At 29.8% G+C, this 115,343-nt stretch carries 132 protein-coding genes, 1 tRNA gene, 1 pseudogene, 1 riboswitch and 1 other annotated feature (2 of these 136 only partly in view); of the genes and pseudogenes, 127 read left to right on the top strand and 7 right to left on the bottom strand.

Translation table 11 applies throughout. The annotated features are described in order from the left end of the window. The 9 genes and pseudogenes from ACFWUA_RS11345 to ACFWUA_RS11305 form a co-directional block, all read left to right on the top strand. Nucleotides 1-1,865: pseudogene (locus ACFWUA_RS11345) on the top strand (RelA/SpoT family protein); it begins 297 nt to the left of the window's first position. Nucleotides 1,866-1,880: 15 nt separating this feature from the next. After that, nucleotides 1,881-2,330 (top strand): D-aminoacyl-tRNA deacylase, encoded by a 450-nt coding sequence (dtd, locus tag ACFWUA_RS11340; RefSeq protein WP_416198129.1) that lies wholly within the window; start codon nucleotides 1,881-1,883, stop codon nucleotides 2,328-2,330. An 11-nt stretch (nucleotides 2,331-2,341) separates the two neighbouring features. Continuing rightward, complete coding sequence (locus ACFWUA_RS11335; RefSeq protein ID WP_416198128.1) at nucleotides 2,342-2,965, top strand: MBL fold metallo-hydrolase; 624 nt, start codon at nucleotides 2,342-2,344, stop codon at nucleotides 2,963-2,965. Nucleotides 2,966-3,020: 55 nt separating this feature from the next. Further along, nucleotides 3,021-3,188, top strand: coding sequence for a hypothetical protein (locus ACFWUA_RS11330; protein WP_416198127.1), 168 nt, complete (start codon nucleotides 3,021-3,023; stop codon nucleotides 3,186-3,188). A gap of 13 nt (nucleotides 3,189-3,201) precedes the next feature. Then, nucleotides 3,202-4,683, top strand: coding sequence for a coproporphyrinogen dehydrogenase HemZ (hemZ, locus tag ACFWUA_RS11325; RefSeq protein ID WP_416198126.1), 1,482 nt, complete (start codon nucleotides 3,202-3,204; stop codon nucleotides 4,681-4,683). Nucleotides 4,684-4,712: 29 nt separating this feature from the next. Next, nucleotides 4,713-4,920: a binding site (T-box leader), on the top strand. A gap of 42 nt (nucleotides 4,921-4,962) precedes the next feature. Then, complete coding sequence (gene aspS / locus ACFWUA_RS11320) at nucleotides 4,963-6,744, top strand: aspartate--tRNA ligase (RefSeq protein ID WP_416198125.1); 1,782 nt, start codon at nucleotides 4,963-4,965, stop codon at nucleotides 6,742-6,744. A 49-nt stretch (nucleotides 6,745-6,793) separates the two neighbouring features. Next, a complete protein-coding gene (locus ACFWUA_RS11315) occupies nucleotides 6,794-7,504 on the top strand; it encodes a ThiF family adenylyltransferase (protein ID WP_416198124.1) in 711 nt (236 codons plus the stop codon). A gap of 1 nt (nucleotide 7,505) precedes the next feature. Then, nucleotides 7,506-7,928 carry a SoxR reducing system RseC family protein gene (locus ACFWUA_RS11310; protein ID WP_416198123.1) on the top strand — a complete coding sequence of 141 codons (423 nt, stop codon included), beginning with the start codon at nucleotides 7,506-7,508 and terminating at the stop codon, nucleotides 7,926-7,928. A gap of 17 nt (nucleotides 7,929-7,945) precedes the next feature. Further along, the gene (locus ACFWUA_RS11305; protein ID WP_416198122.1) at nucleotides 7,946-8,218 is read left to right on the top strand and encodes a metal-sensitive transcriptional regulator; all 273 of its coding nucleotides are present in this window, start codon (nucleotides 7,946-7,948) and stop codon (nucleotides 8,216-8,218) included. Nucleotide 8,219: 1 nt separating this feature from the next. Here the strand turns inward: ACFWUA_RS11305 and ACFWUA_RS11300 are convergent, their stop codons facing one another. Then, nucleotides 8,220-8,657, bottom strand: a complete 438-nt coding sequence (locus ACFWUA_RS11300) for a threonine/serine exporter family protein (protein WP_416198121.1) — start codon at nucleotides 8,655-8,657, stop codon at nucleotides 8,220-8,222. Beyond that, nucleotides 8,658-9,446, bottom strand: coding sequence for a threonine/serine ThrE exporter family protein (locus ACFWUA_RS11295; RefSeq protein ID WP_416198120.1), 789 nt, complete (start codon nucleotides 9,444-9,446; stop codon nucleotides 8,658-8,660). 175 nt (nucleotides 9,447-9,621) lie between these two features. On the opposite strand from ACFWUA_RS11295, the gene glyA reads away from it, so the two are divergent. The 6 genes from glyA (at nucleotide 9,622) to spoIVA (ending at nucleotide 16,925) form a co-directional block, all read left to right on the top strand. Continuing rightward, a complete protein-coding gene (glyA, locus tag ACFWUA_RS11290; RefSeq protein WP_416198119.1) occupies nucleotides 9,622-10,854 on the top strand; it encodes a serine hydroxymethyltransferase in 1,233 nt (410 codons plus the stop codon). Between the two features lie 152 nt (nucleotides 10,855-11,006). After that, complete coding sequence (locus tag ACFWUA_RS11285; protein ID WP_416198118.1) at nucleotides 11,007-12,344, top strand: DUF512 domain-containing protein; 1,338 nt, start codon at nucleotides 11,007-11,009, stop codon at nucleotides 12,342-12,344. Nucleotides 12,345-12,348: 4 nt separating this feature from the next. Then, nucleotides 12,349-13,662 (top strand): ribosome biogenesis GTPase Der, encoded by a 1,314-nt coding sequence (der, locus tag ACFWUA_RS11280; protein ID WP_416198117.1) that lies wholly within the window; start codon nucleotides 12,349-12,351, stop codon nucleotides 13,660-13,662. A gap of 1 nt (nucleotide 13,663) precedes the next feature. Next, nucleotides 13,664-14,263 (top strand): glycerol-3-phosphate 1-O-acyltransferase PlsY, encoded by a 600-nt coding sequence (gene plsY / locus ACFWUA_RS11275; protein ID WP_416198116.1) that lies wholly within the window; start codon nucleotides 13,664-13,666, stop codon nucleotides 14,261-14,263. Between the two features lie 32 nt (nucleotides 14,264-14,295). Further along, entirely contained in the window at nucleotides 14,296-15,324 is a 1,029-nt protein-coding gene (locus tag ACFWUA_RS11270) for an NAD(P)H-dependent glycerol-3-phosphate dehydrogenase (RefSeq protein WP_416198115.1), read from the top strand. 122 nt (nucleotides 15,325-15,446) lie between these two features. Further along, a complete protein-coding gene (gene spoIVA, locus ACFWUA_RS11265; protein ID WP_416198114.1) occupies nucleotides 15,447-16,925 on the top strand; it encodes a stage IV sporulation protein A in 1,479 nt (492 codons plus the stop codon). Nucleotides 16,926-16,988: 63 nt separating this feature from the next. Here the strand turns inward: spoIVA and ACFWUA_RS11260 are convergent. Next, nucleotides 16,989-17,065, bottom strand: a tRNA-Pro gene (locus tag ACFWUA_RS11260). 114 nt (nucleotides 17,066-17,179) lie between these two features. Between ACFWUA_RS11260 and ACFWUA_RS11255 the strand changes: the two genes are divergently transcribed. The 12 genes from ACFWUA_RS11255 (at nucleotide 17,180) to pyrR (ending at nucleotide 25,420) form a co-directional block, all read left to right on the top strand. Continuing rightward, nucleotides 17,180-17,551, top strand: coding sequence for a hypothetical protein (locus tag ACFWUA_RS11255; RefSeq protein ID WP_416198113.1), 372 nt, complete (start codon nucleotides 17,180-17,182; stop codon nucleotides 17,549-17,551). A 111-nt stretch (nucleotides 17,552-17,662) separates the two neighbouring features. After that, the gene (locus ACFWUA_RS11250) at nucleotides 17,663-18,955 is read left to right on the top strand and encodes an HlyD family efflux transporter periplasmic adaptor subunit (protein ID WP_416198112.1); all 1,293 of its coding nucleotides are present in this window, start codon (nucleotides 17,663-17,665) and stop codon (nucleotides 18,953-18,955) included. 19 nt (nucleotides 18,956-18,974) lie between these two features. Beyond that, nucleotides 18,975-19,664: a YggS family pyridoxal phosphate-dependent enzyme gene (locus tag ACFWUA_RS11245; protein WP_416199207.1), complete on the top strand. Its 690-nt coding sequence runs from the start codon at nucleotides 18,975-18,977 to the stop codon at nucleotides 19,662-19,664. 12 nt (nucleotides 19,665-19,676) lie between these two features. Further along, a complete protein-coding gene (locus tag ACFWUA_RS11240; protein ID WP_416198111.1) occupies nucleotides 19,677-20,105 on the top strand; it encodes a cell division protein SepF in 429 nt (142 codons plus the stop codon). A 22-nt stretch (nucleotides 20,106-20,127) separates the two neighbouring features. Then, nucleotides 20,128-20,394 (top strand): YggT family protein, encoded by a 267-nt coding sequence (locus ACFWUA_RS11235; protein ID WP_416198110.1) that lies wholly within the window; start codon nucleotides 20,128-20,130, stop codon nucleotides 20,392-20,394. Nucleotides 20,395-20,406: 12 nt separating this feature from the next. Next, entirely contained in the window at nucleotides 20,407-21,192 is a 786-nt protein-coding gene (locus tag ACFWUA_RS11230) for an RNA-binding protein (protein WP_416198109.1), read from the top strand. A gap of 14 nt (nucleotides 21,193-21,206) precedes the next feature. Next, complete coding sequence (locus ACFWUA_RS11225) at nucleotides 21,207-21,740, top strand: DivIVA domain-containing protein (protein ID WP_416198108.1); 534 nt, start codon at nucleotides 21,207-21,209, stop codon at nucleotides 21,738-21,740. 81 nt (nucleotides 21,741-21,821) lie between these two features. Further along, complete coding sequence (locus ACFWUA_RS11220) at nucleotides 21,822-22,595, top strand: bifunctional 3-deoxy-7-phosphoheptulonate synthase/chorismate mutase (protein WP_416198107.1); 774 nt, start codon at nucleotides 21,822-21,824, stop codon at nucleotides 22,593-22,595. Between the two features lie 172 nt (nucleotides 22,596-22,767). Next, nucleotides 22,768-23,391, top strand: coding sequence for a TraR/DksA C4-type zinc finger protein (locus ACFWUA_RS11215; protein WP_416198106.1), 624 nt, complete (start codon nucleotides 22,768-22,770; stop codon nucleotides 23,389-23,391). Between the two features lie 96 nt (nucleotides 23,392-23,487). Continuing rightward, entirely contained in the window at nucleotides 23,488-23,943 is a 456-nt protein-coding gene (gene lspA / locus ACFWUA_RS11210; protein WP_416198105.1) for a signal peptidase II, read from the top strand. Between the two features lie 11 nt (nucleotides 23,944-23,954). After that, entirely contained in the window at nucleotides 23,955-24,869 is a 915-nt protein-coding gene (locus ACFWUA_RS11205) for an RluA family pseudouridine synthase (RefSeq protein WP_416198104.1), read from the top strand. A gap of 2 nt (nucleotides 24,870-24,871) precedes the next feature. Further along, complete coding sequence (gene pyrR / locus ACFWUA_RS11200; protein WP_416198103.1) at nucleotides 24,872-25,420, top strand: bifunctional pyr operon transcriptional regulator/uracil phosphoribosyltransferase PyrR; 549 nt, start codon at nucleotides 24,872-24,874, stop codon at nucleotides 25,418-25,420. A 4-nt stretch (nucleotides 25,421-25,424) separates the two neighbouring features. Here pyrR and ACFWUA_RS11195 read toward each other — a convergent pair whose 3' ends face one another. After that, the gene (locus ACFWUA_RS11195) at nucleotides 25,425-27,200 is read right to left on the bottom strand and encodes an Rqc2 family fibronectin-binding protein (protein ID WP_416198102.1); all 1,776 of its coding nucleotides are present in this window, start codon (nucleotides 27,198-27,200) and stop codon (nucleotides 25,425-25,427) included. Nucleotides 27,201-27,411: 211 nt separating this feature from the next. On the opposite strand from ACFWUA_RS11195, the gene ACFWUA_RS11190 reads away from it, so the two are divergent. The 18 genes from ACFWUA_RS11190 to ACFWUA_RS11105 all read left to right on the top strand — a co-directional run bounded on the left by ACFWUA_RS11190 (nucleotide 27,412) and on the right by ACFWUA_RS11105 (nucleotide 43,742). Further along, entirely contained in the window at nucleotides 27,412-28,293 is an 882-nt protein-coding gene (locus ACFWUA_RS11190) for a YicC/YloC family endoribonuclease (protein WP_416198101.1), read from the top strand. 15 nt (nucleotides 28,294-28,308) lie between these two features. Continuing rightward, nucleotides 28,309-28,575: an extracellular matrix/biofilm regulator RemA gene (gene remA, locus ACFWUA_RS11185; protein ID WP_416198100.1), complete on the top strand. Its 267-nt coding sequence runs from the start codon at nucleotides 28,309-28,311 to the stop codon at nucleotides 28,573-28,575. Nucleotides 28,576-28,589: 14 nt separating this feature from the next. After that, nucleotides 28,590-29,192: a guanylate kinase gene (gene gmk / locus ACFWUA_RS11180; RefSeq protein WP_416198099.1), complete on the top strand. Its 603-nt coding sequence runs from the start codon at nucleotides 28,590-28,592 to the stop codon at nucleotides 29,190-29,192. Between the two features lie 12 nt (nucleotides 29,193-29,204). Further along, nucleotides 29,205-29,411 carry a DNA-directed RNA polymerase subunit omega gene (gene rpoZ, locus ACFWUA_RS11175; protein WP_416198098.1) on the top strand — a complete coding sequence of 69 codons (207 nt, stop codon included), beginning with the start codon at nucleotides 29,205-29,207 and terminating at the stop codon, nucleotides 29,409-29,411. 13 nt (nucleotides 29,412-29,424) lie between these two features. Then, complete coding sequence (gene coaBC / locus ACFWUA_RS11170; protein ID WP_416199206.1) at nucleotides 29,425-30,615, top strand: bifunctional phosphopantothenoylcysteine decarboxylase/phosphopantothenate--cysteine ligase CoaBC; 1,191 nt, start codon at nucleotides 29,425-29,427, stop codon at nucleotides 30,613-30,615. Between the two features lie 58 nt (nucleotides 30,616-30,673). After that, nucleotides 30,674-33,148 (top strand): primosomal protein N', encoded by a 2,475-nt coding sequence (gene priA, locus ACFWUA_RS11165; RefSeq protein WP_416198097.1) that lies wholly within the window; start codon nucleotides 30,674-30,676, stop codon nucleotides 33,146-33,148. A 12-nt stretch (nucleotides 33,149-33,160) separates the two neighbouring features. Beyond that, on the top strand, nucleotides 33,161-33,607 hold the full coding sequence (gene def / locus ACFWUA_RS11160) for a peptide deformylase (RefSeq protein ID WP_416198096.1): 447 nt from the start codon (nucleotides 33,161-33,163) through the stop codon (nucleotides 33,605-33,607). Nucleotides 33,608-33,618: 11 nt separating this feature from the next. Then, a complete protein-coding gene (gene fmt, locus ACFWUA_RS11155; RefSeq protein WP_416198095.1) occupies nucleotides 33,619-34,548 on the top strand; it encodes a methionyl-tRNA formyltransferase in 930 nt (309 codons plus the stop codon). A 37-nt stretch (nucleotides 34,549-34,585) separates the two neighbouring features. Beyond that, entirely contained in the window at nucleotides 34,586-35,278 is a 693-nt protein-coding gene (locus ACFWUA_RS11150; RefSeq protein ID WP_416198094.1) for a zinc metallopeptidase, read from the top strand. Between the two features lie 62 nt (nucleotides 35,279-35,340). Then, nucleotides 35,341-36,687, top strand: a complete 1,347-nt coding sequence (gene rsmB, locus ACFWUA_RS11145) for a 16S rRNA (cytosine(967)-C(5))-methyltransferase RsmB (protein ID WP_416198093.1) — start codon at nucleotides 35,341-35,343, stop codon at nucleotides 36,685-36,687. 54 nt (nucleotides 36,688-36,741) lie between these two features. After that, on the top strand, nucleotides 36,742-37,788 hold the full coding sequence (rlmN, locus tag ACFWUA_RS11140; protein ID WP_416198092.1) for a 23S rRNA (adenine(2503)-C(2))-methyltransferase RlmN: 1,047 nt from the start codon (nucleotides 36,742-36,744) through the stop codon (nucleotides 37,786-37,788). Between the two features lie 27 nt (nucleotides 37,789-37,815). Continuing rightward, the gene (locus ACFWUA_RS11135; protein ID WP_416198091.1) at nucleotides 37,816-38,553 is read left to right on the top strand and encodes a Stp1/IreP family PP2C-type Ser/Thr phosphatase; all 738 of its coding nucleotides are present in this window, start codon (nucleotides 37,816-37,818) and stop codon (nucleotides 38,551-38,553) included. A 14-nt stretch (nucleotides 38,554-38,567) separates the two neighbouring features. Further along, complete coding sequence (pknB, locus tag ACFWUA_RS11130; protein WP_416198090.1) at nucleotides 38,568-40,499, top strand: Stk1 family PASTA domain-containing Ser/Thr kinase; 1,932 nt, start codon at nucleotides 38,568-38,570, stop codon at nucleotides 40,497-40,499. A gap of 15 nt (nucleotides 40,500-40,514) precedes the next feature. After that, entirely contained in the window at nucleotides 40,515-41,393 is an 879-nt protein-coding gene (gene rsgA, locus ACFWUA_RS11125) for a ribosome small subunit-dependent GTPase A (protein WP_416198089.1), read from the top strand. A 1-nt stretch (nucleotide 41,394) separates the two neighbouring features. Next, nucleotides 41,395-42,042 (top strand): ribulose-phosphate 3-epimerase, encoded by a 648-nt coding sequence (rpe, locus tag ACFWUA_RS11120; protein WP_416198088.1) that lies wholly within the window; start codon nucleotides 41,395-41,397, stop codon nucleotides 42,040-42,042. Between the two features lie 44 nt (nucleotides 42,043-42,086). Further along, nucleotides 42,087-42,187: riboswitch (TPP riboswitch) on the top strand. 79 nt (nucleotides 42,188-42,266) lie between these two features. Continuing rightward, nucleotides 42,267-42,809, top strand: a complete 543-nt coding sequence (thiT, locus tag ACFWUA_RS11115) for an energy-coupled thiamine transporter ThiT (protein WP_416198087.1) — start codon at nucleotides 42,267-42,269, stop codon at nucleotides 42,807-42,809. A gap of 20 nt (nucleotides 42,810-42,829) precedes the next feature. Further along, a complete protein-coding gene (locus ACFWUA_RS11110; RefSeq protein ID WP_416198086.1) occupies nucleotides 42,830-43,465 on the top strand; it encodes a thiamine diphosphokinase in 636 nt (211 codons plus the stop codon). A 100-nt stretch (nucleotides 43,466-43,565) separates the two neighbouring features. After that, on the top strand, nucleotides 43,566-43,742 hold the full coding sequence (locus tag ACFWUA_RS11105; protein WP_416198085.1) for a hypothetical protein: 177 nt from the start codon (nucleotides 43,566-43,568) through the stop codon (nucleotides 43,740-43,742). Between the two features lie 39 nt (nucleotides 43,743-43,781). Here ACFWUA_RS11105 and rpmB read toward each other — a convergent pair whose 3' ends face one another. Continuing rightward, complete coding sequence (rpmB, locus tag ACFWUA_RS11100) at nucleotides 43,782-43,973, bottom strand: 50S ribosomal protein L28 (RefSeq protein WP_416198084.1); 192 nt, start codon at nucleotides 43,971-43,973, stop codon at nucleotides 43,782-43,784. A 209-nt stretch (nucleotides 43,974-44,182) separates the two neighbouring features. On the opposite strand from rpmB, the gene ACFWUA_RS11095 reads away from it, so the two are divergent. From ACFWUA_RS11095 to ACFWUA_RS11070, 6 genes are read left to right on the top strand one after another with little or no spacing between them, the layout of a single operon-like run. Further along, nucleotides 44,183-44,539 carry an Asp23/Gls24 family envelope stress response protein gene (locus ACFWUA_RS11095; protein WP_416198083.1) on the top strand — a complete coding sequence of 119 codons (357 nt, stop codon included), beginning with the start codon at nucleotides 44,183-44,185 and terminating at the stop codon, nucleotides 44,537-44,539. A gap of 18 nt (nucleotides 44,540-44,557) precedes the next feature. Further along, a complete protein-coding gene (locus ACFWUA_RS11090) occupies nucleotides 44,558-46,210 on the top strand; it encodes a DAK2 domain-containing protein (protein ID WP_416198082.1) in 1,653 nt (550 codons plus the stop codon). A gap of 54 nt (nucleotides 46,211-46,264) precedes the next feature. Further along, entirely contained in the window at nucleotides 46,265-48,328 is a 2,064-nt protein-coding gene (gene recG, locus ACFWUA_RS11085) for an ATP-dependent DNA helicase RecG (protein ID WP_416198081.1), read from the top strand. A gap of 39 nt (nucleotides 48,329-48,367) precedes the next feature. Then, complete coding sequence (rsmD, locus tag ACFWUA_RS11080) at nucleotides 48,368-48,946, top strand: 16S rRNA (guanine(966)-N(2))-methyltransferase RsmD (RefSeq protein ID WP_416199205.1); 579 nt, start codon at nucleotides 48,368-48,370, stop codon at nucleotides 48,944-48,946. A gap of 16 nt (nucleotides 48,947-48,962) precedes the next feature. Continuing rightward, complete coding sequence (coaD, locus tag ACFWUA_RS11075; RefSeq protein WP_416198080.1) at nucleotides 48,963-49,451, top strand: pantetheine-phosphate adenylyltransferase; 489 nt, start codon at nucleotides 48,963-48,965, stop codon at nucleotides 49,449-49,451. Beyond that, the gene (locus ACFWUA_RS11070; RefSeq protein WP_416198079.1) at nucleotides 49,451-49,897 is read left to right on the top strand and encodes an ATPase; all 447 of its coding nucleotides are present in this window, start codon (nucleotides 49,451-49,453) and stop codon (nucleotides 49,895-49,897) included. Before coaD ends, ACFWUA_RS11070 begins: the two co-directional genes overlap by 1 nt. A gap of 3 nt (nucleotides 49,898-49,900) precedes the next feature. Here ACFWUA_RS11070 and ylbJ read toward each other — a convergent pair whose 3' ends face one another. Beyond that, nucleotides 49,901-51,118, bottom strand: a complete 1,218-nt coding sequence (gene ylbJ, locus ACFWUA_RS11065; RefSeq protein WP_416198078.1) for a sporulation integral membrane protein YlbJ — start codon at nucleotides 51,116-51,118, stop codon at nucleotides 49,901-49,903. A 92-nt stretch (nucleotides 51,119-51,210) separates the two neighbouring features. On the opposite strand from ylbJ, the gene ACFWUA_RS11060 reads away from it, so the two are divergent. Further along, complete coding sequence (locus tag ACFWUA_RS11060; protein ID WP_416198077.1) at nucleotides 51,211-52,011, top strand: patatin-like phospholipase family protein; 801 nt, start codon at nucleotides 51,211-51,213, stop codon at nucleotides 52,009-52,011. A 66-nt stretch (nucleotides 52,012-52,077) separates the two neighbouring features. On the opposite strand, the gene ACFWUA_RS11055 is transcribed toward ACFWUA_RS11060, so the two are convergent. Then, a complete protein-coding gene (locus ACFWUA_RS11055) occupies nucleotides 52,078-53,325 on the bottom strand; it encodes a nucleotidyltransferase (protein WP_416198076.1) in 1,248 nt (415 codons plus the stop codon). A gap of 131 nt (nucleotides 53,326-53,456) precedes the next feature. On the opposite strand from ACFWUA_RS11055, the gene ACFWUA_RS11050 reads away from it, so the two are divergent. The 75 genes from ACFWUA_RS11050 to rseP form a co-directional block, all read left to right on the top strand. Next, complete coding sequence (locus ACFWUA_RS11050) at nucleotides 53,457-54,647, top strand: acetate/propionate family kinase (protein ID WP_416198075.1); 1,191 nt, start codon at nucleotides 53,457-53,459, stop codon at nucleotides 54,645-54,647. A 73-nt stretch (nucleotides 54,648-54,720) separates the two neighbouring features. Next, the gene (locus tag ACFWUA_RS11045) at nucleotides 54,721-55,230 is read left to right on the top strand and encodes a YceD family protein (RefSeq protein ID WP_416198074.1); all 510 of its coding nucleotides are present in this window, start codon (nucleotides 54,721-54,723) and stop codon (nucleotides 55,228-55,230) included. 18 nt (nucleotides 55,231-55,248) lie between these two features. Continuing rightward, nucleotides 55,249-55,428, top strand: coding sequence for a 50S ribosomal protein L32 (rpmF, locus tag ACFWUA_RS11040; protein ID WP_416198073.1), 180 nt, complete (start codon nucleotides 55,249-55,251; stop codon nucleotides 55,426-55,428). Nucleotides 55,429-55,620: 192 nt separating this feature from the next. Continuing rightward, on the top strand, nucleotides 55,621-56,520 hold the full coding sequence (gene plsX / locus ACFWUA_RS11035; protein ID WP_416199204.1) for a phosphate acyltransferase PlsX: 900 nt from the start codon (nucleotides 55,621-55,623) through the stop codon (nucleotides 56,518-56,520). A gap of 43 nt (nucleotides 56,521-56,563) precedes the next feature. Next, nucleotides 56,564-56,803, top strand: coding sequence for an acyl carrier protein (gene acpP / locus ACFWUA_RS11030; RefSeq protein ID WP_416198072.1), 240 nt, complete (start codon nucleotides 56,564-56,566; stop codon nucleotides 56,801-56,803). Between the two features lie 72 nt (nucleotides 56,804-56,875). Then, the gene (gene rnc, locus ACFWUA_RS11025) at nucleotides 56,876-57,586 is read left to right on the top strand and encodes a ribonuclease III (RefSeq protein WP_416198071.1); all 711 of its coding nucleotides are present in this window, start codon (nucleotides 56,876-56,878) and stop codon (nucleotides 57,584-57,586) included. Between the two features lies 1 nt (nucleotide 57,587). After that, nucleotides 57,588-58,529 (top strand): elongator complex protein 3, encoded by a 942-nt coding sequence (locus ACFWUA_RS11020; protein ID WP_416198070.1) that lies wholly within the window; start codon nucleotides 57,588-57,590, stop codon nucleotides 58,527-58,529. Between the two features lie 204 nt (nucleotides 58,530-58,733). After that, nucleotides 58,734-62,312, top strand: a complete 3,579-nt coding sequence (smc, locus tag ACFWUA_RS11015) for a chromosome segregation protein SMC (protein ID WP_416198069.1) — start codon at nucleotides 58,734-58,736, stop codon at nucleotides 62,310-62,312. Nucleotides 62,313-62,329: 17 nt separating this feature from the next. After that, the gene (gene ftsY, locus ACFWUA_RS11010) at nucleotides 62,330-63,460 is read left to right on the top strand and encodes a signal recognition particle-docking protein FtsY (RefSeq protein ID WP_416198068.1); all 1,131 of its coding nucleotides are present in this window, start codon (nucleotides 62,330-62,332) and stop codon (nucleotides 63,458-63,460) included. 87 nt (nucleotides 63,461-63,547) lie between these two features. Further along, on the top strand, nucleotides 63,548-63,928 hold the full coding sequence (gene ylxM, locus ACFWUA_RS11005; RefSeq protein ID WP_416198067.1) for a YlxM family DNA-binding protein: 381 nt from the start codon (nucleotides 63,548-63,550) through the stop codon (nucleotides 63,926-63,928). Next, nucleotides 63,928-65,268 carry a signal recognition particle protein gene (gene ffh / locus ACFWUA_RS11000; protein ID WP_416198066.1) on the top strand — a complete coding sequence of 447 codons (1,341 nt, stop codon included), beginning with the start codon at nucleotides 63,928-63,930 and terminating at the stop codon, nucleotides 65,266-65,268. The genes ylxM and ffh overlap by 1 nt, the downstream gene beginning before the upstream one ends. Nucleotides 65,269-65,301: 33 nt before the next feature. Continuing rightward, nucleotides 65,302-65,574, top strand: coding sequence for a 30S ribosomal protein S16 (gene rpsP, locus ACFWUA_RS10995; protein WP_072744557.1), 273 nt, complete (start codon nucleotides 65,302-65,304; stop codon nucleotides 65,572-65,574). Nucleotides 65,575-65,595: 21 nt separating this feature from the next. Further along, complete coding sequence (locus ACFWUA_RS10990; protein ID WP_416198065.1) at nucleotides 65,596-65,826, top strand: KH domain-containing protein; 231 nt, start codon at nucleotides 65,596-65,598, stop codon at nucleotides 65,824-65,826. 46 nt (nucleotides 65,827-65,872) lie between these two features. Beyond that, the gene (gene rimM, locus ACFWUA_RS10985; protein ID WP_416198064.1) at nucleotides 65,873-66,376 is read left to right on the top strand and encodes a ribosome maturation factor RimM; all 504 of its coding nucleotides are present in this window, start codon (nucleotides 65,873-65,875) and stop codon (nucleotides 66,374-66,376) included. Continuing rightward, entirely contained in the window at nucleotides 66,373-67,110 is a 738-nt protein-coding gene (trmD, locus tag ACFWUA_RS10980; RefSeq protein WP_416198063.1) for a tRNA (guanosine(37)-N1)-methyltransferase TrmD, read from the top strand. The genes rimM and trmD overlap by 4 nt, the downstream gene beginning before the upstream one ends. 103 nt (nucleotides 67,111-67,213) lie before the next feature. Further along, the gene (gene rplS, locus ACFWUA_RS10975) at nucleotides 67,214-67,561 is read left to right on the top strand and encodes a 50S ribosomal protein L19 (RefSeq protein ID WP_416198062.1); all 348 of its coding nucleotides are present in this window, start codon (nucleotides 67,214-67,216) and stop codon (nucleotides 67,559-67,561) included. A gap of 56 nt (nucleotides 67,562-67,617) precedes the next feature. Next, on the top strand, nucleotides 67,618-68,460 hold the full coding sequence (gene ylqF / locus ACFWUA_RS10970; protein ID WP_416198061.1) for a ribosome biogenesis GTPase YlqF: 843 nt from the start codon (nucleotides 67,618-67,620) through the stop codon (nucleotides 68,458-68,460). Between the two features lie 16 nt (nucleotides 68,461-68,476). Next, nucleotides 68,477-69,082, top strand: coding sequence for a ribonuclease HII (locus ACFWUA_RS10965; protein WP_416198060.1), 606 nt, complete (start codon nucleotides 68,477-68,479; stop codon nucleotides 69,080-69,082). A 24-nt stretch (nucleotides 69,083-69,106) separates the two neighbouring features. Then, a complete protein-coding gene (locus ACFWUA_RS10960) occupies nucleotides 69,107-70,501 on the top strand; it encodes a hypothetical protein (protein ID WP_416198059.1) in 1,395 nt (464 codons plus the stop codon). A 2-nt stretch (nucleotides 70,502-70,503) separates the two neighbouring features. After that, nucleotides 70,504-70,782, top strand: coding sequence for an EscU/YscU/HrcU family type III secretion system export apparatus switch protein (locus ACFWUA_RS10955; RefSeq protein WP_416198058.1), 279 nt, complete (start codon nucleotides 70,504-70,506; stop codon nucleotides 70,780-70,782). Then, a complete protein-coding gene (locus ACFWUA_RS10950; RefSeq protein ID WP_416198057.1) occupies nucleotides 70,775-71,128 on the top strand; it encodes a YraN family protein in 354 nt (117 codons plus the stop codon). Before ACFWUA_RS10955 ends, ACFWUA_RS10950 begins: the two co-directional genes overlap by 8 nt. 66 nt (nucleotides 71,129-71,194) lie before the next feature. Next, nucleotides 71,195-72,724, top strand: coding sequence for a YifB family Mg chelatase-like AAA ATPase (locus ACFWUA_RS10945; RefSeq protein ID WP_416198056.1), 1,530 nt, complete (start codon nucleotides 71,195-71,197; stop codon nucleotides 72,722-72,724). A 4-nt stretch (nucleotides 72,725-72,728) separates the two neighbouring features. Next, on the top strand, nucleotides 72,729-73,826 hold the full coding sequence (dprA, locus tag ACFWUA_RS10940; RefSeq protein ID WP_416198055.1) for a DNA-processing protein DprA: 1,098 nt from the start codon (nucleotides 72,729-72,731) through the stop codon (nucleotides 73,824-73,826). A gap of 35 nt (nucleotides 73,827-73,861) precedes the next feature. Beyond that, nucleotides 73,862-75,961, top strand: coding sequence for a type I DNA topoisomerase (topA, locus tag ACFWUA_RS10935; protein ID WP_416198054.1), 2,100 nt, complete (start codon nucleotides 73,862-73,864; stop codon nucleotides 75,959-75,961). 166 nt (nucleotides 75,962-76,127) lie between these two features. Continuing rightward, nucleotides 76,128-76,658, top strand: coding sequence for an ATP-dependent protease subunit HslV (hslV, locus tag ACFWUA_RS10930; RefSeq protein ID WP_416198053.1), 531 nt, complete (start codon nucleotides 76,128-76,130; stop codon nucleotides 76,656-76,658). Nucleotides 76,659-76,673: 15 nt separating this feature from the next. Beyond that, a complete protein-coding gene (hslU, locus tag ACFWUA_RS10925) occupies nucleotides 76,674-78,065 on the top strand; it encodes an ATP-dependent protease ATPase subunit HslU (protein ID WP_416198052.1) in 1,392 nt (463 codons plus the stop codon). A gap of 13 nt (nucleotides 78,066-78,078) precedes the next feature. Continuing rightward, the gene (gene codY, locus ACFWUA_RS10920) at nucleotides 78,079-78,861 is read left to right on the top strand and encodes a GTP-sensing pleiotropic transcriptional regulator CodY (protein WP_416198051.1); all 783 of its coding nucleotides are present in this window, start codon (nucleotides 78,079-78,081) and stop codon (nucleotides 78,859-78,861) included. A gap of 319 nt (nucleotides 78,862-79,180) precedes the next feature. Then, nucleotides 79,181-79,588 carry a flagellar basal body rod protein FlgB gene (gene flgB / locus ACFWUA_RS10915; protein ID WP_416198050.1) on the top strand — a complete coding sequence of 136 codons (408 nt, stop codon included), beginning with the start codon at nucleotides 79,181-79,183 and terminating at the stop codon, nucleotides 79,586-79,588. Between the two features lie 2 nt (nucleotides 79,589-79,590). Next, entirely contained in the window at nucleotides 79,591-80,031 is a 441-nt protein-coding gene (flgC, locus tag ACFWUA_RS10910) for a flagellar basal body rod protein FlgC (protein WP_416198049.1), read from the top strand. Nucleotides 80,032-80,043: 12 nt separating this feature from the next. Further along, nucleotides 80,044-80,343 (top strand): flagellar hook-basal body complex protein FliE, encoded by a 300-nt coding sequence (gene fliE, locus ACFWUA_RS10905; RefSeq protein ID WP_416198048.1) that lies wholly within the window; start codon nucleotides 80,044-80,046, stop codon nucleotides 80,341-80,343. Between the two features lie 28 nt (nucleotides 80,344-80,371). Next, nucleotides 80,372-81,901 (top strand): flagellar basal-body MS-ring/collar protein FliF, encoded by a 1,530-nt coding sequence (gene fliF, locus ACFWUA_RS10900; RefSeq protein ID WP_416198047.1) that lies wholly within the window; start codon nucleotides 80,372-80,374, stop codon nucleotides 81,899-81,901. A gap of 12 nt (nucleotides 81,902-81,913) precedes the next feature. After that, entirely contained in the window at nucleotides 81,914-82,918 is a 1,005-nt protein-coding gene (gene fliG / locus ACFWUA_RS10895; RefSeq protein ID WP_416198046.1) for a flagellar motor switch protein FliG, read from the top strand. Then, the gene (locus ACFWUA_RS10890) at nucleotides 82,911-83,657 is read left to right on the top strand and encodes a FliH/SctL family protein (RefSeq protein WP_416198045.1); all 747 of its coding nucleotides are present in this window, start codon (nucleotides 82,911-82,913) and stop codon (nucleotides 83,655-83,657) included. Before fliG ends, ACFWUA_RS10890 begins: the two co-directional genes overlap by 8 nt. A 5-nt stretch (nucleotides 83,658-83,662) precedes the next feature. Then, a complete protein-coding gene (gene fliI, locus ACFWUA_RS10885) occupies nucleotides 83,663-84,997 on the top strand; it encodes a flagellar protein export ATPase FliI (RefSeq protein ID WP_416198044.1) in 1,335 nt (444 codons plus the stop codon). Between the two features lie 14 nt (nucleotides 84,998-85,011). Then, nucleotides 85,012-85,452, top strand: coding sequence for a flagellar export protein FliJ (fliJ, locus tag ACFWUA_RS10880; protein WP_416198043.1), 441 nt, complete (start codon nucleotides 85,012-85,014; stop codon nucleotides 85,450-85,452). An 11-nt stretch (nucleotides 85,453-85,463) separates the two neighbouring features. Beyond that, nucleotides 85,464-86,699, top strand: coding sequence for a hypothetical protein (locus ACFWUA_RS10875; RefSeq protein ID WP_416198042.1), 1,236 nt, complete (start codon nucleotides 85,464-85,466; stop codon nucleotides 86,697-86,699). A 26-nt stretch (nucleotides 86,700-86,725) separates the two neighbouring features. Then, nucleotides 86,726-86,932, top strand: a complete 207-nt coding sequence (locus ACFWUA_RS10870; protein ID WP_416198041.1) for a hypothetical protein — start codon at nucleotides 86,726-86,728, stop codon at nucleotides 86,930-86,932. 86 nt (nucleotides 86,933-87,018) lie between these two features. Then, complete coding sequence (locus ACFWUA_RS10865) at nucleotides 87,019-87,258, top strand: hypothetical protein (protein WP_416198040.1); 240 nt, start codon at nucleotides 87,019-87,021, stop codon at nucleotides 87,256-87,258. Between the two features lie 56 nt (nucleotides 87,259-87,314). Beyond that, the gene (locus tag ACFWUA_RS10860; protein ID WP_416198039.1) at nucleotides 87,315-88,085 is read left to right on the top strand and encodes a flagellar hook-length control protein FliK; all 771 of its coding nucleotides are present in this window, start codon (nucleotides 87,315-87,317) and stop codon (nucleotides 88,083-88,085) included. Between the two features lie 11 nt (nucleotides 88,086-88,096). Then, a complete protein-coding gene (locus ACFWUA_RS10855) occupies nucleotides 88,097-88,465 on the top strand; it encodes a flagellar hook assembly protein FlgD (protein WP_416198038.1) in 369 nt (122 codons plus the stop codon). A gap of 15 nt (nucleotides 88,466-88,480) precedes the next feature. Next, entirely contained in the window at nucleotides 88,481-88,861 is a 381-nt protein-coding gene (locus tag ACFWUA_RS10850; protein WP_416198037.1) for a TIGR02530 family flagellar biosynthesis protein, read from the top strand. A 78-nt stretch (nucleotides 88,862-88,939) separates the two neighbouring features. Further along, on the top strand, nucleotides 88,940-89,725 hold the full coding sequence (locus tag ACFWUA_RS10845; protein ID WP_416198036.1) for a flagellar hook-basal body complex protein: 786 nt from the start codon (nucleotides 88,940-88,942) through the stop codon (nucleotides 89,723-89,725). Continuing rightward, a complete protein-coding gene (locus tag ACFWUA_RS10840) occupies nucleotides 89,725-90,273 on the top strand; it encodes a flagellar hook-basal body complex protein (RefSeq protein ID WP_416198035.1) in 549 nt (182 codons plus the stop codon). Before ACFWUA_RS10845 ends, ACFWUA_RS10840 begins: the two co-directional genes overlap by 1 nt. Before the next feature lie 52 nt (nucleotides 90,274-90,325). Next, nucleotides 90,326-90,538 (top strand): flagellar FlbD family protein, encoded by a 213-nt coding sequence (locus ACFWUA_RS10835; protein ID WP_352404561.1) that lies wholly within the window; start codon nucleotides 90,326-90,328, stop codon nucleotides 90,536-90,538. Between the two features lie 3 nt (nucleotides 90,539-90,541). Then, the gene (locus ACFWUA_RS10830) at nucleotides 90,542-91,330 is read left to right on the top strand and encodes a motility protein A (RefSeq protein ID WP_416198034.1); all 789 of its coding nucleotides are present in this window, start codon (nucleotides 90,542-90,544) and stop codon (nucleotides 91,328-91,330) included. After that, on the top strand, nucleotides 91,327-92,046 hold the full coding sequence (locus ACFWUA_RS10825; RefSeq protein ID WP_416198033.1) for an OmpA family protein: 720 nt from the start codon (nucleotides 91,327-91,329) through the stop codon (nucleotides 92,044-92,046). The genes ACFWUA_RS10830 and ACFWUA_RS10825 overlap by 4 nt, the downstream gene beginning before the upstream one ends. Nucleotides 92,047-92,066: 20 nt before the next feature. Beyond that, complete coding sequence (locus ACFWUA_RS10820) at nucleotides 92,067-92,501, top strand: flagellar basal body-associated FliL family protein (protein ID WP_416198032.1); 435 nt, start codon at nucleotides 92,067-92,069, stop codon at nucleotides 92,499-92,501. A 13-nt stretch (nucleotides 92,502-92,514) separates the two neighbouring features. Further along, the gene (fliM, locus tag ACFWUA_RS10815) at nucleotides 92,515-93,507 is read left to right on the top strand and encodes a flagellar motor switch protein FliM (protein ID WP_416198031.1); all 993 of its coding nucleotides are present in this window, start codon (nucleotides 92,515-92,517) and stop codon (nucleotides 93,505-93,507) included. Further along, nucleotides 93,500-94,660, top strand: a complete 1,161-nt coding sequence (fliY, locus tag ACFWUA_RS10810; protein ID WP_416198030.1) for a flagellar motor switch phosphatase FliY — start codon at nucleotides 93,500-93,502, stop codon at nucleotides 94,658-94,660. Before fliM ends, fliY begins: the two co-directional genes overlap by 8 nt. A 29-nt stretch (nucleotides 94,661-94,689) precedes the next feature. Beyond that, nucleotides 94,690-95,052 (top strand): response regulator, encoded by a 363-nt coding sequence (locus ACFWUA_RS10805; RefSeq protein WP_416198029.1) that lies wholly within the window; start codon nucleotides 94,690-94,692, stop codon nucleotides 95,050-95,052. 3 nt (nucleotides 95,053-95,055) lie between these two features. Further along, nucleotides 95,056-95,580 (top strand): flagellar biosynthetic protein FliO, encoded by a 525-nt coding sequence (locus tag ACFWUA_RS10800; RefSeq protein ID WP_416198028.1) that lies wholly within the window; start codon nucleotides 95,056-95,058, stop codon nucleotides 95,578-95,580. Further along, a complete protein-coding gene (gene fliP / locus ACFWUA_RS10795; protein ID WP_416198027.1) occupies nucleotides 95,564-96,322 on the top strand; it encodes a flagellar type III secretion system pore protein FliP in 759 nt (252 codons plus the stop codon). The genes ACFWUA_RS10800 and fliP overlap by 17 nt, the downstream gene beginning before the upstream one ends. A gap of 15 nt (nucleotides 96,323-96,337) precedes the next feature. Further along, entirely contained in the window at nucleotides 96,338-96,607 is a 270-nt protein-coding gene (gene fliQ / locus ACFWUA_RS10790) for a flagellar biosynthesis protein FliQ (protein WP_416198026.1), read from the top strand. 14 nt (nucleotides 96,608-96,621) lie between these two features. After that, on the top strand, nucleotides 96,622-97,404 hold the full coding sequence (fliR, locus tag ACFWUA_RS10785; RefSeq protein ID WP_416198025.1) for a flagellar biosynthetic protein FliR: 783 nt from the start codon (nucleotides 96,622-96,624) through the stop codon (nucleotides 97,402-97,404). Between the two features lie 5 nt (nucleotides 97,405-97,409). Continuing rightward, nucleotides 97,410-98,498, top strand: a complete 1,089-nt coding sequence (flhB, locus tag ACFWUA_RS10780) for a flagellar biosynthesis protein FlhB (protein ID WP_416198024.1) — start codon at nucleotides 97,410-97,412, stop codon at nucleotides 98,496-98,498. A gap of 13 nt (nucleotides 98,499-98,511) precedes the next feature. Beyond that, the gene (gene flhA, locus ACFWUA_RS10775; protein ID WP_416198023.1) at nucleotides 98,512-100,536 is read left to right on the top strand and encodes a flagellar biosynthesis protein FlhA; all 2,025 of its coding nucleotides are present in this window, start codon (nucleotides 98,512-98,514) and stop codon (nucleotides 100,534-100,536) included. Next, nucleotides 100,536-101,609 (top strand): flagellar biosynthesis protein FlhF, encoded by a 1,074-nt coding sequence (locus ACFWUA_RS10770; protein WP_416198022.1) that lies wholly within the window; start codon nucleotides 100,536-100,538, stop codon nucleotides 101,607-101,609. The genes flhA and ACFWUA_RS10770 overlap by 1 nt, the downstream gene beginning before the upstream one ends. A gap of 1 nt (nucleotide 101,610) precedes the next feature. Continuing rightward, nucleotides 101,611-102,501, top strand: coding sequence for a MinD/ParA family protein (locus ACFWUA_RS10765; RefSeq protein ID WP_416198021.1), 891 nt, complete (start codon nucleotides 101,611-101,613; stop codon nucleotides 102,499-102,501). Between the two features lies 1 nt (nucleotide 102,502). Beyond that, nucleotides 102,503-103,168: a flagellar brake protein gene (locus tag ACFWUA_RS10760; protein WP_416198020.1), complete on the top strand. Its 666-nt coding sequence runs from the start codon at nucleotides 102,503-102,505 to the stop codon at nucleotides 103,166-103,168. Then, nucleotides 103,169-104,224, top strand: coding sequence for a protein-glutamate methylesterase/protein-glutamine glutaminase (locus tag ACFWUA_RS10755; protein ID WP_416198019.1), 1,056 nt, complete (start codon nucleotides 103,169-103,171; stop codon nucleotides 104,222-104,224). 3 nt (nucleotides 104,225-104,227) lie between these two features. Beyond that, nucleotides 104,228-106,222: a chemotaxis protein CheW gene (locus ACFWUA_RS10750; RefSeq protein ID WP_416198018.1), complete on the top strand. Its 1,995-nt coding sequence runs from the start codon at nucleotides 104,228-104,230 to the stop codon at nucleotides 106,220-106,222. A gap of 14 nt (nucleotides 106,223-106,236) precedes the next feature. Continuing rightward, complete coding sequence (locus ACFWUA_RS10745) at nucleotides 106,237-106,671, top strand: chemotaxis protein CheW (protein WP_416198017.1); 435 nt, start codon at nucleotides 106,237-106,239, stop codon at nucleotides 106,669-106,671. A gap of 13 nt (nucleotides 106,672-106,684) precedes the next feature. Beyond that, complete coding sequence (locus ACFWUA_RS10740; RefSeq protein ID WP_416198016.1) at nucleotides 106,685-107,299, top strand: chemotaxis protein CheC; 615 nt, start codon at nucleotides 106,685-106,687, stop codon at nucleotides 107,297-107,299. Between the two features lies 1 nt (nucleotide 107,300). Then, nucleotides 107,301-107,783, top strand: coding sequence for a chemotaxis protein CheD (locus tag ACFWUA_RS10735; RefSeq protein ID WP_416198015.1), 483 nt, complete (start codon nucleotides 107,301-107,303; stop codon nucleotides 107,781-107,783). Nucleotides 107,784-107,808: 25 nt separating this feature from the next. Next, nucleotides 107,809-108,555 carry a FliA/WhiG family RNA polymerase sigma factor gene (locus ACFWUA_RS10730; RefSeq protein WP_416198014.1) on the top strand — a complete coding sequence of 249 codons (747 nt, stop codon included), beginning with the start codon at nucleotides 107,809-107,811 and terminating at the stop codon, nucleotides 108,553-108,555. 16 nt (nucleotides 108,556-108,571) lie between these two features. After that, nucleotides 108,572-109,954 carry a DUF342 domain-containing protein gene (locus ACFWUA_RS10725; protein WP_416198013.1) on the top strand — a complete coding sequence of 461 codons (1,383 nt, stop codon included), beginning with the start codon at nucleotides 108,572-108,574 and terminating at the stop codon, nucleotides 109,952-109,954. 12 nt (nucleotides 109,955-109,966) lie between these two features. Then, on the top strand, nucleotides 109,967-110,284 hold the full coding sequence (locus ACFWUA_RS10720) for a hypothetical protein (RefSeq protein WP_416198012.1): 318 nt from the start codon (nucleotides 109,967-109,969) through the stop codon (nucleotides 110,282-110,284). 14 nt (nucleotides 110,285-110,298) lie between these two features. Next, a complete protein-coding gene (locus tag ACFWUA_RS10715) occupies nucleotides 110,299-110,742 on the top strand; it encodes a DUF6115 domain-containing protein (protein WP_416198011.1) in 444 nt (147 codons plus the stop codon). A 136-nt stretch (nucleotides 110,743-110,878) separates the two neighbouring features. Continuing rightward, a complete protein-coding gene (gene rpsB / locus ACFWUA_RS10710; protein ID WP_416198010.1) occupies nucleotides 110,879-111,586 on the top strand; it encodes a 30S ribosomal protein S2 in 708 nt (235 codons plus the stop codon). A gap of 81 nt (nucleotides 111,587-111,667) precedes the next feature. Then, entirely contained in the window at nucleotides 111,668-112,315 is a 648-nt protein-coding gene (tsf, locus tag ACFWUA_RS10705; protein WP_416198009.1) for a translation elongation factor Ts, read from the top strand. Between the two features lie 100 nt (nucleotides 112,316-112,415). After that, nucleotides 112,416-113,132 carry a UMP kinase gene (gene pyrH, locus ACFWUA_RS10700; RefSeq protein WP_416198008.1) on the top strand — a complete coding sequence of 239 codons (717 nt, stop codon included), beginning with the start codon at nucleotides 112,416-112,418 and terminating at the stop codon, nucleotides 113,130-113,132. A gap of 3 nt (nucleotides 113,133-113,135) precedes the next feature. Next, entirely contained in the window at nucleotides 113,136-113,693 is a 558-nt protein-coding gene (frr, locus tag ACFWUA_RS10695) for a ribosome recycling factor (RefSeq protein WP_416198007.1), read from the top strand. Between the two features lie 91 nt (nucleotides 113,694-113,784). Next, on the top strand, nucleotides 113,785-114,534 hold the full coding sequence (locus ACFWUA_RS10690; RefSeq protein ID WP_416198006.1) for an isoprenyl transferase: 750 nt from the start codon (nucleotides 113,785-113,787) through the stop codon (nucleotides 114,532-114,534). Further along, nucleotides 114,535-115,314, top strand: coding sequence for a phosphatidate cytidylyltransferase (locus ACFWUA_RS10685; RefSeq protein WP_416198005.1), 780 nt, complete (start codon nucleotides 114,535-114,537; stop codon nucleotides 115,312-115,314). It begins immediately after the preceding gene. Nucleotides 115,315-115,330: 16 nt separating this feature from the next. Then, nucleotides 115,331-115,343 carry the 5' portion of an RIP metalloprotease RseP gene (gene rseP / locus ACFWUA_RS10680; protein WP_416198004.1) on the top strand. Its footprint extends 1,004 nt past the window's final position, so only the first 13 of its 1,017 coding nucleotides appear in the window; the start codon lies at nucleotides 115,331-115,333; the stop codon falls past the right edge of the window.

The raw sequence follows: 115,343 nt of genomic DNA, 5'->3' as shown, positions 1-115,343 counted from the left end.
AATTAAAAAAATTAAATTATAAAACTAAGCAAGAAAGTCAAGCAGAAAATTTAAGAAAAATGGTAGTTGCTATGGCTAAAGATATTAGAGTTATAATCATAAAATTAGCCGATAGACTTCACAATATGAGAACCTTGGAATACATGAGCGAGGAAAAGAAAAAGGAAAAAGCTTTGGAAACTCTGGAAATATATGCACCTTTAGCCCATAGACTTGGTATTTCAAAAATCAAATGGGAACTTGAAGATTTATCTTTAAGATATTTAGATCCAGAAGGCTATTATGATTTGGTAGATAAAGTATCTAAACAGAGAAGAGAGAGGGAAGCATATATACAGTTTATAATAGACATGCTTAAGAAAAAAATTGATGAAATGGAGATACCTTGTGAAATAAGTGGTAGACCTAAAAGTTTTTATAGCATTTATAGAAAAATGGTATATCAAAACAAAAATTTTGAACAAATTTTTGACTTAACTGCTATAAGAGTTATAGTAGATACTGTAAAAGATTGTTATGGTGTTCTTGGAATAGTTCATACTATGTGGAAGCCTATTCCCGGGAGATTTAAGGACTATATAGCTATGCCTAAACCTAATATGTATCAATCACTTCATACGACAGTTATTGGCCCTCAAGGGGAACCTTTTGAAGTGCAAATAAGGACTTGGGAAATGCATAGAACTGCAGAATATGGTATTGCAGCTCATTGGAAATACAAAGAAGGAACAGTTAAAGCAGATAATTTTGATGAAAAACTTACTTGGTTGAGACAGATGCTTGAATGGCAAAAAGAGATGAAGGATCCTAAAGAGTTTATGGAATCATTAAAAATAGATTTTTTCACAGATGAAGTTTTTGTCTTTACACCAAAAGGCGACGTTATAAACTTACCTAATGGTTCTACTCCTATAGATTTTGCTTATAGGGTTCATACAGCAGTTGGGAATAATTGTGTAGGAGCTAAAGTAGATGGTAGAATTGTACCTTTGGATTATAAGTTGAAGAATGGAAATATTGTAGAAGTTATAACTTCAGCAAATAGTACAGGTCCTAGTAGAGATTGGCTGAAAATTGTAAAAAGCAGTCAAGCTAAAAATAAAATAAGGCAATGGTTTAAAAGAGAAGAAAGAGACTTAAATATTGTTAAAGGAAAAGATATACTTGAAAAGGAAGTAAAGAGGCAAGGATATAAATTAACTGAAATGTTAAAAGAGGATTGGTTAAAATCTATTGCAAGCAAACTTAGCTTGAGTAGTGTAGATGATTTATATGCTGGATTGGGATACGGTAGCATAACATTGTCTCAGGTGATTCCAAAATTAAAAGAATTTCACAAAGATTATTATAAATTGAGAGATGAAAAAAATCTTCTTGAATCTAATTCAAATATTTCTGTTCATAAGAAAGAAAATAGATTTACTCAAGGAGTAACTGTAAAAGGAGTTGACAATATAAAAGTTCGCTTTTCAAAATGTTGCAATCCTGTTCCAGGAGATGAAATAGTTGGATATATAACTAGGGGAAGAGGTGTATCAGTTCATAGAAAAGATTGTCCAAATATAAAAGATTTAGCAAGTCATGAAAGGTATATTGAAGTTGAATGGGATACAGATAAGAAAGCATCTTATCAAGCAGAGATTCAAATAAAAGCTTCTGATAGACCTGGATTGTTAACAGATATCACTCAAAGAATAACAGATGCAAATTTAACAGTGACTTCCTTAAATGCAAGAACCAATAAAGAAAAATTAGTGGTTATGAATATAACTCTTGAAACCAAAGATGTAGAGCAACTAAAGGATTTGATGAAAAAGATTAAAAGAATAAAAGGAGTAATTGATGTATATAGAGTGACCACTTAATGAAAGGATGATACTATGAGAGCAGTTGTACAAAGAGTTACTTCTGCAAGTGTAATTGTTTGTGATAATATTGTAAGTGAAATAGATAGAGGACTTTTGGTTTTTTTAGGAATTGGCAATGAAGATGATGAAACAGATTTAAACTATTTGGTAGAAAAGATAATGGGATTAAGAATTTTTGAAGATGAAAATGAAAAAATGAATCTATCTATCATGGATGTAAAAGGTGAACTTTTAATAGTATCACAATTTACTTTATATGGAGATGTTAGAAAGGGTAAGAGACCTAATTTTACTTCTTCAGCTCCGCCAGATGTGGCAAAAAAAATGTATAGAGATTTTATAGATAAATGTAAAAATTATGATATAAAAGTTGAAGAAGGTATATTTGGAGCAAATATGAAAGTGAATCTTATAAATGATGGACCAGTGACTATTCTTTTAGATAGCAAAAAAACTTTTTAGGAGGGATATGTTTGAAAGTTTTAAGATTACCTGTAGGTGTATATGCAGCAAATTGTTATATTGTCTATGATGAAGATGCTCATGAAGCTGTAGTAATTGATCCAGGTGGAGCTGGAGATGAAATATTAAATAAAATAAGGGAATTAAATTTAAAAGTAAAATATATCATTTTAACTCATGGACATGGAGATCACATAGGTGGAGTAGAAGAAGTGAGAAAAGGTACTAGTGCTCCTGTGTTGATTCATGAAGATGATGCAGAACTATTAAAAGATGACAAGAAAAATTTGTCTAGTATGATGATTATGGGAAGTATTGAAATTATTCCTGACAAATTGTTAAAAGATGGAGAAGAACTTGTTCTAGGAGATCATACAATAAATATCATTCATACTCCTGGTCATACAAAAGGTGGGATTAGTATAAAGATTGAAGACAATTTATTTACAGGAGATACACTTTTTGCTGGTTCTATTGGCAGAACTGATTTTGAAGGTAGTTCTTATGAAGATATAATAAGTTCTATAAAAGAAAAGCTAATTTTGTATCCTGATGATACTATTATTTATCCTGGTCATGGCCCATCATCTACAATTGGAAGGGAAAAGAAATATAATCCATTTATAATTAATTGAGAATATTTTTTAACGTCTTAGGGAATTTTAAGATTAGAACCTAGGAGGTGAAGTTATGAAAAAGAAATCGTTTTTTTCAAATGAATCAAGAGAGAATATAGATATACGTGATATTGATGAATTGATAGAAATGGGACTAGATATGGATGAAATAGCTAAAGAACTTGGTATTTCTAAAAAACATGTAGAGAGTTTGATAAAAGATATAGATAAAGATTTTTGAGGAGAAAAAAATTATGGTTTTAGTTTATTTAGATGGTCATGATTTTACTTATGAGGTAAATGAACTAGTAAAGCTTTTTTTCTTTGGTGAGGAAATAAGTTTTATTCAAACTGAAAATGAATATACGGGAGAAGGGTTTTTGATAAAAAATCATCTTATAAAGGTAGAGGATGATTATTCAGCTATTGCGATAGTTGTCTATAATAACGATGTGATAAGCAAATATAAAGTAGATTCTATAAATAATATTGATATAAAACGTGATGAAATAGTGAAAAAAATAAAGATAGGTATAAAACAATCTATTTATGTAGCTTTATCAAATATACTAGAAGTAAAAGTTCCTTGGGGAATACTTACAGGAGTAAGACCTACTAAAATTGTTCATGATCTTTTAGATAAAGGTTTAGATGAAAATAGTATATATGATATATTAACAAAAGAGTACAAGCTTTTTCCCTACAAGGCAAATACAATTATTGATATAGCAAAGATACAGAGAGAATATATATATCCACTTTCAAAGGACAGATTTAGTCTTTATGTAAGTATACCTTTTTGTCCTACTAGATGTATATATTGTTCTTTTCCTTCAAATTCAATGGATGTAGGGAGAAAATATGTAGATGTATATACAGAAAAGATAATATATGAATTAAAGTCCATAAGTAAGTGTTTAAATGATAAGAAAATACACACAGTTTATATAGGAGGGGGTACTCCTACAGCTATTCCTACAAAAAATCTTGATAGTATAATAAAAAGCATATATGAATTGTATGGTAAGGAAAATATAAAGGAAATAACTGTAGAGGCTGGAAGACCAGATACTATAGATAAGGAAAAACTACAAATGTTAAAGTCCAATGACATAAATAGGATAAGTATAAATCCTCAAACTATGAATGAGGATACTCTAAAAATAATTGGTAGAAAGCATACTGAAAAAGATATTATAGAAGCTTTTGCTTTAGCTAAGAATATAGGATTTGATGTTATAAATATGGATATAATAGTAGGATTACCTGAAGAGGGTACCGATGAATTGGCAAATACTTTAGATAAGATATTAAAATTGAATCCTGAAAATTTGACAGTTCATACACTTGCAATTAAAAGAGCCTCTATATTTAGTAAGAGTATAAAGAATTTTTCCATAGAAAGCCAAAGTACAATTGAAAATATGTTGGATATGAGTAGAAAATATGCAGAAAGAATGAATTTAAGGCCTTATTATTTATATAGACAAAAACATATGCTAGGAAATTTTGAGAATACAGGATATTCTATAGAAGGAAAAGAATGCATATACAATATGCTTATTATGGAGGAAAAAGAGACTATATTGGCTGTAGGAGCTGGTGGAGTGTCAAAGATATATTATCCTAATGAAAATAGACTGGAAAGGGTACCAAATGTAAAAAATTTAAAAGATTATTTGGAAAGAATTGATGAAATGGTAGAAAGAAAGAGAATGTACATTGACACAATTTAATATTTATTTTATAATTATTAAAAGCATATGTAAAGACGAGGAAAAGAAATAGTAGTTAAATCTCTTGGCTATAGAGAATCGGTGGTGGTGGAAATCCGATGCCAATGTTTAATGAAGACATCTTTGAGTCGATGAACTGAAACTTAAGTAGGTTCATTCGCTAAATGCGTTATCTATTTTGAGTGAGGAATTACCTAATTAGGGTGGTACCGCGAGATATGGCCTCTCGTCCCTGTAACAAGGAACGAGGGGCTTTAATTATTAAAGGAGGTTTAGAATATGGGTGAAAAAATGGGAAATTTAAGAAGAACTCATATGTGTGGAAATTTAAGAGTATCTAATATTGGTGAAGAAGTAGTTTTGATGGGCTGGGTGCAAAAACAGAGAAATTTAGGTTCTCTTATATTTGTAGATTTAAGAGATACAACAGGAATTGTTCAAGTAGTATTTGATGATACTTTGTCAAAAGAAATATTTGAAAAAGCAGAGAAAATAAGAAGTGAATATGTCATTGCAGCAAAAGGAAAGGTAAGAAAAAGAGAGTCAATAAATAATGATATTCCTACAGGAGAAATAGAAGTTTTAGCAAGTGAGTTAAAAATATTAGATGAAGCTGAGACACCACCAATTTATATCAAGGATAATGATGATGTTTCTGAATCCATGAGATTAAAATACAGATATTTGGACTTGAGAAAGCCTTCTATGCAAAAAAATTTGAAGACTAGACACAAAGTAGCAAAAGTCATAAGAGAATTTCTTGATGAGAACAATTTTGTTGAAATAGAAACTCCAATGCTTACTAAACCTACTCCTGAGGGAGCTAGAGACTATTTAGTCCCAAGTAGAGTAAATCCTGGGCAATTTTATGCACTTCCACAATCACCACAACTTATGAAACAGCTTTTAATGGTGTCTGGAATGGATAGATATTATCAAATAGTAAAATGTTTTAGAGATGAAGATTTAAGAGCTAATAGACAACCAGAATTTACTCAAGTAGATATGGAAATGTCTTTTGTAGATGTTGATGATGTAATTGAGTTAAATGAGAGATTGTTATATAAACTTTTTAAAGAAATAAAAGGTATAGAAATAGAATTGCCAATAAATAGAATGACTTACAAAGAAGCTATGGAGAGATTTGGTTCAGATAAGCCAGATTTAAGATTTGGATTTGAACTTGTCAATATAAGTGATATAGTAGCAAATTCAAGTTTTAAAGTTTTTAGTGAAACTATTTCAAACAACGGAGAAGTTAGAGGAATAAATGTAAATGGCTATGGAGATAAATTTTCACGAAAAGATATTTCAAAATTAGAAGAGTATGTAAAAACTTTTGGAGCTAAAGGTCTAGCGTGGATAAAGATAACCAATGAAGGAATTACTTCTCCTATAGCTAAATTTTTAGGGGAAGAAGAGCTAAATGAAATAATTAAAAGAATGAATGGTAAAGAAAATGATCTATTATTATTTGTTGCAGATAAATCTAGTGTGGTATTTGATAGCCTTGGAAATCTGAGAATTGAAATTGCAAAAAAACTTGATATAATAGATAAAAATGATTTAAAACTTATATGGATAACAGAATTTCCATTGTTTGAATATGATGATGAAGAACAAAGATATGTAGCTAAACACCATCCTTTTACGCATCCTATGGATGAAGATATTGAACTATTAGAGACAGAACCAGAAAAAGTAAGAGCTAAAGCTTATGACATAGTTATCAATGGAGATGAAATGGGTGGGGGAAGTATAAGAATTAATAATAGAAAATTGCAGGAGAGAATGTTTAAAGCACTAGGATTTACTATGGAAGAAGCTTGGGATAAATTTGGATTTTTACTTGAAGCTTTTAAATATGGAACACCTCCTCATGGTGGATTGGCATATGGGTTTGACAGGTTGATTATGTTGTTTACAAATAATGACAATATAAGAGATGTAATAGCATTCCCTAAAACTCAAAGTGCAACTTGTCTTTTGACTGGTGCACCAACAGATGTTAGCGTAGAACAACTTAAAGAGGTTCATGTGAAGTTAGATATAAAAGAATAAATACCAGGGCTTATTGCCCTGGATATTATTAATTGAAGGTGATGTGTAAATGGATAATCCTTTTATGAGAACAGAATTGTTGTTAGGCAGTAGAGCTATGAGTAAACTAAGAGAATCAAGGGTATGTATATTTGGAATAGGAGGAGTAGGCTCTTTTGCTACTGAAGCGTTGGTGCGTTCAGGAATTGGAAGTATTGTGTTGGTTGATTATGATACAATAGATATTACAAATATAAATAGACAAATTCATGCTAATTTCAACACAATAGGAAGAGCCAAGGTAGAGGTTATGAAGGAAAGAATACTAGATATAAATCCTTCAATAGACATAGAAATTTATAATGTGCGATTGGAAAAATCTAATATAGATGAATTAGTATCTAAAAAATATGATTATGTAGTGGATGCTATAGATACAGTATCTTCTAAACTGGATTTAATAGAGAAATGTAAAAATTTAAGTATACCAATTATAAGTTCTATGGGTGCTGGAAACAAATTAAATCCTACAAGTTTTAAAGTGGGAGATATTTATAGTACTAGCGTATGTCCTCTAGCTAAAGTCATGAGACATGAGCTTAGGAAAAGAGGAATAAAAGATTTAAAGGTAGTTTGGTCAGATGAAAAACCTATTAAAGCCAATATAGAGGGAAAAGATTGCAGAAAATCAAGTCCAGGAAGTATTTCGTTTGTCCCATCTGTAGCAGGTCTTATTATTGCTTCAGAGGTAGTTAAAGATTTAATTGGCAAGGAGGCATAAAATGGAGCAAGTAGGTTTGGTTACTAAAATTGATGGCAATATGGCTGAAGTAGAAGTAAAAAGAATGTCAGCGTGTGGTCATAGTTGTGAGAATTGTTCAGGTTCATGCAATGTTCCTGGTGTTAAAGTTCATTTACCCAATACTTTGAATGCTAAAGAAGGAGATTATGTAGAGATAAAAGTGAAAACAAAAAGTGTATTGAAGTACACAATTTTAATATATATGATTCCATTTGTCATGCTTATTTTAGGTATAGTTCTAGGTATGTATATATTCCAATCAATAGGAATAAAAAGCTATGAAAATTTTAGTTTTTTATTAGGGCTTGTTTTTCTAACTATTGCATATATAATTTTAAAAAAAATTGATAAAAAGGTTGAGAAAGATGGGGAACTCACTTTTGAAATGACAAGAAAAATTTAAATTTAGGGGGTATAGATTTGAATAAGGACGTTGACGATAGAGTTGCAATAATAAATCGTCTAAAAAGAATAGAAGGACAAGTAAAAGGAATACAAAAAATGGTAGAAGAAGGCAAGTGTTGCAATGACATACTTATTCAAATTGCTGCTGCTAGATCAGCACTAAATAAGGTTGGAGGTATAATATTAGAAGGTTATATGAAAGATTGTATTAAAGTTTCTTTAATTGATGAAACAGATGAAAAGGTTTTAGATGAACTAGTTGATACTATAATAAAATATACAAAGTAATCTAAGACTTATTTTTTACTCTTTTAATGGATTTGCTCAAGCTAGATGATATGATAATTCCCATAGCAATAGCTACAGCTATAAATATAGTTTCAGTTCCTATATTAGCTGCATCATTAAATCTTTTTTCTGTTATAGCTAGCATAGTATAATACATTCCAGAGCCTGGAACCAAAGGAACAATACCAGGTATTATAAAAACGGTAGCTGGTTTCTTTGAGTTCCTGGCTAGCATTTCTCCAAGGATTCCAACTGTAAGTGCACCGCAAAAAATACCTAAAATAGTAGAAGAAAAAATATTGGTTATTTGAATATAAATAACCCATCCTATGGCACCTGTTATTCCGGATTTCAATATTGAATTTTTTGGAATACTAAAAAATATAGCAAATCCTATTGTACATATAAATGAGAAAAAGAATTGTTTTATAATTTCCAATTAAATCACTCCTTTAAAATATATTTTCAATACTAACCCTACTCCAAAAGCAATAGAAAGAGCTATAACTATGGCTTCCATACCTCGTGAAAGACCAGATATGAAGTCCCCGCTCATAGTGTCTCTGATTGCGTTGGTTATAGCTACTCCTGGTACTAATGGCATTATTGCACCAATTATAATTTTATCGACATTTTCTCCTAAACCTATTTTCACAAGCAATATAGATAATGCGGAAGCAATAGCTGCACCGCAGAAGTTACTTATAAAGAATGTTATATTGAATTTGCACAATTTAGTAGTAAATATTAATACAAATATAGTAACCATAAAGCTTGCCATAAAATCCCAAAGGTTTGCCCCAAACAAGAGAGAGAAAAAACCTGCAGCGAGACTTCCCCATAATATTTTTATTGTGTTTTCATATCCAGTAATTTTATCAATTTTTTTTAATTCATTTATACCTTCTTCTATGGACAGATCTGATTCTGCAAATTTTCTTGAAAAATTATTTATCATATCTATTTTGTTTAAGTCAATTTTAATAGTTTTTATTCTCTGGACATATGTCATGATTTCATTTCCATATTCTAGAGATACAAAAATGCCTGTTGGAGTTACAAAGGATTCTACATATTTTGTCTTTTTTCTAGATTTACATATCCTATTTACAGTATCTTCAACTCTGTAAGTTTCTGCTCCGTTTTTTAGCATTATACTCCCTGCTAAGATTGCAAGAGATAGAAGTTCTTTTGTTTCTTTTTTTTCATTTTCTAAATTATCTACCATTTTTTCTTTTTCACCCCTATTATTAAAACAATTTAACTTGTAAAAATATTATGAAATTTATATAATATAATAGGAAAACAAATACTATTTAAATCTAAGTCTAAGTCTATTATATTATTAAATGGCAGTAAAAGAAATACATAAGAAATAAATACAATAAGAAGGGAGATAAAATATGGATTTTACAAATTTAAGAAAATATGATCCAGAAGTTATGAAAATTGTTGAATTAGAAACAAATAGGCAAAGAAATAAAATTGAGCTTATTGCTTCAGAAAATTTTGTGACTCCTCAAGTAATGGAAGCTATGGGTAGTCAGCTTACAAACAAATATGCTGAAGGTTATCCAGCTAAAAGATATTATGGTGGTTGTGAATATGTAGACATGGTAGAGAATTTAGCTAGGGAAAGATTAAAAAAATTATTTGGAGCAGACCATGCAAACGTTCAACCTCATTCTGGTTCTAATGCCAATTTAGGAGTTTATTTTGCAGTTCTTGAACCTGGAGATAAAGTTCTTGGTATGAATCTTTCACAAGGTGGACATTTAACTCATGGTAGCCCTGTAAATATTTCTGGTACTTATTTTAATTTTGTTGCATATGGAGTAGATAAAGAAACGGAAACAATAGATTATGATGAATTAATGGAAATAGCAAAAAGAGAAAAACCAAAATTGATTGTAGCAGGAGCAAGTGCTTATCCAAGAATTATTGATTTTGCAAAATTTAGAGAAATTGCCGATGAAGTAGGAGCATATCTTATGGTTGATATGGCTCATATTGCAGGACTAGTTGCAGCAGGTCTTCATCCAAGTCCAGTTCCTTATGCAGATTTCGTGACAACTACAACTCATAAGACTTTAAGAGGACCTAGAGGTGGTGCTATACTTTGTAAAGAGGAATACGCAAAAAAGATAGACAAGGCTATATTCCCTGGAATTCAAGGCGGACCACTTATGCATGTTATTGCTGCTAAAGCTGTTAGTTTTGGAGAAGCTTTGACAGATGAATTTAAAGAATATCAAAAACAAATTTTAAAGAATTCAAAAGCATTATCAGAGGCGTTGTTAGAAAAAGGTTTTAGATTGGTATCTGGTGGCACTGACAATCATCTAATACTTTTAGATGTTAGAAATAAAGGATTAACAGGTAAAAAAGCTGAAGCATTGCTAGATGAAATTGGAGTTACAACTAATAAAAATACTATTCCATTTGATCCAGAAAGTCCTTTTGTGACAAGTGGATTGAGAATAGGTACTCCAGCAGTTACAACTAGAGGAATGAAAGAAGAAGATATGAAAGAAATAGCAGAGATAATAAGTCTTGCATTGGATGAAGAAAACAATAGAGATGATATAAGAAGTAAAGTCAAAAATTTATGTGAGAAATATCCATTATATGAATAAAAGATTGACGCCTACAGTTTTCACTGTAGGCGTTTTAAATTTTAGCATATTCAAATTAATTTAAGGAAATATTATTTAAGAACAGTATCTATTTACATAAAGCTATTACTATAATAAAATATACATAAGTAAAAAAACGAAAGGAATATATTATGGAACTAAAATCACTAGACAATGATAAAAATATTATTGAAAAAGTAAAAAAAGGCAGTATTGCCGAAGAACTAGGAATTGAACCTGGAGATATTCTTGTTTCAATTAATGATAACAAAGTTTTAGATATTATTGACTATAAATATTTAATATCTGATGATTATATTGTTGTGACTATTCAAAAAAAGAATGATGAGATATGGGATTTTGAAATAGAAAAAGATTATGACGAAGATTTAGGAATATATTTCACAAATCCACTTATTGATAGGGCTAAAAGTTGTAGAAATAAATGCATTTTTTGTTTTATTGATCAATTGCCTAAAGGAATGAGAAAAACACTATATTTTAAAGATGATGATTCAAGGCTTTCATTTCTTCAAGGGAATTTTATCACTCTAACTAATTTAAGGGATGATGAAATACAAAGAATTATAGATTATAGATTAAGTCCAATAAATGTTTCTGTTCATACAACTAATCCTGAATTGAGAATAAAAATGCTTAACAATAAAAATGCTGGGAAAATATATAGTATTTTAGAAAGGTTTAGTCAAGCTAAAATTGAGGTTCATTGTCAAATAGTTCTAGTTCCAGGAGTAAATGATGGGGCAGAACTTGATAGAACACTAGGAGATTTATCTAAACTTTATCCAAGCGTGAATAGTGTGGCAGTAGTACCGGTAGGTATTACTAAATACAGGGAAGGTCTTCCTAAACTTGAGCCTTTTAATGAAGTATCTTCCCTTGAATTTTTAAAATATATAAGAAATAAGCAGGAAGAATATTTAAAAAAGCTAGGTACCAGATTTGTTTTCCCATCTGATGAATTTTATGCAATGACTAATATTGATCCTCCATCTTATGAGGAATATGAGAAGTTTCTTCAGCTAGAAAATGGTGTAGGACTTATGAGACTTTTTTCATATGAAGTAGATAGGGAAATAGAGAAATTAAAAGATAATATAAGTTTAAAAAACAAGTATATTGTTGCAACAGGAACATTAGCTTATGAGTTTATAAAATCAATTTGTGACAAAGTCATGGCTAATATAAGTGGATTGGAAATAAAAGTTGTTCCAATAAAAAATTATTTTTTTGGAACGACTATTACTGTTTCAGGTCTTATAACAGGACAAGATTTGATTAATCAATTGAAAGAATATAAAAATTTTGATGCTTTAATAATACCTAATTCAATGCTTAGAAGTGGAGAAAAAGTTTTTTTAGATGATTTGACAATTGAAGATATTGAAAAAGTGCTAAATATTAAAGTTATTCCAACAAAGGTTAAAGGAAAAGATTTTATAAATATATTTACAAAGGATATGAGGTGATACTATGAGACCAGTTGTATGTATAGTTGGGAGACCAAATGTAGGGAAATCTACTCTTTTTAATAGAATAGTAGGTAGGAGAATTTCAATTACAGAAGATAAGCCTGGAGTTACTAGAGATAGAATTTATGCAGAGGCTGAATGGTTGAATAAATATTTTATTTTGATAGATACAGGAGGTATTGAACCATATAGTGAGGATACTATATTATCTCAAATTAGAAGACAGGCAGAGGTAGCCATAGATACAGCAGATGTGATACTTTTTGTTGTAGATGGGCTAGAAGGTATAACTGCTTCTGATAGAGAAATAGCAAATATGCTTAGAAAATCTGGGAAAAAGGTTATATTAGTTTGTAATAAGATAGATACACCAAAAACACCTCCTGATATATACGAATTTTATGAATTAGGTTTAGGAGACCCTGTAGTAGTATCTGCAGGACAAAGTTTAGGATTAGGAGATTTATTAGATGAAGTAGTAGAAAATTTTCCTGAGGACAAAGATACGGAGTATGACGAAGATACAATTAAAGTTGCTGTAATTGGAAAGCCAAATGCGGGGAAATCATCTCTTATAAATTGTATATTAGGAGAAGAAAGAGTCATTGTAAGCGATATACCTGGCACAACAAGAGATGCTATAGATACTTATTTCGAGTACAAAGATGATAAGTATGTGTTTATTGATACAGCAGGAATCAGAAGAAAGAGAAATATTGACGAAAATATTGAAAAATATAGTGTCATAAGATCTTTAACTGCTATAGATAGATCAGATGTATGTATATTGATAATTGATGCAACACAAGGGGTTACAGAACAAGATGCTAAAATAGCTGGTCATGCTTATGAAAGAGGAAAAGCTCTTATAATTGCCATAAATAAATGGGATTTAATTGAGAAATCAGATAAGACATATTTGGAATTTGAAAAAGAAGTCAGAAATGTTTTATCTTTCGTTACCTATGCACCTATAGTTTTAATATCTGCGAAAACTGGCAAAAGGGTAAATAAAGTTTTTGAACTAATAAAAGAAGTGTACAGTAGCTATACGAAAAGGATTAGCACAGGTATATTTAATGATATTTTAAATGAAGCAGTCATTTTAAATCAGCCACCAACAGATAAGGGAAGACGATTAAAAATATATTATGGAACACAAGTAGGTATTAAACCACCAAAGTTTGTCATATTTATTAATGATAGAGAACTTTCACATTTTTCTTATGAGAGATATTTAGAAAATCAGATCCGTCAAAATTTTGGATTTGAAGGCACTCCAATCCAGCTTGAATTTAAAGAAAAGGGGGATTAATTTGAACAAAATTATACTTATAGCTATTATTTCTTATTTTATCGGAAACTTTTCCTCTGCATATATTTTAGGAAAAGCATGTAAAAACAAAGATATAAGGCAGTATGGAAGTGGCAATGCTGGTGCAACAAATGCGTTAAGGGTTTTTGGAGTTAAAATAGGCCTTATATCATTTATTTTAGATATTTTAAAAGGAATCATTGCTGTAAACATAGGAAATTATTTTATGGGCTACAATGGAGCATTAATTGCAGGAGTGTTTGTAGTTATAGGCCATGATTGGCCAGTATTTCTAAAATTCAAAGGTGGTAAAGGCATTGCGACTTCACTTGGCGTTATGTTATATCTACATTTACCTACAGCTATTATTTGCATAGCTATAGGATTTACTATCATAGGTATGACAAGGTATGTATCCCTAGGTTCAATAGTAGCAACCTGTCTAGTACCGATTTTAGGAATCATTTTAAAGAAACCTTTTGACTTGAAATTTTTCATTTGTACAATTGTATTAGCTTCAATGGCAATATTTAGGCATAGAAGTAATATAAAAAGACTTAAAAATGGAGAGGAGTCAAAATTGGGTGAAAAAGTAAAATAAACTAATGAATAAATATAGGAGGTTTGACATACATGGTAGAAAAAATTGCAGTTATAGGGGGAGGAAGTTGGGGCACTGCTTTAGCTATACTTCTTTCTAAAAAAGGATGCGAGGTTGATCTATGGGTAAGAAGTGACAAGCAATGTGAAGAGATGAGAACATCTAGAGAAAATTTAAAATATTTGCCAGGAGTGATTATTCCCAACAATGTAAATTTAACTTCAGATTTTGAAAAAGCTATTTATGACAAAGATATTCTAGTAATGTCCGTTCCTTCTCATGCTGTAAGAGAAACTTTAGCAAATGGGCAAAAATGCATAAGACAAAATCAGATAATTGTAAATGTGGCAAAAGGAATAGAAAATGAGAGCCTTATGAGAATTTCTGAAATTGTTAATGAAATCCTTCCAGAAAATAAGTATGCTATTCTTTCAGGACCATCTCATGCTGAAGAAGTTGCAAGGGATATCCCTACTACTGTAGTTGTAGCATCAAAAGAAAAGGAGGTTGCCCAGTATATACAAGATGTATTTATGGCACCTAAATTTAGAGTTTATACAAATCCTGATGTCATAGGAGTAGAACTGGGTGGGTCCTTGAAAAATGTAATTGCTCTTGGAGCAGGAATTTCAGATGGACTAGGATACGGTGATAATACTAAGGCTGCTCTTATGACAAGAGGAATAATTGAAATGGCTAGGATTGGAGAAAAAATGGGTGCTAATTATGAAACTTTTGCAGGTCTTGCTGGTATTGGAGATTTAATAGTTACATGTACAAGCATGCATAGTAGAAATAGAAGAGCTGGTATACTTATAGGAGAGGGCAAGAGTTTAGAAGAAGCTGTTGAAAGTGTAGGAATGGTAGTAGAAGGTATAAAAACTACTAAATCTGCCTATGAACTTTCTTTGAGATATAAGGCTACGATGCCTATTACTAAAGAAATATATGAAGTTCTCTATGAAGGAAAAGATGTAAGAAATTCTGTTGTGAATTTAATGCTTAGAGATAAAAAACATGAAATGGAAGATATAGCTAAAATTTTAGATAGTGAATGGTAAAGACATACTTATAAGTATGTCTTTTATTTTTATGGCGTCTGTCATATTCTCAAGCTAAGTACATATATATAATGTTAGGAAACCAATATATAATTGGAATACAATGAAAAGGAGGTAAAATGGTGGAGAAATTTGACATATATAAAGATATTGCTGAAAGAACAGATGGAGATATCTATGTTGGGGTAGTAGGACCTGTAAGAACTGGTAAATCAACTTTTATTAAACGTTTCATGGAACTGTTGGTTATTCCAAATATAGAAAACAAGTATAAAAAAGAAAGAGCTAAAGATGAATTACCTTTAAGTGGAGCAGGAAAAACTATTATGACAACAGAACCAAAGTTTGTTCCCAATGAAGCCGTAGAGCTTACTCTAAAGGATAATGTCAGATTTAAATTAAGAATGGTAGATTGTGTTGGCTACTTAGTTAAAGGTGCTATTGGGCATGAAGAAGATAATATACCTAGAATGGTTACTACACCATGGTATGAAAAAGAAATACCTTTTGAAGAAGCAGCAGAGATAGGAACAAGGAAAGTGATAACAGATCATTCTACTATTGGAATAGTTGTTACTACGGATGGCTCTATTACAGATATAGACAGATCAAATTACATAAAAGCTGAAGAGAGAGTAATAAATGAACTAAAAGAATTGGAAAAACCCTTTATAATTCTTTTGAATTCTAAACATCCCAATTTAGATAGTACAATTGCTTTAAGAGAAAGTCTTGAAGAGAAGTACAATGTTTCTGTAATTGCAGTGGATTGCTTAAACATGGATATAACTGATGTGGAAAAAATATTTGAAAAAATACTCTATGAATTTCCAGTCAAAGAAATCAAAATAAATTTACCAGGTTGGATGGAAGGATTAAATAGAAATCATTGGATAAAATCTAATATTTTAGAATCTTTGAAAGAGTCTATTGAAACTCTTCAAAAGTTAAGTGAAATAAATTCTGTTGTAGAAACTTTAAGTGAACTTGAAACAATAAAGGAAACTAGAATTAAAGAGATAAATTTAGGAGAGGGAGTAGCTAATATAGATATAGTTTTGGAAGATAGTATGTTTTATAATGTTCTGAAAGAAATTACAGGATATGGTATACAGGGTGATTATCAGCTTATAGGTCTTATTTCTAAATTATCTCAAGCAAAGCATGAGTATGATAAAATAGAAAAGGCCTTGACAGATGCTAAAGAATTTGGATATGGCTTGGTAAGCCCAAGTTTAGATGAACTTGAATTAGATGAACCAGAGATATATAGGCAGGGGAATAGATTTGGAGTAAAGCTAAAAGCTAAAGCACCATCGCTTCATTTAATAAGAGCAGATATTACTACCGAGGTATCCCCTCTTATAGGAACAGAAAGCCAAAGTGAAGAGTTAGTTAAATACTTTTTAGATGAATTCGAAGGAGATCCATCTAAAATATGGCAATCAAATTTATTTGGAAAGTCATTATATGATCTTGTAAATGAACAACTACAAGGAAAACTTGATATGATGCCAGATGATGTAAGACGGAAGATTAGAAAAACGCTAGAAAGAATAATAAACGATGGAAGCGGAGGCCTCATCTGTATTATAATCTAATATAGATAAGGAAAGTTTAAAAATAAGAGGATAGAAAATTTTAATTTTCTATCCTCTTATTTATGGTCGGGATGACTGGATTTGAACCAGCGACCCCAAGTCCCCCAGACTTGTGCGCTACCATACTGCGCTACATCCCGATGACATAATTATATTATATATTAGGATTAAGTGTTTGTAAAGTAGGTTTAAGTAAGTGTAGATATGTGTTATACTTAATAATAATAAATACTAATATAGATGGAGGTATTCAATTGATAGTATATATTAAGTATTTTTTGCTTATGTTATTTATGGTCAGTGTCATTGGATATATATTTGCAGTACTTAAAGAAAAACTATATCTTAAAAACAATATTATTCTGATAAATAAAAAATCCATAACTCAAGAACATATTGATGAAGCTGATATGAAAGAATTTGTTTTTGATGGGTGCAAGGTGAAGTCAGGGGATGAAATAAAAGTAGTACTAAAAGGCAAGCAAAAATTAGAGGGCATAGTTATTGGAGCAAAGAAAAAGGAAAGAGCTATACTCATGGTTACTCATGATGATAAGATAAGGAAGTTAAATATTGATAATATCATTAAATTTAAAATTGTAAGTAAATATGGAAAGTTTTTTTAAAATTTTAAAATGGGTCTTAAGACCTAAAAAAAATTTTAAAGTTTTGAAGGAAAAATAGAAGAAATAGAGAATTAGTATATAAGGTTAATTATTCATGAAGGATGGTATAATATGTCAAAAGGAAAAAGAGATAAAAAACGAAAGAGAAAAAAGTGGATTAGAGCTGCGTTTATTTCTTTTATTCTTATCTATTTGATATTTAGAAGTGTTCCAGCATTATATGCATCTAATTTAAAAACTGTCCTTGTGGAAGAGGGTACTATAGAAGATAGTGTTCATTTTTTAGGAATTGTAGTTAGAAATGAAAGAGTATATAGAGCTGACGGAGATGGGGAAATAAGCTTTTTTAAAAATGAAGGAGAGAGAGTTAAAGTAGGAGCAAAAATAGCTGAGTTATCACTTAAAGAGGAGGATTCCTCTTTAGAAAGTGAACTAGAAGAAGTAAATAAAAAGATAGAATCTATAGAAAAGGTAAATAAGCAAAAAGAAATAGCAAAGAAAGATGAAATTAAATCTGAAAAGAATACTGAACTTGTTATTGCGGAACTTCAAGATAATATAATAAATGGGAATTATGATGAAACTGCACAATTGAAAGAAGAGCTATATTGTTCGTTAGGAAAGAAAAACAACGCTATAGGTGAAAACACTCTTGCCAATCAGAGTTTAGATAATTTAAGAAAGAAAAAAGAAGAGTTAACTAAGGAAATACAAAATAGTACTGTGAATTATTTTTCTCAAGAGGCGGGAATTGTTAGCTTTAAGATTGATGGGTTTGAAGAAATATATAGTGGGAAAAATATTTTAAATTACACATTAGAAGATATAAGGGATAAAGAAGCAGAAACTAAAGTCAGTAAAAATAAATCAGTTGTAAATGTAGGGGATGCACTATTTAAGATAATGGATAATTACAATTGGTATTTGCTAGTAGATGTTGATGACATAAAAGAAATAAAGTCTCTAAAAGAAGGAGATATGCTTTCGGTTTGTTTAGATGGCAGAGATGAAGAACTAAAGGGCAGAATAATAAAAATACAGCCTAAAAATGGACAAGGCTTGGTTGCAATTAGGCTTGATACTCATTTTCATGATTATTATGAAAAGAGGAATGTAGATGTTAAGATAATTAAATCTAAGAATGAAGGCTTAAAGGTTCCTACAAAAGCTATTTGTGAAAAAGATGGTTTAAATGGTGTTTATATTAAAGATATTAGTGGAATAATAAGATTTAGACCAGTTAAAATATTAGGTCAAAATGAAGAATATGCTATTGTTTCTAAGGGAAACAATAATAATCTTATCGATATTGAAGGAAGTGATAAAAAAATTAAAACCATAAAAGTATTTGATGAAATTCTTTTGACTGGTGGAAAGGCTAAGGAAGGACAGATTATAGACTGACAACGAGGGGGTGTTTAAAATTAGTATAAGAGATAATTTTTTGAGAGTAAAAGAGAATATTGAAAGTGCACTGATTGCTTCAGGAAGAAACAAAGACGATATTATTTTAGTTGGAGTCACCAAAACTGTTGATGTGGATAGTATAAATGAAGCTATAAGTTATGGCCTAGAGAACATAGGTGAGAATAAGGTACAAGAGATAATGGATAAATATGATAAAATAAAAGGAAATGTCAATTGGCATATGATAGGACATCTTCAGACCAATAAGGTAAAATATATTATAGATAAGGTTGACTTAATACATTCACTCGATAGAATGTCACTAGCAAAAGAGATAAATAAAAGGGCTGAATCAGAAAATATTATAAAAGATGTGCTTATCCAAGTAAATATAGCAGAAGAAGAGACGAAATTTGGTCTTAAAAAAGAAGAAGTGATTCCATTTATTGAATCCATACTAGATTTTAAAAATATTAGAATTAAAGGTCTTATGACAATAGCACCTTTTTCAGAAAATCCAGAAGAAGTAAGATTTGTTTTTAGAGATTTAAGAAATTTAGGCTATGAAATAGAAAAGAGAAATTATGAAAATTTAGAAATGAAGTATTTTTCTATGGGAATGACTAATGATTACAAAGTGGCTATAGAGGAAGGAGCCAACATTGTAAGAATTGGTACCGCAATATTTGGTAAAAGAGTATATTAAGGGGGGAATATTATGTCAAATTTTATGAACAAATTTAAGTATTTTATGGGGTTGGAAGATTTAGATGAGGAATATGAAGAATATGATGATTACGATGAAGAAGATTTAGATATACCTCAGTCTGTAAAGGTAAATAACAAAGTAGTTAGTATTCATAACAATATGAATATGAAATTAGTTGTTCATGAACCTTTAAATTATGAAGATGCTCCGAAGATAATAGACGATTTAAAAATGAGAAAAACTGTTGTTGTAAATTTAGAAGAATTAGAATTAGAGTGCAAAAAACAAATATTTGACTTCATAAATGGTGGACTTTATGCTCTTGAAGGAAATATTCATAAAGTAACAAAAGACATTTTCATACTTGCTCCAAATAATGTTGAAATTGATGGGCAATTAAAAGAAGATATAAAAAGCAGAGGTTTGTTTACTTGGTAAAATATAAATAAGGGGAAAAATTATGATTGTTTTTTATAAGGCTATAAATATATTATTTGATATAATTGAAGTTTTTATTTTCATTAGAATATTTTTATCATTTTTACCAATAGATTATAGAAGTGGATTTAGTAGGTTTATATATGATGTTACAGAGCCTATTTTAAGGCCTTGTAGCATGATTTTGGAAAGATTAGGAATAGATACAGGTTTTTTAGATTTTTCACCATTACTTGCATTATTGTTTATGAATTTGATTATTTATATTTTAAAAATTATTATTTTTTAATATGGTGATAAGATGATTAATAACAAAGAACAGTATATTTCTCACATAAAAGATAAAGATGAAGTAATGAATATGAGAAGAGTCTTAGATAAGATAGAAATAGTTGAAGATAGACATATAGTTCAAGCTACGGATTTTTTAGATCCCTATGAGGTGAGACTTGCTAAATCTATTTTAAATAGGTTTGAACATATATCTTATATAGAGGATGGTGGCCTTTCTAATGCCGAAAGAAAGATTCTCATAATTTATCCCAATTATATGGGATTTGATTTAAAAGAAAGCCCTATTGCTCCATTGTCTATAAGTGGGAATATCGAAGGATTAAGGCACAAGGATTTTTTAGGTTCTTTATTGGGATTAGGAATAATGAGGGGAAAAATTGGAGATATTTTAATACATGAGGACAATGTTCAAATAATAGTAAGTAGTGATATTTCTGACTATATTTTATTTAATTTAAGAAAAGTTGGGAACAATAATATAAATATTGAATATATAAATAGAGATACTCTAAAAGAAGGAATTGAGAAATATAAAGAGTTGATAGTTAATGTCTCTTCTTTAAGGTTAGATGCAACTATAAGTAGTAGTTTTAATTTATCTAGAAATGATAGTTTAAATATTATTAAAAATGGTAAAGTAAAAGTTAATTGGGAGCCAATAAAAAAGCCTTTTTTTGAACTAAAAGAAGGCGATATTGTTTCAGTTAGAGGTTATGGAAGATTTGTTTTATATTCAATATTTGGCACAACTAAAAAGGATAGATTGAAAGTTGGTATTAGAATATTTAAATAAATGGAGTGAAGGGAATGCTTACACCTTTAGACATACAGAACAAAGATTTTAATAAATCTTTTAGAGGATACAATGAAACAGAAGTGGATAGCTTTTTAGACGAAATTATTGTTGATTATGAAAAGCTTTATAAGGAAAATATTGAATTAAAAGAAAAAATTACAATTTTAAATGATCAGTTAAAACAATACAACAATCTTGAGGATACATTGAAAAATACATTGGTAGTAGCTCAAGGAACAGCTGAAGAAGTGACAAATACGGCAAAGCAAAAAGCGGATTTAATTATAATGGAAGCAGAAGAAAAATCTAGAAGAATAATAGAAAATGCTCATGATGAAGTAATAAAAATTCAAGAAGAATATGAGAGTTTAAGAAAAGAGATATATATTTTTAAGACTAGATTTAAATCCTTGATAGAAGCTCAATTGTCTACATTGGATGATTATTACAATGAAATAGAAAGTGCTTCATCAAAAGAATCTGATGAGATTGAAAAAGGAATAGCAATAGAAGAGATTGATAGAACAGATGATATGGGGGCATAGCCTCCATTTTTTAAAATCCTTGACAATATCGAAGAAATAATATAAATAATATATGTAAAACTATTTTTGGAGGAATTTGTTATGACAAAAATTATTGATATAGGGGATGGAGTTAAATTTGGCGGAGATAATTTCACAATTGTTGCAGGACCGTGTTCTGTAGAAAGTGAAGAACAAATGGAATCCATAGGGAAATTTTTAAGTGCACTTGGGATAAAGGTTTTGAGAGGGGGAGCTTTTAAACCTCGAACTGATCCAAATGATTTTCAAGGTTTAGGATTTGAAGGACTTGAAATATTAAAAAATATAAAAGATAAATATGAAATGAAAATAGTATCAGAAATTTTAGATCCTAGAGATGTTGAAAGGGCATATAATTATATAGATATCATTCAAATCGGCTCGAGAAATATGCAAAATTTTCCACTACTAAAAGAAGTGGGTAAGACTGATAAGCCTATACTCTTAAAAAGGGGTATGAGTTCTTCGATTGAGGAATGGCTTAAGGCTTGTGAATATATAAGTATGGAAGGAAATGAAAATATTATATTATGTGAGAGAGGAATAAGAACTTTTGAAAAATACACTAGAAATACATTAGATTTGGTAAGTGTACCAACAATTAAATCATTGTCAGAATATCCTATAATAGTTGATCCAAGTCATGGTACGGGCAGAAGAGAATTGATATTACCTGCTACTAAAGCTGCGTTGGCCATTGGTGCAGATGGAGTTATGATAGAAATCCACCCAAATCCTGAAAAGGCACTTTCTGACGGTTTTCAATCTCTTAATTTTTATGAGTTTGAAATTTTAGTAAATGAAATTAAAAGACTAAAGAATATGAATATATAAAAAGTAAAAAATCTCCCTACTATATTACATAATCGAAATATGTTAGGGAGGTTTTTTATATATTAAACGAGATATCAACTCAGTATTATTTTATTTAAAGTGGGAATAGTATCACTGAGTAGCTTTTGCATTAGTTTAAATAGAAAGTAAAATCTTTAGAAGGAGGCAGATAATGGAGAAGAAAAAACTTGCTCATTTTAGAGATTTATTGTTTAAAGAAAGAGCAAAGGTTGAAGAAATTTTAAATAAAATGGAAAACAATTTTTCTGAGTCAATGGAGGAATATTCAAGTGAACTTTCTTCTTATGACAATCACCCAGCAGATTTAGGAACAGAAATGTTCATGAAAGAACATGATATGGGACTAAAAAATAAAAATAATGATACTATTTATGAAATAGAAGAATCACTTAGAAATATAGATGAAGGTAATTATGGAATTTGTAAGGTCTGTGGCAAAGAAATAGATTTCAATAGATTGGAATTGATACCCTATGCTAAACTTTGTATAGATTGTTCTAAAAAAAGAATACCTTTAGAAAAGAAAATGAGTTTTAGACCTGAAGAAGAGGATAGGCCTTTACCTTTTTCCAAAAGTCACATCGATGAACTAAAAAATGAAGGAATAGAATTTGATAGAGAAGACAGTTATCAAGCAGTAGCAAGATTTAATATGGTTAAAGATGATCCTTCTGATTCTACAGGAGATAATCAAGGAATATATGATGATTTAGAAGATGGTATTGTTGAAGATGTAGAAAAAATATCAGAAGAATATTATAAGGATACTCTTTAATTAGCTAGTTAAATATAACTAGCTTTTTTCTTGTAATAAATAGTTTAATAGATTAGAATAATATATGTAATTTATTATACGAGGAGGAAAAAAGATTTGTTGTATGGAATTTTTATATTAATAATTTTATTAGATCAAATTTCAAAACAAGCAGCTGTAAAATATCTAAAATCGGGTGAGTCTTTAGTATTGATTAAGAATTTTTTGAGTTTTGCTTATGTGGAAAATCGTGGAGCAGCTTTTGGTATACTTCAAAATAAAAAAATATTCTTTGTAATTATAACGGCAGCGGTTATATTTTGGGTAATAATTTTTTTGAAAAATAATTTTTATCACTTATCTAAACTTATGAAAGTCTCACTGGTAATGCTAATAGCTGGGGCTGTTGGAAATCTTATAGATAGAATAAGATTTGGATATGTAATAGATTTTATATCGGTGAGGTTCAGCAATGGTTATTATTTTCCAGTATTTAATTTGGCAGATAGTTTTATAGTTATATCTACTATTTTAATCGTAATCATGGTACTTTTTAACAAATACGAAGTTTGATGGAGGATAAAATGGATATTGTTGAAATATATGTTAGCGAAGAAGATAATGAGAGAATAGATGCATATTTAGCTAAAGAATTAAATGAAATTTCGAGAAGTTATATTCAAAAATTAATTGAAGAAAATTTAATTAAAGTAAATGGAAAGTGCGTCAAATCAAAATATTTAGTCAAAGAAGGAGATTATATATTAGTTGAATTGCCAGAACCTAAAAGACTAGAAATAGTTCCTGAGAATATACCACTTGATATTGTTTATGAAGATGAAGATATTGCAGTCATTAATAAACCTCAAGGAATGGTAGTTCATCCAGCGCCGGGAAATTATTCGGGTACTCTAGTAAATGCTCTTTTATACCATTTTGATAATTTATCTACTATAAATGGGATTATAAGACCGGGTATAGTACATAGAATAGACAAGGATACATCGGGATTACTTGTAATTGCTAAAAATGATTTTACACATAGAATACTTTCTGAAGAGCTAAAAAAGCACAATATTGTTAGAATTTATATTGCATTAGTTCATGGGAATATTAAAGAAGATAAAGGTACTATAAATGAACCTATAGGGAGACATCCGATTGATAGAAAAAAAATGGCTGTTACAGCAAAGAATAGCAAGGAAGCAATAACTCATTTTGAAGTATTGGAAAGATTTGGAGATTACACATTGGTTAAAGCCCAATTGGAAACAGGTAGAACACATCAAATAAGAGTTCACATGGCATATATAAATCATCCTGTAGTTGGAGATTTTGTATATTCAAAGTACAAAAATAAGTTTGATTTGCAAGGTCAATTGCTTCATGCAAAGAAATTAGAGCTTATACATCCAAGAACACAAGAATATATGAGATTTGAGTCAAATTTGCCAGATTATTTTGTTAAAGTTCTTGATATTTTAAAAAACAATAAGTAGGGGTGAAGGTATTGAAAACTAAGGCTGTTATTTTAGATGAAAAAGCTATTGAAAGAGCGATTACGAGAATAGCTAATGAAATATTGGAAAGAAATAAAGGAACTGAAAATTTGATATTAGTGGGAATAAAGACTAGAGGAGTTCCTTTTGCAGAAAGGATTTCAAAAAAAATATTCGAAATTGAAGGAATAAGGATACCTGTTGTGACATTGGATATAACATTGTATAGAGATGATTTAACAGAGCTAGACTCGAATCCTATAATCAATAACGATTATTTCAATATAGATATAAACAATAAAATAGTAGTTCTTGTTGATGATGTAATATTTACAGGACGAACGGTTAGAGCTGCATTAGATGCAATTGTAGATAAAGGAAGGCCTCAAAAAGTTCAGTTAGCTGTTTTGATTGATAGAGGTCATAGAGAGTTTCCTATAAGGCCAGATTATGTTGGGAAGAATGTTCCTACATCAAAGAATGAAATAGTCAGCGTGCAATTTGAGGAAATAGACGAAATGAATCAAGTAATAATAAATGAAAAAAGGTAGAAGACTAGTCTTCTACCTTTTTTATCGTGAAAATTTCTTGTTTGCTAGGACTTACATAGATAGTATTGTTATTTTCATATATTACCATTCCTGGCTTTGAACCTTTTGGTTTTTTTACATTTTTTTTATAAGTATAATCAATAGGAACATTTTGTGAGTTTCTTCCTTTACTATAAAAAGCAGCTAATAATGCAGCTTCATATAAAGTAGTATCAGGTACTTTTTTGTGTTCTGTTTTTATTATTACATGGCTTCCAGGTATATTTTTTGTATGAAACCATAAGTCTTCTTTGTCTGCAAACTTTAATGTTAGATAATCATTTTGTTTATTGTTCTTACCTACATATATATGAAAATTGTCAGAAGATAAGAAGTGATGCGGCTTAGATATTTTATTGCTACTTTTCTTTTTGTTTTTGTACGAATTTTTTATATATCCTTCATTTATCAGTTCATCTTTTATTTCTTCTAATTCTTCAATTTCCGTGCAATTTTCAATAGATATTAAGATATTTTCCAAATAATCAATTTCTTCTTGTGTTTGAGGTATTTGACTTTCTAGAAGTTTAGAAGCGTTTTTTAATTTGGCATATTTTTTATAATAATATTGAGCATTTTCTGAAGGCGATAATTTGACATCTAAAGGAACTGAAATTTTTTCCATATTTTCGCTGTAAAAGTTCTCCAATTGGATACTATTCATTCCTTTTGATATTTTGTATATATTTGCAGAAATTAAATCTCCATAAATTTTATATTTTTCTCTTTTTTTTGCTTCTAATAATTCTTCTTTTTGTTTTGCTAATTTATTTATGGACCTATCTAGTTTTACTTGTATTGATTTTTTAATGGAAAGTGATTTTTGGCTTATTCTATCTAATATATCTTTTTCTAGATAGTATTTATCTAGAATAAAACTCATAGATTCATTGTGCTCTATATTCATGTCACTATATTGGGATATATTCATTGAATGAAAATCAATTATTTCATTTCTTTCACTGTGAAAAATAATATTTGGCGAAAAATTTTTGAATTTGATATCTTCCATTAATTCTTTAAGAGATTTGAAAAGTAGTTCTTTTTCGTTTATATCCAAATATTCCATAGATTTTCTTTCATCTATATGAGCTCGATAGCATATTTCTCTACTTATGAGTGGACTTAATCCAATAAAATTGGTATATAAAAATTTAAATATTTGAGTATTTTTATTTTCTTTATCATATATTTTGATAAAAGTATCAAAGTTAATATCGATAGGATTTACTTTATCATTTGAAGGAGGAAATTCATATTTTAGTCCAGGTAGTACCTGTCTTACTCTACTCATGTCATAAGGTACTCTTTTTATAGAATCTACTATAGTTCTGGAGAATTTATCTACGAGAATTATATTGCTATGTTTGCCCATTATTTCTATTATTAGTTGTTTTGTATTTATTTCTCCCATTTCGTCGAGGCATTTTATATCAATCATTACTATTCTATCTAATTCATACTGATTTATTTCAGTTATTATGCCATTTGTTAGATGTTTTCTCAATAGCATGCAGAATACAGGTGGTGTATCTGGATTTTTTTTTGAATAGTTGGTTAAATAAATACGAGGATTGTTGCTACTAGCAGAAAGAATAAGTCTATAATTTTTACCTAGGTTATGAATGTGTATAAGAATTTCATCTTTTTCTTGCTGATAGATTTTAGTTATTTTACCACCTACAATGGAAGTTTCTAATTCGTTTATTACAGCTCTTGTTACTATTCCATCAAAAGACATTTGCATTCCTCCAATATTTTTTCTTAAGTTAAGTATAGCATTTAATCCTGAATAAATAAACAAAAACTCTTTTAGGGAAATTTTTTTAATATTTTGTAATAAAACATGGAATAATTCAATCATTAGTAATATAATTGGTAATATAAATTGGCTTGATAATAAATGTGAATGTGATAGAATTTACTAAAATAGCATTGAGAGGATGAAATATATGATAAAAAGCATGACAGGGTTTGGTAGAAGTGAGAATACTGATGGAGTACATAATTTCACTGTAGAAGTGAAAACTCTAAACCATAGATACAATGATATAATAATAAAAATGCCTAAACATATAAATTATGTAGAAGAAAATGTAAAAAAAGTTATAAGAGAGAAGATAAATAGGGGAAGAGTTGAAGTATATATATCATTGGAATATGAAGATGATAGAAATATTGATGTAAGAGTAAATGTTCCTTTGGCTAGAGCATATAAAAAAGCTCTAGATGAGATGACAAATGAATTATTTCCTGATGAGAGTGTAAATATTGAACACATAATAAAGATGCCGGATATTGTAAAGGCAGAGAGATTAGAAGATGATGAAAATGAAATTTGGTTGTGTTTAGAAAAAGCTCTAGAAGAAGCTTTAGATAATGTGTTTGAAATGAGAACTCGAGAAGGCTATGAACTTTCTAAGGATATTAGGGAAAGAACTTTAAAAATAAAGAAAATGATAGAATCTATTGAGAAAAGAGCTCCCATAGTTGTGTTGGAGTACAAGGAAAAGTTGAAAGAAAGAGTAGAAGAGCTACTAGATAATGAGTATAAATTAGATGAAAGTAAGCTTGCCAATGAAATTGCTTTTTATGCAGATAAAAGCAGTATTACTGAAGAAATTGTAAGACTTTATAGTCATATAAATCAGCTCCTTGAATGTCTTGATAGTATAGAGCCAGTAGGAAGAAAATTAGATTTTTTGATACAAGAAATGAACAGGGAAATAAATACAATTGGTTCTAAGTCTAGTGATATAGAGATAGGAAAAACTGTAGTGGAAGTAAAGAGTGAACTAGAAAAGGTAAGAGAACAAATTCAAAATGTAGAGTAACAGGAGGGATAAGAAATGAATATTAAACTTATTAATATAGGATTTGGAAATATTGTGTCAGCAAATCGAATAATTGCTATTGTAAGTCCGGAGTCAGCACCTATAAAGAGAATGATCCAAGAAGCTAGAGACAGAGGCATGTTAATAGATGCTACATATGGGCGTAGAACTAGAGCGGTAATTATCACTGATAGTGATCATATTATACTTTCTGCAGTTCAACCAGAAACTGTAGCTCATAGATTGAATAGCAAAGATGCTATGGATATAGATCTAAATTAGAGGGAGGAATAAAATTGGAAGAAGGACTACTAGTTGTAGTATCTGGGCCATCAGGGTGTGGAAAAGGGACAATATGTAAGGAGCTTCTTGGAAGAAATAAAGACATTATCATATCAATTTCTGCTACTACTAGGAAGCCAAGGAATGGAGAAGTTGAGGGAGTTAATTATTTTTTTATTGATAAAGAACAATTTGATGCTATGGTTCAAAATGATGAATTCATTGAATATGCCAATGTTCATGGAAATTTTTATGGTACACCTAAAAAATTTGTTTTAGATAAGTTGAAAAATGGAGAAAATATACTTCTTGAAATTGATGTACAAGGTGCAATCCAAATAAAAAAAATGTATCCAGAAGCGATACTTATATTTATAGTTCCACCTTCTATGGAAGAGTTGAAAAATAGAATTGTTGGAAGAGGGACGGAAAGTGAAAGTGATATTGAGAAAAGATATGAAAATGCTTTTAAAGAATTGGAATATATAAAAGAATATGAGTATATGGTTATAAATGATGAAGTCATAGCTGCTGTCGAAAAGATTGAATCGATTATAATGGCAGAAAAATGTAAAACTATAAGACAAAAAGAATTAATAAAAAAAATATTAGCATAGGAGGTTTTTTACATGTATCCTTCAGTTAATGAATTAACTAAAAAAGCAGATAGTAGATATACATTAGTCATGCTTGCTTCAAAGAGGGCTAGACAGTTGGTCGATGGTGCAAAACCATATATAGACACAGATTTAAACAAACCTGTAAGCATTGCTATTGAAGAAATAAGACAGGGCAAAATAACATATAGAAGACCTGATATAAAAGGACTTAAGTAGGTGATGTGAAATGTTGTTAGAAGGAAAGAATATATTAGTTTGTGTAAGTGGAGGAATAGCAGCGTATAAAGTAGTAGATGTGGTAAGTAGATTAAAAAAGTTAAATGCAAATGTAAATGTAATAATGACCAAATCAGCCACAAATTTTGTTGCTCCATTGACATTTCAAACTTTGTCTCAAAACTTTGTGAATGTAGATATGTTTGAAGAACCAAAAACTTGGGAAGTTGAACATATTTCTTTAGCAGAAAAGGCAGATTTGGTTTTAATAGCACCTGCTACTGCCAATGTAATAGGGAAAATTGCAAATGGAATAGCAGATGATATGTTGACTACAGTAGTTATGGCAACAAAGGCTAAAGTTATATTTGCTCCTTCAATGAATACCCATATGTATATGAATCCTATTGTAAAAGAGAATATGGAGAAGTTAAAGGCTTATGGATATGAGTTTATAAATGCTAATGTAGGATTACTTGCTTGTGGAACTTATGGAGAAGGTAGGATGGCTGAGCCAGCAGAGATAGTTGAATATCTGAAAAATTCTTTTTATGATAAAGATTTAAAGGGCAAAAAAATCGTTATAACTGCTGGACCAACTATAGAACCTCTTGATCCTGTAAGATATATGACGAATTTTTCAAGTGGGAAAATGGGATATGCTCTTGCTAAAATGGCTAAAAATAGAGGTGGTGATGTGGTTTTGATCACTGGTCCTACTAATCTTTGTCCACCTAGCGGAGTAAAAGTAGTCAATATAAATACAACAAGAGAAATGCTTAATGCTATTGAAAAAGAATTTGATGATTGCCATGTTTTAATTAAAGCTGCAGCTCCATTGGATTATAGACCTGAAATTGTGAGTGATAAAAAGATAAAGAAAGGCGAAGAAGCTTTAGAGTTGAGATTTGTAAGAAATCCAGATATAGCTATGCATTTCGGAAAGATAAAAGGTGAAAAAATAATGGTAGGGTTTGCAGCAGAAACAAACAATTTAATAGAATATGCTAAAGAAAAAATGGCAAAAAAGAATTTTGATTTTATAGTAGCAAATGATGTATCTAAAGAAGGTGCTGGCTTTAGAACAAATACCAATATTGTCAATATAATCGATAAAAGTGGTAAAGTTTTTGAGTACCCATTGATGAGCAAAGATGAGCTGGCAAATATTATTTTAGATAAGGTCGTAGAACTTTTGAACTAAAAGCTAGATAAGGCTCAATCTAGCTTTTAGTTTTTAATAATGAAAAGGATTGGTAATAATGAATAAATTTATTGCTCAAGTTATTGTGGACAACAAAACTTCAAATACGGACAAACCATATACTTATTTGATAAAAGAAGAAATGCTGGAGGATCTGAGAGAAGGAATGAGAGTTGTAGTCCCTTTTGGCATGGGAAATCGACTCATTAAAGGAATTGTAATAAATATAGAAGAATATACAAAAGAGTCTACTAAATTGAAATATATTGAAGACGTACTTGATGATAAGCCTATTATTTCTAAAGAGATGATAGATTTAAGTTTTTGGATGAGGGATTATTATTTATCATCATATTTAGATGCATTTCGTCTTGTGTTGCCACCTGGAAATATTAAAGAAATAAATACCTATATAAGTCTTGAGGATGGATGGAAAGAAAATATAGATGAGTTAGGATCAAAAGAAAGTGAAATTCTCAGTATACTAAGCCAAAATGATGGAATTAGCTTTGAAAATTTAAAAAAGTTAATTAAAGATAAAAATTTGAGGAAAAAAATCATTTTATTAGAAAAAAAAGGTTTTATAAGAACTACATTGGAAATAGATACTAAAATCAAGAAAAAGTATGAAAAATATGTTCATCTGTGCAATAGAGAAGTTTTGCTTGATGAACTACTTTTAGATATAGACAAAAGAGCTAATAAGCAAATTCAGATTTTAGAATTTCTATATGATATAGATGAAATTTCGATGAAGGAACTTTTAAAAAGAACTGATACTTCGTTAAGTGTTGTGAAAACATTAGAGAAAAAAGGAAAAGTAGTGATTTATGAAAAGGAAGTTTTAAGAGATCCTATTCCTGATGATATTTGCAAGTATAACAAGCATGAGCTTACGGGAAAACAAAGATATTGTGTTGAAACTATTTATGGGGATATAAAGAATGGAAAATGCAATAAGTTTTTAATTCATGGTGTTACTGGTAGTGGGAAAACAGAAGTTTATTTGCAATTGATTGAAAAAATAATTGCAAGTGGAAAACAAGCAATAGTATTGGTTCCAGAAATATCTTTAACGCCTCAAACGGTTGAAAGATTTGTGGGAAGATTTGGAGATAATGTAGCAGTGTTACATAGTAAACTTTCTAATGGAGAAAGATTTGATGAATGGAGAAGAATAAAAGAAGGTAAAGTTAAGATTGCAGTTGGAGCTAGAAGTGCTGTGTTTGCGCCTTTTAACAATTTAGGTATTATTATAATAGATGAGGAACATGAAAATAGCTATAAGTCCAGTATGAATCCTAAATATAATGCCATTGAAGTTGCAGAAAAGAGATGTGAAATTGAAGGTGCTTCTTTAGTTTTGGGGACAGCTACTCCTTCTGTGGAAACTTACTATAGAACTAAATCAAGTGAAATAAAGCTTTTAACTTTAGATGAAAGAATAAATAATAAAAATCTACCCACTATGAGTATAATAGATATGAGGGAAGAACTAGATAAAGGGAACAAATCAATATTAAGTGTGGAATTATATAAGGCAATAGAGGAAAATTTAAAGGACAAAAAGCAAATAATATTGTTTTTAAATAGAAGAGGATACTCAACATTTGTATCTTGTAGGAAATGTGGCTATGTTGTTAAATGCGATAATTGTGATGTTTCTATGACTTATCATTTTAAAGAAAACAAATTAAAATGTCATTATTGTGGAATGAGTTTGAAACCTCCTGAAATTTGTCCTGAGTGTGGGAGCAAGTATATAAAGTATTTTGGGATTGGCACTGAAAAAATTGAGGAGACTATAAAAAGCTATTTTCCTCAAGCTAGAGTGGCGAGAATGGATTTAGATACCACTTCTAAAAAGGGCAGTCATATTAAAATACTAAATAGGATGAAAAAAGGAGAAATTGACATTTTAATTGGTACTCAGATGATAACTAAGGGTTTGGATTTTCCATTGGTTACATTAGTAGGAATTATAGCCGCTGATACTAGCTTGAATTTACCTGATTTTAGATCAGCAGAAAGAACATTTCAACTTTTAACTCAAGTAGGTGGTCGAGCAGGAAGAGGAGATTTTGAGGGAAGGGTTATAGTTCAAACATATAATCCAAGCCATTTTAGTATACAAATGGCTAAAAACTATAAATATAATGAATTTTATGAAACTGAAATAATGATGAGAAAAGAGTTTAACTATCCACCTTTTATTGATATATTAAATATAGTTATATATGGTCCAGAAGAGGAAAAAGTTATAAATTCTACTAAAGAGCTGTATAGTGATATTTTAAACCAATTAGAAAAAGAATCTAGATATGATTTAGTAAAAAATATATTTGGCCCAAATCCTGCACCATTGGAAAAACTCAAAAATAATTATAGATGGCAAATACTTTTTAAATGCAATAAAAGTGATCTAGATATGTTAAAAGGCATTATAAAAAGGGTATGTATAGACAACAGTGAAAGTAAGCATTATAAAGGTGTAAAATTTAATATAGATGTAAATCCAAATTCTATATTGTAGGGGGAATAAAATATGGCAATAAGACAAATAAGGTACTTAGAAGATCCTATACTGAGGAAAAAATCAAGAGAAATAACTGATATAAATGATAGGATAAAAACTTTATTAGATGATATGGCTGAAACTATGTACAAAAGTGAAGGTGTAGGTTTAGCTGCACCTCAAGTAGGAATTTTAAGAAAAGCTGTAGTCATAGATGTAGGTGAAGGACTATTGAAATTAGTTAATCCAGAGATACTTGAAACTGAAGGAGAAAATATAGATTTCGAAGGATGCTTAAGTATACCTGGAAGTTCAGGCAAGGTAATAAGACCTGAAAAAGTTAAAGTTAAATATTTTGATATAGATGGAAATGAAAAGATAATTGAAGGAACTGGCCTTTTAGCAAGAGCTCTTTGTCATGAAATAGATCATTTAGATGGAATACTTTTTATTGATAAAATGATAAAAGAAGAGTAGGAGTGTTTGAGATGAATATAGTATATATGGGAACGCCTGATTTTGCTGTATATCCGTTGGAAGCATTATTTAATGTAGGTTTTAATATCCCATTGGTTATTTCTCAAGAGGATAAACCGAAGGGGAGAGGTAAAAAACTATTGCCTACTCCAGTAAAGGAAAAAGCTCAAGGATTGAATTTAAATGTATATCAACCTAAAAAAATAAATTGTGAAGAATGCGTTCAAATAATAAAGAACGCAAATCCAGATTTTATAGTTGTGGCAGCTTATGGACAAATTCTTAAAAGCGAGATACTTTCAATACCTAAATATGGTTGCATAAATATACATGCTTCATTGTTGCCTAAATATAGAGGTGCAGCTCCGATAAATTGGGCAATAATAAATGGTGAAGCTGAAACAGGAATAACTATAATGAAAATGGAAGAAGGATTAGATTGTGGAGATATTCTTTTACAGAAAAGCATACCAATAACTGAAACCGATGATTCCATAACAATTCATGATAAACTTTCAAGACTTGGTGGGGAACTCATTGTTGAAGGATTGATTGGGATAGTAGATGAAAAAATAGTAGCCATTAAACAAGACCATTCAAAGTCCACATATGCACCTATGTTAGATAAAAAAATGGGTAAAATTAATTGGAATGAATCAGGTAAGAATATAAGAAATCTTGTTAGAGGCCTAAAACCTTGGCCTTTTGCTTATACATTTTATAATGGATTAAACATTAAAATCCATGAAGTCAGTATAATTGATAAATACAAAGATGGAGAAAATGGTGAAATAGTTAAAGTTTCTAATGAAGGTGTATTTGTGAACTGTAGTGACTCAACTATTGTGATTGAGGAATTACAATTTCCTGGTAAAAAGAAATTAAGGGTTGAAGAATATATTAGAGGAAATACTATTGAAGAAGGTACAATACTTAAATAGTATTTTATATAAATAGCCTGTGAAGGAGGTTTTTCATATGTATGGTGGATATTATTATGGTGGATCGGGAACTTATTTGTATTTGCTCATTCCAGCATTAATATTGTCTTTATATGCACAAGCTAAAGTAAACAATACTTTTAGTAAATATCTTAGAGTGCCTAGTTATTCAGGATATACGGGTAGAGAAGTTGCTAGAATGATATTAGATCGAAATGGTCTATATGATGTAAGAATAGAACAAGCTGGAGGACAACTTACAGATCACTATGATCCTAGAACTAAAGTTATTAGATTATCTTATGATGTATATAATGGAACTTCAATAGCTGCATTAAGTGTAGCTGCTCATGAGGTAGGTCATGCTATTCAGCATGGAGAAGGTTATTTTCCATTAATATTGAGAAACAACATTGCACCTATTGCTAGTATTGGGGCACGATTTGTATGGATTTTTATTTTTCTAGGCTTTGTAATAAGCCCATTATTGCTAGAAGTAGGGATACTGTTGTATTTAGGTATAGTTCTTTTTCAAGTTGTTACATTGCCGGTAGAATTTAATGCAAGCAATCGGGCTTTGGTACAATTAGAATCTGGAATTGTGTCTGCAAATGAAATAGGTCCTGCAAAAAAAGTTCTAAAGGCAGCTGCATTGACTTATGTAGCAGCAACATTGGTAGCAATAGGTCAGCTTTTAAGACTTATTTCATTATCAAATAGAAGAGATTAAAGGGGGATTTGCCCCCTTATTTTTTTGTTATATTTGTGTATAATGTTTTTGGAGGGAATGAAATGACAAGAAATGCTAGAGAAGTTGCTTTAAATATATTAGTAGAAATAGATGAAAAAGGTGCATATTCGAATATTGCTCTAAATAAAATTGGAAGAGAAAAATTGAGTAAATTAGATGAAAATTTTGTTAGAGAATTGGTATATGGTGTATTAGAAAATAGATTGTATTTAGATTGGGTAATAAAAAAATTTTCAAAGGTTAAATTAAAAAAAATTGAGCCAATTGTATTAGAAATATTGAGAATTGGGGTATATCAAATTGCACTTATGGATAAAATTCCAGATAGTGCAGCGGTTAATGAATCTGTTAAATTAGCAAAAAAATATTCTCATAGTGGTTCTGTGAAGTACGTAAATGGTTTACTTAGGAATGTATCTAGAAATAAAAATATCTTTAGAGAAATAGATTTAGAAGATAAAAAAGAATATTTAAAGATAAAATATTCACACCCAGAATGGATGATAAATAGATGGCTAGAGGAATTCGGAGAAGAATTTACGGAGGATTTATGTAAAGCCAACAATACTAGACCTAAATTAAATATAAGAGTCAATACATTGAAAATAAAAAGAGAAGAATTAAAATCTCTCCTAGAGAGCAAGGGTTATATTGTTTCTAATACTAAATATGCTAGCGATGGATTAATAATAGAAAATCCACAAGGGGTTATAGATACTGAAGAGTTCAGAAATGGTTTTTTTATTGTGCAAGATGAGAGTAGTATGCTTGTATCTCAAATTTTAGATCCCAAAGAAGGTAGTTTGGTTTTGGATTTGTGTAGTGCTCCAGGAGGTAAAACTACTCATATTGCTCAAAAAATGAATAACAATGGGGAAATTTTAGCTAGAGATATTTATGAACATAAACTAAAATTAGTTCAGGAAAACTCAAATAGACTTGGAATAGATATTATTAAGACAGAAAAATTTGATTCTATGAAATTAGATGAAAATTTAATTGATAAAGTGGACTATGTACTTATAGATGCACCATGTACTGGATTGGGAATGTTAAGAAGGAAACCAGAAATAAAATGGAATAGAACAGAAAATGATATTTCAAATATGAGTGATATTCAGTATAAGATATTAAAAAATGCTAGCAAATATTTAAGGTCTGGGGGAATACTGGTTTATAGTACTTGTAGTATAGAAAGAGAAGAAAATATAGATATTATAGGTAGATTTATTAGCGAAAATGATGGCTTTAAATTGATTAGTTTTGAGAATTTATTGGATTCAAAGGAAAGTATGAGTATGGCTAAGAATGGTTATATTGAGCTATTTCCACATATTCATGGTACTGATGGCTTTTTCATAGCCAAACTTTCAAAGAATTATAGATAAATTTTTATTGACTGTGATATAATATTAAATTAAGAAAAAGTTAGGAGGGGTTTTTTGTACTATAAAGATTTAAAGTCTTTTTCCTTAGATGAAATGAAATCAATATTTGTTGAAATGGGAGAAAAGGAATATAGAGCGATACAAACTTTTAAATTTATACACCAAAACATGGCAAATTCTATAGATGATATAACTGTCTTATCTAAAGGTCTTAGGGACAAGCTGAATAAAAATTTCAATATAAGTTGTACTTCTATTGCTGAAAGATATGATTCAAATATTGACAATACAAAAAAATATTTGTTTCAATTGGAGGATGGCAATATAATTGAAAGTGTTGTCATGGAATATAGACATGGAACAACTGCCTGCATATCAACTCAAGTAGGATGTAAGATGGGATGTGCCTTTTGTGCTTCTACAAAAGGCGGACTTATAAGAAATTTAAGCTCTGGAGAAATACTTAGTCAAGTATATAATATACAGAATGATTTAGATATAAAATTAAGCAATATTGTTTTAATGGGAAGCGGTGAACCTTTAGATAATTATGAAAATGTAATTAAATTTTTAAGCATATTGCATGATGAAAATGGTCAAAATTTCAGCTATAGAAATATTACATTGTCTACTTGTGGGTTAGTGCCTAAGATATACAAATTGGCAGAAGAAGAGTTGCCAATTACATTATCTATTTCTCTTCATTCACCTTTTAATGAAGAAAGGAAAAAAATAATGCCTATAGCAAGAGTTTATTCATTAGATGAACTTCTAGATGCCTGTAGATATTATATAGATAAGAACAATAGAAGGATAACTTTTGAATATACTTTAATTAAAGGAATAAATGATAGAAAAGAGGATTTAAACGAATTAAGTAGAATACTAAAAGGACTTCTTTGCCATATAAATTTGATTTCCTTAAATCCAATTGAAGAATTTGCTAAAGACAAGGTTAACAAAAATACTATAGAAATGTTCAAAAGAGAATTATCTAAAAATGGGATTCCAGTAACTATAAGAAGAGAAATGGGGTCAGATATAAATGCTGCCTGTGGACAATTGAGGAGAAAATATATAAGTAAAGGAGATCATGTTTAGGATCAATTTATTTAGTGAGGTGATGGTATGCAAATAGGTGTTTGTTCAGACATAGGGAAAACTAGGGAAAATAATCAAGATTCTTATTTTTATTCGCAGAGAAGGGATTTTCCATTGTTTATAGTAGCAGATGGGATGGGAGGTCATAAAGCTGGTGAAATAGCTAGTTGTATGGCGGTAGAAATAGTTAGAGATTTTTTTCTTGATAAAAGGAAGCAAAATTTATTAGACAATGAAGAAAATCTAATATCTTTTATTAAGGAGTCTATCTATGAAGCAAATGAGAAAATATATAAGAGAGCTATAAGCAATGAACAATTCAATGGAATGGGTACAACATTGACTATGGCATATTTTTTAAATGATAAAATTTTCATTGGGCACGTTGGTGATAGTCGAGCTTATTTAATTAGAGACAATGAACTTTTGCAATTAACAGATGACCATTCTCTTGTAGCAGAGTTAGTCAAGAAGGGTAGTATAAGTAAAGAAGAGGCTCAATATCATCCACAGAGAAATATTATAACTAGAGCAGTAGGGACAAGTGAAGAAATAGATATTGATATTAAGTTTGTGAAAATAAAAAATAATGATATAGTTTTAATGTGTACTGATGGATTAACTAGTATGATTAAAGAAGATGAGATCAAAAACTTATTATTATCTGAAGACAATATGCAACAGCTATGCAATAATCTAATAAAAAGAGCTAACGATTTGGGTGGACTGGATAATATAACAGCAATAGTTATTAAAATTGTATGAATTGGGGTGATGAAATGATCGGAAAAGTTTTAGGTGGACGTTATGAAATAATTGAAAAAATTGGTGGCGGAGGAATGGCTGTAGTATATAAGGCTAGATGTAGATTGCTTAATAGATACGTTGCCATAAAAGTATTAAGGGAGGAGTTTATAAATGATGAAGAATTTATAAATAAGTTTAGACGGGAATCTCAAGCTGCTGCCAGTTTATCACATCCTAATATTGTGAGTATTTATGATGTTGGCATGGAAGATGATATTTATTATATTGTTATGGAATATATAGATGGAAGAACTTTAAAGGAAGTTATTGATGAAAATGGAAAATTGACTGCTAAAGAAACAATAGACTATTCAATCCAAATTGCAGAAGCATTGGAACATGCACATAGAAACCATATAGTCCATAGAGATATAAAACCTCACAATATTATGGTTACACAAGATGGTAGAATTAAAGTTACTGATTTTGGCATTGCAAGGGCTGCTAATGCGAGTACTATGACTAATACTTCTACTGTAATTGGTTCTGTACACTATTTTTCTCCAGAACAAGCTAGAGGGAGATTTACAGATGAAAAATCTGATATTTATTCTCTTGGAATAGTGATGTATGAAATGATAACTGGGAAAGTACCATTTGAAGGTGAAAGTCCTATATCAGTGGCACTAAAACATGTACAAGAAGAAATTGTACCACCTACGACAATTGATAGTAGTGTGCCTAAAAATATTGAACATATAATAATGAAATGCGTTAGGAAAAATCAAAATGAAAGATATCAAAATGCTAGCGAACTCTTAAAAGATTTGAGAAAAGTAAAATATTCTAAGGAAGATATGAATTTTGTAGATGACACAAATACACTTGATTCTACTACTAGGATTATACCTATAGTTAAAGATGAAGGAGAAAATGAAGAAATGAGAACTAGACCAAAGAAAAAGAAAGCCAATAAAAGTAACAACAATGGAGGAAAAAAGGCAGTTTTTTGGGCAGTATTTCTAGCTTTTTTATTGGCAACGGGGTTATTTTTTGGAATTTATAAATTTAAAGATGTTTTTTCATCAAATGAGATAACAGTTCCAAACATTGTAGGATGGGATGTGGATAAAGCTAGAGAAGAAATTGAAGGAATGGGTCTTAAATTTGAGATAGAAGATACAGTATATAATAGCGAATTTGAAGAAAATAAGATTGTTTATCAAAGTGAAGAACCAGGTACAGTTGTTAAGAAGAATTATCCAATTAAAGTGAAGGTAAGTAAAGGTGGAAAACTAGCTAAAGTTCCAAATTTGATAAATAAAGATATCAATGAAGCTAGCTTATTGTTAAAAGAAAGAAATTTAGATGAAGATGTTGAATTTAGAAATGATGACAAAATTCCTAGGAATATAGTTATAAGTCAAGATCCTGAGCCTTATGAAGAAGTAAAAGAAGGAACCAAAGTGAAATTAGTTGTGAGTCAGGGTCCAGAAAAGAAAATGACTATTATGCCTAAATTAGTTGGAATGAATGAAACTGAAGCTAAAAGGGCAATAGTAGCAAATAGACTGGTATTAGGCAAAGTTGAGCCTCAATTTAATGATGAAGTTCCAAAAGGTATAGTTATATGGCAAAGCTATGAAAGTGGAACAGAATTAGAAGAAAATACTGTAGTTGATATATATATAAGCGATGGACCAGAAAAGAAAAAAGAAGAAGAAAAGAATAATGAAAATCAAAACGAAGAAATACCTATGAATCTTAATGTCAGCCTTCCTCAAGACAGGAGTCAAACAGAAGTTAAGGTATTTAGAATACAAGATGGTGTGACTGAACAAGTATATAATCAAGTGCATAATGTAACTGAAGAAACTTTAGTTATTCCTGTTAGAGGAAAGCCAAATGCAAAGTTTGATGTATATTTTGATGGCAATTATGGTGGTACTTATGGCAAACAATAAAATCGGGAGGAATATATGTTAGAAGGAATTATCGTTAAAGGTATTGGCGGCTTTTATTATGTAAAAACTTCAGATGGTATATATGAATGTAGAGCAAGGGGAGTTTTTAGAGAGAAAAATATTACTCCCCTTGTTGGGGATAAAGTTATAATCAGAGAAAAAACCGTAGATAAAACAGGTTATATAGAGGAGATATTGGAAAGGAAAACAGAACTTCACAGGCCTCCAGTTTCAAATGTTACTCAAGCTGTAATTGTCATGAGCATAAAAAATCCCAATCCAAATTTATGGTTATTAGACAGGTTTTTGCTATTGGCAGAGAAAGAAAATTTAAATATAACAATTGTGTTTAATAAAGTTGACTTGGAAGAAAAATCAAAAATTAATGATTTTATTGATATATACAGTAAAGCTGGATATAGAGTAATAACTACAAGTTGTAAAAACCTTAAGGGAGTTGAAGAACTTAAGAGTATTCTTAAGGGCAATATAACAGTTTTTGCTGGGCCCTCAGGTGTAGGAAAGTCTTCTTTGATAAATAAAATTCAGCCAGGATTAGAATTGAAAACTGGTGAAATAAGTGATAAAACTAAAAGAGGCAAACATACTACTAGACATGTGGAGCTTATGGAATTAGATATTGGAGGATATATATTAGATACTCCAGGATTTAGTTCTTTAAATATTGACTTTATTCAAAATGTAGAAGATGTACAATGCTATTTTAAAGAAATTAAAAAATATAGCCATATGTGTAGATTTAATAGTTGTATGCATATAAGTGAGCCAGAATGTGAAGTAAAAAGACAAGTAGAAAAAGGGAATATAGCAAAAATTAGATATGAGAATTATTTGAGTTTTGTAGATGAGATAAAAAGTATTAGGAGGTACTGATATGGCAAAAATTTCACCGTCTATTTTATCAGCGGATTTCAGCAATTTAAAAGAAGAAATAAGAAAGGTTGAAGAAGGAGGAGCAGATTTTATTCATCTAGATGTTATGGATGGTATTTTTGTTCCTAATATTACTTTTGGACCACCAGTTATTAAAAAAATTAAGGCTGTCACAGAAGTTCCTTTTGATGTACATTTGATGATAGATAGACCAGAAAGGTATATTGAAGATTTTGTAGTGGCTGGTGCGGATATCATCACTGTTCATGCAGAGTCTAGCACACATTTACATAGAACTATTCAATATATAAAAAGTTATGACAAAAAAGTGGGTGTGGCATTAAATCCTGCTACTTCACTTGAAAGTATTGAATATGTTCTTGAGGATATTGATATGGTATTGATAATGACAGTAAATCCAGGCTTTGGTGGGCAATCTTTCATACCAGCCATGAAAAGAAAAATACAAAAATTAAGAGAAATAATAGATCGCAACAATTTAGATATTGAAATAGAAGTAGATGGAGGAGTTAAATTAGATAATGCAAAGGGAATTATAGATTTAGGTGTGGATATATTAGTTGTTGGTTCAGGAATTTATGGTGCAGAAGATGTTATTGAGCGCACAAATATGTTTAAGAATATTTAATGTACATTTTTAGTTATTTGTGATACAATTAAATTGAATTTAATAAGTAACACTGGGGGAGCCTTTTGGCTGAGAGGGAACTAAAGTTCCGACCCTTGAACCTGAACTAGGTAATACTAGCGGAGGGAAGTGATTTGTTAGTTTGCATACAAACCCATTGCCTTATTTCAGGTAATGGGTTTAATTTTTTAATTAATTATATTTATTTATAGGAGGATGAAAAAATGGAAAAGAAATGGAATGTAAAAATGCTTGCCGAAGGAGGCATAATGATTGCATTAGCAACATTATTGAGCTATGTCAGATTATTTAAAATGCCTCAAGGAGGTTCGGTAACAGCAGGGAGTATGATCCCAATTATGATTTTTGCTATGAGATGGGGAGTAGGACCTGGTATACTTGTAGGATGTTTATATGGAGTGGTGCAATGTATTCTTGATCCTCAAGTATATTATCCTATACAGTTTTTTTTAGATTATCCAATTGCTTTTGGATTTTTAGGACTTGCTGGTATTGCTAAATTAGATAATAAGGGTATGGATAAGCAAAGTTATTTTTTAACGATTTTAGGGGTATTATTATCTATAGGTGGTAGATTTATTTCACATTTACTTTCTGGTGTTATATTTTTTGCCGAATATGCAGGAGAACAAAATCCTTGGGTTTATTCAGCTATATACAATGGTAGTTACTTGTTGCCAGAGTGTATTATTTCTACTATAATATTAATATTACTATGGAAACCTTTAAGTAATATTAAAAAATAAATGAAATTGGAAGGATTCTCATGACGGGACTTATTGTATCAAATGGTGAAATTTCAAATCTAAATTTGTTAAAATCTATTGCTGAAAGTGTAGATATGATTGTATGTGCTGATGGAGGGGCAAATCATATTGCTCAAATTGGACTTATACCAGATTTAGTAGTTGGCGATTTAGATTCTATAAAAGATGAGACTTTAAACATTATAAATATTAAAAATGTTCCTATACTGAAATATAGTACTCATAAAGACTATACAGATACAGAGTTAGCAATTGAATATTTAATAGATAAAGGAATAGATGAAATTATCTTTATGGGTGTTACAGGTTCAAGAATTGATCATACACTGGCTAATGTATACTTATTAAATAAATTACTTAAAAAGCACATAAAAGGCATAATAGTTGATGATAAAAATACAATTTATATAACTAATAGTGTTTTAGAATTAAACAGGGAAGAAGGAACTTTTGTTTCTGTAATTCCTATTAATTCTAATGGTGCTAGAGTAACCTTAAAAGGATTTTTGTATGAAACAAATGAAGTTTTATTTGAATTTTCTTCTACTTTAGGAGTTAGCAATCAAATAGTAGAAGAAAAGGGAATTATAGAAGTTTTAGATGGTACTTGCCTCGTTATCGTATCTAAAGATTAAGCCTCTAAAAAATGACTTTTTTCATGAACCATCTTATTTTTGGAACTAACTATTAATCAAAGAATAATATGTAGTATAAGTTATTTATGAGGTGGTGTTTATGAAAAAAACTTGGAAAAGACACTTTCGTAAATATTCAAATAAAAAAATATTAGGGGTAATTTTAGTGCTTATTGGAATTTTAATTATGTCAAAAGTTATTCCAATGAGTTTTTGGCTATTTTTAATTGGCTTTGCAATAATGATTTTTGGAATATATATCATGAAATGTGGATAAAAAAAGGCTTCCTTTGTATGACATTGGAAGCCCTCTTTTTTAAAGTGCTCTAGTTACTTTTCCAGATCTAAGGCATCTTGTACAAACATAAATTCTTTTTGGCGAACCATCTACAATAGCTTTAACTCTTCTAACATTGGGAGCCCAAGTTCTGTTGTTTTTCTTATTTGAGAAAGTCACTTGATTTCCATAGACTTTTCCTTTTCCACATACTTCACAATATTTAGCCATATAAAACACCTCCTTAAATGACTGTTGCAAATATTATTTAAAACAGTACATATATTTACATAAGATAACACAATATATTTTAACACAATAGGTAAGATTATTGCAATATAGATTTGAATATAAAAACTTAAATTGCCAATAGTTGAACTATTTAATACAATAAGGTAAAATATAAGCATAAGCAAATAAAAATTAAGGAGGAGATTTATATGCCAGGTAAATTTAAAACTAACCTTGGTTCTGTTAGTATAGATGATAATGTTGTAGCAACTATTGCAGGACTTTCAGCTATGGAATGTTATGGTATTGTGGGAATGGCCAGTAAAAATGCAACTGATGGATTTTTTGAAATGGTAAAATGGGAAAATTTATCAAAAGGTGTAAAAATAATTTCGCAAGAAAATGAGGTTAATATTGATTTACATGTGATACTCCAATATGGAGTAAGAATTTCAGTGGTTGCAGGAAATATAATTGAAAAAGTAAAATATAATGTAGAAAATTTGACAGGATTAAAAGTGGGTAATATAAATGTATATGTACAAGGAATCAATGTTCAAAAGTAGTATGAGGAGGTAAAAGATTTGAAAATTCAATATGTGGATGGTGCTCTACTTAAGAAAGCATTTATTGGGGCAGCCAATTTTTTAGAACAAAACAAAGAAGATGTCAATGCATTAAATGTATTTCCTGTACCAGATGGGGATACCGGAACCAACATGTCTTTAACACTTCAATCAGCTATGAAGGAAATATTTACCTTAAATGAATATAGTGTTGAAAAAGTAGCTATTGCAGCTAGTAACGGTTCTCTGATGGGTGCAAGGGGAAATTCGGGTGTGATACTTTCACAGCTTTTTAGAGGACTAGCCAATGGATTGAAGGGAAAAGAAAAAGCAGATGCAAAGGTATTAGCAAAAGCTTTTAAACTTGCTTCAGATACAGCATATAAAGCTGTAATGAAACCTACTGAAGGGACTATACTTACAGTTGCGAGAGAATGTGCTGAGGCGGCAATTACTTTGTCTAAAGAAGAAAAAGATATAATTGTTTTTTTTGATAAGGTAATTCAACAAGGAAATATTGCCCTCAATAAAACCCCTGATATGTTGCCAGTACTTAAAGAAGCTGGTGTAGTTGATGCAGGTGGAATGGGATTGATGATAATACTTACAGGTGCTTTTAAAGCTTTGACTACTAATGGAGAAATAAAATACGAGAGTGTATCAGGCAGAAAATCTGAAGATATATATTTTAAAAAAGAATTGTCTACTGGTGATATAAAATTTGGTTATTGTACTGAATTTATTGTAAAAAACACTAAAGAAGATGTAGAGAATTTTAAGCAAGAGCTTTCAAAATATGGAGATTCTCTTTTAGTGGTAGGAGGAAATGGTCTCATTAAAGTTCATGTTCATACTAACAATCCTGGGTTGGTTTTAGAAAAAGGGTTGTCTATAGGAGAGTTACATGACATAAAAATTGATAATATGAGGGTTCAGCACAGGAATTTGTTAGTTGAGGAAGAATGTGATTGTGTTGATGAAAAAGGGATAAATATAAATGAAAAAAAAGAAAAAAAGAAATATAGTTTTATCACTGTAGCTATGGGTAATGGAATTGCTAATATATTCAAGGAGCTAAATGTAGATTTTATAATACCTGGTGGTCAAACAATGAATCCTAGTACTGAAGATATATTGAATGGAATAAAAAAAGTTGAAGGAGAAAATATAATTATACTTCCCAACAATGGAAATATAGTATTGGCAGCAGAACAAGCTCAAAAAATGAGTGAAAGAAAAGTTTATGTTTTTCCGACTAAAAGTATTCCAGAAGGCATAGCTGCATTAATTGCTTTTAACCCAGAAATTAGCGTTGAAGAAAATTTAGAAAACATGAAATTAGCAGTTGAAAATGTAAAAACAGGGCAAGTAACTTATGCTGTTAGGGATACTGAAATAAATGGGAAGAAAATTAGTAAAGATGATATAATAGGAATATGTAAGGGTGATATAAAATCTTCTGGCAAAGATGTTCAAGAGACATCATTGGAATTACTTAAAAAAATGGTTGATGAAGATAATGAATTAATAACTATATTTTATGGAGATACCATTGAAGAAAAAGAAGCCAATGAGCTTGGAAAATTGGCAGAGAAGGAATTTGAGAATTGCGATATTGAGATTGTTTATGGAGGTCAACCAATATACTATTATATTTTTTCAGTTGAATAATTATTTATCCCCTACTTTAAAAGGTAGGGGAAATATATTGTTTGAGGTGTTATAATGAATAAATTGTCCATGTCGGTTCAGTATGTAAGAGGAGTTGGACCAAAGAGAGCGAGCAAATTGAGAAAACTTGATATATATACTGTAGGAGATTTGATTTATTATTTTCCAAGAAGCTATGAAGACAGGAGGAATTTTAGTAGAATAAGAGATTGTGCTCATGGACAAAAAGTAAGTTTAAAAGCATATGTAGCAGGGTATCCTTCGGTTTTAAGGCCAAGAAAAAATCTTTCTATTTTGAAGATTCCTGTAAAAGATGAGACTGGAATAGCTTATTTAACATGGTTTAATCAAGATTATCTAGCAGATAAATTTGCTATAGGTGAAGAAATAAAAATTAATGGAAAAGTAAAAAAGATTGGAAATGAAATTCAAATTTCTAATCCTGTTTTTGAAAAGAGAAACAATTCCAACGAAAAAGTTGGCAGTATTGTGCCTATATATTCACTAACTGAAAATTTAACTAACAATGAAATGGTTTTTATAATGAAAAATGTTTTAACAGATTACATAGATGAAATAGTAGAGATTCTTCCAGATGATATTTTAAAAAAATTTGAATTACTACCAGTGAGACAAGCAATTTTAAATCTCCATTTTCCTAAAGATGGATATATCTATAAAAAAGCAAGAAATAGATTGGTTTTTGAAGAACTTCTAGTTTTGCAATTAGGTCTTTTTATGATAAAGAACAATGTTAAATCAGAAAATTTAGGAATTAAGTTTGATACGGTTGAAGAAGTAGAAGACTTTATATCTAGATTGCCTTTTCAACTTACTAATGCACAAAAAAAAGTTTTCGAAGAAATTGAGAAGGATATGGAATCAGATAAGCAAATGAATAGATTAATTCAAGGTGATGTAGGTTCAGGAAAAACTGTAATAGCAGCACTTGCCATGTTCAAGGCATGGAAATCAGGTTATCAATCTGCAATGATGGCACCTACAGAGATTCTTGCCTCACAGCATTATGAAAATATAAGTCAGATGATGGAGAAATATGGAATTAAATGTGAGCTATTAGTGGGCAGTTTATCTAATAAAAATAAAGAGGAAGTTTTAGATAAGCTTAAAAATGGTGAAATAGATATACTAGTTGGGACTCATGCAATTATTCAAGATAATGTCCAATTTAAAAATTTAGGTCTTGCTATTACTGATGAACAGCATAGGTTTGGTGTTAGGCAGAGAGCTATATTTTCACAAAAAGGATTAAATCCAGATATAATTGTTATGACTGCTACTCCTATTCCAAGAACTTTAGCTTTGATATTGTATGGGGACTTGGATATTTCAATAATTGATGAATTGCCTCCTGGAAGAAAAGCAATAGAAACTTATGCTGTTGGTTCTAATATGATAGAAAGAGTAAATGAATTTGTAAAAAAGCAAATAAGAGAAGGTAGACAGGCGTATATAGTTTGTCCACTGATTGAAGAATCTGATGCATTGAATATACGTGCAGCTTTAGAAATATATAATAAATTTAAAAATGAAATATTTTCTGATTTTAAAGTAGGATTACTACATGGCAAAATGAAAGCAAATGAAAAAGATAGTATAATGAATAAATTCAAAAATGGAGAAATTGATATACTTGTTTCTACCACAGTTATAGAGGTAGGAGTTAATGTACCAAATGCAAATATTATGGTTATATATAATGCAGAGAGATTTGGACTTTCACAGTTGCATCAGTTAAGAGGGAGAGTTGGCAGAGGAGAATATCAATCTTATTGCATTTTGATAAATGAAGGGAATAATAAAATTGCAAGAGAAAGAATGAGAATAATGCAAAAAACCAATGATGGATTTAAAATATCAGAAAAGGATTTGGAACTTAGAGGACCTGGAGAATTTTTTGGAACTAGACAACATGGACTACCCGATTTAAAAATAGCTAATTTATTTACGGATATGGAAATACTAAAACTGGCACAAAATGAAGCTAGTGAAATAATACTTAAAGATCCTAATCTAAAAGATGAAAAGTATTGTTTAATCAAGGAAAAAATTAAAATAATGTTTAAAGATAAAATAGACGATATAATATTTAACTAATAATTATTTTATTATGCACTGAAATTGTGTTAAAATGAAATTACTAAAAGGAGTGGTTTGTTGAGAATTATCTCAGGAAGCAAAAAAGGCTATAAACTTAAAAGTCCCAAAGGCTTAGATACTAGACCAACTCAAGATAGAATAAAGGAATCGCTATTTAGCATATTAGGTGATATAAGAATAGAAGCAAAAGTATTAGATTTATTTGCTGGTTCTGGAGGAATAGGCATAGAATTTTTAAGTAGAGGTGCTGGTGAATGTTATTTTATAGATAATTCACTTTCAAGCATAAAAACCATTAATGAAAATTTATATGAAACAAACTTAAAATCTAAATCATATGTCTATAAAAATGATGTTTTTAAAGCTATTAAAATTTTAGGTAAGAAAAATATCCGATTTGACTATATTTTTATGGATCCACCTTATGAAAAAGGGTTGGTATTAGAAACATTAAAAATAGTATGTGAAAACAATATTTTAGAAGATAGAGGAATTATAATAGCAGAACATGAAAGCAAACTTATGATAGACAAAAGCGTATTTTGTTTAAATGAAGTAGACAAGAGATTTTATGGTGATAAAGCGATTACATTTTATATGACAAAGCGGAATTAATTGAGGAGGTAAATTCATGATAGTAATATATCCAGGAAGCTTTGATCCTGTAACAAATGGACATTTAGATATAATTAAAAGATGCTCAAAAAAATTTGATAAAGTCATCGTTGCAATATTAAATAATTCTTCAAAAAAAACTTTATTTACAGTAGAAGAACGAACAGAATTGTTGAAAAAAGCAGTTGAAAAATATGACAATGTAGAAATCGACGATTTTTCTGGTCTTCTTATAGATTATGCTAAAGAAAGAAATGTTACTACTATGGTTAGAGGATTAAGGGCAGTTTCAGATTTTGAGTATGAGATGCAAATGGCATTAGTTAACAAAAAACTGTATGGGGATATTGAAACTTTATTTATGGTTTCAAGTGGTGAGTATGCATATTTAAGTTCTAGTATAGTAAAAGAAGTTGCAATGTTTGATGGGGATGTTTCTTGTTTGGTTCCTAATGTAGTTGAAAAAGCTTTAAAAGAAAAGTTAAGAGGGGGTCAGGGCAAATAATGGATGTATTGGAATTGATTGATGAATTAGAGGATATTGTTGAGGACAGTTCGTCAGTACCTTTTTCTAGCAAAGTCATGGTAGATAAGGAAGAAATATTAGAGATTATTAAAGAGATACGGATACAATTGCCAGATGAGTTGAAACAAGCTAGTTGGGTAAAGGAAGAAAGACAAAGAATACTTGCAGAAGCACAAAAAGAAGCAGATACAATTGTTGGAGAAGCACAATCTCATCTTGAGGAGCTTATAGAAAAAGATGAGGTCACTAAAAAAGCCAAGGAAAGAGCAGAAGAAATACTGTCAAAGGCTCAAACAAATGCAAAAGAAATAAGACTAGGGGCAGTAGAGTATGCAGATAGTATTTTGACAGAGACTCAATTAAATCTAAAAGATCTGATTGATATATTAGATAAAAATAGGCAAGAATTGCGAGGAATGAAATAATATCTATTTATTTAATATTATATTGTTTATTGAACTTATTATGAATCCATACAGTAAAACAAAAATTAGTATATAGAATCCTAATTGAAGTGATATTTTTATAGTGCTTAACCATTTTGAAAAAGTTATTATTTCTAAATAATCTGTTTTAAAGTTAAAAGAAGTATACACTATATTTTTATACTTTAAATTATATAATAGGTATGAAAAAGCCGCTGAAAATAAGCCATGTAGCAATTTTGAAAATATATACAATTTGCTATTTAAGTCTGTGTTACTTATAAAACTTATGGCTTGGCTATGTACAGAAAATCCACTCCATCCGATTAAAAAATTTATTGTGACTGTTTTAAACAAAAGGGATACTCCAGTTAATTCTGCAATCTCTTTGCAGCCCATAGTTATTTCAAGCATACCTGTAAGTAAACCTTTTGTCACTTTTGGATTTAAGTTTAAAGGAAGTACAATATTGAAAATTTTAGTAAGAATGTTAAAGAAATTTGATATATCTAGTATTTCTACTAGTACGGAATAAAACACAATGAAACCGCCAACTATGACCATGGAAGAGACTCCATTTACAACTCCATCAGATAGCATTTTTCCAAGGTTCCTGTTATCTTTATTTTTTGCTTGAAAAAGTTTCTTAAAAGCATTTTTAAGGATATTTTTATTTGATGAGGGATTTATTTTTTCATTTTTCATCTTGTAGAATCTAAATAGTATGCCGACTGCAATTGCACCCAAATAATGTGGATATACTATTAGTGGACTTATTAGTGGGTTGTTTAGCATACCTGTAGATATGGCACCAATCATGAATAGAGGCCCTGAAGTACTTGAAAAGGAAAGGAGCCTTTGAGCTTCAAATTTTGATATTTTTTTATCTTTTCTCAATTGTGTTACAAGTTTTACACCAACGGGATAACCAGAGGTTATACTCATAGCTAAGGGGAAGGCACCTTTTCCAGAAACATTAAATATAGGAATCATAATAGGTTCTAACAATATGCCTAAAAAGTCTACAAAACCTAAGCCTATAAGCAATTCGGAAATAATTAGAAAAGGAAAGAGTGATGGAACTACGACATTTATCCATGTCAATATGCCTCTTGAAGCTGCTTTTATACAATTTTGAGGGTGTGCTATTATATTATACAATATAAACAAGCTAGTTAGCATATATATTATATTTGAAATATTATTTTTTTTAGTTCGCATATTTGAAGATACCTCCATCTTTTTATATATTTATATTTAATTGAACTTAGCAATATGATTTTTTTAGATAATGTATCTAAGAGGTGATTTTTATGAACAATGAACCTAAAATTGGTATAGCTTTAGGCTCTGGTGCTGCTAGGGGTTTTGCACATATTGGTGTATTAAAAGCTCTTGAAGAAAATGATATTTTTGTAGACATGGTTTCTGGTAGCAGTGCAGGTGCTTTAATTGGGGGACTGTATTGTTGCGGGATTGCTCCAGAAATGATAAAGAATTTAGCTATCCAGATAGATAAAAAAATTTGGATGGATTTTACTATTCCTAAGACAGGAATTTTAAAAGGTGAAAAGATAGAAGAAATATTAAAGATTATTACTGGAGGAAAAAATATTGAAGATCTAGATAAAAAAGTAGTTATTGTTGCCACAGATTTACAAAATGCAGAAGAAGTTGTATTTACTACAGGACCAATATATAAAGCTATCAGATCAAGTATATCAATTCCTGGTTTTTTTGAACCTGTAGTTTATAACAATAAGACACTGGTAGATGGGGGAGTTGTAGATAGAGTCCCTATTTCTGTTTTAAAAGATGCAGGTGCTGATGTTGTTATTGCAGTAGATGTAGGATTTAGTAGCTATCAGAGTAGAATATTTCAGGTTTTTGATATCATTCAACAATCTATGGATGTTATGGCTAAAAAAATAGTTGAATTAGATAAAATATATGCTGATGTAATGATAGAACCTCAACTTTCTCATATAGATTCTTCAGAATTTGAGCGAGTAGATGAGTGTGTTGAAATTGGATATAAAGCTACTATAGAAAAAATGGATGAAATTAAAAATACTATAGATAATTATATGAAAAAAAACTCAGGGAGTTATTAATTATCCTTGAGTTTTTTATTCTATGGAAATTTTTAGTTCACCTTAATTTTAAATGTTTCCATTGGACTATTTTTTTATATATGGGGATGTAGTAAAGTCTTTATTTCCAAATCTGTATGCTGTATTTTTAAATCCTAGAAAGAATAAATCTGTAGACAATTTATCATAGTGAATCATTTCTTCTAACATAGAATCATCATATTTTTTATAATCACTAAATTTATTTATAATAGGAATTGATGTATTCTTTTTTATTTCTTTTAACAATTTCATACCACTTTCATTCATACCTAGAACTCTTATATATTTTGGATACACATTGTTTAGCTTTAAAAAAGTGGGTTTATCTAAATTTAGCATTAAATGGGTAAGTATTCTTTGAATTCTTGTTCTTGTATACCTTTTTGTAATTATAGTATTAGTTATTTGCTTTATGTCGCTATATTTAAAACTATATTGTATAAATCTGTTTTCTAATCCATCTTCTACATCCATTATTTTCGACAAATGGTTTTTATCAGTAGTTCTTAAAAGATATAGAAGTATTTGGGAATAGTTTTCTAAAGTATTTAGAGAACCATATTGAGATAGATATTTTACAAGATGATTATAAGTGTTAGGAGGAATATAGTTTTGTAAATCGATTAAATTGTGATTTAATGCTTTTTTTCTTATGGCAGTAGCACTTGCTACTTTATTGTTTAATTGTTCTTCTTTATATTCACTACCAATTCTTTTAATTGTTATAGGTAATATGTCAATGTTGTATTTGTAAAGAGCCTTTAAATATTCTATTCCCAATATGTTGTTTGGAGAATTCATTATGGACATTGGATTAAAATTTAGATTAATATCATTTTTAAAATATTCGTCAATAGCCATGCTTCTGGCAATAGGAAATGAATTGCCCTTATCTAAATAATATTTAAGTTTTACCCTAAAATCTTTAGGCTCATCTACTAAAATTTCCGCGATTTTTTTTAAAGGTTCTATATTTCCTTCTTCACTCCCAAAACAAAAATAATCTACAATATTCAAGCTATCTAAAAGTCTTATACCACCATAAGCAAACAATTCTGCACTTTGTACTGCATATATAGTAGGTAATTCCAATACCAAGTCTATTCCATTGTCTATAGCCATTTTTGCTTTTGTCCATTTATCTACAATGGAAGGTTCGCCTCTTTGAACAAAAGAGCCGCTCATTATGGCTATTGAGAAATCAGAATTTGTAATTTCTTTTGATTTTTGCAAATGGTATAAATGGCCATAGTGAAAAGGATTGTATTCAGTAATTAAACCAACAACTTTCATTGATTTCCTCCATGTTATTTTTGGGGTATATTTTATTTAATTATAACACAAAATTTATACTAGTTGATTTTTTAATATAATTATAATATGATTTATAGTGATATTTAAACAAAAGAAGGAGGTATAATTAAATGAACATATTAGTTATAAACTGTGGAAGTTCTTCATTAAAGTATCAGCTAATAGATATGAATGAGGAAAAAGTATTGGCAAAGGGTTTAGCTGAAAGAATAGGAATAGAAGGTTCGAGAATAAAACATAAGACTACTGGCAAAGAAGAAGTAATCATTGAAAAACCCATGTCTAATCACAAAGTAGTTTTGGAACTTGTACTAAATGCATTAGTTGATCCAGAGCATGGCGCTATTAAGTCAATGGATGAAATAAGTGCAGTTGGTCATAGAGTTGTACATGGTGGAGAAAAATTTGCTAGTTCAGTAAAAATTGATGATAAAGTGATGAAAGCATTAAATGAATGTGTAGAGTTAGCTCCACTACATAATCCACCAAATATAATGGGAATAGAAGCTTGCAAAGAATTGATGCCAAATACTCCTATGGTTGGCGTATTTGATACAGCATTTCATCAGACAATGCCAAGTTCTAATTATATTTATCCATTGCCATATGAACTATATGAGAAATATGGTATAAGAAAATATGGTTTTCATGGAACATCTCACAAATATGTTTCAAAAAGAACAGCCGAAATACTTGAGAAAGATATAAAGGATTTAAAGATAATTACATGTCATTTAGGAAATGGTGCAAGTATATGTGCTGTTCAAAATGGGCAGTCTGTTGATACAAGCATGGGATTTACACCTCTTGAAGGATTAGCAATGGGAACTAGAAGTGGAGATATGGATCCAGCTATAATTCCTTTTATTATGGAAAAAGAAAAATTGTCATTAGAAGAAGTAAACAATCTACTCAATAAAAAATCAGGAGTATTAGGAATTTCAGGAGTAAGCAGTGATTTTAGAGACATAGAAGAAGCTGCCAAGAATGGAAATGAGAGAGCTAAACTTGCATTAGATGTATTTGTAAACAGAGTTAAAAAATACATTGGGGCTTATATGATGTTGATGGGTGGCGTTGATGCTATAGTATTTACAGCAGGTATAGGAGAAAATTCAGCAGAAATTAGAGAAATGGTTTGTAGTGGTTTAGAAGGGTTAAATATAGAATTAGATACCGAAAAAAATAAAACTAGGGGAAAAGAAGCTGTAGTTAGTAAAGATTCTTCAAAAGTTAAGATATTAGTTGTACCAACAAATGAAGAATTGATGATAGCAAGAGATACCAAAGAATTAGCTTAGTTAGAATATATTTCTTGACAAATGTTCTCTACCTTTATATAATAAAACTTGTTAGATTTAAGAGGTGAAAATGATGAATATAGATCTATCAAGGTTTCTTGACCAAACTACTACAAGCTTACATTTTGATGAAATTCTTGAACTTGATAGCATTGAAGTCAATGGAAGAAAAATAATATTTACTGAATCAATAAATGTAGTAGGGGATATATACAAAGTAGAAGGTAGCGACTATTCAAGCGGTAAAGTTCACTTTAAATATATAGAAAATTGTGCACGTTGCTTAAAAGAATTTACTCAAGAAGTAAGTGCTGTTTTGTCAGGAAAACTTATAGAAAAATCGCAAGCCGAAGATTTTGACGATGATAATGAAGATGCAATCTATTATGAAGGTTCGAGTGTAGATTTGAAAGATTTAGTTGTAAATACTATTCTTTTATCTATACCTATGAAGGCACTTTGTAGTGAAGATTGTAAGGGACTATGTTCAAAATGTGGGAAAAATTTAAATGAAGGAAATTGTGATTGCGTAATAGAAGACGTTGATCCAAGACTTGTAAAATTGAAGGAGTTTTTTAAGTAGGAATAAGGAGGTGTTTCCATGGCTGTACCAAAAAGAAAAGTTTCTAAAGCTAGAAGAGATAGAAGAAGAGCTTCTGCATATAGACTACAAAAAAGTACAATAGTTGAATGTCCACAATGTCATGAACCTAAATTGCCTCATAGAGTTTGTAGAGCATGTGGATATTATGACAACAAAGAAGTAATAGAAGTTGAATAATAAGTAAAAGATAGTGAATATACTCACTATCTTTTATTATTTTTAGTTGTAATATATATTTAATAAGAGTGGTGTTAATCATTTTTATTTTATGTAATATATATTAAAGAAGTAGTTCAGGGAAGTAAGCAAATGTGGAGTAGTAGTTTTAATCATTTTTGTATGGGAGGATAAAAATGAAGATAGTCGTAGATAGTATGGGAGGGCAAAAAAGATATTATAGAATATGAATTAGATAAGAACAATTATCATGGAAACAAAATAGAAATACTTCATGCCGATGAAGTAATACAAAATGATGAATCCCCTTCTATAGCTATAAGGAAAAAGAAAAATTCTTCTATGGTAGTAGGATTAAATAGCTTAAAAGAAGGTGTTGGAGATGCTTTCATATCCGCTGGAAATACAGGATCTCTTCTGGCTGGAGGAATATTTTTAGTTAAAAGAATTGAGGGCATAGAAAGGGCCGCCATAGTTTCTTTATATCCTACAAAAAGTGGAGTTTCAATATTATTAGATGCAGGGGCTAATGTAGATTCTAAACCTGAATATTTAGAACAATTTGCTATAATGGGCTCTGTTTATTGTGAAAAAGTGCTGGGAATTGCTTCTCCAAAAGTGGGATTAATAAATGTTGGAACTGAAAAAGAAAAAGGAAATATATTAGTTAAAGAAGCATATAGTTTGCTTGAGAGTGCAAACATTAATTTTTATGGGAATATTGAAGCAAGGGATATACCAGAAGGTGTAGTAGATGTCATGGTTTGTGATGGATTTGTTGGCAATGTTATATTAAAACTTACTGAAGGTTTAGGTCAGTCAATTTTTTCAGCTTTGAAAGAAGAAATTACTAAGAATTTTTCATCTGAAAGTAGTACTCTGTTTTTAAAGCCTGAATTTGAGGCTTTTAAACAGAGATTTGACTATAGAGAATATGGCGGTGCACCACTTCTGGGTTTAAAAAAGCCAGTAATAAAAGCCCATGGCAGTTCTGATGCATTAGCATTCAAAAATGCTATAAAGCAGGCTAAAATTATGGTTGAAGAAGATGTAATAGATAAAATAGAACTGGATATAAATATTGTTAAATAATAAAATCTTAAATACAAAAATTAATGAAAAGGAGGTGCAATTAGTGGTATTTGAAAAGTTAAGAAAAATAATATCTGAACAATTTGATATAAACCCAAACAATATTACTATGGATTCCTCTTTTCAAAATGATTTAAATGCTGATTCTTTAGATGTAGTAGAACTTATTATGGCAATTGAAGATGAATTTGATTTAGAAGTAGAAGATGAAAGTATTGAAAAGATTTTAACTGTGGGAGATGTGGTTGAGTATATACAAAATCATATAGATGAATTAAGGTAATAGACATCTAGAATAGGTCTCGATGTATTCGGGGCCTTAGAAATATTTTCTAGCTTTGGGGGTATGAACTCGATGAGAATGTACGAAAGAGAGAAAAAATTGAATGAATTTGAGGGAAAAATAAATTATAGATTTAATGATATAGGATTGTTGAGTAAAGCATTGACTCATAGCTCTTATGCCAATGAACATAAAAAATCACATATTGTATATAATGAAAGATTAGAGTTTTTAGGAGATTCTGTATTGAGTCTAGTGGTTAGCGATTATATTTATAAAAAATATCCTCATTACTCAGAGGGAGAGTTAACCAAGTTAAGAGCTACGGTAGTATGTGAACCTGCTCTGGCATTTATAGCTAAAAGAATTAATTTAGGAGATTATTTATTACTAGGAAAAGGAGAGGAAATTACTGGGGGAAGGGAAAGAGATTCTATTTTAGCAGATTCATTGGAAGCAATTATAGGGGCAGTATATTTAGATCAAGGTTTTACCAGTGCGAAGAAATTTGTCATCAATCTCATAGAGAGAGAAATTATAGAAGCTTCTAAAGAGGAAGATATATTTATAGATTATAAAACTAGACTTCAAGAAGTACTTCAAAAAAATATGAAATCTAAAATTGAGTATAAACTTGAAAAAGAAGAAGGACCAGATCATGATAAAAAATTTTATATTGTAGCGGTTATAGATGACAAAGCTTATGGAAGTGGGTTAGGAAAAAGCAAAAAAGAGGCAGAGCAAATGGCTGCTAAAGAAGCATTAAATAGGATAGGTGTTTAATATGAGTAAAGATTATTATATAATACCAATATTTGTGCCTCATTTAGGTTGTCCGCATGACTGTGTGTTTTGTAATCAGAAGAGGATTACAGGTAAAAGTACAGATATGACTAAAGAAAAAGCGGACAATATAATAAGAGAGCATTTAAAAACTATACCTAAAATGGATAGACAATTGGAAATTGCTTTTTATGGAGGAAGTTTTACGGCAATCTCATATGATTCTCAAAGAGAACTGTTAGATGTAGCATATAAATACAAGAAAAAAGGAATTGTAAATAGAATAAGATTGTCTACTAGACCAGATTATATTGATGAAAGAGAACTTCTTCTTTTAAAGGAATATGGAGTAGATATAATAGAATTAGGAGTCCAGTCTTTAGACGAAGAAGTTTTGTTTCATAGTGGAAGAGGGCATGGAAGTGAAGCTGTTTATAGTGCTTCTAAATTGATAAAAGAATATGGTTTTGGTCTAGGATTACAGATGATGATAGGATTGCCAGGAGATAATAGAGAAAAATCATTGTTTACAGCTAAAGAAATAGTAAAAATGGATCCTATATGTGTCAGAATTTATCCTACGCTGGTTATTGTTGATACTTATTTAGAAAAGATGTATTTGGGTGATAAATATAAACCATTATCTCTAGAAGAAGCAGTGGATATTTCAACGGACTTATTGATGATTTTTACTTATAGTAATATTGATGTTATAAGAATAGGGCTTCAACCTACGGATAATATAACATTGGGGAAAGATGTCATAGCAGGGCCTTTTCATCCAGCGTTTAGGCAATTGGTAGAATCTAATATATATAAGATTATATTAGAAGAATATTTTAATCAAGAAAATCTCTATGATATAGATGAATTAACCTTTGAGGTCAATAAGAAAGATATTTCTAATTTAGCAGGACAGAATTCCAACAATATAAATTTTTAAAAGAAAAATATAAAATAAAGAAAATAATAATTTATGGCAAAGATATTTCAAATGAAAATTTATTTATCAAAAGTAGTGATTTTTATGATAAAATAAATAAAATGGAATTTATACAAAAATATTTGATATCTAATAAATTGATATAAATAAGATGGGTTTCCACTATGGAAACCTTTTTGGATAAAGTATGAAGAGGTGTTTGTATTGCATTTAAAAAAATTGGAGATACAAGGATTTAAGTCTTTTGCTGATAAAACAGAGATAGAATTTAAAAATGGAATAACAGGAATAGTAGGCCCAAATGGAAGTGGCAAGAGCAATATTTCTGATGCTATACGATGGGTATTAGGTGAACAAAGTATAAAGACTCTCCGTGGCAATAAAATGGAGGATGTTATTTTTTCAGGAACTGACAAGAGAAGACCTTTGGGTTTTTCTGAAGTAACTATAATATTTGATAATAAAGATGGAATTATACCTATAGATTATTCTGAAGTATCAGTTACTAGGCGAATGTTTAGATCAGGTGAAAGCGAGTACTATATAAACAAAAATTCTTGTAGGTTAAAAGATATAAAAGAGTTATTTATGGATACGGGAGTAGGAAAAGATGGCTATTCAATTATTGGACAAGGCAGAGTAGATGAAATACTTAGTACAAAATCGGAAGATAGAAGAAACATTTTTGAAGAAGCCGCTGGAATAGTCAAATATAAAGCTAAAAAAGAAGAAGGAGAAAAAAAGCTTGAGAAAACCGAAGAGAATTTATTAAGAATTAATGATATATTATTTGAATTAGAAGGACAGATAGATCCTTTGAGGGAACAGTCAAATATTGCCAAGGAATACTTAAAAAAAGGCAATCATCTAAAGATTTTAGAAGTTAATTTATTTATAAATGAGATAGATAGATTAAAACAAGAACTAATAAATATAGAAAAACAAAAGAAAGACTTAAATCAGCAAGTAGATATTTATGTGGAAGAAAAAGAAAAAATTGAAAATAGATATTTCTCAATTAAAAATCAAATAGATGATATGGACAAATCTATTGATGAGTTTCAAAATAAGAAATATTTAATTCAGAGCAGTATAGATAAGAATCAACATCAGTTAGCATTATATGATGAAAATGAAAAGTTTTATAAAAAAGAAAAGGAAAGATTGGAAAAAGAAAAGAAAGAAAATTTAAAATTAAGAGAAGAACTTTTGAAAGAAAAAAGAAACCTAATAAATGAAATAGAATTAAAGGAAAAGGAATTGTCTTTGTTAAATAAGAAATTTATAGAGGAAAGTGAGATTTTAGAAAAATTAAGTATCCAAATAGAAGCAAAAGAAAAGGATATTGATAAAGAAAAAGATAATATTGTGGAAACTTATAATTTCCTTTCTGATAAAAAAAATAAGGCCAATAGTTTGGAAGTTTTTAAAGAAAGCATAAGAAAAAGAATAGATGAATTAGATAGGGAAATTAATACTCTATCTAAAGAAAAAGATGAGATGGAATCTCTTGCAAATAAATTGAGTATAGAAAAAGAAAAAAAAGAGGAAGAACTCAAAGTTATTTTAAATGAGAAAAAAAAGTATGAAGAGAAAGAAAACTGTTTAAAAGAAGAATATGAGCTACTACTTAAGAAAATCAATGAAGACAGGAGTTTGTTGCAAGGAAAGATATCAAATTACACTTTATTGAAAAACATGGAAGAAGATTATGAGGGGTACTATAAAAGTGTGAGGAACCTTTTGTTGGCAGCAAAAAAAGAGTCTATATTAAAAAAAGGAATAGTTGGTGTAATAGGGGAATTAGTAAAGGTGGATGAACAATATGAAAAAGCTATAGAAATAGCTTTGGGTTCTAGTTTGCAAAATATAGTTACTAATACTGAAGAAGATGCAAAATTTGCTATTGAGTATCTTAGGAAAAATAATTTAGGTAGAGTTACGTTTTTACCCCTATCTTCAGTTAAAGGCAAAAGGCTAAATATAAATATGGAAGAAGTAAGACAACAAGGTGGAATAGGAATTGGTTCAGATTTGATAAAATACGATGAAAAATATAGTGGTATTTTTGATTATTTATTAGGAAGAACATTAGTTGTTAAAAATATAGATTGTGGAATAAAATTATCTAAAAAACATGGATATTCATTTAGAATTGTTACATTAGATGGAGATGTCTTGAATTCAGGCGGTTCTATAACAGGAGGTAGTATACAAAAAAATAGTACAAATATATTGAATAGGAAAAACAGAATGACAAGTTTATCTGAAGAAATTCAGGTGCTTAGAAGTGAATTGAATTTTAATGAAGAAAAAGTAGATAAAATGAAAATAGAAATTAATGATATATCCAATACTATTAAAGAAAAAGATGAAAAAATTCAATCTACGAATATAGATATAATACAGCTTGAGAATAATATAGCTCAAATGTTATCAGATATGAAAAAAAATGATTGCAGAATACAAAAGTGTGTGGATGAAATACAAAATTTAAATAAAGAGATTGAAGCTATTGATTCTCAAGTTAGATCTTTAAAAGATGAGATTGTTCAATTGGAAAAAGGCAGGGATTCGGTAAAAGATAGTATAAGGGATATGGTGGAGAATTTTGAAAGACAAAAAAAATTAAGACAAGAAAAAGCAAATAAGATAACTGAACTTAAAATTCAAATCAATTCTATAGATAATATAGTAGTATCTTCTAAAGAAAGATTATTGTATATAGATAAAGAATGCTCAGATATTTTAAATGTTATAAATGAAATAGATATGGAATGTGATGAAAACTGTACTAAAATACAAGAAGTTAATAAATTTAGACAAGAGATTCATGAGGATATAAATACTCAACATAAATTGTTAGAAGATTGTGCACTCAATTTAAATAAATTCAAAGAAAACAAAAAAGTATTTATGGAAAATTTTACAAATGAACAAGAAAAGTTGAAAAGAATGGACGAAAAGATAAATTTACTTGAAAAAAGTATAAATAGTTTGGATGTAAAATATGCTAAATATAGTGTTCAGATTGAAAACTATATTTCTAGATTGGAAGAAGAATATGATCTAAATTATGAAGAAGCTCTAAATTTTAAGATTGAAATTAAAAATTTCAAAGAAGTTGAAGAAGAAGTGAGGGCATTGAAAAATGATATTAAAAATCTAGGCACTGTAAATTTAGGCTCTATAGAAGAATATAAAAAAGTAAAAGAAAGATTTGAATTTATCAATTCTCAAAAAGATGATTTACTCTCTGCTAAAAAATCTCTAAAAGAAATAATTAGAGACATGGAAATTAAAATGGAAAAGCAATTTTTAGAAAACTTTAATTTAATAAGAGAAAATTTTCAAGTGGTTTTTAAAGAACTTTTTGGCGGAGGAAAAGCTGATGTATATTTGGTAGATGAAGAAAATGTTCTTGAAAGTGGAATAGAAATAATTGCACAGCCACCAGGAAAAAAACTTCAAAGTCTTTCTCTTTTATCGGGTGGAGAAAAGTCTCTTACTGCTGTAGCTCTTTTGTTTGCTATATTAAAAACTAAACCTACACCATTTTGTATACTTGATGAAATAGATGCAGCATTGGATGAAGCAAATATTACAAGATATACTTCGTATTTAAAGAGTTTTTCAGAAAATACTCAATTTATAATGATAACACATAGAAAGGGAACTATGGAAATTGCTGATACATTGTATGGTGTAACCATGGAGGAAGAAGGAATAAGTAGATTGGTTTCAGTAAAACTTTCTGATAAAATGAAAGAAAAAGCTAGCTAAGATAAGGAGGAACAAATATGGCGAAATTTTTTGATATATTCAAAAAAAAGAAAAAAGAAAATATTGATGAAGAGAATATTGATGAAATAATTGATGAAGAGATAAATGAAGAAGCAGTATATGAAGAAATTGATGTGGTTAAAGATGAAATTGTTGAAAATGAAGAAATTGAAAAAGCAAGGGATAGTGTCATACAAGAAGATGATTTGATGGAACAAGAGGATTTAGAAGAAAAAGTAGATTTTTTCACTAAATTGAAACAGGGATTAGCTAAGACTAGAAAGGGAATGACAGATAAAATTGATAACATATTAAAATCCTATGGGAAAATTGATGAGGAATTGTTTGATGAATTAGAAGAAATACTTATTACATCAGATGTAGGTGTGGAAACTACTATGGAAATAATAGATAATCTGAAAAGTAAGGTAAAGGAAAACAAAATAAAAGATCCAACTGATGTAAAAAAGTATCTTAAGGAAGAAATAAAATGTACGCTAAATAAATTGGATGTAGATAGAAATTTAAATATAGAACCATCGCCAGCAATTATACTTGTTGTAGGAGTAAATGGTGTAGGAAAGACAACTACTATAGGAAAGATGGCTTGTAATCTAAGAAAGGATGGAAAAAAAGTATTAATAGCTGCAGGAGATACTTTTAGGGCAGCTGCAATTGAACAGTTAGAAGAGTGGGCAAATAGAGCTAATGTCGATATAGTAGCTCATAGTGAAGGCTCAGATCCAGCTGCAGTAATCTATGATGGTATTCAAGCAGCTAAAGCTAGAAAATGTGATGTTTTGATATGTGATACCGCTGGTAGATTGCACAATAAGAAAAATTTGATGAATGAATTAAATAAAATTTTCAGAGTGGTTGAAAAAGAATATCCAGAAGCAACAAAAGAAGTATTGCTAGTAGTAGATGCAACTACAGGGCAAAATGCTATTCTCCAAGCAAAAGTATTTAAAGAAGTTTGTGATATTACTGGGATAGTTCTTACAAAACTTGATGGAACTGCAAAAGGAGGAGTTGTTATAGCTTTACAATCTGAGCTAAATGTTCCAGTTAAATTGGTTGGAGTAGGTGAAGGTATAGATGATCTACAAAATTTTGAGACTGAAAGTTTTGTAGAAGCTATTATTTAAAAAAATGTTGACAAAAAAAGATATATATAATAAAATATCACTGTCAAGTTTATTACTTGACAGTGATATTTTATATGTGGTGATACTATGGTAGAGAAAATAGTTGAGATTGGAATATTGTTTGATTTTTACGGGAAACTTTTAAGTGAAAGTCAATATAAAATTATTGAGTTTTATTATATTCATGATTTATCTCTAGGAGAAATTGCAGAAGAATTGGGTATTAGTAGGCAAGGTGTATATGATACATTAAAAAGAGCTGAAAATAAGCTGTATGAATATGAAGAAACATTAGGATTAGTTAAAAAATTTAATTTTACCAAAGAAAAGATAAAAACTATACTTAAATATTCATATGAGATTGAAAAAAATGCAGAAAAATTAAAACATGAATACGCAAAAGAACAAGCCCAAAATATTAAAAAAATTGCTTTGGAAATATTAGAAAATGACCAGGAGGGTATATGATGGTATTTGAAAGTTTATCAGAGAAACTTCAAAATGCTCTTGGAAAATTAAAAGGCAAGGGGAAACTTACTGAAAAAGATGTAGATATTGCTATGAGAGAAGTTAAATTAGCACTTCTAGAAGCTGATGTAAACTTTAAGGTAGTAAAAAAATTCATAAATGATGTAAAAGAAAGAGCAGTTGGTTTAGAAGTTATGGAGAGTTTGACTCCCGGGCAACAAGTGATAAAGATTGTAAATGAAGAGTTGACGAAGTTGATGGGGGAAAGCGAAAGTAAAATTGAATTTTCTTCAAACCCACCAACGATAATACTTATGTGTGGGCTTCAAGGTGCAGGTAAAACTACTACCGCAGGTAAATTGGCGCTACTTCTTAAAAAACAAAATAAAAGGCCATTGTTAGTGGCTTGTGATGTGTATAGACCAGCAGCTATCAAACAGCTAGAAGTTGTTGGTGACAGAGTAAGTGTACCAGTATTTACTATGGGAGATAAAAATGATCCTGTGGATATTGCTAAAGCTGGAGTAGAGCATGGAAAGAAAAATGGGAATGATATTATTATAATAGATACTGCAGGTAGACTTCATATAGATGAAAATCTGATGGAAGAACTCCAAAATATTAAAGGAGAAGTAAATCCAAAAGAGATATTATTGGTAGTAGATTCAATGACAGGACAAGATGCTGTAACTGTAGCAGAGACTTTTAATGAAAAATTAGATATTACTGGTGTCGTGTTGACCAAATTGGATGGAGATGCTCGTGGTGGAGCAGCACTTTCTATAAGAGCAGTTACTGGAAAGCCAATTAAATTTGCTGGTATGGGAGAAAAAATGGAACAATTAGAGCCTTTCCATCCTGATAGAATGGCTTCAAGAATTCTTGGCATGGGAGATGTACTAAGTCTTATAGAGAAGGCTCAAGAATCTTTTGATGCTAAAAAGGCCCAAGAACTTGAAAAAAGAATTAGAAATCAGCAATTTACTTTTGATGATTTTTTAGATCAATTGGATCAGATGAAGAATTTGGGACCGCTAGATGAGGTAATTGGTATGATACCAGGTGTCAATAATAAAAAATTAAAGGATTTAAATGTAGATGAAAAAGAATTAGATAGAATACAGGCTATTATTCAATCAATGACTCCTAAAGAAAGAGAAGATCCATCTATAATTGATAGCAGTAGAAGAAAGAGAATAGCTAATGGTAGTGGGACGTCAGTTCAAGAAGTAAATAAACTATTAAAGCAATTTAAAGAGACAAAAAAAATGATGAAAAAATTCACTGATATGGAAAAGACAATCAAGAAAAAAGGGAAATTTGGATTTCCATTTTTTTAATAGATGATATTGGAATTTAAAGGAGGTGAGAAAATGGCAGTTAAGATTAGACTAAGAAGAATGGGTGCAAAGAAAAATCCTTTTTATAGAATTGTAGTTGCTGATTCCCGTTCTCCAAGGAATGGAAGATTCATAGAAGAAATAGGGTACTATAATCCTTTGACAGAACCTAAAATTGTAAAGGTTGATGATGAAAAAGCTATGAATTGGTTAAATAATGGTGCTAAACCTACAGATACAGTTGAAAGGCTTTTTAGGGAAGCTGGAATTTATGAAAAATTAAATGAAAATAAAAGCCAAGAATAATTCCTTTAGGGGGTGAAATGAGTGGGAGAGTTAGTAGAAATGATTGCTAAAGCTCTTGTAGACAATCCAGATGCAGTTGAAGTCAATGAGGTTGAAGGTACTCAGTCAGTAATTATTGAACTAAAAGTAGCCCCAGAGGATATGGGGAAAATAATTGGTAAGCAAGGAAGGATAGCAAAAGCTATTAGAACAGTAGTTAAAGCAGCTGCTATAAAGGAAAACAAGAGAGTAGTTGTAGAAATTATTCAGTGAGGGATTAGAAAGCTAATCCCTTTTCTACTATATGGTAGGTGAAATTATGGATTTTATACAAGTTGGGAAAATCACAAACACTCATGGAATTAAGGGAGAGATTAAGGTTTATCCTTTAACAGATGATATACGCCGATTTGAAAAGCTTAAAAATTTATATATAGGTGACAAAAAAATAAAAGTTACTGTTGAAAAAATTTGGTATCAAAAAAATTTAGTAATATTAAAGTTTAAAGAGTACGATAATATAAATGAAGTTGAAGTATATAAAAATGAATATTTATATATAGACGAGAAAGACAAAATAGTACTTCCAGATGATACTTATTTTATATTTGATATCATTGGCTGTAAGGTAATTGATATAAGTAATAATGAAATAGGAATTGTCAGTGAAGTTTTGACTAATATGAGTAATGATATATATGTAGTAAAAGATTTGAATTCCCATAAAGAATATCTAATACCAGCAGTAAAACAATTTATAAAAGAGATAAGTATAGAAGAAAAAAAGATAGTTATAGAGCCTATTGAAGGATTGATAGAATGAAAATAGATATTTTGACATTGTTTCCTGAATTATTTGGGGAATTTTTCAAATGGAGTATTATAGGTAGAGCAGTAGATAAAAATTTGGTTGAATTAAATTGTACTAATATAAGAGATTTTTCTAAAGATAAGCATAAAAAAGTTGATGACTATCCTTTTGGAGGAGGTCCAGGTATGGTTATGAGACCTGAACCAATTTATGAAGCTATAGAAAGTATTAAAGAAAATGACTCTATAGTTATCTATCTTTCGCCAAAAGGAAAGGTTTACAATCAGGAAATGGCCAATAGATTGGCTAAAGAAAATCATTTAGTTTTGCTTTGTGGACATTATGAAGGGATAGATAATCGTATAGTAGAGAACTATATAGATGAGGAGATATCGATAGGGGACTTTGTATTGACAGGTGGAGAAATTCCAGCAATGTTGCTAATAGATTCTATAGTTAGGCTTATTCCTGGGGTATTAAGTAGTCAAGAATCCTTTATGGAAGAGTCTCACTATAATGGATTGTTAGAGTATCCTCAGTATACTAGGCCTAGGGAATTTAAAGGTCTTTCTGTACCTTCAATACTTTTATCTGGAGATCATGAAAAGATTGCTGAATGGAGAAAGTATGAGTCTTTAAAAGCAACATATTTAAATAGAAAAGATTTATTAGAAAAAAGAGAGTTTACATCTGAAGAAAAATTGATGATAGAAAAAATTATTGAGGAAGATAAAAAAAATATTTAGTTGTAATTTTACAATACATGTGCTATAATACACAAGGTAATGGTATAAGGGACGGTCCTCTGTCGAAAGGATAAGAACGTCTAGGGAGAAGGGAGGTTTAGGCATGGATATTATTAAAATGATTGAAGATGAACAAATTAAGAAAGATATACCCGAATTTAACGTAGGTGATACAGTTCAAGTTCACTACAAGGTTAAAGAAGGTACACGTGAGAGAGTTCAGGTATTTGAAGGAACTGTTATAAAAAGACAAGGTGGAGGTGCTAGAGAAACTTTCACAGTTAGAAGGCTTTCTTATGGTGTTGGAGTAGAAAGGACATTTCCTCTACATTCTCCAAGAATTGAAAAGCTTGTTGTTACAAGAAAAGGTAAAGTAAGAAGAGCAAAATTATATTATTTAAGAGGAAGACAAGGAAAAGCAGCTAAAGTTAAAGAGAAGACAAACTATTAATATATTGGGACTATATGGGTCCCAATATTTATTTATATAATTAGGTTGGTGATATAATGAATATAAATTGGTATCCAGGTCATATGAAAAAAACTAAAGAATCTATAAAGAAAAATCTACAATTAGTAGATATTATATATGAACTATTAGATGCTAGAATACCAATAAGCAGCGAAAATCCAGATATTGACAATATCGTAGGAGATAAACCAAGGATAGTTATATTAAACAAATCTGATTTGAGTAGTCATGAAGGAAATATTAAGTGGCAACAATATTATCAAAACAAAGGAATAGCTTCAGTATTGGTAGATTCGTTGAATAATAAAGGCCTCAGTGAACTAATCGACATTTCCAATAAACTTATGAAGGAAAAAAAACTTAAATTGGAGAAAAAAGGTATAAAGAATAGACCTATTAGAGCTATGATAGTTGGTATTCCCAATGTAGGGAAATCTACATTGATAAATAGCTTATCTGGTAGAAGGGGAGCAAAAACTGGAAATAGACCTGGAGTTACAAAAGCTAACCAATGGATTAAACTTAAAGGGAATTTAGAACTATTAGATACTCCAGGTATACTTTGGCCTAAGTTTGAGGATGAAAGCGTAGGTCTTAATTTGGCTTTTACTGGAGCTATAAAAGATGAGCTGCTGGATATAGAAAGTTTGGCATTTAAACTAGTTGAAAGGTTAGTTGATACTTATCCTGAATTGTTAGAAAACAGATATAATATAACTGTTTGTGGAAAGACAATATATGAAATAGTGGAAAACATTGCTCAAAATAGAGGGTGTATAAGCAAGGGACAGGAAATTGACTTTACAAAGGTTAGCAATATTATTATAGATGATTTTAGAAAAGGCAGAATTGGAAGGATAACCCTTGAATTGCCTTAATTTTGGAGGAATATATATGTTTGAGATAGAAAATGAATTTTGGGACAAGGGATACAAATGTATTGCTTGTATTGATGAAGTAGGAAGAGGGTCATTGGCAGGCGATGTATTGGCATGTGCTATTATAATGCCCAAAGATGTATTTATACAGGGGGTTAAAGATTCAAAAAAACTCTCACCTAAAAAAAGAGAAAAATTATACGATGAAATATTAGAATCAGCATATGCTGTGGGTATAGGACAGGTAGATTCTAAAATTATAGATGAAATAAATATTAAGGAAAGTACTAGACTTGCTATGAAGAAAGCGGTACTTAATTTAAAAGATAAAAATGGAAATACTGTTATACCTGATTATATTTTAATAGATGCTGAAGAAATTTATTTAGATATACCACAGTCAAGCATAATAAAGGGAGATGACAAGTGTTTTGGAATTTCTTGTGCTTCTATTGTAGCTAAGGTTTACAGAGATAGACTATGCAATATTTGGGGAAAAGAGTATGAAGGGTATTTTATTGAGAAAAATAAAGGCTATGGGACTAAAGAACATAGGGAAGCTATAAAAAAGCTTGGCCCTTCTCCAATACACAGATTGACTTTTTTGAAAAATATTATTTAGTGATATAATATCAGGGTGAAATAAATGAGAATAGATGATTTTTATCAACTTCAAAATTTTATATTTGAATTAAATAATAATGAATTAAAAGAAGGAAGTACTGTAAATGGAGAAATAATTGATATATTGGATGAATATGTGTTTTTAAATATTGAAGATCTTGGATTGATTAGAGCTGAAAACAGACTGAATGTTGATGATTTAAAAGGGAAAAAGATAAGTTTTACTGTAAAACTTTTAAAAAATGGGAAAATAGAGCTTGTGCCTTTATTAAATGAAAATGTAGAAGAAGTGGCCTCAAATAGCAATGATAATCTAAAAAAATTAACGATAAGTAAAATATTGAAAGAATATGGCATATTAGAAGATGATATTACAAGAGAATTGCTAGAGACATTGTTTGAATATAATATCCCTATAAATAGTGATAATATAAATAGAGAAATAAAAATTATAGACAAACTTGAAGATATTTTCAATAAGACTTTAAATGAAAAAATAATACTTTTTAATGATAGTCAAGATCCTATAAAAGAGGATATTAAAAAATTCATAATAGTAGAGAAAGATGACTATCCTGAAAAAAATGATTTGAACTTTATATATAATGAAATAAGAAATTTGCTTCCAAATGGAAAAGTATCGAGTGAATTCATAAAGATTATTACTTTTTTGATAAAAAATCAAATTTGTGTATCACTTAACAACTTAAAGAATTTAAATGATATCATGGAAAATAAAGAGCTTATACCTGAGAAGCTTTTAAATATAGTTAATATTGTTGAAGGGAAAAATGAGGAAAATATTTACAAAAAGCAGGATATACAAAAAATATTCCATAATGGGAAAATAAACATAGCATTTTCTAAAGAAAATGCTATAGCTATTAAAGATTATTATAAGAATCTGGGAAATGAATTGAAAAAAATAAAAGGTATTCTAAAGAATGACATTGATAATAAAAATTTAAATATATATAAAAATGCTGAGAAGGATATAAAAGAGTTAATGTATAAAATAGATTTTTTAAATGAAATAAATGAAAAAATGACTTTTGTTTATGTACCTATGACAATAAAGAATTTTAAAGAAAACAATGCCATTACTATATTGAAGAAGAAAAAAGGAAGTTTTAATGGAAAAGACAAAGTAAATTTTTTTATAAATTTAAATATGGAGTATTTAGGCAATGTTAAAGTATATTGTGAAGTATTTGATGATTTGATAAATTTGAATTTTAGTTTAAACAATGACAATGTCTATTTATTCAAATCTAATGAAGCGTATTTGACTCAAAAATTAAGTGAAAAAGGGTATAGATTAAATTCTATAAACTATGTATTAGATGAAGAAGTCAACCTTATTAATACTTTGATTGAAAATCATGAGCCTTATTATTTTTTAGATGTGAAGGTGTAATTATGGGCAAAGATAAAAAAAAGAGGGCAGTTGCATTAAAATATACAAAAGAATTTGTAGCTCCAACAGTGATAGCAAAGGGTGAAGGGTATATTGCAGAAAAAATTATAGAAAAGGGAAAAAAAGAGAATATAAATATTTATGAAGATGAAAATGTCATAGATGATTTAATTAAATTAAATATTGGACAGGAAATTCCGCCTGAATTGTACGAAGTAGTTGCAGAAATAATTGCATTTGTTTATTCTTTAGATAAGAAAAAAGGTGATATAGATGAATAATAATGTAGAAAAAGGGGCAATGGGAGAGGAAATAGCTTGCAAATACTTGATGTCTAAGGATTATATTATATTAGAAAGAAATTATAGAAATAAAATAGGTGAAATTGATATTATAGCTAAAAAAAGTGAATTGATAGTATTTGTAGAAGTAAAAACTAGAACAAGTACAAATTATGGTTATGCTTATGAAGCGGTAAATAAAAAGAAACAAACAAAGATTATTAATACTGCATTGTGTTATATAAAACAATATAATTTAAAAAACTTTCAAATTAGATTTGATATAATAGAAGTCTATATAGGAAATAAGAAAAAAATAAATCATTTTGAAGATGCTTTTGTTTAGATAAAAATATGATTAGCTTGTTTTTAATATATTGAATATTTAAATAAATTAGAAAAGGGGTTAAAAATGTATTCAAAAGTAAAAACTTGCGTTCTTCAGGGACTTAATGGTTTTATCATAGAGGTTGAAACGGATATATCAAGAGGATTACCTACATTTAATATAGTGGGATTGCCTGATACAGCTATAAAGGAATCTAAAGAAAGAGTAAGAACGGCTATAAAAAATAGTGGATATGAGTTTCCTCTAAATAGGATTACAATTAACTTGGCTCCTGCCAATTTAAAAAAGGAAGGTTCTCAAATGGACCTATCTATTGCAATTGGTTTATTGTCGGCTATGGGAATTGTAAATAATTGTGATTTAAGTGGAATATCATTTTTGGGAGAACTTTCTTTGGATGGGAAAATAAATAAAATTGAAGGAGCACTCCCTATGGTTATTTCTCTTAGAGAGATGAATGTGAAAAATGTAGTATTGCCTTATGATAATAGAGACGAATGTGGAGTCATTGATGATATAAATATTATACCTATAAAAGATTTAAATGAATTGGTAATGTATCTAAATGGGGAGTGCAAAATTGAATACTATAAAAAAGATATAAGGGATTTGTTTGATATCAATGACAATTTTGCTGATGATTTTAGTGACATAAAGGGACAAGAAGGTTTGAAGAGAGCATTAGAGGTATCTGCAGCTGGTTCTCACAATATCCTTATAATTGGTCCACCGGGATCGGGTAAAACTATGGCTGCTAGGAGACTTCCTAGTATACTTCCTAATTTGACTTTTGAAGAGTCTATTGAAATAACTAAAATATACAGCGTTGCAGGATTGCTTAATGATGAGTTTTTAGTAAGTAGAAGGCCTTTTAGAGCTCCTCATCATACTGCCTCAGCTACAGCTTTAATTGGCGGAGGTAGGATGCCTAAACCTGGAGAAGTTTCATTGGCTCATCGTGGTGTGTTGTTTTTGGATGAATTACCTGAATTTCAAAAAAATGTTCTAGAAGTTTTGAGACAACCCATGGAAGATGGTTTTGTGACCATATCTAGAGTAAATGCAACACTTTCATATCCTGCTGAATTTATGCTAGTGGCTAGCATGAATCCATGTCCGTGCGGTTATTTTGGAGATCCTTATCATGAATGTACCTGTTCTGAAGGCAGTATTGAAAAATATTTAAGCAAAATAAGTCATCCGCTGTTAGACAGAATAGATATACATACTGAAGTTATGCCTGTAGATTATTCTGACTTAGAAAAAGATATAAAAGTTGAATCTTCAAAAGATATAAAAAGTAGAGTCGATGAGGCAAGAAAAATACAGATTGAAAGATATAAAGATGAAGGAATTTATTCTAATGGTCAATTGAGTTCTAAAAATATTAAAAAATATTGTAGATTAAATAGTGGTGCCGAAAAAATCATGAAGGAAGCATTTAAAAAATTTAAATTTAGTGCTAGAAGTTATAACAAAATATTAAAGGTGGCTAGAACTATTGCAGACTTAGATGGAGAAAAAAATATAATGGAAAAACATGTTTTAGAAGCTATTCAATATAGGAGTTTAGATAAAAAGTATTGGGGGTAAAGAGATGAATAGTTTCAACAATAAAGAAACGCTTATATGGTTAAATAATATAAAGATTGGCAATAGAACTGTTGAAAAGATATTAAAACATTTTGAAAACATTTCTGATATTTGGCAAGCAACTAATTCTGAAATCATGAGTATAAAAGGCATTAACGAAGAGATAAAGAAACGGATTATTTTTCATAGAAATCCTAATCAACTAGATGAAGTGATGGAAAAAATAAATGAATTAGGAATAAATGTGATTACAGTACTTGATGAAAATTATCCAGTTAACTTAAGATATGTTTATGACAATCCCATGGTTTTATATTGCAAGGGAGATTTTACAGAAAAAGACAATTTATCTATTGCAATTGTAGGCTCTAGGAAAGCTACTGCTTATGGAAAATGGGCTAGTGAGAAATTTTCACGTGAATTGGCTAAACTAGGTATAACGGTCATCAGTGGCATGGCAAAAGGCATAGATACTTATGCTCATAGAGGCGCGTTAAATGAAAATGGTAGAACTATTGCTGTACTTGGCAGTGGAATTGATGTTATTTATCCCAAAAACAATAAGGATTTATATAACGAAATATCTCAAAACGGAGCTGTTGTATCTGAGTTTTCTATTGGTACTGAGCCTTATGCTACAAACTTTCCTCTTAGGAACCGTATAATAAGTGGAATGTCATTGGGGGTAATAGTGATAGAAGCTACTGAAAAAAGTGGTTCTTTGATCACTGTAGAGCATGCTATAGAACAAGGAAAAGAAGTTTTTGCAGTGCCAGGAAATATAAATAGTATGTTTAGTAGGGGAACTAATAGTTTAATAAAAGATGGTGCTAAGATTGCATTAGATATAGAGGATATTTTAGAGGAAATTTATGAGTTTAAAGAAAAACTTAACTCTATAGAAGAAAAAGATATAAATTATTCAGATTTAAGTTTAACTGAAATAAAAATTGTAAATTGCTTAAAGGAAAAACCTACTCATTGTGACAATATAGTATACGCGACAGGGTTGGATATATCTACTGTAAATAGTACTTTGACAATTCTTGAGTTAAAAGGAATAGTTAAAGAACTTCAAGGCAGAATATATACACTATCATAATCGCGAAATATATTTATACTCTGGAGGTGCGAAATTTGGGGAAAAATTTAGTTATAGTTGAATCACCTGCAAAAGCAAAAACTATTGAAAAATTTTTGGGAAAAAAATATACTGTTAAGGCTTCTGTAGGTCATGTAAGAGATCTGCCTAAAAGTAGTTTAGGAATAGATATAGAAAATAATTTCACTCCTAAATATATAACTATTAGGGGTAAGGGTCCAGTGATAAAGGAACTTAAAGATGAAGCTAAAAAATCAGATAAAATTTACTTAGCAACTGACCCTGATAGAGAAGGAGAAGCCATATCTTGGCATTTAGCATATTTATTAGGCTTAGATGAAGATGAGCCTATAAGAATTGAATTCAATGAGATAACTAAGGAAGCGGTATCTGAGGCCATAAAGAAGCCACGACCTATAAATAAGAATTTAGTAGATGCACAACAGGCACGAAGGATACTTGATAGATTAGTTGGATACAAGATAAGTCCTCTTTTGTGGAAAAAGATTAGAAAGGGGTTAAGCGCAGGTAGAGTTCAATCAGTAGCTGTCAAGTTGATATGTGATAGGGAAAAGGAAATAGAAAACTTTGTACCAGAAGAATATTGGAGTATTAAAGGTATTTTTGATAAAGATAATGAAAAGTTTGAAGCTGATTTCTATGGGAAAATGGTAGAAAACAAAGAAGTAAAAATAGAGTTAAAATCTAAAGAAGAAGTTGATAAAATACTTGGTGGTCTTGAGGGTGGCAAATACTATATTAATGAAGTGAAAAAAGGAACAAAGAAAAGAAATCCATATCCTCCTTATACAACTAGTACATTGCAACAAGATGCATCTAAAAGGCTTGGATTTTCCACCAAAAAAACTATGATGATAGCTCAACAATTGTATGAGGGTATTGATTTAAAAAAAGATGGTACTATAGGTCTTATAACTTATATTAGGACTGACTCTACAAGGATTTCTGAAGGGGCTATAAAAGATACGGATGAATTCATTGTAGAAAATTATGGCAAACAGTATTCTAATGGAGGACGAAAGTTTAAAAATAAAAAAAATGGAGATATTCAAGATGCTCATGAGGCTATAAGGCCTACATCTGTTAGAAGAGAGCCAGATAATATTAGAGAATACTTATCAACCGATCAATATAAGTTATATAAACTTATATGGGAAAGATATGTATCTAGTCAGATGAGTCCAGCTGTATACGAAACTATTTCGATAAAAATTTTATGCAGAGAATATGTTTTTAAATCTACAAGTTCTAAAATAAAGTTTGAAGGGTTTATGAAAGTCTATAATATAAATGAAAAAGATGAAAACGAATTAATGGTTTCTTCTTTGAATAAGGGAGAAGAATTGAAATTATATAAATTAGAACCAGCACAGCACTTTACTCAGCCACCCGCTTCATATTCAGAAGCTACATTGATAAAGACACTGGAAGAATTGGGAATAGGTAGGCCTAGTACTTATGCACCCACTATAAGTACTATTTTAAGTAGAGAATATGTTGTGTTAGAAAATAAATATTTTAAGCCTACAGAATTGGGTATTTTAGTGAATGAATTATTAGAAGATTATTTCAAAGATATAGTAAATGAGGAATTCACTGCAGAAATGGAAGAAAAATTAGACAATGTAGCAGATGGAAAGTACCCATGGAAGAAAGTAGTTGAAGATTTTTACAAAGATTTTAGCAAGGATTTAATAGTTGCAGAAGAAGAGATTGATAAAATTGAAATTGAAGAAGAAGCTACTGATGTCATATGTGAAAAATGTGGAAGAAATATGGTTGTTAAACATGGAAGATATGGGAAATTTTTAGCTTGTCCAGGATATCCAGAGTGTAAAAATACTAAACCTCTTTTGCAGGAATTAGATATAGATTGTCCATTGTGTGGAGGTAAAATAGTAGAAAGAAGATCGAAAAAAGGAAGATTATTTTATGGATGTAGTAATTATCCGGAATGTAATTTTGTATCTTGGGATAGGCCTATTAAAGAAAAATGTCCTAATTGTGGGGGAATACTTGTGCAGAAAAAAAACAAAAATAGTACAACGATTAAGTGCATAAATAAATCATGTGGTTTTTCACGAGTTGAGAAAAATGTTAAGAAAAATATATGAATTTAATTCTGTACTTTTATAGAGAAATATAGTAATCTATATATAGATTGACAATTTAAACAAGATTAAATATTCTGAAAATGTCATATGAAATAATCTTGCAGTTATCTAGAAAATGTGATAGTATTTCTTTGGTCTAGTCTTTGTTTATAGGAGTGTGGTTTTTATGATGATGGGAACAACTATTATAGCTATTAAAAAAGGTGAAAGCGTAGCTATTGCTGGAGACGGGCAAGTAACCATGGGTGATAGTACCATAATGAAGAGTACAGCTAAAAAAGTTAGGAAAATATATGATGGAAAAGTTGTAATTGGATTTGCAGGTTCTGTAGCAGATGCAGTTACTTTAGCTGAATTGTTAGAAGAAAAACTTGAACAGTATGGAGGAAATTTAAGAAGGGCCTCAGTTGAATTGGCTAAGGAATGGAGAAGGGACAAAGTACTTAGAAAGTTAGAAGCTATGCTTATTGCAGGAGATAAAGACAATTTATTGCTTATTTCAGGGAATGGTGAAGTTATCGAGCCTGACGAGGGAATTGCAGCTATAGGTTCTGGGGGTAATTTTGCTTTAGCTGCTGGCAAGGCACTTTTTAAGCATTCTGAATTGACTATTGAGGAAATAGTAAAAGAATCTTTACACATAGCTTCTTCAATTTGTATTTATACAAATGATAATATAACTGTTGAAGTCATTTGAGGAGAGTGATTGTCTATGAAAGAATTAACTCCTAGAGAAATAGTAGAAGAATTAGATAAGTATATAGTTGGTCAGGGAAAAGCTAAAAAAGCTGTTGCTATAGCTATTAGAAATAGATATAGAAGAAATTTGCTTGAAGAAGATTTTAAGGAAGAAGTTAAACCTAAAAATATTTTAATGATTGGGCCAACAGGAGTTGGAAAAACTGAAATAGCTAGAAGATTGTCAAAACTTATACAGGCACCTTTTGTAAAAGTTGAAGCAACTAAATTTACTGAGGTGGGTTATGTAGGCAGAGATGTGGATTCCATGGTCAGAGATTTGGTGGAAATATCAGTTCAAATTGTAAAAGAAGAAGAAATCACAAAAGTATTTGATAAAGGTAAAGCTATGGCTGAAAATAGAATTATTGAATTGTTAGCTCCTTATCCAAAGCAAAAAAGAAATACTGATAACCCATTAGAGATGTTATTTGGAAATTTGGAAGTTGATGATAAAAATGAAAAAAATGAAGAATATATATATATAAATAATAGTAGAGAGGAATTGCGAAAACGTCTTGAAAGAGGAGAATTGGAAGACCAACTCGTTGAAATAGAATTAGAGGAATCATTAAATTCTACAGTAGAGTTTTTTAGTGAGCTTGGTATAGAAGAATTCAATATAAATATGAATGATATTCTTGAAGATATTATCCCTAAAAAAAAGAAAAAGAAAAAAATAACTGTAAGAGAAGCTAGAAAAATATTAGAGGCACAAGAAGCGCAAAAGCTTATAGATATGGATGAAGTAGTAAAAAATGGTATTAAGAGAGCTGAGGAAAATGGCATAATATTCATAGATGAAATTGACAAAATTGCAGGGAGTAATTATTCATCAGGTCCAGATGTATCACGAGAGGGTGTTCAGAGAGATATTTTACCTATAATTGAAGGAAGTACAATTGTTACTAAATATGGTCCCGTTAAGACTGATCATATACTTTTTATTGCAGCGGGAGCTTTTCATGTTTCAAAAGTAAGTGATTTAATTCCAGAAATTCAAGGTAGATTTCCTATAAGAGTTGAACTTGACAATTTAACTGAAGAGAATTTCAAAGAAATATTAACAAAGCCTAAAAATGCTTTAATTAAACAATATCAGCTTTTGTTAAAAACAGAAGGTGTAGATTTAACTTTTACAGAAGAAGCCATAGAAGAAATTGCTAAATTTTCTTATATTTCCAATGAGCAACATGAGAATATTGGTGCAAGAAGGCTCCATACAGTTATTGAAAAATTATTAGAGGAAGTATCTTTTTGTGCACCAGATTTAGAAGAAAAAAATATTATTATAGATGCTGAATATGTAAAGAAAAGATTCACTAATGATTTACAACAAAAAGACATATCAAAATACATATTATAAGAGGAGGATTATTATGAGCGAAAGTTTATTACAAAAAACTAGGAGACTAAATAAAACGTTGCAAAGTTCTGGTTCAAAGCCTGTATCTTTTCCTGAATTAAGTAAAATACTCAGTGAGATATTAGATGCAAATGTTTATATAGCAAGTAGAAAGGGAAGAGTCCTTGGGTATGAATTGTCAACTGGATTTGATTGCGATATAATTCAAAGTGAAATAGTCAAAGAAAAGAGATTTCCAAAAGAATACAATGATCAATTATTGAAAGTCACTGAAACTAGAGAAAATATTGAGGAAATATCTGAATGTGTATTTGATCAAGTTTCAAAATGTGATTATCCTGACAAGATAACTACTATAATACCAATAAATAGTGGTGGAGTTAGATTAGGTACATTAGTAATATCTAGGTTTGGAAGAAATTTCACAGAGGATGATTTAGTACTAGGAGAATATAGCGCTACTATAGTAGGAATGGAAATACTCAGATCGAAAAATGATGAGATTGAAGAAGAAGCTAGAAAAAGAGCAGTGGTACAAATGGCTATAGGGACATTATCTTATTCTGAGTTGGAGGCCATGGAACATATATTTAATGAATTAGATGGTGACGAAGGGTTATTGGTAGCAAGTAAAATAGCAGATAGAGTTGGCATTACCAGATCAGTAATAGTTAATGCATTGAGAAAATTTGAGAGTGCTGGAGTTATAGAATCTAGGTCATTAGGTATGAAAGGCACTCACATAAAAATATTAAATGACAAATTGATTGAAGAACTTAAAAAGGCTAGAGAATAGTAGGTAATTTTACCTACTATTTTTTATATGTTTGCTTTAAAGATTAAAATTCATTAGTTAGAAGAACTAGGACTTATGTACTAAAATAGAAAATGTTGTACAAAGATGTAGTAGATAAGAGGATTTTCAATTATAATGTAGAATATATTTTGTATTATGTAGAAATAAGTTGATACAAAAAGAAAATTGTTTGCAATATATAATATAATGTAAATATAGTTTATTTGTTCTAAAATATAGTAGAAAAATGTTATAATTTGATATATCATATTTATTAATAGATTGGTTCTAAAAAATAGAAAAAACAGAGGTGAATTATATGATAGATAATTTATTTTCAAATACAAATATTTTAGAAAAAGCATTGAGCGGAACTTGGATTAGAAATAAAATCATATCAAAAAATATTTCTAATGTAGATACTCCCAATTACAAGAGAAAAGAAGTATTGTTTGAAGACTATTTAAAACAAGAACTTTCTGAAAATAATCAAAAATTAGTGACTACTAATGAAAAGCACATAAAGGGTCTTGGAATGAAATCAGAATTTATCCCCAAAATTATTGAAGATAAAAGCACATCTTATAGATTTGATGGCAATAATGTAAATATTGACACGGAGTCGGCAGAATTATCTAAAAACGTCATAATGTATGATGCATTAGTTAGACAAATTACTGATGAGTATGAAAAAGTTAAAAATGCTATTATAGAAGGGAGCAAGTAATTATGGGAATGTTTGATTCTTTTTATACAAGTGCTTCGGCTTTGACCGCAGAAAAGACAAGAATAGATATAATATCTAAAAATTTAGCAAATGTAAATAGTACAAGAGGCACTGGTGGTATGCCATATAGAAGACAAATGGTAGTGTTTCAAGAAAAAAAGGCAGATCCATTTTCAAATTATTTGTCAAGTAAACTTAACAAAGTAAATAACGAAGGTGTCATAATTAGCAAAATAGTTGAAGATAGCACTCCTTTTAAACTAGTTTATGAACCAGGTCACCCAGATGCAGATGAAAATGGGTATGTAAAGATGAGTAATGTGGAACCTGTAAAAGAAATGGTAGATATGATAGATGCACAGAGAGCTTATGAGGCCAATATCACTGCTATAAATGCTACAAAGGCATTGCTTATGAAGTCTCTTGAAATTGGTAGGAAATAGGAGGGGTAGATTGTGAGCATAAATCCAATACAGTACAATCAAGATACTATTTTTACTTTAAATAAAGATATAAAGAGTGAAAGAAAAAATGAAACTTCTTTTGGAGATTATTTAAAAAATTCAATAGATGAAGTAAATAGATTGCAAGTAGAATCTCAAAATTATAAAAATTTATTGGCTATTGGAGAAGTGGATAATTTACATGATGTAATGATAGCTGCAGAAAAGGCAAATATAGCTTTACAATTGACTATGAGTATTAGAAATAAAGTAGTAGATGCTTATAGGGAAATAATGAGAATGCAGATATAAATAATGTAGCAAGAAATGGGGTGATTTGGTGGGAGAAACTATCGAACAAATGAAGAAGCAATTAAATGAATTTTGGACGGGAATGGATAAGAAAAAGAAAGTAAAATTAGGTGTTAGCAGTGTGTTGGTTATTGTTGGAGTTATAATTTTTATAAGTATATTGGCACGACCTAAATATGAAGTACTTTATGATAGTTTATCGTTAAAAGATATGGGACAAGTCACAAAAAAATTGGATGAAATGAATGTTAAGTGGAAGACGGATGAGAAAAACAATAGTATTTTAGTACCTGCAGATGTTAAAAATAAAGTAAAGATTGAGCTTGCTTCTGAAGGTTTGCCTAAAGATGGATATGGTTTTGCTGATGCTTTTAATGATAGTAGCTGGACTATGACGGATTATGAAAAAAAAGAGAGAATTAAATATGCTTTACAAAATGAATTAGCTTCTACAATTTCAGAAATTGATGGAATTGAAAGTGCAACTGTTTACATAGATGAAAAAGAGGATAAAGGTTTTGTTTTAGAAAATGATATAAATGAAACTACAGCTTCAGTTTTTATAAAAAAAAGTGAAAATAGACCGTTATCCAAAGAAACTGTTTCTGCTATTAAAAATCTTGTGGCAGGTTCAACAAATATGGAGCCAGATAAGGTTTTTATTATTGATGATTCAGGAAAATTGTTAACTGACAATGGAGATGAAGATAGTTATCTTATGACTGAACAATTCAATATGAAACAAAATATTGAATTGAGGACAAATGAAAGTTTAAAGAGGTTTCTAGAAAATGTTTTTGGTTATGGAAATGTAGATGTAAGAACAAGCGTTAAAATTGATTTTGATAGTGAGATGACAAAGATAGTAGAATTTTCACCGCCCATAGAAGGCAATGAAGAAGGGCTCATAAGAAGTATGGAAGAAGTAGAGGAACATATGATAGGTGGAGCAGAAGGTGGAGTACCTGGTGTAGATGGAAACACGCCAGATTATCAAATGGAGAATAACGGAAATTCTAGGTATGACAAAGCAAGTCGTGCGATTAACAACGAATTAAATGAAATAAATAAAGAAATACGCAAGGCACCTGGACAAGTAGATTCAATAACTGTGGCAGTATTAGTAAATAAAGATTCTTTGCCAAGCGGGGAAATGACGGATGAGATGAAAAAAGAAATATCTGATTTAATTACTGCTGCTACAGGATTGGATACAAAAGAAGTGCAAGTAAGTGCTGAAAGTTTTAATAGTGGAATTATGACAAAGGAAGAAGAAACGAAGGAAAAATCTAATTTAGCTATGTGGATAATATTGGGAGCCATATTGGCTTCAGCTATAACTGGTTTTATTGTATATAGGAGAAGAAAAGCCATAGAGGAAGAGGAAAATTATGAAGATATTGAAAAGATATTAGAAGAAAAAATTGATGAGCAAACTGCAATACAGGAGCTTGATTTTGAAGCGGAAAAATCAGAGATGAAAACTCAAATAGAGAAATTTATTGCAAAGAAACCAGAAGCTGTTGCTCAATTATTAAGATCATGGCTAAATGAGTAGGGAGTGACTAGTATGCCGAAGAAACAATTGACAGGTAAAGAAAAAGCAGCTATTCTTCTTATTGCTCTAGGACCTCAAATGTCAGCTGAAATCTTTAAGCATTTAAATGAAGAGGAAATAGAGGAATTGACATTGGAAATTGCAAATATGAGAATGGTTTCACCTGAAGAAAAGCAAGAAGTAATAGAAGATTTTTATCAACTTTGTTTAGCTCAAGAGTATATATCAGAAGGTGGAATAAACTATGCAAAAGAAGTTCTAGAAAGGGCTTTGGGAGAGGATAAGGCTGTAGATATTATAAATAGGTTGACATCATCATTACAAGTGAGACCTTTTGAATTTGTCAGGAAAGCAGATCCTAATCAATTATTGAATTATATACAAAATGAACATCCTCAAACTATTGCATTGATATTATCTTATTTGTCTCCGTCTCAGGCAGCTCAAATATTGTCAAGTTTGCCACAAGAAAAGCAAGCGGAAGTATTGCGTAGAATAGCCATAATGGATAGTACATCCCCTGAAGTAGTCAAAGAAATAGAGAGAGTTCTTGAAACTAAATTTTCAAATATTGTATCTCAAGATTTCACTGTTGCAGGTGGGGTTCAAACTGTAGTAGATATATTAAATTCTGTAGATAGAGGAACAGAAAAATATATTATGGAAGAACTAGATATTAAAGATGCAGAACTTAGTGATGAAATTAGAAAGCGAATGTTCGTATTTGAGGATATTGTTGGTCTTGACAATAGAAGTATTCAGAGAATTATACGAGAAGTTGATAATAGTCAATGGGCTGTTGCACTTAAGAGTGCAAGTGAAGAGGTTAAGGAGGCTATCTTTGCAAATATGTCTAAGCGATTAGTTGAGATGATTAAAGAAGATATAGAATTCATGGGACCTGTTAGACTTAAAGATATAGAAGAAGCGCAACAGAACATAGTCAATGTAATCAGAAGATTAGAAGAAGAAGGTGAAATTATTACTCCTAGAGGAGGGGATGAGATAATTGTCTAAAATCATAAAATCCTTTAGGGTTGTAGAAGAAGAAAATATTTTTGTAGAAGATGAGCTAAAAAATGAAGAAGAAAATGTATTTTTAGAAGAAGCAAAAAAAAAGTACGATGAGATAGTTTCAAAAGCCCTAAAAGAGGCTGATAGAATAGTTGAAGAGGCCAATGAAAAAAGCGATATATATTTAAATCAAGCTTATGAAAAATCCAAAGAAATATTTAATGAGTGGAAAGAAAAAGGGTATACAGAAGGGTATGACATTGGATATAAGGAAGGTTACAGCAGTGGTTATGAGAGCGGTGAGAAAGTATCTAACAAATTGATTGAAGAAGCTTTAGAAATAAAGAATAATTATATAAATAAAAAAGAAAATATTTATAGAGAAATAGAAGAGGATGTTATAGAACTTGTCATTAATATTTGCGAGAAGATTATTTATGACAAAGTAGAAGAAGATAGCGAATATATAGTTACATTGATATTAAAAGGCATTGAAAGTCTTAATTCAACAGATAATTTAATGATTAGAGTTTCAAAGGAAGATTACGATATTGTAGAGATGTCTAAGGACAAAATATTAGCTAAGGCTAGTTTGGTAAATGATTTAGAAATAAGACTTGATAGCAGTTTAAACAAAGGTGACTGTATCATAGAAACAGCTAGCGGAAGTGTGGATGTAAGCATTAAAGATCAAGTAGAAGAAGTAAAACAACTATTAAATGACATTTTAAATAGTGAGTGATCTATATGAATAATATAATTGATATGAAAAAATATATAACTGCAGTAAGTCAAAAAAGACTTGTTAAATATACGGGGAAAATTACTAAAGTGACAGGGCTAACCATTGAATCAAATGGACCAATGGCTAGCATAGGTGAACTATGCTATATATATCCGCACAATATTGAAACACCTATAATGTCAGAAGTAGTAGGTTTTAAAGATGATAAGATCTTACTTATGCCATTGGGAGACATGGAAGGCATCGCTTCTGGAAGTACTGTGGTAGGAAGTGGCAAATCATTGCAGGTAAATGTAGGAGAAGAATTGATTGGAAGGGTATTGGACGGTTTGGGTAATCCTATAGATGAAAAAGGGCCTATAAAGACATTGAAAAGCTATCCAGTTTCTAAATTTCCTCCTAATCCATTAGAACGAAAAAAGATAAGTGAACCTCTATCACTAGGAGTAAAATCCATAGATGGATTGCTGACTTGTGGCAAAGGTCAGAGAATAGGAATTTTTGCAGGTAGTGGTGTTGGAAAAAGCACACTTATGGGAATGATTTCAAGAAATTCTACTGCTGATGTAAATGTTATAGGACTTGTTGGGGAAAGAGGCAGAGAGGTAAGAGAATTTATAGAAAATGATTTAAAAGAAGAAGGACTGAAAAAATCAGTAGTAGTTGTGGTTACATCAGATCAACCTGCACTTATTAGAGTTAAGGGTGCTATGGTGACTACTGCTATAGCCGAATATTTTAGAGATCAAGGTTTAAATGTAATGCTCTTAATGGATTCTTTGACACGTTTTGCAATGGCTCAAAGAGAGATTGGACTAGCTATAGGGGAGCCACCAGTTACAAGAGGTTACACTCCTTCTGTATTTGCTGTTTTACCTAAACTACTGGAGAGAACTGGAACATCTTCGAAAGGTACAATTACAGGGCTTTATACTGTTCTAGTTGATGGAGATGATTTAAATGAACCTGTTACTGATACTGTGAGAGGGATACTTGATGGACATATAGTGCTATCTAGAAAACTTGCAAATCAAAATCATTATCCTGCTATAGATATATTAGCTAGTATCAGTAGAGTTATGCCAAGCATAGTATCGAAAGAACATATGAATATGGCCAATACCGTTAAAGATATTTTAGCTACCTATAAGGAATCGGAAGATTTAATAAATATAGGAGCATATAAGAGAGGAAGCAACAAAAAACTAGATATAGCTATTGATGTGATTGACAATATAAATGAGTTTTTAGTTCAAGAAACAGGGAAAAGTTATGATTTTGAAGAAACATTAAATATGCTTGTAGATATCAATGAAAAAGTCCAGGATAATAGATAATGGAGGATTGGGATATGGACAAGTTCAATTTTAAATTAGAAAAAGTATTGGATTACAAAAAAATTATTGAAATAGATAAGAAAGGTGAATATGGCAAGGCTAAACAAAAATTGATAAAAGAAGAAAATGTGCTAGAAAATTATAATAGATATAAGGATAATATTAAAAATGAAAGAAATCTATCTATAGATAAAACCAATATAGCTAATTTGAAATTATATAATGATTATTTATTAGATATAGATAGACGTATTTTAGAACAAGAAAAAATCGTAGATAAAACAAAGGAAAAGCTAGAAATAGCTAAAGATGAACTACTTGAAGCTACAAAAGAGAAAAAAACATTTGAAAGATTAAAAGAAAATAGATATGAAGAATATTTATATTCGATGAAAAAGGAAGAGGAAAAAATAATTGACACAATAGTTACTTTTAAGGGAAGTGTCCAACAGTAGGGGGTGGTATTTTGGAAAGCACAGAAAAGCCAAAGAAAAAGAAAAGCTCTAAAATTATTTTAATACTCATTATAGCATTTGTACTAGTACCTCTAGGAGTTGGATGTGTAGTTTATAATACAAATAAATCGTTTAGAGATAAGATGAATACAAAATTAATTAAAGCGCCAGGATTTGTGGGAAAATATTTTAGAAATTATCCAACTGAAAGTGAAAAACAAGACAAAAAAACATATTTAGCTAACTATTATCTTTCTCTAGATCCCAGTAGAGCTGCAGATAAAATATACATAGTTAAAAAAAATGATGAAGAACTTTTTGATGATATTATAAGGATAATGAATGAAATGTCTCCAAGCAAAACTTCTGAAATTTTGAAATTAGTAAGAAGTATTGAATTGAGGAAAGATTTACTTTTTTCTATATATGATGAGATACAAGAAGAAAAACAAAATCAATTGAAAGACGAGATATCAAGACTAGAAAAAAATGATATATTAGTTTCTATAAATGAAATAGAAAAAAGAGTGGCTGAAGAGAGTGGATATTTAGAAAAATTACCCAATATAATAAATTTCATGGATGAAGACAAAGCTTCTACTATACTATATTATCTAGATGAAAATATAGTTAATGCTGTTTTACCTAAACTAGAAGCTGAAAAAAAATCTAAGCTGCAGAATAGAATGCTCATAAAAGAAATTGAAGATAAAAAATTGAGAGATTTGGCTAGCTTATATGAGGCAAAACCATTAGATACAGCTATAGAAGAAATTGGGAACGAAGAAACATATTCCATGGATAAATTAGGTAGTATATATATGAATTTATCAGTTAAAAAAGCAGCAGAAATTCTTTCTAATGTGGAAGATGACAATTTTACTGAAGAAATTTTTACTGTCATAAGAAGAGAAGAACAGCTAAAAAAAGTTGAAGATTCTAAGACTATAGATATAAGTGAGGCTATACAATTTGTAAGTGAATATAATAGAAAAATTGATGAATTGGTAGGTATATATGAAAAAATGAGTCCTGATGCAATTGCTAAAATTGTTGAAAATATGATGGATAACACAAAGACTGTTACATCTCTAGAAATTAATTCTACACCTATATATGAAATATCTGATTCAACTATTATAATTGATGTATTAAGTAAAATGAAAAAACCTACAGTTTCTAAGATAATTAATAATATGAATACTAAAAAGGCTACTCAGCTAACCCAGTTGTTAGCTAAACCATAAAAATATTATGTAAAGGAGGTGAAAAGTTGAAAAACATAAATGTATCAATTTTAGATTCAAAAATAGAAGATAATTTTTTTGTTTCCACTAAAAGCAATGTCATAAAAAACGATAGTAAAGATTTTTCTAACTGTCTAAAACAAATTCAAAACGACATTCAAGATAGTCATAAACTGAAAAATGAAGCAATTCAAAACTGCAAGATAAAAAAGCTATTTCTAGCAAAACTGTAACTAAAGGCAAAAATGAGAAAATAAGGACAGATGACCTAGAAGATGATGTAGAAAACATAAGTCAACTATCTGATGAATTGGAAAGTTTGAACTCTCAAATACAGAACTTGATATTGCAATTGTTAGAATTGTATACTAACTGTGATGAAAATAATAAGAATGAATTAAAAGAAAGTGTTGAACAAGTTAAGGATACAGTTGAAGGTGTAAAGTTTATTTTAAATGATGATTTTAAGCTAATGGATAAAATTGAATTTGAAAGTCTAGAAGATATAATGACTAAATTAGATGAGTTAGAAAATATTTCAAGGAAAGCTAGAAAGTAAATTTGACGATGTACTAGATATAAAAAAGCTGAAAACTTAAAAGTAATATATTAGCTTTGCAAAAAGAAAATAAAGCAGCGTTTGAAAATACATTGTCTAAAGAAAACAACAAAGAAATATTAGGCGAAATGAATATAGAAACAATAAAGAAAGACAATCCCATGGAAACAAAAGATGTATTTTTCTCAAGTCAAAATTTAGAAGAAAATGTTAAAGAAAATATTGTAGCTGAAACTGAAACCAAAGGCGAAGAAAATTTATTTGAAGAAGATTTAGATGAAAAAAGTGCAGAATTAAATGAAATTAGAGAAGAACAATTGTTTACAAATTCAAAAATCAAGACAAATTTTGAAGGCAAAATAGAAGAAATTCAAAAGAAAGAAATAGAAATTCCTAAAGATGAAATAATAAAACAAGTACTAGATAAAGGAAAAGCTGTAGTAGATGAAAATAAATCTGAAATAAGAATAAAGCTCAAACCAGAGATTTTGGGAGAAGTTTTACTCAAAGTAGAAGTTGAAAAAGGAGTAGTAGTAGCAAAAGCAATAGTTGATAACTATAGAGTTAAGGAACTATTAGAGACGAATATTTATCAACTAAAAGAAGGATTAGAAAAACAAGGTTTAGATATAAAAACTTTTGAAGTGCAAGTAGGTACTAACTCAAATTTTGAAAATGAAAAAAGAGAAAAGTACAGTTCTAATGACAAAAATAAGAAAATCAAGATTAAAAAATTAGATTTAAATACTTTAAATACTTATGAAAAAAATATTATATTTGACAATGAAAATATAATTAAGGAAGGTTCACTAGATTTAATGGCTTAGGAGGTGGAGTTTTGGAAATTAATAATATAGCTCAAAAGGAACATGTTTATAAATTTGACGAAAAGAAAGACGTTTCTAGAACTGAAACTAAAAAGACAGGGGGACTAGATAAGGATGCTTTTTTAAAGCTATTGACGACCCAATTAGCAAATCAAGATCCACTAAATCCAATGGAAGACAAAGAATTTATAGCACAAATGGCACAATTCAGTACTCTTGAACAAATTCAAAATATGAACAAAAATCTTCAAGTATCTCAAAAGGAAATAAAAGAATCTATAAATGCTATAAATAAAAACTATATAGATGCAAGTATTGAAATTTTAAAACAATTGATAGATATAAGAAAAGTTCTAGAATCCTATGGAGTAGAAGAATAATTTGGAGTTGATTTAATGAATGATATCAATATAAAACAACTTGAAACTAGACTTATAAATACATCTTTACAAAAACAAAATATTAAAGTAAATCAAAGCAAAAACTTTGAAGATGTATTAAAAAAAATACAATCAAATAATGGTGAAATAAAATTTTCAAAACATGCAATAGACAGGATGAATGAAAGAGATGTAAAATTAGACGGAGATGAAGCTGTAAAATTAGAAGAAGCTTTTAAGAAGGCAGAAGAAAAAGGTATAAATGAAGCTTTGATATTGATTGGGGATAAAGGGTTTATTGCAAGTATTAAAAACAAGACTGTTATCACTACAATATCTAATGATAAGCTTAAAGAAAATGTATTTACAAATATAGACGGGGCAGTAATATTATAACTGGACCTTTTATGGAGGTTATTTATGTCTGACTGACAGAGGACATAGTACTGCCTAAGTAATAGGAGGTATGTGTTTATGATGAGATCAATGTACTCAGCTGTTTCGGGCTTGAGGGTACATCAAACCAAAATGGATGTTATAGGAAACAATATAGCCAATGTAAATACTGTTGGATATAAGAAAGGTCAAATGACTTTTCAGGAGGTATTTAGTCAAGTAATAAGAGGTGCAGGAGCACAACAAGGTGGAAAGGGAGGTACAAATCCTCAACAGATAGGACTTGGAGTAGGGATAGGTTCCATAAATACTATTCATACCAAAGGGCCTACTCAAACCACTGACAATCCAACAGATCTTATGATAGATGGGGAAGGATTTTTTGTAGTAACTGATGATACAAATTATGAAAATAAATATTATACAAGAGCTGGAAACTTTACATTAGATAAAGCTGGAAATTTAGTTACTCCAGATGGTTTCAAAGTGCTTGGATATAAAGTGGATGAGAATGAAAACATTACAGATGAAATAGGTCCTATAGTCATAAACAGATCAGAAACAAAAGCACCTACAGCAACAAATAAGATACAATTTAGAGGAAATCTTGATTCTAGAAATGATGAAACATTTACTACTGATACTGTAATAAAAGACAGTCTAGGAAATTCATATAATGTGAAATTTGAGTTTAAAAAAGACGAAGATGCACCTAACAAGTGGACTATGTCATTAGGTGAGATAAAAAGTGAAGATGGAAAGATAACAATACCTGTTGGGAATGATGATGGAGTTAAAATTGAAAAAGTGATAATGGTAACAATTGAATTTGATGAAAATGGGAAATTGATAAAGGATAAATGATGCAGAAGAGAAGATTTGGGAAAGTCTCATTGAAATTTACTGATGATGTTAAGGAAAAACTAGGAGTGAATTTTGGAGTGAATAATGAAATCACAATATTTGACCCAGCTGACAAAGAATCCTACAACAAACTTACTCAATATGCAAATGACAGGGATATTAAACCTTATGCTGAGAATGGAAATTCATCAGGTAAACTTGAAGGGTTTTCCATAGATCCATCTGGAATTGTTTCAGGTATATTTACAAATGGAGAGAGAAAAGCTTTGGGACAAGTCATGTTGGCTAAATTTGACAATCCTATGGGGCTTCAAAAGCTTGGAAACAATTTCTTTGTTGATACGAGAAACTCTGGAGAAGCTCAACTTGGAAAGCCAGGGACGAGTGGCTTTGGAGCAACAAAATCTGGTTCTCTTGAAATGTCAAATGTAGATCTTTCTATGGAGTTTACTGAAATGATAACAACTCAAAGAGGATTTCAAGCAAATTCAAGAATCATAACTGCTTCAGATGAAATGCTTCAAGAGCTTGTAAACATGAAGAGATAGTTAAATAGTTGGGTAGGATTTCCTACCCAACTACTTAAAAAGGTGGGATAGTATGATTAAGGTAAAACGATTAAATGGTAAGGAGTTTGTTGTAAATAGTGATTTAATTGAATTCGTAGAAGAAACTCCTGATACTGTTATTTCACTTACAACAGGGAAAAAGGTGGTGGTTCAAGAATCAGTAGATGAAATAATTGAAAAAGTAATTGAGTTTAAAGGAAAATCAATAGAATATATTAGAAGAGAACAGGGAAAAGAGGTGTAACTATTGGATATAGCAACTGTCATTGGATTGATAAGTGGATTTGCTTTTATAATTTGGGGCATCATGAGTTCTGGAGACATAGGTTCTTTTATAGATATACCATCTGTTATAATTGTACTGGGAGGAACAATTGCTTCTACTCTTATAAGCTATCCACTTAAAAGTATTTTAGGTTTAAATAAGGTTTTAAAAAATGCTTTTTTTCAAAAAGAAATTTCTCCCAATGAAGTCATAGGTGAAATAATCAATTTAGCAAATGTGGCGAGAAAAGAAGGACTATTATCTTTAGAGGAGTTTGGAGAAAAAATTGATGATGAATTTTTAAAAAAAGGGATAATGCTCATTGTAGACGGAACAGATCCTGAATTAGTAAGAAATATATTGGAGACAGAACTTGTTTTCATAGAAGAAAGGCATTCAGAAGGACAAAGTATATTTGAAACAATGGGTGCTCTTGCACCAGGATATGGAATGTTGGGAACACTTATAGGACTTATAAACATGTTAAAAGATTTAGATGATTCATCTGCCATTGGACCAAACATGTCAGTTGCATTAGTTACAACTTTTTATGGTTCGATGTTAGCAAATTTGTTATTTATACCTACAGCAAGCAAGTTAAAAATAAGAAGTAAAAGAGAGATATTAGTTAAAGAATTGATGGTGGAAGGATTGTTGGCTATTCAAGCAGGGGAAAATCCAAGAATTATAGAAGAAAAGCTTAAGACTTTTATTCCGCCAGAAATGAGAAAGGACTATAGAGGCCAAACTGAAAGAGAGGGAGCACAATGAGAAAAAGAAAGGTTGAAGAAAAATCAGGTGGTGCAGCAGAATGGTTGACAACCTATAGCGATATGGTTACTCTTCTGCTATGTTTTTTTGTACTCCTTTTTTCTTTTTCAGAAATTGATGCTCAAAAATTTAGGTCTATTATGAGTTCTTTTCAAGGTGGAGCAGGAGTATTAGAAAGTGGAACTGCTATGGATATTCCTGAAAATCTGCTAGGAGATGATAATGTAGATGCTGATGAATTGGCAAAACTCAAGAGTGTCATAGAAGAATATGCTGAAGAGAGTGGGTTAAAGGGTGAAATAACGCTTAAAGTTGAAGAAAGAGGATTGGTAATAAGGTTTATGGACAGTATTTTCTTTGACTCTGGAAAAGCAGATTTAAAACCTGAATCTAAACAAATATTGCATTATGTAGCTGAATTATTAAATAGAGAAGAATTTAAACAAAAACAAATAAAAATTGAAGGACACACGGATACTGATCCAATCATACATTCCAATACATACCCGACGAATTGGGAGTTGTCAGCAATACGTGCAACAAATGTATTGAGATATTTAGTTGAAGTTGAAAAAATTAGTGGAGATAGAATATCGTCTTCTGGGTATAGCTATTATAGACCAATAGCTCCAAATAATACAAAAGCAAATAAGGCCAAAAATAGAAGAGTTGATATAGTCATTTTGAAATCATCTCAAGAATTGTGGGAACCATAGAATTGTAGCGAGGTGGGAAAATGGATACTAAAAAAATAATACTTATAGTTGTTCTTGTAGCAGTTATAGTCTTTGCAATTTTTGGAACAATTTTGGGATTTATATTTTATAAAAATAACGATGGAAATAATGGTAATGCAAGTAAAAAGAAAAGTAGTGAACAATTTTATATTACATTAGAAGATATGTATTGTAATATAAAAGAAAGCAAAAAGATTGTCAGATTAAAAATTACAGTAGAAATTTCTGATAAAGATACTTTTGAAGAGCTACAAAACAAACAATTTTTAATGAGAGACGAAATAAATAAAATCATTAGAAATAAAAAAGAAGAGGAACTCCAAGGCAGAGATGGGCAATTGGCCTTGCAAAGCGAAATAAAGAATAGTTTAATAAAATTGTTTGACAATGAAAATATAACAAATATATATTTTAATGATTTAATTATACAGTAGGGAGGTAAAGCAATTGTCTGAAGTATTATCTCAAAACGAAATAGATGCCCTACTCCAAGCGTTAAATTCTGGTGAAGTGGATGTACAGGAAATTAAAGAAGAAGAAAGTGCAAGAAAAATTAAGAAATATGATTTTAGAAATCCTCAAAAAGTTGCCAAAGATCAGTTGAGAACATTAGAGATAATTCATGAAAACTTTGCAAGACTTCTTCAAACTTTTTTATCTGGATATCTTAGAGCTCCTGTAAAAGCTTCTATACTTACAGTAGATCAATATGCATATAGTGAGTTTAGCAATGCAATTTCCAATCCAGCTTTTTTGAGTATAATAAATTTTGAGCCATTAAACGGGCAAATACTCATAGATATTTCAACTAATCTAGTATTTACTATTATCGATAGACTGCTAGGTGGAGATGGAGAGGAGATCAATGAAATAAGAGGATTTACTGAAATTGAGATTTCTTTGTTGAGAAAAATGATGATTAAAATGATGGATTTAATTAAGGAAGCTTGGGAGAATGTTATAGTTTTAAATCCAATATTAGAAAAAATAGAAGTCAATTCACAATTTGCTCAAATAGTTCCTCCAAATGAAACCATAGCATTAATTACAATAAATTTATCTATTGGTGATGTTGAAGGTATGCTGAATGTTTGTATTCCATATATAGTGTTAGAACCAATATTAGATAAATTGAGTACAAAATTTTGGTTTTCTAATGCTAAAAAAGAGATTTCCAAAGAGGAAATGAAAGCTATTAGAAATAGAATTTTAGAAACTTCAGTACCAATAAAAGCAGAACTAGGTTCAGCTACTATTTCAGTTAATGATATTATAAATTTACAAGTTGGTGATGTCATTAAATTAGATGATAAAAAGGACTTGATCAAGCTTCGAATAGGATCAAATATAAAATTTTTAGGAACTCCTGGAGTTAAAAATAATAGAATGGCTGTAAAAATAGTAAAAGTGATAAAGGATGGTGAGAATAGTTATGACTAATGATATGCTTTCACAAGACGAAATAGATGCTTTACTAAGAGGAAATACAGAAAATGAAGAAAATACAGGAGAAAATCATGAATATGAAAGTGAAATTGGAGATTTAGAGAAAGATGCATTAGGAGAAATTGGCAATATAAGTATGGGGACTGCTGCTACTACTTTGTCAACACTTTTAAATCAAAAGGTTATTATTACTACTCCAAACGTTGAAGAAACTACTATTGATAAGTTAGCAGATGAGTATCCGATTCCATTTGTTGCCATTGATGTCTCCTATAAGGCTGGATTGGAAGGCTCTAATATACTAATTTTAAAAGTAGATGATGTAAAAATAATAACAGATATACTTATGGGCAAAGAAGAGATTGATTTAGATAGAGAATTGACAGAATTGGATTTAAGTGCTGTAAGTGAAGTTATGAATCAAATGATGGGTTCTGCCTGTACATCTCTTTCTGAAATTTTTACAACCAAGATAGATATCCAACCGCCTAAATCTTATGAAATTACATTTAGTGAAGGAAAAGATAAACTTGAAATTTTTAAAAATGATAAAAGATTGATAAAAATATCCTTTAAAATGGTTGTAGGAGATCTCATAGATAGTCAGATAATGCAATTGATACCAATAGATTTTGCTAAAGAAACGGTTAACAATTTGTTAGGAAGGAACAGTAAAGAGCCACAAAATGATGTATCTATAGAGCCGACAATAAATTTAGAGGATTTTCCAGTACACGAGGAAAAAGAAGCATCAAAAATTGAACAAGCACAAAAACATTTAGTTGATGATGAGAATATCTTATCAAACAGGATGCAAGGAAAAGAGAATAGTGCTGTAACTGTTAAAAAACCAGTATTTGAAACCTTTGACAATGAAACTAAATTTAGCTATAATGAATCTATCGAATTGGTGGGAGAAATTCCTGTAGAATTAACTGTAGAATTAGGACGAACTACTAAAAAAATTGGTGAGATACTAGAATATGGGCCAGGAACAATCATTGAATTAGACAAACTAGTCGGAGAGCCCCTAAACGTATATGCAAATGGAAAGTTCATAGCAAAAGGAGAAGTTGTTGTAATAGATGATAATTTTGGTGTCAGGATAACGGATGTTGTAAATTCATACAATAAAACTAATTATTAATTTAAAATATAGTTAAGGAGGAATAAAAAATGGCTAATAGTATATTAATAGTTGATGATGCTTCATTTATGCGAATGATGATAAAAGACATATTGACTAAAAATGGTTTTGATGTAGTAGGTGAGGCTGAAAATGGTGCAAGAGCCATTGAAAAGTACAAAGAATTGAAACCTGATTTAGTTATCATGGATATAACTATGCCTGAAGTGGATGGAATACAAGCTGTAAAAGAAATCAAGAAAATAGATTCAAGTGCTAAAATTGTCATGTGCTCTGCTATGGGACAACAAGCTATGGTCATAGAAGCAATTCAAGCTGGAGCAAAAGATTTTATTGTTAAACCTTTCCAGGCAGATAGAGTTATAGAGGCAGTTAGGAAGGTATTGGGATAATAAATGAAGAAAAAATTTTGGTCTATAAGTTTTGTTTTGTGTTTTATTCCAGATTTAATCTATGCTGTTAATAATACAGAAAGTAAAACTGGATATGCAGAAATGCTCTTAAAGACAGTTTCATATATTTTGGCGATAGTATTTATAATATTGTTAGCATTTTATGGAACAAAATTTGTAGCTAAAAAATCTCAGAAAATGCTTAAAAGTAAGTATGTACAAATAATAGACTCTGTTAATTTGGGTGTGAATAATAGGATTATACTAGCTAAAGTTTCCAATTTCATCTATGTAATAGCTGTTAACAACAATCAAACTGTACTAATTGATAAAATATATGTGGAAGAGTTTTTTAAAAATCAAAATAAAGATATTTTTGATAAGTACTTAAATGATTATATAGCTAAGGATGCAAAAGAAACTAACAAGTATGATTTACAAAAAAAAATAATAGAATTTTTCAAAAAAGTAAATCATACTAATCTAAATACAGGTAAGGAAGACAAAGAAAATGAAGAAGACAATTAGTATTATGATATTTATGCTGATTTTAGTATTGACTTTTTCAAATTTAACTTATGCACAATCAGAAGTTTCACTTTTTGGAAAGACAGTTAAAATTGAAGATTCAAAAAATCCAGAAAACTATGTTGCTTCAATACAAATACTTATATTATTGACAGTACTAACTCTTGCACCATCTATACTCATTATGATGACAAGTTTTACTAGAATAATAATAGTATTGTCTTTCATAAGGAATGCTCTTGGACTTCAACAGACTCCTCCAAATCAAGTACTAATTGGACTAGCTCTTTTTTTAACATTTTTTATTATGGCTCCTATAGGTAGTCAGATTAAGGACAATGCGATTCAGCCTTTTCTCAAAGAAGAAATAAATCAAGAAGTAGCTTATAAAAGAGCTATGGAGCCTGTGAGAGAATTTATGTTTAGACAAACTAGGGATAAGGATTTAGCTTTGTTTATAAATATAGCTAAAATTGATAACATAAAAGATTTAAAAGAAATACCAGATAGAGTCATAATTCCAGCTTTTATCATAAGTGAATTAAAGACAGCATTTGAAATAGGTTTCGTAATTTATATACCTTTTTTAGTTATTGATATGGTTGTTTCAAGTACATTGATGTCAATGGGGATGATGATGTTGCCACCAGTAATAATTTCGTTGCCGTTTAAGATTTTGTTATTTATATTAGTTGATGGATGGAATTTAATTGCCAAATCTTTGGTTTTAGGTTTTAAATAATTGAGGTGATTTATTATGAGCCAAGGCGATGTTTTAAAACTTGCACAAGATGCAATTAGGACGATTTTGATTGTAACTGCACCGATACTGGGATTTAGCTTGATTGTTGGATTGTTGGTTAGTATTTTGCAAGCAGTTACCCAAATTCAAGAGGCGACATTGGCATTTGTTCCCAAGATAATAGCTGTATTGTTGTCATTAATTATATTTGGACCATGGATTTTAAAAGCAATAACTGAATTTACTACAGAAATATTTATGAATATTAACTTATATATACAATGAAATAGGTGTTAAACATGGACTATATCATGGATATTTTGATGAATGAGTACCAGCTATTTTTACTAATATTTGTAAGGGCATCTGGGATATTTGTTTTTTCACCTTTATTTAGCTCGCAAAATGTGCCTAATGTGCTCAAAGTTGGATTTTCTTTTATTTTTTCACTGCTATTATCGATGACGTTGAAAGTAGATTTTCTATACGAAGTTAATGAAAGCTATGCGGTACTTATAATTAAGGAATTAATGGTAGGAATTATGATTGGATTTATAAGTTATGCTTTTTTTAGTACGTTTTATATTTTAGGGCAAATAATAGATATGGAAATTGGATTTGGTATGGTAAACGTAATTGATCCACAAAATAAAATACAAGTACCAGTAATGGGAAATTTTTATTATATATTGTCTTTTTTAATTTTGTTAATAACTAATGGTCATCATGTCATTATTAAAGCATTGGTTGATAGTTATCAATATATACCTATAGGTAAATTTTACATAAGTGAGGCTACTGCATATCAATTAATAAGCATACTTGGAAAAACTTTTAGCCTAGGGTTTAGAATAGCTGCTCCTATAGTTGTCACTATGCTATTAATTGATATATTGTTAGGAGTATTATCAAGGACTATACCACAAATGAATGTTTTCGTAGTAGGTATGCCATTGAAAATCGTAGTAGGATTGCTAGTTATTGCTGTATCAATTCCTATTTTTAATAAAATCACAGGAAATATTTTTGATGAAATGATAAAAGAAATTTATGTTTTTTTTAAGTCCTTCGTTAAAGGATGATGTAAATGAAATATAGTATACAACTTCAATTGTTTGCAGATGCTGAAAAAACTGAAAAAGCAACACCTAAAAAGCGCAAAGATGCTAGAGAAGAAGGTCAGATTCTTCAAAGTAGAGAGATTTCATCTATACTTATTTTATTGCTATCATTTGTAGGCATAAAAATTTTTGGAAAATATATGTTTGAAAATTCAATGAAATTCATGAAAGATACTTTTTCTCTAATTGATAATCCTGATAAATTGTTTGTAATGGATAATATAATGGCTAATTTTTTATCTATAATAGTTGTTTTTTTAAAAATTATAGGTCCTATAGTATTGCTAGCTTTTGTTGCTGGACTTATTTCGAATTATATACAAATTGGATTTCTGTTTACAACTAAGCCACTTAAACCAAAGTTAAATAGAATAAATCCTATAGAGGGTTTCAAGAGAATATTTTCTAAAAGAGCTCTTATGGAGCTATTAAAATCTTCGTTGAAAATACTAATTATAGGCTATACTTCTTATGGATTTTTAAAAAAGAAAATTAATACCATATTAAATTTAGGGAATATGGAAATTGAAGATATGTTAGTAAGCTTTTCAAAATTATCCTTTGAATTTGGCATGAGAATAGTTGGTGTACTATTTTTTTTAGCTATTTTAGATTATTTTTATCAATGGAGAGAATATGAGAAAAATTTAATGATGACAAAGCAAGAATTAAAGGAAGAATATAAACAAACAGAAGGAGATCCACTTATAAAATCCAAAATCAGGGAAGTTCAAAGGAAAATGGCATTTTCTAGAATGTTACAAGACGTGCCAAAAGCTGATGTAATAATTACAAATCCAACTCATATAGCTGTAGCATTAAAATATGATAAAGACTTATATATTGCTCCTTTTTTATTAGCGAAAGGTGCGGATTTAATTGCTGAAAACATTAAAAAGGTAGCTAGTGAAAATAATATTCCAATTGTAGAAAATAAGCCTCTAGCTAGGACAATTTATGAGACTGTAGAAATTGGAGATATAATACCTGAAGATTTATATGAAGCTGTAGCAGAAGTATTAGCATATGTATATAGTATGAAAGCTGAGATTTAGGGGGACATTTAATATGAAATTTGGTGATTTAATTGTAGCCATTGCAGTTATTGCGATAGTAATTATAATTATTATACCAGTGCCTAAGTGGGCTTTGGATATACTTTTAACCTTAAATATTTCATTAGCATTATTGATATTATTGCTATCCATGTATACTGAAGATGTGTTACAGATATCGATTTTTCCATCACTGTTGTTGATATCTACAGTTTATAGATTGGCCTTAAATATTTCAACTACACGAAATATTTTAACTGATGGAGATGCAGGTAAAGTAATTGAGACTTTTGGAAATTTTGTTATACAGGGAAATATAGCTGTAGGATTTATAGTGTTTTTGATAATTATGATTGTTCAGTTTATAGTTATAACAAAGGGAGCAGAAAGAGTAGCTGAAGTTGCTGCAAGATTCACATTAGATGCTATGCCAGGAAAGCAGATGGCAATAGATGCGGATTTGAATTCTGGTCTTATTACAGAAGAACAGGCTAGAAAAAGAAGAAAAGAAGTTCAACAATATGCAGATTTTTATGGTGCCATGGATGGAGCAACTAAGTTTGTAAAAGGGGATGCAATTGCAGGAATTATTATTACTTTTATAAATATTGGAGCAGGGCTTGTTATGGGGATGCTTTCAAAGGGTCTATCATTTCAAGAGGCTTTAAATAAGTATACTCTTCTTACAGTAGGAGATGGTCTTGTAAGTCAAATTCCTGCGTTGCTAATTTCAACAGCGACTGGATTAGTTGTTACGAGGGCAGCTTCTGAATCAAGTTTAGGACGAGATTTAATAAATCAACTCTTTGGCAATAATTCAAAAATAATGTTTGTGATATCAGGAGTTCTTATGTTTTTAGGAATATTTACACCACTTAGAACTCCATATATTATAATGGGTCTTTTGTTTGCTTTTCTAGGGTATTCAATGGGAAAAACAGTGAAAGAAGAATTAGAAAATATTCCCATAGAAGAATCTGAATCAGAAGAATTGAGAAAACCAGAAAATGTTATGTCATTGTTAAAAGTTGATGACATAGAATTGGAATTTGGTTATGGTCTTATACCTCTAGCAGATGTAAATCAAGGAGGAGATTTGTTAGATAGAATAGTTATGATTAGAAGACAAATAGCAATGGAATTGGGTTTAGTCGTGCCCATAGTACGCTTAAGAGATAATATTCAATTAAATCCAAATGAATACATAGTTAAGATAAAAGGTGTTGATGTAGCAAGAGGAGAAGTGTTGTTTGATCATTATTTGGCCATGAATCCTGGAACTGCAGAAGGAGATTTAGAGGGTATTGATACTTTTGAACCTGCATTTGGATTACCAGCTAAGTGGATAACAGATAAAGAGAGAGAAAAAGCGGAAGTTTTAGGATATACTGTAGTTGATCCACCATCTGTTATAGCTACACATTTAACTGAGATCATAAAAGAAAGAGCTTTTGAATTAATAGGAAGGCAAGATGTAAAAATGCTTATTGATAATGTAAAAGAGGAGTATCCTGCGGTAGTGGATGAAGTTGTGCCAAAGTTATTATCTTTAGGAGAAATTCAAAAAGTACTATCAAATTTGCTTAAAGAACAAATAAGTATTAGAGATATGGTGACCATATTGGAAACATTGGCAGATTATGCCACAATTACAAAAGATACAGATTTATTAACTGAGTATGTAAGACAACGATTATCTGGGTATATAACAAATAAATATGTAGATAAAGGTGAATTGAAAGTAGTGACTCTAGATAGTGAAGTAGAAGAACTTATCATGAAATCAATTAGTCAGAGTGAAACAGGTTCTTATTTATCCATAGAACCTAATATAGCACAAAAAATAATAAATAATACATTAAAATCTGTTCAAAGACTTACATCTATTGGGCAACAGCCTATTGTATTAACAGCTCCTATAGTGCGATTTTATTTTAAAAAATTAACTGAACAGATTACAAGGGATTTAATTGTACTATCATATAATGAAATCGACCCCTCTGTTGAAGTTCAATCTGTAGGGATGGTGAGTCTATAATGAAAGTAAAAAAGTATATAGGGGCAAATACTCAAGAAGTTATGGGTAAATTAAAAAAAGAACTTGGCTCAGAGGCTGTAATTTTAAATACAAGGACAATAAGACAAAAAGGTGTCTTTGGTTTTTTAAAAAAACCTTTAGTTGAGGTTATTGCAGCTATTGATGAAAAAGAGAATAAATCTGGTCAAAATGAAAATCAAATTTTTTTAAATGAAGTTAATTCTGAAATTAAAAGGTTGAGAAATTTAGTTGAGAAAGTAGCAATAAATGAAAGTTTTGATGAAAAGAAAATTGATGAAAATTTAATTATTTATAGAAATGAACTAGTAAAAAATGGAGTTGATCATAATATAGCTACAAATATCCTATACAAAATAGGAGAACAAGTTAGTTTTGATGGAAAAAGTGAGGAAGAAATTAAAAAAATTGTCTCTTATAACATAGTTGAATACCTAGGCAAACCAGAACCAATTGATATAATAGATGTACCTAAAGTCATTTTTTTCATAGGACCAACCGGAGTAGGAAAAACCACAACTCTTGCAAAAATTGCAGCCCAATTAGTCATTGATGGAAATTATAAAATAGGGTTAATAACTGCTGATACTTATAGAATAGCAGCAGTTGAACAATTGAAAACTTATAGTGAGATATTGAAGCTTCCACTAAAAATAATATACAAACCTGAGGAAATATATAAAGCTATGGCTGAATTAAAAGATAATGATATTATACTTGTAGATACAGCAGGAAGAAGTCATAAAGATATAGTTCAGAAAAATGAAATCCAAGAATTAATAAATTCCGTAAAAAATAAAGAAGTCTTTTTGGTATTAAGTATGGCTACTGATTATTTAACTTTAAAATCTATTATTGATCAATATGGGTGTATAGAAAATTATAAAATAATATTCACAAAATTAGATGAAGCTGAAACATATGGAAATATTTTAAATGTTAAATTTGAAACAAACAATCCTCTTTCATATTTCACTATAGGCCAGAATGTTCCAGATGACATAAAAATTGCCAATATTGAAGAAGTTGTATATAGATTGATTGGAGAGAAATAATATGGCAGATCAAGCAGAAAAATTAAGAAAAATAATGGATAGACTTTCACATGAGAAGGAAAGCATTCCCACCAAAAGCTCTAAAGCTAAAATAATTTCTGTAACTAGTGGTAAAGGTGGAGTTGGTAAAACTAACTTCACTATTAATCTAGCCATATCTTTAAAACAACTAGGGTATGAAGTTGTTGTTGTAGATGCAGATATTGGATTGGCAAATGCAGATATAATAGCTGGTATTGTAGCAAAAAATACAATTTTAGATTTATTTATTGAGAATAAAAATATTTTTGAAATAATGACAGAAGGACCAAGTGGTATTAAAATTATATCAGGAGGATCAGGTATAAAAGAATTATCTTCGTTCAATGAAGATAATTTAAATAGATTTATACTTGAAATAGAAAAGCTTGAACGTTGTTATGATTTTATAATTGTAGATACAGGGGCAGGAATAAATAGCAATGTCATGAAATTTTTAATGGCTTCTGATGAAGTTGTACTAATAATAACTCCAGATCCTACTTCATTAACTGATGGATATGCTCTTTTGAAAACATTGACTATGTACAATTACAAGAACAAAGTGAAAATTGTTGTAAACATGTCAGAAAGTAAAAAAGAGGCTGATGAGGTCTTTAACAAATTAAATACTGTATCTAATAAATTTTTACATACCAGCGTTGATTTTTTAGGCTTTATCAATACTAGTAGTACAGTTTCTAATGCTGTAAGAAATCAAAGGCCATTTGTTTTATCAAGTCCCAATAGTTCTGTATCAAAAAAAATAAACATTATTGCTCTAAAATTTGTAAATCTAGAAGAAAAGGAAATAAAAAAAGATAAGAGCTTTTCTCAAAAATTGAAAGAACTTTTTTTAAGGAAGGATGGCTAATATGAGTTTAGATAAAGATGCTTTACATATTGGAGAGAAAATTGAAATAGTAAAACAAAGCAAAAAAAAAGCTCAAGTCTATCCCAGCCAGATATTAGACATTATTAGTGATGATATATATATAATTAGTGGACCAATATATAAAAATGTTATTGTTCCTTTACACATAGGAGATACAGTGAAAATTGTTTATATAAGAGAAAATAAAGGAAGATATATATTTGAAGCTGAAGTATTAGATAGAGAAGATAAAATTGTATATAAATTAAAAATTATGAAGACTAGTGAAGTTTATAGATTGCAGCAAAGAGAGTATTACAGATTTAATATTAATATGCCTGTTATAAAATATCATACTTTGAAAGTAGGTTCTGAAACAAAAGTTATTGAAGAAAAATGTATTTCAAAAGATTTAAGTGGAAATGGCATAAAGATCATGTGCAATTTTAATCATTCTATAGGTGATAAAATTAGATGTTCATTTAAAATAAACGATATAAATATTTCGGCTCTTGGCGAAATTGTAAGAGTAAAAAGCATTGAAAATTTAGACTATATGTATGAAGTAGGGATTAATTTTATTGGTATAAAAAACGAAGACAGAGAGGATATTGTCAAGTTTATTTTTAGGGAAGAAAGAAAACTTATAGAAAAGGGAATGATTTAAATGATTAAAGTGTTGATTGCAGATGACTCTGCATTTATGAGAAAAGTTATAAAAGATATTTTAGAAAATGACAAAGAAATAGAAGTTGTTGGATTAGCACGCAATGGAAAGGAAGTTTTAGAAAAAATACCAATTTTAAATCCAGATGTTATAACACTGGATATTGAAATGCCTATTATGGATGGAATTGAAGCCTTAAAAGAAATTGTAAATAATCATAAAATTCCAGTGATAATGGTAAGTAGTTTAACTACTGAAGGAGCAGATTTAACACTAAAAGCTTTAGAAATAGGTGCTGTGGATTTTGTGACAAAACCTAAAAATGTTTTTAATATAAGTAGTGAAATTGAACGGGATTTGTTTATTGAAAAAATTAAAATTGCTTCTAAATCAAACTTTAAGATTGATGAAAGAATAAATAAAGAAAGAATCATAGAAAAAAAAGAAGAAAAGGTTTCAAAATTGAGATATAAAAATGAATCTTTTGGTTATATTGTTGCAATTGGGACATCTACTGGAGGACCTAGAGCATTACAACAGATAATACCTAAGATGCCAGAAAATATAAATGCTGCAATTGTTATAGTTCAGCATATGCCACCAGGTTTTACTAGATCTTTAGCAAATAGATTAGATACTCTTTCTCATATCAAAGTGAAAGAAGGTGAAGATGGAGAAAAATTAAGAAAAGGCTGCTGTTATGTAGCACCTGGAGACTTTCATATGAGTATAGTGCAGAAAGACAAAGAATTTTTTATAAATTTAGATAAAAATCCACCAATATCTGGATTAAGACCTGCAGTAGATGTTTTGATGGAATCTGTATCTAAACTTAACAATATAGATAAATTAGGTGTCATTTTAACTGGTATGGGTTCGGATGGTGCTAAGGGCATTGTAGAAATGAAGAAAGCAAATAGTTACATTATAGCTCAGGATGAAAAGAGCTGTGTAGTCTTTGGAATGCCTAAGTCTGCTATAAATACAAGAAGTGTGGACTTGGTTTTGCCTTTAGAAAAAATTGGAGATGAAATTATCAATAGAGTGGGGGTGTGATTTATGGATCTAGATATTAATCAATATTTAGATGTATTTGTGGAAGAATCTAGAGAGCATTTGCAAAACATGAATGATATTTTGCTTAATTTAGAAAAAGATACAAACAACAAAGAATTGTTAAATGAGCTTTTTAGAATAGCTCATACCATAAAAGGAATGGCTGGGACTATGGGTTTTACCAATATGGCTAATTTAACTCATGATATGGAAGATGTATTGCAAGCTATAAGAAATGATGAAATACAAGCGACAACTAAAGTAATAGATATACTCTTTGAATGTTTTGATGCTCTTGATTTTTCGGTAAATTATGTTAGTGAAAATGGCAAAGAAAATGATGATGAACATTTAGGAATTATTGAGAAATTGAAAAGTATATTTAATTCAAGTGGTGGAGAAAGTGAGAAACCAGAGAAAATAGCTTCTAGTGCTACGGAAGTGTTTGATGAATATATTGTAAATGCTATCAATAAGGCAAAGGAAAATGGTTTAAATGTCTATAAGATAAATATAAGATTAAGTGAAAATTGTATGCTTAAATCTGCAAGAGCATTTATTATTTTCAATACTATTGAAAGCTTTGCAGAAATAATACAATCAAAGCCTTCAGTAGAAGATATAGAAGATGAAAAGTTCAATTTTGAATTTTCATTAATGATTGTTACCTTAAAATTAAAAGAAGAAATAGAAAAAGAAATTTACAATATTTCTGAAATAGAAAAAGTTGAAGTAATTTCTATAGATAAGATTGAAAATGTAAATGAAAATAAAGAGGTAAAAGAATCAAAAGTTGAAGAAAAAGATAAGCTTGAAAAAGTTAAAGATGATACTTCTACAGTATCTAGAACAAATAAAGTTGGGAAAACAGTTAGAGTTGATATTGACAGGTTAGATAATTTAATGAATTTAGTTAGTGAGTTAATTATAATTAAAACAAGAATGGAAGATATGAGTGAAGCATCTAGCAAAGAAGACATGAATGAAGCCATTGAATATCTAGAAAGAATTACTACAAGTCTTCATGATGCTGTTATGAAGGTAAGAATGGTACCTATAGAAAGAGTTTTTAATAGATTTCCTAGAATGGTTAGAGATTTGTCAAAAGAGTTAGATAAAGAGATAAATCTAGAGATGTCAGGTGAAGAAACAGAGGTTGATAGAACTGTTATTGATGAAATAGGAGATCCTTTAATACATTTAATAAGAAATTCTATCGATCATGGAATCGAACACCCAGATGAAAGAATTAAACTTGGAAAAGACAAATTTGGAACAGTTAAATTGAAAGCTTATCCTGATGGGAACAATGTAGTTATAGAAGTTCAAGACGATGGACAAGGTATAGATTACCAAAAAGTTAAGAAAAAAGCCATAGAAAAAGAAGTTATAACTGAAAAAGAAGCAGAAAATTTTACTAAGGAAGAATGTATAGATTTATTATTTAGACCAGGATTTAGTACATCAGATAAAATATCAGATGTATCTGGTAGGGGTGTAGGACTAGATGTAGTAAAGAGTAAAATAGAATCTATAAATGGTTCTATAGAAGTTGAAACTTACGAAGGACAAGGATCTAAGTTTATTATTAGAATACCTTTGACATTAGCTATAATACAAGCTTTATTGGTTGAACTTGGTGATGAAATATATGCTATACCATTGAGTTCCATATCAGAAATTACAAGCGTACAAAAGGATAACATAAGAGATATTCAAGGTCAAGAGATTATTCTATATAGAGATAAGACTTTGCCAATAGTCAGACTAAATCGCATAATGGGTGTGGAAGAAGATGATATACAAGAATTGACAGTGGTAGTTGTAAGAAAAGGAGATAAGCAGGCAGGACTTATAGTTCGTGGACTTATAGGTCAGCAAGAAATTGTAATTAAACCCTTAGGTAAATATTTGTCTAATATTAAGTACTTGGCAGGAGCTACTATACTTGGAAATGGGAAAATATCTCTAATATTAGATGTGAATTCACTATTCTAGAGAGGGGGAGAAAAATGGCTACTGAAATTGAAAACAAATATGTTATCTTTAAATTAGATAATGAGTATTATGGATTAAATATTGATAATGTTCAGTCTATAGAAAAATTTCAAAATTACACTAGAGTTCCTAATGCGCCAGATTATATTAAAGGCGTTGTAAACTTAAGGGGAGAAGTCGTTCCTATAATGGATTTAAGAATAAAACTTGGTTTAAAGCCAAAAAATATTGATCACAATACTAGAATAGTCATTGTATCATATGAAGAAATTGTTGTAGGACTTATTGTTGACACATCATCTGAAGTTCTTGAAATTAATAAGGACAATATAGACAAGCCACCTGCAACAGGTAATAATGAATTTAAAGAATATATAAATGGTATTGGGAAAGACAAAGAAAGATTGGTCATTTTATTAGATTTAGAACGATTGCTAGATTTAGAATAGATGAGGTGTTATCATGACATTAGATATAGATAATTTAAACAATGTTATGCTTGATGTTTTAAAGGAATTAGGAAATATTGGCTCGGGGAATGCTGCAACAGCACTTGCCACAATGATTTCTAAAAGAGTGGACATGAATGTGCCAAAAGTAAAAATATTAGAATTTAAAGATGTACCAGCTGTACTCGGAGGAGAAGAGATACCAGTTGTAGGAATTTATTTTGAGATGACAGGAGAAATAGTGGGGAATATTATGTTTGTTTTGAGTTTAGATAGTGCCAAAAATTTAACAAATATATTATTTAATAGAGAAGACAACTCAAATGAATTGGACGAAATGGATATGTCTGCATTATCTGAAGTTGGAAATATATTGGCTTCTTCATATATAAATTCTCTAAGTGCTCTAACTGGGATGAGATTAACGGTTTCTATTCCTTCACTGGCCATAGATATGGCTGGTGCCATACTAAGTGTACCAGCTATACAATTTGGCTATATAGCTGATAATATTATACTAATAGAAACTGAATTTGAGGAGGGAAATAAGACAGTATCAGGAAATTTATTCATGATACCTGAAATTAATTCTTTTGAAAAATTACTAAAAAGTTTAGGAGTATGTTAAGATGAATGTTATAAAGATTGGCATGGCTGATTTAAATGTTACAAAAGCTCCCAGTATATTAACGACTTTGGGATTAGGATCCTGCGTGGGAATAGCATTGTTTGATAAGAAAAATAAAATTGCAGGATTAGTACATATAATGCTACCATCTAGTGAAGAGATAAAAAATAATAGCAATAAAGCAAAATTTGCTGATACTGGGATAGAATTGTTGTTGGAAAAAATGATTGCTCTTGGTGCTGATAAAAAGAATGTAAAGGCTAAAATAGCTGGTGGTTCCCAGATGTTTTCTTTTAATTCCAATAATGATGTATTAAAAATTGGAGAAAGGAATGTTATTGCTACCAAGAAAAAATTAAAAGAATTAAGTATACCAATTGTCAGTGAGGATACAGGCGGAAATTATGGACGAACTATAGAGCTGAATTCTGAAGATGGTTCTCTATTGGTTAAAACCATTGGGCATGGAACTCAAATTATCTAGTTTCTTTGCATGGGGGGTTTAAATTATGACTACTGAGGAGCTATGGAAAAAGTATAAGGAAACTAGCAATTTAGAACTTAAAGAAGAATTAATTGTTAGATATATTTCGTTGGTGAAGATTGTAGCTGGCAGGATGTATAATTTTTATGGAAGCAAAGTTGAATTTGATGATTTAGTAGGATATGGAGTATTGGGATTAATTGATAGCATAGAAAAATTTGATTTAGATAAAAATATTAAGTTTGAAACCTATGCCCAAATAAGAATAAGAGGTTCTATTATAGATAATATTAGAAAACTTGATTGGATTCCTAGATCCCTCAGAAAAAAATCAAAAGAAGTACAGAAAGCTATGTTAGAACTGGAAAATAATTTGGGACATGCACCTTCAAATGAAGAATTGGCTAGGCATATGAAGATAAGTATTGATGAGGTAGAAAGTTTATTATCTGATATTTCAACTTTTAACATGATATCATTAGAAGAGTTTTTGACAGACAAAAGTGAAGCAGTATTGGAATCTAAAAATGTTCTAGATTCTCCAGAGTTTATTTATGAAAAAAATGAAATACAAGAAAATCTAGTTGAAGCAATTGAAGAGCTTCCAGAAAAGGAGAAGCTAATAATTTCCTTATATTATTATGATGAGTTGACATACAAGGAGATAGGAAATATTTTAAATTTATCTGAATCTAGAATTTCACAAATACATAGCAAGTCTATTTTGAAGATAAAAAATTATCTTATAAAGAAAGGTATAAATCCAGACTAAATTGGGGGGGATGTATGTGAACTTAAATTCCAAAAAAAACATATCATTAGATTTGAGAAAAGATGGTTTAGAAGCTTATTTAACACTCATAGTTGATGAAAATTCTATTGATGAAAAAATTTCATATGAAGAAGTAATGGAAGAAATAAATAAAATTATAAAAATAGGACTTAATCAAGATATAGTAAAAAAAATGGTATATAATAAAATTTATAATGAGAGTGTATGTATAGCAAAAGGCTTCCCACCAGAAAATGGGAAAGATGGATACATCAGATATTATTTTGAAGATAATAAAAAAATAGCTCCTAAGGTAAATAAAGATGGTTCTGTTGATTATAGAGAATTAAATTTAGTAAACAATGTAAAGGCGGGGGATGTATTAGCTGAAATCATATTACCTAAAGAAGGTAAAGATGGAACTAAGGTTACTGGTGAGAGTATACCATATAAACCAGGCAAGATGCCTTTTTTTAAATATGGGAAAAATATAAAAGTATCAGATGATGAGTTGTTTTTAATAGCCACAAAAGGAGGACAAGTAAAATTTGTTGGTGATAAAATTATAGTTTCAGACGTCTTGGAATTGACATCCGTTGATAATTCTACAGGAAATATTTATTTTAATGGAACTATAAAAGTAAAGGGCAATATTCTTAATGGTTTTCAGGTTAAGGCTAAAGAAGATATTGAGGTTTCAGGGGTAGTAGAAGGTGCTATCTTGGAAAGCAATGGAGATATTTTAATTAGACAAGGAATACAAGGATGCAATAATGGCAAAGTTGTTTCTGGTGGAAATTTAACTTCTAAATTCATTGAAAATTCTTTTATTTTTTGTAATAAAAACCTAATAGCTGAAGCAATAATGCATAGTGAAGTAACATGCAGAGGGGATGTAAAGGTTATTGGAAAGAAAGGGCTTATTGTCGGGGGAATTTGTAGAGCTAGAAGAGAGATATATGCAAAAACTATAGGTTCTAGAATGGCAACATCAACTATATTGGAAGTTGGGCCTGATCCAGAGTTAAAAATAAGGTTTCAAAAATTAGAAGAAAGCATTAATTTAAGCAAAGATAATTTAAATAAAATCGATCAATCACTGATTATTTTAGAAAATATGATTAAAGAAAATAGGATAGATGAAGAAAAGAAAATATTATACGAAAAACTAATACATACTAAAAAAGAAATAGAAGAAAATTTAGGTGGTTTAAATAGAGAATATATTGTTATAAAATCTCAATTGAGCAATATTTCTTCAGGTAAAATAAAAGTTGAAGGAACTATATATCCAGGGGTAAAAATAGTAATAGGAAATAGTATTATGTTTATAAGAGATGAGATGAGACACTGTACATTTTATAGTGATGAGGGCAAAGTGAAAGTTGGACCTTTTTAAGGGGTGATTTAAATGTCAATTAAGCCTGTTGATTTTAATGCATTAGTACCAAAGGCACAAGAATTGGCAAAAATAAGGCAGGTAGAAAATGATAAAACAAATATTCAAGCACATCAAAATTTTGTACAACAGGAAAATAAAATTGAGAGAGATTTAAATCGAGTAAAAAATACAGACAAAAGTGAAGAAACCAAAGTTAATGTAAAGCATGAAAAACAAGGCAAAAATCAAAATTTTAAAAAATCAAAAAACAAAAAAGACAGTAGTCAAAAACAAGATGAAAAAGATGACAATAACAAGATTGGCAAAAATATTGATATTAGAATTTAATGGAGAGTTAGAAAATGATATATAAAATCTTATTGATAATAGGAATTTTTTTAGTTATCATATCACTTATATACATAAAAAAAGCAAATAAAGAAGAAGAAGAGCGACATAATGAAATAGTTAGAATATATTCTGAAATAAATGAATATAGACTATATTTTACGGAGCTTATAGATAATATTGAATCTTTAGTTGACTCAACTATTGACAAGATAAATACTAATAGTGAGAAAATAAAAAATATTGATATAGATAAGCATAAAATAGAAGAAAAAAATAAAACTAATCTATTTAATGTATATGATAAATCTAATGATAAAGAAGATTTAACTGAAAAAGTTTTAACTTTAAATGAAATTGGCTTAGATAATAGAGAGATAGCAAAAAAATTAGGAAGAGGAGTAAGAGAGATTGACATAATTTTAAATATGAATGAAAATAATAAATCTAGTAAGTAATTTATTATTGATTAAATTAAAAGTCTATGTTATACTACTAAAGTGATTACACACATTCTTATGATTTTTAGGATTGTGCCAAATGGTTTCCTAAAAAGATGATTAGAATGGAGGAATAAAACAGGAGGTGAATTAAATGTCAGTTATTACAATGAAAAGTTTATTAGAAGCTGGTGTTCATTTTGGACATCAAACTAGAAGATGGAATCCTAAAATGGCTGAATATATATTCACAGAAAGAAATGGAATATATATTATCGATTTACAAAAAACTGTAGATAAGGTTGAAGAAGCTTATGAGTTTGTTAAAGAAGTTTCTGCAGATGGTGGTGAAATATTATTTGTAGGTACTAAAAAACAAGCACAAGAAGCCATTGAATCCGAAGCTAAAAGATGTGGAATGCATTACGTAAATCAAAGATGGCTAGGTGGGATGTTGACTAACTACAAGACAATCAGAAAAAGAATTGATAGGCTTCATGAATTAAACCAAATGGAGGAAGATGGTATATTTGATGTATTGCCTAAAAAAGAAGTAATTCAATTGAGACATGAAGCGGAAAGACTTGAGAAGTTTCTTGGTGGAATAAAGGGAATGGATAGAATTCCAGATGTTTTGTTTGTTGTAGATCCAAGAAAAGAAAGGATTGCCGTAAGAGAAGCAAAAATTTTGGGTATACCAGTAGTAGCTATTGTAGATACTAACTGTGATCCTGATGAAGTTGATTACGTAATACCTGGAAACGATGATGCTATAAGAGCTGTAAAACTACTTACTGAAACCATTGCAAATGCAGTCATAGAGGGAAGACAAGGCGAACAAATGGAAATAGTAGAAGAGTAAATTTGGAAAGGTAAGGGTTATATAAGGGATTAGTCCCTTACTGCTCTTACCTTTTTATTTAATATAATTAGGAGGGATAATATGGCTATACCTGCTTCATTAGTTAAAGAGTTAAGAGAGAGAACAGGCGCTGGAATGATGGATTGCAAGAGGACATTAGAAGAAACTAATGGCGATATTGAAAAAGCTATAGATTTGTTAAGAGAAAAAGGATTGTCAAAAGCAGCTAAAAAATCAGGAAGAATTGCTGCAGAAGGTCTTGTTGATGCATACATACACAATGGTAGAATCGGTGTTTTAATTGAAGTAAATACAGAAACAGACTTTGTTGCTAAAAATGAAGATTTTAAACAATTCGTAAGAGATATGGCTATGCAAGTAGCTGCTTCAAATCCTAAATATGTTTCAAAAGAGGATGTTCCAGCTGATGAAATTGAAAGAGAAAGAGAAGTTTTAACTCAACAAGTAATAAATGAAGGTAAACCTGAACATGTTGCAAATAAAATCGTAGAAGGAAGACTTGAAAAGTTCTATGAAGAAATATGTTTATTAGAGCAACCTTTTATTAAAGAGCCTAGTATTAAAGTTCAAGATTTATTGAATGAAAAGATTTCAAAAATTGGAGAAAATATAAAAATAAGAAGATTTGTCAGATACGAAGTAGGCGAAGGATTAGAAAAAAGAGAAGAAGATTTTGCAGAAGAAGTTGCAAAACAAATGAAGATGTAATTTAAATGGAGAACACAAGTTGTTCTCCATTTAAATAAATTGAAGAATTAAGAGGAAAATTTATTTATATGTAGAAATATATAATGTAGGGAGTGTTAATATGGTGGAACCCAAGTACAAAAGAGTAGTGTTAAAACTTAGTGGAGAAGCATTGTCAGGTGAAAAAGGATTTGGACTAGATGAAAATACAATCGTAAATATTTCTGAAGAGATAAAAAAACTTCAAGAGATAGGTGTGGAAGTGTCAATAGTTGTAGGAGGCGGCAATTTTTGGAGAGGAAGAAGTGCAAAAGAGATGGATAGGACAACATCTGATTATATGGGGATGCTAGGTACAGTTATAAACGCTCTTGCACTTCAAGATGCACTAGAAAAGATAAATGTAATTACTAGAGTACAAAGTGCTATTGAAATGAGGCAAATCGCAGAACCTTATATTAGAAGAAAGGCAATAAGACATTTAGAAAAAGGAAGAGTAGTGATATTTGCAGCTGGATCGGGTAATCCATATTTTTCCACAGACACTGCTGCAGCACTAAGAGCAGCTGAAATAGAAGCTGATGTAATACTTCTAGCCAAAAAAGGTGTTGATGGCGTTTATGATTCAGATCCTCATAAAAATTGCAATGCTAAAAAGTTTGAACAATTAAGATATATAGATGTACTAAATATGGGATTAGGAGTCATGGATTCTACTGCCACATCTCTTTGCATGGATAATAGAATACCTTTAATCGTATTTGGTATTGACAAACCTGACAATATTGTGAAGGTTGTTTTAGGCGAAAAAATAGGTACCGAAGTAAAGGAGGAGTGATGTATGTATTTAGATGTTCATAAAGAAGCTGAAGAAAAGATGAAAAAAACCATAAGTGTATATAAGGATGAGCTTATGGGTATAAGAGCTGGAAGAGCTAATCCAGCACTATTAGACAAAATAAGCATTGATTACTATGGTGTTTTAACACCTTTAAATCAGGTTGCAAGTGTTTCAGCACCAGAACCAAGACTATTAGTCATTCAACCTTGGGATGCTAATACCATACCTCAAATAGAAAAAGCAATATTGAAATCCGACTTGGGATTAAACCCATCCAATGATGGAAAAGTGATCAGACTTCCTATTCCTCAATTGACCGAAGATAGAAGAAAAGAACTTGTAAAGATTGTCAAAAAAAGTGCGGAAAATGCTAAAATAGCTATTAGAAATAGCAGAAGGGAAGCAAATGACAAATTAAAGAAAATGGAAAAAAACAAAGAAATTAGTGAAGATGATAGAAAAATAGCAGAAGACGAGATTCAAGAAATGACAGACAAATATATTTTGGAAGTAGATGAATTGACTGAAAAGAAGGAAGCTGAATTGATGGAAGTTTAGAAATTACTTAATAATTACTTTTTTATTAAAACCCCTTCTTCTTTAAATGAGAAGGGGTTTTAATAAGTTTAAATAATTGGAGGAAATTGATATGCAAGATAGAAAAACAGTTATAGAAGAATTAAAAGCACAAATAGATAGAGATAAATTGCCTTCTCATGTAGCAATCATAATGGATGGAAATGGCAGGTGGGCACAGAAAAGGCATTTACCTAGAACAGCTGGTCATAAAGAAGGAATGGAAAGAGTTAAGGAAATTGTAGAAGTTGCTTCAAATTTGGGCATAAAATATTTATCTCTGTATGCTTTTTCTACAGAAAATTGGAAAAGGCCAGAAGAAGAGGTAAATGGTCTTATGAAATTGTTAGTTCAATATTTGAGAATGGAATTAAACAATTTGAATAAAAATAATGTTAAGGTAAAGACATTAGGCAATATAAGTGGTTTACCAAAATTGCCAAGGGAAGAAGTTATAAGAGCAGTTGAATTAACAAAAAATAACAACAAAATGGTTTTAAACATTGCATTAAATTATGGTGGAAGAGATGAAATTATTGCAGGAGTAAAGAATATTTTAAAAGATGTGAAAATGGGTAAAATGGAGATAGACAAATTAAATGAAGAAATTTTTCAAGATTATCTTTATACAAAGGATCAGCCAGATCCTGATTTGTTGATAAGACCTAGCGGTGAATTGAGAATAAGCAATTTTATGTTATATCAAATTGCTTATACAGAATTTTGGTTTTCTAATATATATTGGCCAGAGTTTAAGGAAGAAAATTTTTACCAAGCAATTATAGACTATCAGAAAAGAGATAGAAGATATGGGGGAATTTAAGTGAAAGAACTAATTATTAGAAGTATAAGTGGACTAGTTGGGGTATTATTACTTATACTAATAGCTTCTAAAGGTGGTTTGGTATTAGATATTGGAATTCTTTTTGTATCTTTAGTTGGAGTATATGAATTTTATAAGGCAGTAGAAAAGAAAGGTTATAGAACTATAAAAATTCTTGGTTATTTATTTTGTTTTGTCTTATTTTTGGATGTTATCGATATCAAGTGGGCTGATTTAAATTTTGCTTTTTTTGTGAGCATAATAGCTTCTTTATTAATACTAGTTTTTGATAAGAAAATAGATATAAAAGACTTAGCATTGACTTTGATGGGAATTCTTTATGTTCCATTTCTTATGTTTCACATAACATATTTAGATAGTACTAATTATATTTGGCTAATATTTATTACTGCTTGGGGAACAGATACTTTTGCATATATATTTGGAAATTTGTTTGGTAGTAAAAAATTATGCCCTAAACTTAGTCCCAATAAGACTATAGAAGGTTCTTTAGGAGGAATATTGGGAAGTTTGATTTTATCTATAATTTTTGCTAAATATTTTGAATTAGGGACAATGTGGAAAATAATAGTATTATCAATTCTAGCTTCTATAATGGCACAGCTAGGAGATTTAACTGCTTCAAGAATAAAACGTATTACTGGTATTAAAGATTATGGCTATATTATGCCTGGTCATGGAGGTATTTTAGATAGATTTGATAGCATACTTTTTACTGCACCAATAGTATATTATTATGTAAAATATTTTATATTGTAGATGGGAGGTGTATTAATTGACAACAGCAT

The sequence above is a fragment of the Sporanaerobacter sp. genome (genome assembly GCF_047830725.1).
Classification (GTDB): domain Bacteria; phylum Bacillota; class Clostridia; order Tissierellales; family Sporanaerobacteraceae; genus Sporanaerobacter.
The sequence above is the reverse complement of the archived record's forward strand: the minus strand, read 5'-3'. Positions and strand labels throughout refer to the sequence as shown.

Excerpts from the sequence above, each read along its gene's own strand:
- ACFWUA_RS11215 (WP_416198106.1), top strand. The coding sequence starts at position 22,768 with ATGGAGAAGAAAAAACTTGCTCATTTTAGAGATTTATTGTTTAAAGAA.
- ACFWUA_RS11230 (WP_416198109.1), top strand. The coding sequence starts at position 20,407 with ATGATTAATAACAAAGAACAGTATATTTCTCACATAAAAGATAAAGAT.
- flhB (WP_416198024.1), top strand. The coding sequence starts at position 97,410 with ATGAAATATAGTATACAACTTCAATTGTTTGCAGATGCTGAAAAAACT.
- pyrH (WP_416198008.1), top strand. The coding sequence starts at position 112,416 with ATGGTGGAACCCAAGTACAAAAGAGTAGTGTTAAAACTTAGTGGAGAA.
- ftsY (WP_416198068.1), top strand. The coding sequence starts at position 62,330 with ATGGCGAAATTTTTTGATATATTCAAAAAAAAGAAAAAAGAAAATATT.
- fliG (WP_416198046.1), top strand. The coding sequence starts at position 81,914 with ATGCCGAAGAAACAATTGACAGGTAAAGAAAAAGCAGCTATTCTTCTT.
- thiT (WP_416198087.1), top strand. The coding sequence starts at position 42,267 with ATGGAAAAGAAATGGAATGTAAAAATGCTTGCCGAAGGAGGCATAATG.
- ACFWUA_RS10960 (WP_416198059.1), top strand. The coding sequence starts at position 69,107 with ATGAGAATAGATGATTTTTATCAACTTCAAAATTTTATATTTGAATTA.
- hslU (WP_416198052.1), top strand. The coding sequence starts at position 76,674 with ATGAAAGAATTAACTCCTAGAGAAATAGTAGAAGAATTAGATAAGTAT.
- ACFWUA_RS10955 (WP_416198058.1), top strand. The coding sequence starts at position 70,504 with ATGGGCAAAGATAAAAAAAAGAGGGCAGTTGCATTAAAATATACAAAA.
- dprA (WP_416198055.1), top strand. The coding sequence starts at position 72,729 with ATGAATAGTTTCAACAATAAAGAAACGCTTATATGGTTAAATAATATA.
- ACFWUA_RS11310 (WP_416198123.1), top strand. The coding sequence starts at position 7,506 with ATGGAGCAAGTAGGTTTGGTTACTAAAATTGATGGCAATATGGCTGAA.
- ACFWUA_RS11095 (WP_416198083.1), top strand. The coding sequence starts at position 44,183 with ATGCCAGGTAAATTTAAAACTAACCTTGGTTCTGTTAGTATAGATGAT.
- ACFWUA_RS10750 (WP_416198018.1), top strand. The coding sequence starts at position 104,228 with ATGGATCTAGATATTAATCAATATTTAGATGTATTTGTGGAAGAATCT.
- flhA (WP_416198023.1), top strand. The coding sequence starts at position 98,512 with ATGAAATTTGGTGATTTAATTGTAGCCATTGCAGTTATTGCGATAGTA.
- ACFWUA_RS10730 (WP_416198014.1), top strand. The coding sequence starts at position 107,809 with ATGACTACTGAGGAGCTATGGAAAAAGTATAAGGAAACTAGCAATTTA.
- ACFWUA_RS11045 (WP_416198074.1), top strand. The coding sequence starts at position 54,721 with ATGAATATAGATCTATCAAGGTTTCTTGACCAAACTACTACAAGCTTA.
- rnc (WP_416198071.1), top strand. The coding sequence starts at position 56,876 with ATGAGAATGTACGAAAGAGAGAAAAAATTGAATGAATTTGAGGGAAAA.
- flgC (WP_416198049.1), top strand. The coding sequence starts at position 79,591 with ATGGGAATGTTTGATTCTTTTTATACAAGTGCTTCGGCTTTGACCGCA.
- ACFWUA_RS11105 (WP_416198085.1), top strand. The coding sequence starts at position 43,566 with ATGAAAAAAACTTGGAAAAGACACTTTCGTAAATATTCAAATAAAAAA.
- tsf (WP_416198009.1), top strand. The coding sequence starts at position 111,668 with ATGGCTATACCTGCTTCATTAGTTAAAGAGTTAAGAGAGAGAACAGGC.
- ACFWUA_RS10760 (WP_416198020.1), top strand. The coding sequence starts at position 102,503 with ATGAGTTTAGATAAAGATGCTTTACATATTGGAGAGAAAATTGAAATA.
- rsmB (WP_416198093.1), top strand. The coding sequence starts at position 35,341 with ATGACAAGAAATGCTAGAGAAGTTGCTTTAAATATATTAGTAGAAATA.
- fliJ (WP_416198043.1), top strand. The coding sequence starts at position 85,012 with ATGGACAAGTTCAATTTTAAATTAGAAAAAGTATTGGATTACAAAAAA.
- ACFWUA_RS11195 (WP_416198102.1), bottom strand. The coding sequence starts at position 27,200 with ATGTCTTTTGATGGAATAGTAACAAGAGCTGTAATAAACGAATTAGAA.
- ACFWUA_RS10735 (WP_416198015.1), top strand. The coding sequence starts at position 107,301 with ATGAATGTTATAAAGATTGGCATGGCTGATTTAAATGTTACAAAAGCT.
- ACFWUA_RS10820 (WP_416198032.1), top strand. The coding sequence starts at position 92,067 with ATGGATACTAAAAAAATAATACTTATAGTTGTTCTTGTAGCAGTTATA.
- rpmF (WP_416198073.1), top strand. The coding sequence starts at position 55,249 with ATGGCTGTACCAAAAAGAAAAGTTTCTAAAGCTAGAAGAGATAGAAGA.
- ACFWUA_RS10765 (WP_416198021.1), top strand. The coding sequence starts at position 101,611 with ATGGCAGATCAAGCAGAAAAATTAAGAAAAATAATGGATAGACTTTCA.
- fliY (WP_416198030.1), top strand. The coding sequence starts at position 93,500 with ATGACTAATGATATGCTTTCACAAGACGAAATAGATGCTTTACTAAGA.
- flgB (WP_416198050.1), top strand. The coding sequence starts at position 79,181 with ATGATAGATAATTTATTTTCAAATACAAATATTTTAGAAAAAGCATTG.
- der (WP_416198117.1), top strand. The coding sequence starts at position 12,349 with ATGAGACCAGTTGTATGTATAGTTGGGAGACCAAATGTAGGGAAATCT.
- ACFWUA_RS10805 (WP_416198029.1), top strand. The coding sequence starts at position 94,690 with ATGGCTAATAGTATATTAATAGTTGATGATGCTTCATTTATGCGAATG.
- ACFWUA_RS10850 (WP_416198037.1), top strand. The coding sequence starts at position 88,481 with ATGAATGATATCAATATAAAACAACTTGAAACTAGACTTATAAATACA.
- remA (WP_416198100.1), top strand. The coding sequence starts at position 28,309 with ATGAATATTAAACTTATTAATATAGGATTTGGAAATATTGTGTCAGCA.
- ACFWUA_RS11240 (WP_416198111.1), top strand. The coding sequence starts at position 19,677 with ATGTCAAATTTTATGAACAAATTTAAGTATTTTATGGGGTTGGAAGAT.
- fliR (WP_416198025.1), top strand. The coding sequence starts at position 96,622 with ATGGACTATATCATGGATATTTTGATGAATGAGTACCAGCTATTTTTA.
- coaD (WP_416198080.1), top strand. The coding sequence starts at position 48,963 with ATGATAGTAATATATCCAGGAAGCTTTGATCCTGTAACAAATGGACAT.
- ACFWUA_RS11020 (WP_416198070.1), top strand. The coding sequence starts at position 57,588 with ATGAGTAAAGATTATTATATAATACCAATATTTGTGCCTCATTTAGGT.
- rpsP (WP_072744557.1), top strand. The coding sequence starts at position 65,302 with ATGGCAGTTAAGATTAGACTAAGAAGAATGGGTGCAAAGAAAAATCCT.
- pknB (WP_416198090.1), top strand. The coding sequence starts at position 38,568 with ATGATCGGAAAAGTTTTAGGTGGACGTTATGAAATAATTGAAAAAATT.
- ACFWUA_RS11150 (WP_416198094.1), top strand. The coding sequence starts at position 34,586 with ATGTATGGTGGATATTATTATGGTGGATCGGGAACTTATTTGTATTTG.
- recG (WP_416198081.1), top strand. The coding sequence starts at position 46,265 with ATGAATAAATTGTCCATGTCGGTTCAGTATGTAAGAGGAGTTGGACCA.
- ACFWUA_RS10950 (WP_416198057.1), top strand. The coding sequence starts at position 70,775 with ATGAATAATAATGTAGAAAAAGGGGCAATGGGAGAGGAAATAGCTTGC.
- ACFWUA_RS11070 (WP_416198079.1), top strand. The coding sequence starts at position 49,451 with ATGGATGTATTGGAATTGATTGATGAATTAGAGGATATTGTTGAGGAC.
- ACFWUA_RS10945 (WP_416198056.1), top strand. The coding sequence starts at position 71,195 with ATGTATTCAAAAGTAAAAACTTGCGTTCTTCAGGGACTTAATGGTTTT.
- ACFWUA_RS10740 (WP_416198016.1), top strand. The coding sequence starts at position 106,685 with ATGACATTAGATATAGATAATTTAAACAATGTTATGCTTGATGTTTTA.
- rplS (WP_416198062.1), top strand. The coding sequence starts at position 67,214 with ATGGATATTATTAAAATGATTGAAGATGAACAAATTAAGAAAGATATA.
- ACFWUA_RS11220 (WP_416198107.1), top strand. The coding sequence starts at position 21,822 with ATGACAAAAATTATTGATATAGGGGATGGAGTTAAATTTGGCGGAGAT.
- def (WP_416198096.1), top strand. The coding sequence starts at position 33,161 with ATGGCAATAAGACAAATAAGGTACTTAGAAGATCCTATACTGAGGAAA.
- rpe (WP_416198088.1), top strand. The coding sequence starts at position 41,395 with ATGGCAAAAATTTCACCGTCTATTTTATCAGCGGATTTCAGCAATTTA.
- rsgA (WP_416198089.1), top strand. The coding sequence starts at position 40,515 with ATGTTAGAAGGAATTATCGTTAAAGGTATTGGCGGCTTTTATTATGTA.
- ACFWUA_RS11190 (WP_416198101.1), top strand. The coding sequence starts at position 27,412 with ATGATAAAAAGCATGACAGGGTTTGGTAGAAGTGAGAATACTGATGGA.
- ACFWUA_RS10745 (WP_416198017.1), top strand. The coding sequence starts at position 106,237 with ATGGCTACTGAAATTGAAAACAAATATGTTATCTTTAAATTAGATAAT.
- ACFWUA_RS10800 (WP_416198028.1), top strand. The coding sequence starts at position 95,056 with ATGAAGAAAAAATTTTGGTCTATAAGTTTTGTTTTGTGTTTTATTCCA.
- trmD (WP_416198063.1), top strand. The coding sequence starts at position 66,373 with ATGAAAATAGATATTTTGACATTGTTTCCTGAATTATTTGGGGAATTT.
- codY (WP_416198051.1), top strand. The coding sequence starts at position 78,079 with ATGAGCGAAAGTTTATTACAAAAAACTAGGAGACTAAATAAAACGTTG.
- fmt (WP_416198095.1), top strand. The coding sequence starts at position 33,619 with ATGAATATAGTATATATGGGAACGCCTGATTTTGCTGTATATCCGTTG.
- fliQ (WP_416198026.1), top strand. The coding sequence starts at position 96,338 with ATGAGCCAAGGCGATGTTTTAAAACTTGCACAAGATGCAATTAGGACG.
- ylxM (WP_416198067.1), top strand. The coding sequence starts at position 63,548 with ATGGTAGAGAAAATAGTTGAGATTGGAATATTGTTTGATTTTTACGGG.
- ACFWUA_RS11315 (WP_416198124.1), top strand. The coding sequence starts at position 6,794 with ATGGATAATCCTTTTATGAGAACAGAATTGTTGTTAGGCAGTAGAGCT.
- frr (WP_416198007.1), top strand. The coding sequence starts at position 113,136 with ATGTATTTAGATGTTCATAAAGAAGCTGAAGAAAAGATGAAAAAAACC.
- rpoZ (WP_416198098.1), top strand. The coding sequence starts at position 29,205 with ATGTATCCTTCAGTTAATGAATTAACTAAAAAAGCAGATAGTAGATAT.
- ACFWUA_RS10720 (WP_416198012.1), top strand. The coding sequence starts at position 109,967 with ATGTCAATTAAGCCTGTTGATTTTAATGCATTAGTACCAAAGGCACAA.
- ACFWUA_RS11330 (WP_416198127.1), top strand. The coding sequence starts at position 3,021 with ATGAAAAAGAAATCGTTTTTTTCAAATGAATCAAGAGAGAATATAGAT.
- hemZ (WP_416198126.1), top strand. The coding sequence starts at position 3,202 with ATGGTTTTAGTTTATTTAGATGGTCATGATTTTACTTATGAGGTAAAT.
- ACFWUA_RS11235 (WP_416198110.1), top strand. The coding sequence starts at position 20,128 with ATGATTGTTTTTTATAAGGCTATAAATATATTATTTGATATAATTGAA.
- fliI (WP_416198044.1), top strand. The coding sequence starts at position 83,663 with ATGAATAATATAATTGATATGAAAAAATATATAACTGCAGTAAGTCAA.
- ACFWUA_RS10845 (WP_416198036.1), top strand. The coding sequence starts at position 88,940 with ATGATGAGATCAATGTACTCAGCTGTTTCGGGCTTGAGGGTACATCAA.
- ACFWUA_RS11295 (WP_416198120.1), bottom strand. The coding sequence starts at position 9,446 with ATGGTAGATAATTTAGAAAATGAAAAAAAAGAAACAAAAGAACTTCTA.
- hslV (WP_416198053.1), top strand. The coding sequence starts at position 76,128 with ATGATGATGGGAACAACTATTATAGCTATTAAAAAAGGTGAAAGCGTA.
- ACFWUA_RS11270 (WP_416198115.1), top strand. The coding sequence starts at position 14,296 with ATGGTAGAAAAAATTGCAGTTATAGGGGGAGGAAGTTGGGGCACTGCT.
- ylqF (WP_416198061.1), top strand. The coding sequence starts at position 67,618 with ATGAATATAAATTGGTATCCAGGTCATATGAAAAAAACTAAAGAATCT.
- ACFWUA_RS11285 (WP_416198118.1), top strand. The coding sequence starts at position 11,007 with ATGGAACTAAAATCACTAGACAATGATAAAAATATTATTGAAAAAGTA.
- ACFWUA_RS11110 (WP_416198086.1), top strand. The coding sequence starts at position 42,830 with ATGACGGGACTTATTGTATCAAATGGTGAAATTTCAAATCTAAATTTG.
- rpsB (WP_416198010.1), top strand. The coding sequence starts at position 110,879 with ATGTCAGTTATTACAATGAAAAGTTTATTAGAAGCTGGTGTTCATTTT.
- fliP (WP_416198027.1), top strand. The coding sequence starts at position 95,564 with ATGAAGAAGACAATTAGTATTATGATATTTATGCTGATTTTAGTATTG.
- ACFWUA_RS11055 (WP_416198076.1), bottom strand. The coding sequence starts at position 53,325 with ATGAAAGTTGTTGGTTTAATTACTGAATACAATCCTTTTCACTATGGC.
- ACFWUA_RS10825 (WP_416198033.1), top strand. The coding sequence starts at position 91,327 with ATGAGAAAAAGAAAGGTTGAAGAAAAATCAGGTGGTGCAGCAGAATGG.
- ACFWUA_RS10770 (WP_416198022.1), top strand. The coding sequence starts at position 100,536 with ATGAAAGTAAAAAAGTATATAGGGGCAAATACTCAAGAAGTTATGGGT.
- glyA (WP_416198119.1), top strand. The coding sequence starts at position 9,622 with ATGGATTTTACAAATTTAAGAAAATATGATCCAGAAGTTATGAAAATT.
- ACFWUA_RS10690 (WP_416198006.1), top strand. The coding sequence starts at position 113,785 with ATGCAAGATAGAAAAACAGTTATAGAAGAATTAAAAGCACAAATAGAT.
- ffh (WP_416198066.1), top strand. The coding sequence starts at position 63,928 with ATGGTATTTGAAAGTTTATCAGAGAAACTTCAAAATGCTCTTGGAAAA.
- ACFWUA_RS10715 (WP_416198011.1), top strand. The coding sequence starts at position 110,299 with ATGATATATAAAATCTTATTGATAATAGGAATTTTTTTAGTTATCATA.
- ACFWUA_RS11135 (WP_416198091.1), top strand. The coding sequence starts at position 37,816 with ATGCAAATAGGTGTTTGTTCAGACATAGGGAAAACTAGGGAAAATAAT.
- ACFWUA_RS10965 (WP_416198060.1), top strand. The coding sequence starts at position 68,477 with ATGTTTGAGATAGAAAATGAATTTTGGGACAAGGGATACAAATGTATT.
- aspS (WP_416198125.1), top strand. The coding sequence starts at position 4,963 with ATGGGTGAAAAAATGGGAAATTTAAGAAGAACTCATATGTGTGGAAAT.
- ACFWUA_RS11225 (WP_416198108.1), top strand. The coding sequence starts at position 21,207 with ATGCTTACACCTTTAGACATACAGAACAAAGATTTTAATAAATCTTTT.
- ACFWUA_RS10755 (WP_416198019.1), top strand. The coding sequence starts at position 103,169 with ATGATTAAAGTGTTGATTGCAGATGACTCTGCATTTATGAGAAAAGTT.
- ACFWUA_RS11250 (WP_416198112.1), top strand. The coding sequence starts at position 17,663 with ATGTCAAAAGGAAAAAGAGATAAAAAACGAAAGAGAAAAAAGTGGATT.
- ACFWUA_RS11050 (WP_416198075.1), top strand. The coding sequence starts at position 53,457 with ATGAACATATTAGTTATAAACTGTGGAAGTTCTTCATTAAAGTATCAG.
- ACFWUA_RS11060 (WP_416198077.1), top strand. The coding sequence starts at position 51,211 with ATGAACAATGAACCTAAAATTGGTATAGCTTTAGGCTCTGGTGCTGCT.
- ACFWUA_RS10835 (WP_352404561.1), top strand. The coding sequence starts at position 90,326 with ATGATTAAGGTAAAACGATTAAATGGTAAGGAGTTTGTTGTAAATAGT.
- ylbJ (WP_416198078.1), bottom strand. The coding sequence starts at position 51,118 with ATGCGAACTAAAAAAAATAATATTTCAAATATAATATATATGCTAACT.
- ACFWUA_RS10840 (WP_416198035.1), top strand. The coding sequence starts at position 89,725 with ATGCAGAAGAGAAGATTTGGGAAAGTCTCATTGAAATTTACTGATGAT.
- rimM (WP_416198064.1), top strand. The coding sequence starts at position 65,873 with ATGGATTTTATACAAGTTGGGAAAATCACAAACACTCATGGAATTAAG.
- rpmB (WP_416198084.1), bottom strand. The coding sequence starts at position 43,973 with ATGGCTAAATATTGTGAAGTATGTGGAAAAGGAAAAGTCTATGGAAAT.
- ACFWUA_RS11205 (WP_416198104.1), top strand. The coding sequence starts at position 23,955 with ATGGATATTGTTGAAATATATGTTAGCGAAGAAGATAATGAGAGAATA.
- dtd (WP_416198129.1), top strand. The coding sequence starts at position 1,881 with ATGAGAGCAGTTGTACAAAGAGTTACTTCTGCAAGTGTAATTGTTTGT.
- priA (WP_416198097.1), top strand. The coding sequence starts at position 30,674 with ATGAATAAATTTATTGCTCAAGTTATTGTGGACAACAAAACTTCAAAT.